The following is a 115343-nucleotide window of genomic DNA, read 5'->3' as shown; positions in this document are numbered from 1 at the left end:
CCGGCGCCAGCTCCGACACCAGTTGTTTGACGGCTGAGGGAAAGAGGTTGATGCCGCGCACGATCAGCATGTCGTCGGTCCGGCCGACGCACCGCACCTTGTACCCAGTGCGGCCACACGCGCAGTCGGTGCCGGTGACCACCACGTGGTCGCGGGTGCGGAACCGCAGCAACGGCGACGCCTGGCGGCGGAGGGCCGTGTACACCAACTCGCCCTGCACACCTGCCACCGGCGCGACGACGTCACCCGTCGTCGGGTCGATCAACTCGGCCACCATCAGGTCCGGGGAGAGGAAGTGCATCCCGTCGCCCTCCTCGCATTCACCCCAGTAGATGCATGCGATGTCGGTGCCGCCGAGCATCTCTCGCGACGTCGCGCCCCACAACGACTCGAGCTTGCCGCGGACCGCGGGTAGACCACCGCCGGGCTCGCCGCCCACACTGATCGCCCGCACACCCAGATCGCGGGCGGCCACGCCGAGGATCGCCGGCGCCTGCTCGGCCAGATACGCCAGGAAGTTCGGCGTGCCGATCAACGCGTCGGGTCGCTGATCGGCCTGCACCCGCAGCAGTCGCTCCGCGCCCGCCTCCGCGCCGATCGGGATATCCACGATGCCCATGTACTGCGCCATCTGCACGACGGGGATTCCGCCGACGAACCCCTTGCTCATTCCGAATCCGTGCAACAGCCGGCTACCGGGCCGGAAACCGTTGGCGTACAGGGCTCGCGCTCCGAGCTCGGACCAGACGTCGATGTCGCCCCGGGTCAATCCGACGTAGGACGGGCTGCCAGTGGTGCCCGACGACGCCTGGATCTGCACGATGTCGGCGCGATCGGCGGCGACGTGGCTGCCGAGCGGCGGCGTCGCCGCGAGACTGTCCCGCAGTTCCTGCTTCTCGGTGAACGGCAGCCCGGCGAGTTCCGCCACCGTCCGCACCCGGGTGACGTCGACGGAATGCTCGGCGAACTTCGTCCGATAGAAGTCGCTGCGGGCGGCGAGATAGTCGAGCTGCTCGCGCAGGCGGTTGTTCTGCAACGCCGCAGCGTCGCCCGGCGCGAGCAACTCGACCGCGCTCCAATGCCGTGCCGAATGGGGAACAGCCACAGCACTCACCGTCCTTCTACTCGAATTCGGCGCGAATGGCGTCGGTGTGCGCACCCAGTGCGGGCACCGATCCGCTGCGCACCGGCCATCCGTCGGCCACCGCGGGCGGCAGCAGCGCCGGCACCGGGCCGGACGGCGTCCCCACCTCGCGCCACCGGCCGCGCTCGATCAGCTGCGGGTGGTCGGCCAGGTCGCGCACGCTGTTGAGCCGCGCGTTGCCGATGCCCGCCGAGTCGGCCGTCTTCTGGATCTCCGCCAGCGTGTGCTCCGCGCACCACGCGCCCACGACCGCGTCCAGTTCATCACGCGCCTCGACGCGAGTGTCGTTGTGCGCGTAACGCGGCTCGTCGGCGAGCTCGGGCCTGCCGATCATCTCGGCCAGGCGCCGCCACTCCCGGTCGTTGGTGGTCCCGAGCACCGCGGTCTGGCCGTCGGAGGTCGGGTACGCGCCGTAGGGCGCGATCATCGGTGAGCCCATACCGACGGGCACCGGCTCGGTACCGGCGTGGATCACCTGGTTGAGAGCGAACCCCATCATCTCGGCGACGGTGTCGAGCATGGCGATCGGGATGACCGCTCCCCGGCCGGTCCGCTCCCGGTCGTACAGCGCGGCCAGCACCGCGGAATACGCGTACAACGCGGTACCGACATCGGCCACCGGAATTCCCGGCTTCGCCGGATGCCCCGGTGCGCCGGTGATGCTGCAGGACCCGCCCTCAGCCTGGATGAGCAGGTCGTACGCCCGCTTGTGGTCGAGGGGACCACCCTTCCCGTAACCGGAGATGTCCACCACGATCAGACGCGGATAGCAACGCGAAAGCTCAGCGGTCCCGATCCCCAGCCGATCGAGCGCGCCCGGGGCGAGATTGCTGACCACGACGTCGGCCGTGTAGAGGATGTTCCGGAAGATCCCCACGTCGGAGGCCGACTTGAGGTCCAGCGTCGCCGACTCCTTGCCGTGGTTGAGCCAGGTGAAGTGCGCCGACATCCCACCGACCACGGAGTCGTACGCGCGGGTCGAATCGCCGAAGCCCGGCGCCTCCACCTTGATCACCCGAGCCCCGAGGTCCGCGAGATGGCGCGTGCACAGCGGCGCCGAGATCGCCTGCTCCAGACCGACGACGGTGATGCCCGCGAGCGGGCCCTGCCTTTCCTGTTCGGTTCCGCTCACGAGAACTTCGGCTCCCGCTTCTCCCGATGCGAGGACACGCCCTCGACCACGTCGGGGCCACCGAAGCCGAAGAACTCCAGGCCCAACGAGGCGTCGAAGATCGGCATCGCCTGCCGGTACCAGCCGTTGAGTGCCATCTTGGTGCCCTGGAGACCGGCCCGCGAGCCGGCGGTCAGCTTCCGCGCGATCTCCATCGCCCGGTCCTGCACCTGATCGTCGTCGACGCACAGCGACACCATGCCGATCCGCTCCGCCTCCTCGCCGGTGAGCACCTCGTTGGTGAGCAGGTGATACTTGGCCTTCGCCATGCTCGTCAGCAGCGGCCAGCAGATGGCGGCGTGGTCACCGGCCGCGACACCGAGCCGGACGTGACCGTCGACGATCTTGGCGCGACGGCCCGCGACCGAGATGTCGGCCAGCAGAGCGGCGACCAGACCGGCACCGGCAGCTGGTCCGTTGATCGCGGAGATGATCGGCTGCGGTACCTCGATGATGTTGCGCACCAAATCGCGCGCCTCCCGCATCACCCGGGTCCGCGAAGCGAAGTCGCCGATCATGGCCTCGACGAGATCGAAGCTGCCTCCCGCCGAGAAGGCCCGGTCACCGGCACCGCGAATCACCACGGCGCGGACCGACTCGTCAAGTCCGATCACCGGCCAGATGTCGGCCAGTTCGCGGTGCGCGTCCGGGCCCACCGCGTTGAGGTTCGGCCCGTCCAGCACGATGCGGAGGATGCCTTCTTCGGGGCGGTCGACCGTCAGTGAGGTGAAGGCCTCGTAGCTGGTCACCATTACTTCCTTCCTGGAATTTCTCGGTTCGAGCGGTGCGACGGCGGCCGTGTCAGTCGCCGACGCCCCACCGAGATGCGACGTACGCGGGCGCGACGGTGCCGACCCGCGGCGTCGCGGGTTCGCGCGCAGGGGTGCCACTGAACCGCGGCGCCGGCATCGGATGCAGGACGCCGCCGACGGTCCGGTACACGCCCCGTTGGGTGTTGTGGGGATCCACCGCGGCCTCGTCGAACGTGAGCACCGGGGTGACGCAGGCATCGGTGCCGGCGAACACCTGCTCCCATTCGTCGCGGGTGCGGCGCTCGACGGCGTCGCCGATGAGCTTGCGCAGGTGCGGCCAGGATTCGCGATCGTTCTGGTCGGGCCAGTCGTCGGTGTCGGGGCCGAGGCGCGAGGTGAATTCCCGATAGAAATCGGGTTCGAGCGCTCCGACGGCGATGTACCCGCCGTCGGCGCACCGGTAGGTGTCGTAGAACGGTGCACCGGAATCGAGGAAGTTCGTCCCCGGATCGTCCGAGTAGAGGCCTGCCGCGCGCAGACCCTGCAGCTTGGCGGTCAGGGCCGCGACGCCGTCGACCATGGCGGCGTCGATCACCTGGCCTCGGCCCGTGCGGGCGGCGGACACGAGGGCACAGGCGATGCCGTACGCCCCCATGGCGCCGCCCGCCGCGTAATCGCCGAGCAGGTTGATCGGCGGGCGCGGCGCACTGTCCGACCGCGCCATGGCATGCAACGCGCCGGACTGCGCCACGTAGTTGATGTCGTGTCCGGCGTCCCGTGACCGGGGACCGGTCTGTCCGTAGCCGGTGAGCCGCACGTAGACGAGACGCTCGTTGCGGGCCATCACCTCGTCCGGTCCGAGACCGAGCCGTTCGGTGACGCCGGGCCGGTATCCCTCGATGAAGACGTCCGCGGCTTCAGCCAGACGCAGCACACTCTCGCGCCCGGCCGGGTCCTTGAGATCGACGGCCACCGCATCCACACCGCGGTTGACCACGTCGACTTCCTCCGTCAGACCGTCCGTCTGGCTGAGCGCACGGGCCGACCGGTTGGGCGGCCGCACCACCCGCACCACGTCGGCTCCCATGTCGGCGAGCAGCATCGAGACGTACGGCACCGGGCCCATTCCCGCGAGCACCAGCGCCCGGATTCCAGCCAGCGGACCGGTCATCGTCACACTCCTTCGTCGGTGGGTTCAGTACGACCGCGGCAGGCCGAGAACCTGCTGCGAGACGTAGTTGCGCACCATCTCCTGCGAGAACGGCGCGTTGCGCAGCAGTCGCACCTCACGCCACAGCCGCTCGATGTGGTACTCCTTCGCGTACGCGTACCCACCGAGGGTCGAGAACACCCGGTCGCACGCTTCGAAGCCGGCCTCGGCGCCGAGGTATTTCGCCGCGGCGGCCTCGTGCCCGCATTCCTGCTTGTCGTCGAAGAGTTTTGCGGCGTGCATCGCCATGCGCTCGGCCGCCTCGAGACGGATCCACGAGTCCGCGAGCGGGTGCGCGACGGCCTGGTTCTGGCCGATCGGGCGATCGAACACCACGCGGTTCTTCGCGTACTCGGTGCCGATCTCGAGGGCCGCGCGACCGAGGCCGATGCCCTCCATCGCGACCACGATGCGTTCCGGGTTGAGTCCGTCGATGATGTAGTAGAAGCCCTTGTCGACCTCACCGACCACGTCCTCGTCGGCCACGAACAGGTTGTCGATGAACAACTCGTTGGTGTCGATGGCGGCACGGCCGAGCTTGTCGATCTCGCGGATCGTGACGTGCTTGGGGTCGAGTTCGGCGAAGAAGATCGTCATCCCGGCCAGCGGCTTGTTCTCGTCTCGCGGGCTTGTGCGGGCCAGCAGCAGGATGCGGTGCGCGTTCTGGGCGTTGGTGATGAACACCTTCTGGCCGTTGATAACCCAGCCGCCGTCGACCTTGGTCGCCTTGGTCTTGATGCGCGACGTGTCCACACCCGCAGTCGGCTCGGTGATGCCGAACGCGGTGAGCATCTCACCTGACGCCAGCTTCGGGAGATACTTGCGCTTCATCTCCTCCGAGCCGTACCGGACGATCGGCGCCGGCGGGAAGACGTAGAAGTGGATCGCCGAGCCACCGCTCATACCGCCGCCGGACGACGCGATCTCGCCCATCATCACCGCGGCCTCCTGCAGGCCCAGGCCGATTCCGCCGTACTCTTCCGGGATCATCGCGCCGAGCCAGCCGCCGTCCGCGAACGCCTTGATGAAATCCCACGGGTATTCGTGCTTGCGGTCCTTGTCCAGCCAGTAGTCGTTGTCGAACTTCCGCGCCAGCTCGCGAGTCGCCTTGCGGACGATCTCGATGTTGCTCTCGGTATCGAAGTCTGCCATCTCAACTCTCCTAGTCTTCGCCCGCGTACACGGGGATGTCCTCGAGCGGCGTCGCCGGATCCAGCGACGACATGTCACCGATCGGGGCACCGATGAACCGCGACCGGATGGCGCGGCGCATGATCTTTCCGTTCTTCGTCTTCGGCAGCGTCGGCACCGCATACACTTCGGGCGCAAAGGATTTGCCGGCGTTCGCCAACGCCGTCGCCTGCAGGTCGTCGGTGTCGACGCCGTCGGCGCCGTCTGCGCGCAGCACCGCGAACGCCACCGCGCGCTGACCGCGCATCTCGTCCGGCACCCCGATCACCGCGACCTCCGTGATCCGGTTGTCCCGCAGCAGGGCGGCCTCGATCTCGGCCGGCCCCACCCGGCGCCCGGAGAGCTTGATCGTGTCGTCCGAGCGGCCGTGGATCCGCCACATCCCGGCAGTGTCGATGCTCGCGAGATCCCCGTGCACCCAGATGCCGTCCCAGCGGCTCCAGTAGGTGTCCAGGTAGCGGCCCCGGTCCTGCCAGAAGGCGTGCGTCATCCCCGGGAACGTGTTGAGCACCGCCAGCTCCCCGATCTCGCCGAGGACGGGCCTGCCGTCCTCGCCGAGCACCGCCGCATCGACGCCGGGCAGCGGCCCGGTGAACGCCGCCGGCGCGGCGGGCAGGAACGGGTAGCCGACGAGGATGCCGCCACCGACCTCGGTGCCGCCGCTGTAGTTGACGATCGCGCGCTCGCGCCTACCGACCTCGTCGAACAGCCACCACCAGGTCGGCTCGTCCCACGCCTCCCCGGTGGAGACGAACGTCTTCAGGGTCGGCATCTCCGGAGCGGTGCCGTCACCCGCCGCCTTCAGTGCGCGTGCCGCCGTCGGCGCGATGCCCTGCACGGTGACGCCGTTACGATTGACGATCTCCCACATACGATTCGGTGCGGGATAGGTGGGCAGGCCCTCGATCATCACGATGGTCGCACCGAGCTGCAGCGGACCGGTCATGAGCATCGGGCCCACCAGCCACCCGAGGTCGGTGATCCAGGAGATCACGTCGTCGGCGTGCACGTCGAAGCCGTACCCGAAGTCGACGGCCGTCTTGGCCGCGAAACCGCCGTGCGAGTGCACGATTCCCTTCGGCCTGCCCGTGGTGCCGGATGTGTAGACGATCGTGAGCGGGTCGTTCGACTCGGTGTCCGCCACGTCGACGGGTGCGGGATCGGCCGACAGTTCGTCGTAGTAGACGTCGCGGCCGGCCTGCATCGGCACGTCGGTGCCCAGGTGCCGGATCACCACGACCGAGCGCACCGACGGCGCCTGCGCCAGGGCGGCGTCCGCGGTCGCCTTCATCTCGACGACCTTTCCTCGGCGGGTCGTGCCGTCGGCGGTCACCAGCAGCACGGCGTCCGAATCCTGCAGACGGGTGGCCAGGGCGTCCGGGGCGTAGCCACTGAACGTGGGCACCGCGATCGCGCCGATCATCGCGATGGCGAGGAAGGCCACGGCCGCCTCCGGCACCACCGGCATGAACAGCACCACGCGGTCGCCGCGGCGCACACCCAGCCCCGCGAGGTGCGCCGCGAACCGGCTCACCTCCGCCGCGAGTTCCGCAAACGTCAGCGTGCGCCGCTGCCCGCCGTCGCCCTCGTAGACCACCGCGGTCTTGCCCGCGCGATCGCCGCGGGCATGCCGCAGGGCCGCCAGTTCCGCGACGTTGATCCGGCCCCCGGTAAACCATCGCGGGAACTCCCGACCCTCGGACTCGTCGAGCACCCGGTCGAACGGCACCGAGAACTCGACGTCGAGGTCGGTGAGCGCCTCGCGCCAGAACCACTCGGGATCGGCGACGGCGCGGCGGCCCAGCTCGGCGACGGCGGCGGCATCGTCGCCGAAACCCCAGCTCTTCATCGCCGCGAGCAGCCTCGCGCGCTCGCGCACCGCGGGGCCGGGAACCCAGGCCATCTCCTCGGGCTCGCTACTGATGCCCATTTCCGTGTTCTCCTCGTCTGGGGCTGTCGGTCGTCCGGTCGGGGTGTGCGATCAGGCCTGCTCGTCGACCGACTTCTTGAGCATCAGGCCGACGCGGGTGGCGTCGCACACGATCTCGTCACGCTGGTTGAGGCCGTAGTGACGGAAGGTGACAATTCCGGAGTCGTTGCGGCTCTTCGACTCCCGGGCCGACACGATCTCGGTGCGCACGTGGATGGTGTCACCGTGGAACACCGGCTTGGGGAACTTGATCGAGTCGAAGCCGAGGTTGCCGAGGGTGGTCCCGTAGGTGGTGTCGTGCATCGAGATACCGGCGACGAGACCGAGAAGGAACAGGCTGTTCACCAGGCGCTGCCCGTGGATGGAGCCCTTGCTGTACTCCGCATCCAGGTGGAGCGGTGCCATGTTCAGGGTCATCGTGCTGAACAGGACGTTGTCAGTCTCGGTCACGGTGCGGCGCACCTCGTGATCGATGACCATTCCCGGCGCGAATTCCTCGAAGTACAGACCCGGCATATGACGTCCTTTCTCTCGAGCGACTACGAGACTCTCGGTCGCTGCAGTTCGTGACCCCCACTCTAGAATAAATATATTATGCATGCAATACCTGAATGTTTAGTGTCCGATGTATTGCACATCTCTCCGATTACTGAATAGTATATGATGTACAACACACAGTGTTGATGGTGTGATCTCGACAACCAGACCGAAGGGCACCCCCACGTGAACAACAAAGAACACCTCATGACGGACCTCGCGTCCACGCACGTGCCCCGGCCCGGGCCGACGACGGAGCCTCGCCGGCTGACCGCGTGGGGCATCACCGGAATGCTCGTGGTGCTCTACCTCATGAACGCGTCCGACAAGGCGGTGTTCGGCCTCATTGCCCAGCCGCTCAGCGAGGATCTCGGGCTCAGTGCGTCGCAGATCGGCTTCACCGGAAGCATGTTCTTCCTCGCCTTCAGCTTCGGCGGCTTCTTCGCTGGGCCGATCAACAAAGTTCTCGCGCTCCGCTGGTCCATCGCGATCATCGCCGTGCTGTGGGGCGTCGTCATGCTTCCGCTCGTCGTGTGGTCGACGTTCGCGGTGCTGCTCGCGAGCCGGATGCTTCTCGGCCTCACGGAGGGGCCGACGTCCGCACTGCTGCATACCGCTGCCTACTCGTGGCATGCGCCCGCGAAGCGGGGTCTGCCGAGCGCACTCATCATCAGCGGAAGCATGCTGGCCAAGATGGCCGTCGTGCCGATCCTCGCGCTCGTGGTCGCCGAATACGGTTGGCGGGCAGCCATCCTCGTCCTTTCGTGTGCGACCGCACTGTGGTGCGTCCCGTGGCTCCTGACCTGGCGGCCCGGCCCCTACACCGTCGGCGGCAAGCACACCGAGGCCGACGACACCGACAGCGAGCCGGCAGTCAGCTGGAGCCGCCTACTCACCTCGAGAACCTTCGTGTCCGCCGTCCTCGTCGCGATGAGCGCCTACGCGCTCATGACCGTCGTGCTCACCTGGCTGCCCTCCTACTTCGAGCAGGGGTTGGGCTACTCCCGGCTCGAGTCCGGCACCCTGTTCGCCGCGCCCAGCGTTGTCGGACTCGCGACGCTCGTCGGCGGCTCCTGGCTGAGCGACCGCGGGATCAGCCGCGGCTTGTCCATCCGCCTGGTCCGCGTCGTCGTGCCGTGCGTCGGCGTCATCGTCGCCGGGGTGTTGCTGCTGAGCCTGCCGGCCCTGGGGTCTCCACTCCTCGCAGTCTGCGCGGTCTCGGTGGCGTACGGGCTGGTGGTCGCGATATTCCCGCTGCTCAACGCCGCGGTCATCGCAACCTGCCCGCCCCGCCAGACAGCCGGTGTCATCGGCGCCTTCTTCGCGCTGCAGGCCATCGGCGGGATCATCGGCCCCTGGTCGATGGGGATCGTCGTCGACGCCTCGGCGACGAAGATCGACGGATACCAGGCGGCGTTCCAGTGCCTGGGCATCGTGGGTGCCGTCGTCGCGATCGCCGCGCTGATTCTCGCCGACCCTGCGCGTGATCGCGAACTCCTCCGCGTCACCCGCTGACCCCACGCCATCCGCTGCGAATTCCGGATTGTGCCCAGCACCCTGGCAACCGTCAGTAGTGCTGGGCACAAACGTCTGCCGGCCGATCGGGGTTGCTTCGGGCGGTTGCACCTCCTTTCCATTTAATATATTATGTTTTAGTGGACGGCACGACAAGCCTCGTCGAACGATCGGAGTGTGTCCTGTGAGAACATCGCACGCCGCACCGGATGACGATGTCACCCCTGAGGAATGGCGGCTGCGCGCGCGTTGCCGCGGAATGGATATCGCCGTCTTCTACCTCGACGAGAACGGCAAGAGTTCCCAGCTTCAGCGTGAGCGCATCGCGAAGAATATTTGCCGACGGTGCCCGGTGATCACTGAATGCCGCGATTATGCCCTCAATTTCGATGAACAGCACGGCGTGTGGGGTGGATTGACTCCGCGGGAACTCGGCGCTGCGAGAAAGTGGAGCCGCTGGCAGAGGAAGCCGGGGTAGCGAGCGATCGCATACAACTGCGCCGCCCTCGCCAGTCTCCGGCAAGGGCGGCGCTTTTCGTTCCGATCAGTCAGCGGAGTTTGGCTGCAATCGGCTCAGGATCGTCGCGATGTCGGCGACGTTCTCGAGGTCGTACACGGCTTCGATGACGGCGTCCGCGTCGGCGTCGTTCACTACCCCGTCGATGTTGTGGCGGAACTTGGCGATCAGTTCGTCGTCGGTCATGTAGGTGACCGGATCGGGTGACGGGCTGCCCTTGGGGTAGCCGCGCTCGCCGGAGAACTGGGTGCCGCGCGCGTGGACCTCGACGCGCGAGCGGCGTGCGGCCGGGTTACTCGCCAGCGCCGCGGTGTAGTCGGGGTGTTCCTGAAAGGTTGTCTTCGCGGTGAGCTCGAGGACGGACGGGTCGAGGACCGCTTCCGGGGTCTGCCAGGCCTTGCCGGGGGGAATCCGGTGGGCGGCGAGGGCGAGGCCGTGGGTCATGCTGAACTGCGCATCGCGTGGATTGCGGATGGTCTCGTTGACCCACACCGGCTGCATCACGAAACTCTCGCCCCAGGCGTTGATGGCGTCGATCTCGTCGGGTTTGATGTCGTTGACCTCGATGATCTCGGTGAGGGCATCGAACAGCGCGTGCATCACCCGGCAGTGGGGATACGGCTTGAACGACTGGAACGGGGTGAAGGTCCACTCCGACCCCAAACCCGCGGTGATCGGCGCCGGCTCCCAACGCGACGTCCCGATGAATCGGGGAAAGCCGTACTCGCGGTCGTCGAGCATCTGGCGGTCACCGGTGTGCCCGAGTTCGGCCAGGTGTGCGGCCGTCACCGCCGACAGGGCCATCCCGCCCGCGAGCTGGTACTTGATCGTCGTCGACGGCGCGTGCATCATCCATGCCCGCTGGGTGTTGGTAGGCATTGTCGAGCCCATGATCCCGAGCGCATCGGCCAGCGTGTCGGCGCTGAAGCCCTTGACCACGCCGATCGCCGCCGCCGCACCGAACAGCGTGCTGCTGTAGCCGATGACCTTCGGGATCGTCACCACGCCGTCCTTGATGTCGCGCAGATAGTCGGTGGCCTTGCCGATCCGGTACGACATCTCGTGCGCCACGGCGATCGCCGTGAGCAGCCGTTCGCCCGAGGACTGCAGAGCTTCGGCCGTCGCCAGCGCACCCGGCACCACGTACGGCGTCACGTGACCGGGCGGCAGGACCGCATCCTGGTCGAGGGCGTTGACCAATTCGGCGTTCGCGAACGCCGCACCGGGTACCGACGTCGTCGTGCCCGTGCCGATGATCGACGCCGAGCCGGCCGACCCGCCGAGGAACCGGCCGTGCTCGATGCCCCGGCGCGCGCCCGCGTCGCCGAGCGACGCCACCGCGCAGCCGAGGGTGTCCAGCAGAATCCGCTTGGACTCGGCAACCACGTCACCCGGGAGTGATCGTCCCTCGGCGCGGGCGGCGAAATCCGCGAGTTCTTCGACAATTGTTGGCATCAGATTCTTCCTCTTGTTGCTGAGATGGTGATCGTGACGTCGGTTCGGTTACACCGGCCACTGAATGTGTTTGACTTCGAAGAACTCCCGGAATCCCTCCTCGCCGCCCTCGCGGCCGATTCCGCTGTGTCCGGGACCGCCCCACGGGGCGTCCCCGCGCATGCCACCACCGCCGTTGAGGGTGACCGTGCCCGAGCGCAGGCGGCGGGCGAACGCGAGAGCGTCGGCGGTGGGGCCCCACACGTTGGCGTTGAGGGCGTACCTGACACCGTTGGCCGTGCGGACGGCCTCGTCCAGATCGGTGTACGGCATCACCACTCCGACGGGCGCGAAGAGTTCCTCCTGCGCGATCTCCGCGCCGTTCGAAATGCCGGTCACCAGAGTCGGTTCGAGGAAGAAGCCGTCGTCGAGGCCGGGCGGCCTGCCCCCACCGACAGGAACTTCGGCGCCGTCCTCCCGGGCGCGCGCCAGGAACCCCTCCACATTCGCACGGTGTTCGCGGGTGATCAGCGGTCCCAGGACGGTGTCGGGGTGATGGGGGTCGCCGACCGTGAGCCCACCGAGGAACTTGCCCGACCTTTCGACGTACTCGTCGAAATCAGCCTGGGGCACCAGGGTTCGTGTCGTCGCCCCGCACGCTTGGCCGCTGTTGCGGGTGAACCGCAGCGCGGACGCGGGCACCGCCTTCTCGATGTCGGTGCCGGGCAGCACGATGTTGGGTGATTTGCCGCCGAGCTCGAGGACGACCTTCTTCAGCGTCGGGGCCGCCAAGGTGAGGATCTTGCTGCCGACCGCGGCGGAACCGGTGAACGTCACCAGGTCGACCTCCGGGGCACCGACCACCTGTTCCGTCACGCTCGGCGAACCGAAGACCAGGTTGACCGCGCCCGGCGGGAATCCCGCCTCCTCGATCAAACGCATGATCGCGGCCGTCATCAGGACGGCCCGCGGCGACGTCACCAGGACCGTGGAGCAGCCCGACGCCAGCGCGGGGCCGAGCTTGTACGCGCACATCATGACCGGGACGTTGTAGGCGACGACAGCTGCCACTACACCGGCCGGGTCCCGCACCAGCATGCTGCTGGAGATGATCGGGTCGTGATGCAGCGGAAGGGGCTGCTCGTAGCCGTCCCGCGGACCGCGTGCCGCCGCGTCGGCGAACCACCGGAAGAATCGGACGGGCAGATCGACGTGCAACGCCGCGGCGCTGCTGATCGGTGTGCCGATCTCGGTGGCGGCGAGGTCGACGATAATATCGCGATCCCGCTCGAGCAGATCCGCCAGCCGGTGCAGCAGGGCACTGCGCTCACCCGGCCCGAGGCGGCTCCACTCGCCGTCGTCGAACGCTCGCCTGGCCGCGGACACGGCCGCGGCCGCCTGCTCCCGGCTCGCGGCCGGCGTGACGGCCAGTTCCCGACCGGTCGTCGGGTTGACCGAATGGATCGCCTCCCCGGCGCCCGCGTGCCACCGCCCGTCTATGTGGCACTCCGCCTGGACAATCGGTGCGGTCATGACAATGAACCTTTCGCGTCGGAAATTGGGGCAGTGCTTCGTTTTCGAGGCCGGTCGGAGGAACGGCCACTACCCGGCCATATAGCCTCCGTCGACGACGAAGGAGCCGCCGGTTGCATAGCCGGCGCGATCGGAGAGGAGCCAGCACGCCATTTCGGCGATGTCGTCGGGTTGCGCGAGGGCGCCGAAGGGAATTCGCGCCATGATGGTGGATCCGCTGCGGCGTTTGGCGTCCTTCATCAAGTCGGTGTCGGTATAACCCGGGCACACCGCGTTGATCCGGATGGTCGGCGCGTATTCGATTGCCGCAGTTTTCGTCAGGCCGACGACGCCGTGTTTGGCCGCCGCATATCCGGCCGTGGTCTTGAATCCGGTGAGACCGGCGAGCGAGGCCGTGTTCACGATGGCGCCCCCACCCTGTGTCGTCATCTGCTTCAACTCGGCGCGCATACACAGCCACACGCCCTTGAGGTTCACTGCGACGGCTCGGTCGAAGGCCTCCTCATCCCACTCCGCGACGGATCGACCGCCCTGACCGATCTGCCCGCCGCTCACGCCCGCGTTGTTGAACGCGCCGTCCAGGCTGCCGTAGTGGTCGACGACCGCGGCGACCATCGCATCCACCGAGGTGCCGACCGTGAGGTCGGCGGGAAGCGCGATCGCCTCCCCGCCCGCCGCGCGCACCAGGTCTGCCGTCGCCGCGACGCCCTCCTCGGACACATCGGTCGCCGCGACCCGGGCGCCTTCCTTCGCGGCCAGCAGGGATGTCGCCCGCCCGATGCCTCCCGCCGCGCCGGTGACGAGTACTACTTTTCCGTCGAGTAATCCTGACATTTTCTGTCCTTCTTCCGAGTAGATGCGTGGTACCTATCCGACGCGCGAGGCCGGCCAGTCGCGGGCTGGTGAACGCCATGCGGGCCAGTTGTCCTCCGGCTCCGGGCGGGTCACCGACACATGGTGAAAGCACTCCTGGCACTTGACGACCATGCGGGGGCCGAGGTGGTTGGCCACGGGGTAGCGGGCGAGACTCGTTGCGCCGCAGGACGGGCATTCACCGTCGACGGTGGTGCGTTCGACGTAGACCCGGTCGGTCTCGGGGCGGGGGAACAGGAGCCGGTCGACTGCCATGGGGATGCCTTTCTCAGAGGTTCCAGTTGCGGGGGGTGGCGACGGGCACGCTCCAGCGGCCCTGGTCGCGGTCGGCGGCGAGCTGCGCACGCCGTGCTGTGGTGGCGGTTTCGTCGACGTCACCGTTCGTGATCACGACCCCGTGGGCATCGGCCGCGAACTCGGGGCTCACGAGCCCGCTGCGGACGTCTTGCAGCACCTTCCCGGGGATACGGGCCAGGGGGTCGCCCCAGCCGCCGCCGCCGCCGATCACGAAGCGGAGCGCGTCGCCGGCTTTGAGGATCAGTCCGGAGAACTTGCCGGTCTGGTAGCGCGCGCCGCGGCCGAATTCGCCGTCGTTCGGGTCCGGCCGGCCCTGTTCGTCGAACATGCCGAACAACGGTTCGGCCCCACGCAGGTCGAGTGCGTCACCGTGTTCGGCGAGGTCGAAGTTCTCGATGTACCAGCCGTAGGCCGGTGAGCCCGCGCCGCCGCCGTTCGAGCCGGGAGCGCCGAGGCGGACCCGGTCGGCGGTGATGGTGACCATCGTGTCGGACTCGGCGAAGATCGAGTAGACCGAGCCGAGACCGCCGCGGAACTCTCCGGCCCCGGCGGTGTCGATCACCATCTCGTGCTGGACGATGACCAGCGGGCTCTCGATCTCGACGTGTTCTTGCACCGATGTCCGGCAGTTGCCGATCGGAATCACGCAGAAGGAGACACCGTCGTCCTTCCATGTGCCGCCCCAGCCGCCACCGGCGAGCGCGAATGCGCCCCACGGCGTGCCTTCGTGGCCCGGACGGGTATCGATGCCGCCGAGGCTGACGACGACGGCAGTGCCGGTGTCGCACGCGAATGCCTCGTCCATCGCCTGGCTCAGGGCCTGGGTGACGACGTTGATTCCCCGGGCGCCGATGTCGGCGTGGTTGGAGCAACTCGACGGCGGCAGCACCTGCACCACGCTGCCGGACGGCAGCAGGGTCTCGATCGGCCGCAGCGTGCCGCTGTTGACCGGTGTCGACGGGTCGACCATCAGCTTGACCGCCTCGATGCAGCGTGAGGCCTCGCACCACGCGGTACCGCAGTTGCCGAGGGGCTGGCGTCCGGACCCGGAGAAGTCGATCTCCATGGAGTCGCCGCGCACCTTCACGGTCACGTGGACCGGAATCGGTTCGTCGCTGACGCCGTCCTCGTCGAGGAAGTCCTCGGCGGTGTAGTCGCCGTCCGGGATGCTCGCGATGCCGCGCCGCATGCTGGCTTCGGTGGCCTCGATGGCGTAGCGGCCGGCCGCGCGCACCTTCTCCAGGCCACCGCGAGCGATCAGATCCTGCAGCTGGCGCTCTCCGACCACCAGGCAACCGTGCAGGGCACGTAGGTCGCCGAGCACGAGTTGCGGGACGCGGTTGTTCTCCAGGATGAAGTTGAACGTCGGGCGAACCGGCACGTCGTTCGCATACAGCAACGTCGGCGGCAGCTTGAGCTGTTCCTCGAAGTGCGTCTGGGTGCCGTTGGAGAAGCCGCCCGGGATCGCGCCACCGAGGTCGACGAGGTGGGACGTCGAGTGCAGCAGGAATTCCACCCGGCCGTCGACGAAGACGGGCCGGAGCAGGTTGACGTCGGACTGGTGGATGGTGCCGCGCCACGGGTCGTTGACGAAGATGACGTCGCCGGGTTGCATGTTGTCGATGTCCCAGTCGTCCATCACGAAGTTCGCGATGTGCGGGGCGGTGAAGGCGTGCTGCATGCAGCCTTCCCACAGTGCGACGGTTTCCCAGCCGTCGTCCGTGCGCATGTGAATGGCGCTGGTGCAGTCGAGGATGTCGCGGCAGACCGGGGAGAAGGCGCTGCGCATCAGCGAGTCGAGCATCTCGCGGGCGACCTCGGTGAGGCCGTAGCGGAGGATGTCGAGTTCGACATCGACGGCGGGGCCGGTGTCAGGGGTGGTGATCGTCATGGTCTGCTCCTCAGCTCTGGGGCTCGATGATGAGATTCAGGTCGCCGTCCACGTAGGCCGTCCGGCCGGGAAGGACGAGGGTGGTCGCGAACTTTTCCGCGACGAGGGCGGGGCCCTGCACCCGTTCGAAGGGTTCGAGTCGTTCCCGGACGTAGATGGACACCTCGACCTGCTCGGTCGTGCCCGGCAACGTGAGCTCCGCCGTGCGCAGGAACGCCTCTCCGTCGTCGGGGGTGAGGTCGGTCTTGTGCTGCTTGCGCGGGATGATCGCCGTCACCTCCACCGTCGAGATCACGACGGGAATCTCCGTCGCCGCGAAACCGTAGGATTCCCGGTAGAAGTCGTGGAATTGCGGTACCAGCTCGGTCACACTGTGGGCGGTGAGAGTTTCTGGGTGGATGGGCATGCGGTTGTCCCACGTCTGGCCGCGATACATCGCAAAAACGGCCCGCTCGAAGCGGATTCGATCCACCTCGGCGCCCTGGCTGTCGAGTTCACCGCGGATGCGGTCCTGGAGCGCGACGAAGGCGGCCTCGATCGCCTCGGCGCTTCCAGGTGCGAGCGGGGACATGATCGACTGCGCCCGGGTGACCATCAGGTCGCTGCGCAGCAGTCCCATGGCCGAGAACTGGCCCGGGTTGCGCGGCACGATCACCTTGTCCAGGCCCAGGATCTGCCCGACGCGGTCGGCGAGCATCGGGCCGGCCGAGCCGGAGGGCTGCAGGGCGAACTCGCGGACGTCGAGTCCCCGGTACACCGAAATGGTGCGGACCTTCGCCGCGATGTCTTCACAGGCGACCTCGTAGGCCGCCGACGCGAGTTCGAGGGCCGACATGCCGAACTGCTCACCGGTCTTCCCGAGCGCATCGAGCGAGGCGTCGACGTCGAGTTGAATGGCGCCGTTGGCGAACAGGTCCGGCTGGAGGACACCGAGCGCCGCGCACGCGTCGGTGAGGGTGGGCTCGACACCACCGCGCTGGTAACAGACCGGACCGGGGTTCGATCCGGCCGAAGCCGGACCGACCGCCACATTGCCGAGCGGGCTGGGCCGGATCAGGCTACCGGCACCCGAACCGACGCTCTCCACGTCCACCAGCGGCATGGTCAGGGTGAGACCGGTTTCCAACGTCCACAGGTCGGTGAGCGGTGTCTTGCCGGCCACGATCGCCGCCACGTCCGTGCTCGTGCCGCCGACATCGATGGTGAGCAGGTTCGGCGAGCTGCTCTCGTTGGCGAGTTTGACGCTGCCGCTCACGCCGCCGACCGGACCGGAGACCAGCTGGAACACCGGGGCGCGGCCGGCGTCGGCGAACGTCGCGACACCGCCGTTCATCATCATGATCCACAGCGTCCCGGCGTAATTGCGCTCAGAGAGCTGACTCATCAGTCGGTCGAGGTAGCCGACGACGGCCGGACCGACGTAAGCGTCGAGGGCGACGGTCGTGGTGCGCTCGTGCTCCTTGGTCACCGGGTAGAGTGCGGAAGTCTGAATGTAGGCGTCCGGCAACTCTTCTGCGACGATCTCAGCGGCCCGCTGCTCGTGGTCGGGGTTGATGTAGGAGTTCATCAAACACACGGCCACCGACTTCGCACCCTGGCTCGCCAGCGAACGCGCAGCGTCGCGAACGGCGTGCTCGTCCAACGGCAACAACTCGGAACCGTCGTACCGAAGCCTCTCGGGAACACCGAAACGCGACTCGCGCTGCACAATTGGGCGCTCCTGGTGCGGCCGCAGCCAGGTGGGGTCGTAAAACCGGTCACCGAACTCGCGGTGCATGCGACCGATGTCGAGCAGGTCCCGGTGTCCGCGGGTCGCGATCAGGCCGGTGCGCTCGCCGGTTCGGCTGAGCAGGGCGTTGATCCCCACCGTGTGCCCGTGCACGATCTCCGCAACGTCCGGGACCTCGACACCAATCGCCTCAATGCTCAGCAATACACCCTCCTCCTGCTGGAGGGTCGACAGCACCTTGCCGTCTCGGGTCTCACCCGTCTTGCGGTTGAGCGCAATGATGTCGGTGAATGTGCCACCGACATCGATGCCGACAATCCAGTCGGCTGCCTGCTCACTCTGCGTCATATCTCGGCCTCCGTGCTGTGTGCTGCAGTGACATGCGCAGTGCATCTGCGCCATGAATGTGTGTTGCAGGTCACTCTTCCGCACGGAGGGTGCGGGAACATCTGTCCGAGGTCGTAGTTTCGTACGACCTTCGGCGGGTCAGCCTTGCGTTGCCGTACGCGTGATATCGGAATTGCGCAGCCAGATCGACACGGCCTCGGCCCGGTTGGCTGCACCCAGTTTGCGCAGTACGCGGGTGATGTGGGTCTTGACGGTTCCCTCGGAGATGACCAGCCTGCGGGCGATCTTGCCGTTGGAGTCGCCGTCCGCCATGAGTTTCACGATCTGCACTTCGCGGCGGGTGAGGACGGAATCGTCGTCGCGACCGAGCGCGACGGACTTCGCTACCCCCTGCCCGGATGCCTTGGTCCAGCGTCCGAGCCCGTCCAGTTGGGCGCGTAGCGTCGAAATACCCTCGAGCACACTCACTCTCGCCAGGTTCTGACTCATCGCCTCGGCGAACGTCGCCAACAGGGCTTGATCGACACTGGTGAGATTGCGTTGCTGGTGATAGCAGTCGCCGTGCACCAAGCCGACGACGTCACCGTCGACAATCAGCGGCGCAATGCCGTACGACGAGGATCTGGTGATCTCGGCAAGCGGACGGTTGACGCGAGGGTTGTCCTGCACCTCGTGGACGAGCGTCGCGCGAGCACCGACCACGGTGTCGTTCTCGACCAGCATGCGGTCGAGCACCGGCGGATTCTCCGTGCCCACCGCCACGATCTCCTCCGCCCAGCGCGGGTCGCGGACGACGTGCATCGAATGCAACCGCCACGACCCGTCCACCGTCGACAGCAGCGCACGATCGAAACCGAGGCTGCACACCGCCTCGGGAGCCCGGGCCAGCAACGCGTCGACCGTCTGCACATCGCCGACCCGCGCCAACGCCGACTGAACCTTCGCGAGAATCTCCGCGCGGTCGGCCAGCCCCAGCTGTGCCACCGCGGCCTCCGCCTCGCGTATGCGGCCGAGAAGCAGCATCAGGGAGGTCAGAGCGTCGGACGACGTGTCTTGACGGCCGATTGCACACGTCATCTCCGCAGTCACCAGGTCCCACAGCCGACCCAGCGCCCGACTGTGCGACTGCGCGCCGACCGGCTGCGGGCCGCTCAGGTCGCGGTCGAGCAGCACACTCACGTCGTGGATGAGGTCGGCGACCACACCGCACAGCGCCACGGCGTCCTGCCCGATCGACGTGTTGCGCATACTCAACTCCCAAGGCCCTCTCACGACCGATTTGTATAAATCTATTATGTATGATTTTTGGAATCAAGTGCTTCAGGTCACGAACTGGAGGGATGAGACGCGCCACCTCGCGAATCCGGACCTGCCCCTCAATGGAAGGACCATAAATGACGAATTCGAACCAGCCCACGCCGGCGCAGCAGCTGATCGGCAACTTCGCCCCCAAACTGGTGTCGCTGACCGACGACGTCCTCTTCGGCGACATCTGGACCAGAGCCGATCTCACCCCCCGCGATCGCAGCCTGATCACCTGTGCCGCCCTGATTACCAACGGCAGTACCGAGCAACTACGCAGTCATCTCACGCGGGCCGTCGCCAACGGCGTCAAGCAGTCGGAGTTGAAGGAGACAATTGTCCACCTCGCCTTCTACGCGGGGTGGCCTCGCGCAATCTCGGCGATCACCCTCGCCCGGGAACTATTCGATACAGCCGAAACTCAGCTCTGATCGACTGTCGAACTTGTCGGCCCTCACTAACCAACCGTCCGTCACGTCTCGGGGTTCGCAGCACAGGGATGGGTGCGCGGGGCAACGCGAGGGGAGGGCTGTCAGTACCTGGATATATCAGCGAATGGGGAGAACGCTCGACCGTAGTTGAGCTTCGTCGCCAGGAATCCCCGGATCGAGGCAGCACGACCGTCTCGTTACGGCGAAGTACCCCGGTATGGCGTCCAGGCGCCGGAAAGGAAGGCAAACCCGATGGCTGAAGAAGACAAGGCCCAGGCCGCGTTCGACAGCTTTGTTGCGTTATGGACCACCGGAACGACCGCTGGACGGCGGGCACCGGTGTTGCGGCGACCCGGCGAGGTCGGACTGGACTACGATGACGTGACATTCCCGTCGACGGACGGTGTGCCGCTCGAAGGTTGGTTCATTCCCGCGGACTCCGACAAGCTGATCATCCACAATCATTTCCTGCCGGGCAACCGGTACGGATACCCCGGTCATCTCCCGGAGTTCGGTGGATTCGGGGGTTTCGAGATCAACTTCTTGCCCGAGTACAAAGCATTGCACGACGCCGGCTACAACATCCTGGCCTACGATATCCGCAACCACGGCCTCAGCGGACAGGGTAACGGCGGCATCGTCGGTATCGGCTTGCTCGAGTATCGCGACGTCATCGGATCCCTGCACTACGCCGCCTCTCGGCCGGACACCGAGAAGATGAAAAAGGTTCTGCTGTCGGTCTGCCTCGGCGCCGACTCCACCGCAGTGGCCTGGTCCAAGCACCCGAACGAGTTCTCCGATATCCAGGCGATGGTCATGCTGCAGCCAGTTTCCGCCAAGTACGTCGTCGAGGAGTTCGTCAAAGGCGTCGGCATGGCCGATGGCTACGAGAAGTTCGACAAGGCTGTGCACGAGCGGACCGGGTTCCACCTTGCCGAGCAATCACCGCTCGAGCACGTCAAGGCCGTCACCGTCCCCACACTCGTTGCGCAGGTCCACCACGACACCATGACACGCCCAGAAGACGTCCAATCGATCTACGACGCGCTTCCCGTGGACGACAAAGAGTTGCACTGGATCGAAGGCACCGACCGCCGCTTCGATGGCTACAACTACTTCGGCATCCACCCCGAAGTAGCGATCGATTGGTTCGACAAGCACCTCAAGTGACCCGGCACGCGGCCGCTCTGGGATCGCCCTGCACACGCACAAACTCTGCGGGCTAGGGCCTTCCCCGGGCATGCCGGATTCTCACCGCGGCAACCCCCAGGAGCAGATGAAAGAAGACTCTCCATGAGCACGGACAACGTTGCACCGACCAACCTCTTACCGCGGCTCCCGAAATGCCCAGCGAATGCCCCGAGAGGCGTGGACTCACATCGTCATTTGGCGGAAAGAATCAGGCACGCTTACGGTTCGATGCCAGCGTCGTCCAATATGTGAAGTAGGTCAGCGAGAAGTGCGTCAGCCTCGTCCTCGATGTCGTCGAGGATGTCGGTAACGTCCATCAGTTGCGAGTGGGCGACGCGACGTGCGGTGATGCCGCGGTCGTAATATTCGTCGTCCAGCTCGACGTCCGCGATCTCGACTGATGTCCCCAGCGGTCGATCGGTGTGAACAGCGACCGTTCGTCCCGGCGCGGGGCTTCGGCGAACAGGGAGAGGTCCGCGCCGTCGCGGTCGAGGCGCTGGGCGAGCAGCTGGGTGCTCGGGTAGCGATCGAGGAACCCGAGCACCTCGACCCGCACGACCAACGCGCCGTTCTCGGCGGTGAGGTCGGTGCGATGCAACCGTGCGATGCCCTCACCGCAGGACGCGGCCGCCCGCCCGCCGCTTTACTGCCTGCTCAGATTCCATCCCGTCACACCCTCGGGTTCTCGGCGGAAAGTGCTCACTCAGGGGCCGGAGCGGACCGGGGGAGCGGGCGGACTCCGCCGATCCGGCGCGCGTGTCCCGCGACCGTCGCCCGGATGAGAGCGCACACACAGCCCACCGGACCCGACGGAACACCACCGGTCGGGCTGGGCAAGTCCGTTCCTGCCGCCGAGCTGGCCGAGGAATTCCTCGCCCCGAGCAGTGTCCGCCGCCCTCGCTGACGGGGTGAGATCTCGACCAGTAGTATCATGGGAGTTGTTGCGAAACATAGTTTTGCGCTGTTCAGTTGACGTAATAACTGTTATCGACGAATCGCATCCCACCTGGTACCTGCCCAAACATATTGGGCAACACCATATTCCAACGCCAGCCAGCGGTACGTGCTTCAGATGACCGATCTTCAGGACTCCGACATCGAAGAAATCTTGCGCTTGATCACACCCCTGCTGAAGTCGTTGATCGACCCGCAACGCAGCTGAGATGGTCGCGTCCCGACGCTGACCTCGCGCACACCCATCACGAATACCGGAGGAGCGGGCCGCTGCCGAGTCTCCCCATGAAGGGGACGGGCGAAGTTCACGATGCTGCGCCGAAGGTTCGCCCGGCTCGTCCGCAGGAACAATGTTTCCGTTTGGGGTGTTGCGGCCGGGCGGTCATGCGCGCACTGCGGCCAGCGGTCCGACCGGCGAACTCGATGCGTCGGCACCGGCGACGAGGCGCTGGCCGGGGGCCTGCTCGCGTGGCTGCGCGGCGATCCCGCTCCGAATCCGGCAGCTGCCGCCACTTCATGATTTGGCGGAGCGCCGGATTCGGAGGGAGTGACATTCATTCGTATTGGGTGACTGCGGTTTTACTGGTGCACCGACAGGTCGCCGACGGTGCGGAAGGTGACCTCGGCTCAGTCCACCACAGTCACGGGGGAGCCGGACGGTCGCGGGGTCGAGACATTCGCGCCGGTGTGCAGTCGTTCGATCCGGGTGTTCGGGTTGGGCAGGGCCAGGAAGCTACCGGCGACGAGCAGGGTGAGGACGGTCACGATGAGCAGTGCGGGTCGATAGCTGTCGGCCTGATCGGCTACTGCGCCGACCCACAACGGTGCTATCGCTCCTCCGATCACGAAGGCGGCGTAGGGACCTGCATAGGCGCGCCCGAATGCAGCCATACCGAAGTATCGGGAAGTGAAGAACCCCAGCATGTCCAGTTCGGCGCCCAGCATGCATCCCACGGCCACCGCTGCCACAGGGGCGAGTGCGACGCCGCCGAAGGCGAAGGCGAGGACGCCGAGGGTGCAGAGGCCGCACAGGGAGGCGGCGACGACCTGCGGGCGGAAGACGTCGAACAGAAAACCGACCACCAAGCGGCTGACGATGACGGAGATTCCCATGAGTGAGGCGATCAACGCCGCCGTGCTTGCGCTCGTCCCGGCCTGCCGCAACATCGGTACGAGGTGTGGAACGAGCCCGGTGAACGCCACCGACATCAAGCCGAAGGTGCCGATCAACTGCCAGAACAGGCGATCTCGGCGAATCACCGCGAAGCTCGGACCTTCCGGCTCCGGCGCAGAAGTGCTGTGTCCGTCGTCCACAGTGGATGTAGTGGTGGTGGTGTCGGAGTCGCTGGGTGGGGCACTACGCAGTAGAAGCAGCGTGGGTAGTGTTCCGACCGCTGCGGCGCAGGCCAGGACGATGTAGGCGGTCTGCCAGCCGTGTGCACCGATGACGGAGCTGATCGCGATCGGGACGAGGGCTCCCGCCAGGCCCATTCCCATCATGGTGATTCCCAGAGCGAAACCTCGGGCGCGGTCGAACCAGCTGCTGACCGCGCGGGTGAAGGCTATCGGGCCGGACCCTGCGCCGAAGAAGCCGATCAGCGCCATCGCTGTCATGTACGCCGGGACCGAATGGACGGCAGTTCCGAGCAGGACGAATCCCGCGGCCAGGCATACCGCGCTGGTAATTGTGGGGATCTTGACACCGAACCTGTCGACGGCGTACCCGATTACTGGGACCGCTGCCGCCATACCCAACGTCAGTAGTGAGTACGCGAGCCCGTATGTGGTGCGGGTGAGCCCGAACTCCCGGCCGAGATCGTTGACGAACAGACCTGCCGAGTAGATGGCGAGTCCGGAAACTCCCAGGCCGACACCCAAGGTGGCAGCCAGCAGGGTCGGCCACCCTCGCCGAAACTCGGCCTTTCGTGACATAGACAAGGTTCATGCTCCTTCATGCATCGGCGGCGACGTGAAGTTCCTCTCGTCCCGCCTGAACACCACTGTGAGGACTATCACTCTCGCCTACCCGGGTGTATCCAGGAAGTGCCCGTTCACGATAAGCATTATTCGTCTGGTGGATATACCCTCACCGGTTGGTCCATCGGCCGAGTATCCGCTGTTGCGACACCCTGGCCTCCTGGATCAGGGCGCTGTGGTCGAGCAGGGTGGGCCGGCCGTCGGCCTTGACGAACGTGCCGGCGACCAGGACCGAGTCGACGTTTCCTTCATGGGCTGCGAGGACCACCGCGGCGACCGGGTCGAGAACGGGAGCCAGATTGACGTCGGTGGCGCGGATGAGGACGATGTCAGCCTGTTTACCGGGGGTGAGGGTACCGATGCGATTGTCCAGCCCCACCGCTCGCGCTCCCTCGATGGTGGCGAATTCGAGCACGTCTCGCAGCCCCAAGTCCACCGCAGGAGTGGGCACGGTCGAGTGTCCCCCACCGCGCCACGACCGGTAATAGGCGTAGAGCAAACGCATTTGGGTGAACATGTCCGCCGAGCACTTGGTTTCGGTATCTCCGCTCAAACTGGGACGTATGCCTGCGGCGAGCATGCGATCGAGTGGGATGTCGCCGATTCCTTGCGAGTTCATCTCGCAGTGGACTCCGAGCGATACGGTAGCCCCCGCCGCGGCGATCATCGCCAACTCCTCGTCCGTGCAGCGGCAGCAGTGCACGAAGGTCATGTCGTCGGCGAGCAGACCTGCCTTTTCGTACTGGGTGACGGCGCGGTGTGCCGCGTTGTGGGGATACGCACCGACGTGAACGGAGGTGCGGAGACCGAGGTCGCGGGCGAGCTGCAGGTCGTCGCGCCAGATTCCGGGGAGTGTCATCTCGGGGCCGCGGGCGGCCATAGCCAGTGTCAACAGCGGGCGGTCGCCGGCGAAGTATTGCTTCTGCAGTCGTTCGATGTCGATGGGGTGAGGTAGTGCGCTCTGGTGGGTCCAACGGTCGTCGGCGGTGAGCGGCCAGCCGTGGCCGAAGACGGCTCGGATGCCCGACTCGGCCAGCCCACAGATCGCCGCATCGGAATGTTCGGCGGAGTTCTGGATGTGTGACCAGTCGACGAGGGTGGTCGTGCCGGCATTGAGCGCGGAGGCTGCACCCATCAGCGTGCCGATATGCACGTCGTCCGGTTCGTAGGCGGCTCCGATGCCCTTCAATACCTCGGCGAAGTACTGCAAGGGATTCATCTCGGCATAGCCGTGGCGAATGGCGCTCTGCCAGGTATGACGGTGGGTGTCGACGAAGCCGGGGAGGGCGATCATTCCGGTGGCATCGACCGTCGTGGTTGCGTCCACCTCGATGTGGGGGGCGATCGCCGAGATGGTGTCGCCGTCGATGAGGATGTCGGCCTGCTCGAGGTCGCCGAGTTCGGGATCAAGGGTGATCACTGTCGCCCCGCGTAACACGGTGCGGCGATCCGCGGGTGCGCTCGCGCCGTCGGCCCCATGTCCGCCGCGTGCTGGGTTCATGGTCATTGCTGACTCCTCCTCGAATAGGTGCTGCAACCAACCCCGGACTCGGCTGGCTGCGGGCATCGATAGAGTTCGTCGATCGCAGTCACCGCCGATGGGGTCAGGGCCCTCAGTGTCGATTTCGTGGGGCTATTTGTGAACGCCGCTATTCGTATAGTGGGCATCCATGAGCTCGATACCGAAAGCGAGTCGAACCCGCGCACGACTCGATCTCAACCTGATCGTCGCGCTCGAAGCGCTGTTGCGTGAGCGCAGCGTCAGTCGCGCTGCGACCGAGGTGGGGCTGAGCCAGCCCGCGATGAGTGCCGCGTTGGCCCGCCTACGCCGATACTTCAGCGATCCTCTTCTCGCCAGAGTGGGTAACACGTATCAGCTGACCCCGCTGGCGCAACGTCTGGTCGGGCGAACGACGGTGGCGATGTCAGCGGTCGAGCGGGTGCTCGACACCGAGCCGGGACTCGAGGTGGAAAAGACGACGCGCGAGTTCACCTTGATCGTCTCCGGCTACGTGCTGGCCACGGTGGGCCGGGCGATCTCCGAGCATCTGCTGACGCGGGCACCGCTCGCCCGTCTCAGCTTCGTGGAGCTGAGACCGGAAGTCGTCAATCGCCTCTCCGATCAACTCCGCACCGCGGACCTGGCAATCGTTCCGCGCGGATTCGTCACCGATCTGCCCTCGGTGGATCTGTTCACCGATCCGTGGGTGTGCCTGGTAGCACAGGACAATCCCGACGTGGGGGCGACCATCGATGCGGAGCAGCTTCGTCGCAGTCCGTGGGCGGTCTTTCAGACCGACCCCCGGTCGCCCAACACCCCATTGCATCAAGTCAAGGCTCAGGGCATCGACCCGCACGTGCAGGTCGTCGGCGAGAACTACCTGGCGCTGCCGCACTTCCTCGCGGGAACCGACCGGGTGGCCCTCGCCCCGATCCGGTTAGCCCACATGCTTGTTCGCGACCGCGGAGTTCGCATCGTCGACACGCCGTTGACGCTGGCACCACTACGGCAAGCCGTGTGGTGGCACCCGATGAACAACTCCGATCCGGAGCTGCTCTGGCTGCGCTCTCTGGTCCTCGACGCCGCACGATCTACCGCACCTGCGGACGGGCCGCCCGAGAACGGCCCGAACAGCTGAACACGTGCCCCGACCTCGGGGTTGGTCGGAGTGCGGCACCCTGGCGGGCGCAACACGGGTATTCGTGTCGTGGATACGCCGCATACTGAACATGGCATTCCCAGATAGGTAACCTTCCGGCATCGTGAGATCCATCACTTGCTCGCACACTCTCGCATCGGCAGGTCGGTTGCCACGACCTCCGCCTGCGCGTCCGGAAAGGCCATGCGCATGTCCCCCCAAGTTGTTGTCGTCGGTGGCGGTCCGTCGGGACTGACTGTTGCTACCGAACTCGCCCGCGCAGGCGTCGATGTAGTCGTCTTGGAACGCCGGACCGAACCGGTGAAGTCTCGCGCAGGCACTGTCCTGCCGCGGGTACTCGAACTGCTCGACGCACGAGGCTTGGCCGAAAAGTTCATCGAGCGAGCCGAGAAGATCCGCCCCAACCCGCTCATCCCGGTCCATATCTGGGGTGGAATGCAGCCGGTGGAGTGGCGCCACCTCGGCTCCCGGTTCGGCTTCCGACTTATCCTGCCGCAGAACGACACCGAAGAACTTCTCCTGGAGGAGGCTCGTCGGCTGGGAGTCGATGTTCGGCACGGTGTGCACGTCGACGCCATTGCACAGCGCGAAGACCTCGTGACTGTGACCGCGACATCGGAGGCGACCGGGCGGACCGAAGAGATCTCGGCGACCTACCTGGTCGGCGCCGACGGTGCCCGCAGTGTGGTTCGATCCGCACTCGGCATCGACTTCGAGGGGCACGGACCGACCTTCACCGGAATCGTCGCCGACCTACGCATGAACCGCCCCTGGCCCGAGGCACGTCGCATGGTCGACAACGCGAAAGGGTGGATCAGCTCGTTCCCGTTCGGAGAGAACCAGACCCTCACCCGATTCACCATCGTGCATGCCGAACGCCGCCATGCCCCCCAGTCCGAACCCGTCACGGCAGACGAGGTGCGCCAGTGCATCGCCGACATCCTCGACGTCGACATCCCCTTCGACGATCTGGCATGGGCGTCGCGTTACACCGACACCCTGAAGATCGCCACGTCCTTCCAACAGGGCAACGCCTTCCTGGTCGGTGAATCCGCACGCATCCACTACCCGGCCAGTGGAGTCGGGATGAACTTCTGCATGCAAGATGCGTTCAACCTGGGATGGAAACTGGCCGCCGTGATCAACGGAGACGCGGGCCGTGACCTGCTGAGCACCTATCAGTCCGAGCGGCGACCCGTCGCCGAAGCACTGCTGCGCAGTGTGCAGGCTCAATGCGCAATCCAATTCGACTTCACCGACGACGGCATCGCCCTCAAACGACTGTTTCAGCGCACCATCCTCCCGATTCCGGAGGTCAATCGCCAACTCGCCCTCGACCTCAACGGGCTGGCCTTCCCGTATCCCTGTGCTCCGGACAGCCACCCGATGACCGGTCACCGCTCCCCCGATTTGGACCTGCAAACCGGCGCCGGCCTACGCCGAATGGGAGAACTGTTGCGCGGGCAGACATTCGTACTCATCGACTGCACCGGTGCGCAGACCTACGCGCAGATGGACCAGACGGGTCCTCTGCTGCGCACGTACTCAGCGCACGTGGTGCTGACCCCACCCGAATTGCTGGGTGTGCGCAGTCTGTTGATCCGCCCAGATGGGTACATCGCTTGGGCCAGTACCGAACCGCCGGCGATCGAAGATGCCCAACTCGCCCTCAAGTACGCCCTCGGTATGCCCCGATGAACGAATCGCAGACGCCGACGACACCCGGTTCCGCGACTAGCGACCGGATGCCGATGCCACCCGCCGAGGAACTCTCCGCAGAGCAACAGGCCGCAGCGCATCGCGTCGCCGCCGGCCCTCGGGGAGCGGTGTTCGGGCCCTTCGTTCCGCTGCTGCGTAGTCCACAAGCGATGGAGCACCTGCAGCACCTCGGCGCCTACCTTCGGTTCGAGAGCCCCTTGCCGAACAAGATCTTCGAGATGCTCGTCCTGCTGGTGGCTCGGGAGTGGGATCAAGACTTCGAATGGGCCTATCATCTTCCGCTCGCCCGCGGCGCGGGACTGTCCGACGAGGCGATCGACGCCCTTGTACAGCGTTCGGTACCTCCCGATCTCACGCCGGCGGAGGAATCGGCATACGAGATCGTTCTCGAACTTTTTGCCGACAAGACCGTCTCCGACGCGACCTTCAATCGCGGCATCGAGATGCTCGGACCGCAGTCCGTCACCGACGTCGTAGTCACCGCCGGGTACTACTCGACTTTGGCCATGGTGATGAACATGGCTCGAACACCTCCTCCGGTATAGACCTCGCTTTCCGGTGTGTATCGCCGGCGGGCACCGACTTCTCACATCTGACTGCCATCCAGCCGCGTCCGAGACTGTGATGGCCCGACTCCACCACCATCGACCAGGGAGACCGAAGAATCTCATGCGTATCGCCAACATCGACGGCCGCGCCGCACTCGTGATCGGAGACGAGGGCGCCGAGCGAGGCGTCGACCTCGCCCGCGCCTCGCACGGCCGCTTCGGCCCCGATCTGCCCGCCGTGTATCAGGCCTGGGACGACGTCACCGGATGGGTCGCCGGACAGGACCTCGCTGTGCTGGCCGACGACGGCTTCCCGATCGACCGGTCCCTGCTCGGGGCCCCCTCACCGGCGCCGCGGCAGGTCTTCGCGGTCGGTCTGAACTACCACGCCCACGCCGCCGAATCCGGGTTCGAATCCCCCACCCACCTGCCGCCGGTCTTCACCAAATACGCCTCGTCCTTCACCGGACCCGACACCGACGTGATCATCCCCGCCGGCGGCAACGTCGACTGGGAGGTGGAGTTGGTGGCCGTGATCGGCCGGGAAGCATCCGGGATCGACGACGCCGACGCCTGGGCGCACGTCGCCGGACTGACTGTGGGACAGGATATTTCCGAACGCGTGTCACAGCTCCGCGGACCGGCGCCGCAATTCGGGCTCGGCAAGTCCTTCGCCGGCTTCTCCCCGCAGGGTCCGTGGTTGGTCACCCCGGACGAGTTCGCGAACCCCGACGACCTCGAACTCGGCTGCACCATCGACGGCGACCAGGTGCAGAAGGGACGCACACGCGACCTGATCTTCCCGGTCTCGAAGCTGATCGCCGCCCTCTCCCGCACCGTCACCCTCTACCCCGGCGACGTGATCTTCACCGGCACCCCCGCCGGGGTCGGCGTCGGCCGCGACCCGCAACGGTTCCTGCAGGCCGGCGAAAAGCTCGACAGCTGGATCGAGGGAATCGGTCAGCTGCACCAGCGTTTCGTCGCCGACCCCTACGCAAAGTAGAGGGCACCGCTCATGGCACTACACGGACTGGGCAAGGTCACCGTCGGCGTCCCCAACGTCGACGAGACCGTCGCCTACTACACCGACTTCGGACTCGAGCACCGCGGGCGCGGGGTGTTCGCCACCCGCAACGGCGGCGAACAACTCGAGATCGTCCACGCACCCACCCGGCGGCTGGTCGAACTGACCGTCGCTGCCGACGACCCCGACGACATCGCCGCGATCACAACGCGACTGAACGGGTTGGGGCTGACCGCCGACCAGGACGGCACCTCGGTGCGGGCCGTCGAACCCGTCACCGGCACTCTGGTGCGGGTACAGGTCCGGCCCCGGATCGTCATCGAACCCGCCGTACCCGCAACCCCGTACAACGGGCCCGGCCGGATCGACCGCTGGGGCCGTGCCCCATTCCTGACCCGCACCGCCCCGGTGCGCCCCCGCAAACTCGGACACGCGGTGATCGGATCCACCGACCTCGAGGCCACCATGAAGTTCTTCACCGACGGCCTCGGGTTCAAGGTCTCCGACTACATGGGCGACAAGGCCGCATTCCTGCGCTGCTCCGTCGAGCACCACAACGTCCTCGTCATGGCCGCACCGGTGAACTTCATGCACCACACCAGCTGGCAGGTCGACGACATCGACGAGGTCGGCCGCGGCGCCCACACCATGCTCGACGGCAATCCGGAACGCCACATCTGGGGCCTCGGCCGCCATTACGCCGGCGCGAATTTCTTCTGGTACCTCAAGGACCCGGCGGGGAACTTCTCCGAGTACTACTCGGACATGGACACCGTTCCCGAGGACGAACTCTGGTCCCCGGAGGTGCTCCACGGACTCCAAGGCCTCTACGCGTGGGGACCACCGCCCCCACCGTCGTTCCTCGAACCCGACGACCTCGCCGCCCTCATGACCGGAGCCCACTCCACCCAATCATGACCACGCTTCGGGGCCGGAGCAGCGCCAGAAACACCAGAAAGGGCAGCGGTCGTATGCACGCCGTCAGAGTTATCAAAGACCTCGAATACGCCACCACACCGGGCGGACCGTTGACCCTGGACATCTACCGCTCCGAATCGGATCGACCCGTTCCGACAGTGCTCTACCTCCACGGGGGAGGATGGGAAGGTGGAGACAAGGCCGACAACGCCGACGAACGATTGAGGCCTCTCGCCGAAATGGGTGTAGCCGTGGTCTCGGTCAACTATCGGCTCGCGCCCGGGGTTCGCTACCCGGCGCAGATGCACGATGTCAAAGCCGCGCTGCGGTGGTTGCGAGCAGAAGGCAGCGACCACGACTTGCAGGTGGAACGAATCGGGATCTGGGGGGCGTCCGCGGGCGGGTACCTCGCTATCATGGCGGGACTGAGCGCCGGCAATGCGGCACTCGAGGGTACCGTCGGCAGTCACCTCGACCAGTCCAGTGCAGTACAAGCGGTAGTCACGTGGTTCTCCCCCACCGACCTGCTCGGCAGCACCCGACGCACACGGCTCGAGTCCCTGATCCTGAACCGTCCACCCGCTGTCCACGCATTGTTCGGTCGCACCCAGATCACAGGAGACGATGCCGAGGTCCGCTCGGCCAGTCCCATGGAGAACGTCCACGCCGCAGCCCCACCGTTCCTGATCGCCCACGGCGACCTGGACCGCATCGTCCCGGCATCCGACAGCCACGACCTCTTCAAGGCACTCGCCCGACGGGGAGTCGACGTCACCTACGCCGCGGTGGGATGCGCGGGACACGAGGATCCTCGATTCGACGCCGAACCGAACCTGGCGATCACGGCGGCATGGCTGAAAGCGCAATTGTCGCCGCGTACCCTCCCGGAAGCGGGTCATACCGCCTCCCCACCGGCCGAACCTGGGCAATCAAGTGCGCCGGACTGACGGGGGCCGACATCACCACCCCGCGGGTAGCCCCGTTCCGATCGGACGACACGCGGGAGCCGTGCACGCAGGACACCCCGACGCCACCGCCCGGGAAACGGACGCGTCCGGACGAGCATGTTCGTTGCGCTCGTGTCCTATTGGGCGCGATGACGTTTTACGACCCGGCAGTCACGGTGGGATCACCACGTGACTGTCGGACCGACGCTGAACCTCTTCGCGATCGCACGCTTCCTCCGAGGAGAGGCACAGGGGGATGAGATGCAAGCATCGTTGATCATCGAAACGTCCAAAGAAGAATATTGCCGAAGTATCTCTACAGATTGGAATGCGCATGGCTGAGACTCCCTACCCCACACTCTTCTCCCCTGTGAAGTTGGGGTCGCTCAATCTATCGAATCGGGTCGTCTCGACTTCGCATTCCGCCGATGTGGCTGCTTTCCGTCCGGGCGTCTCCGCGCAGCCCTTCATCGACTACACCGAGCGACGTGCTCGAGGCGGCGCCGGCTTGATCATCCTGCAGGCGCTGCAGGTGCATCGATCGGCAGGGAAGAATCCAGCCATTGACCGCCGGGATATGCACGACAAGCTCTCCGCACTGGCCGAGGTGTGCCATCGGCATGGCACGCCGGTCATCCAGCAACTGTTGCACTCGGGGGCTGCGTACCCGTCCGATACGAACCCTCTGCTCCATGCGTTGTGGTCGTTCAGCGGGACCCTCTCTTCCAGCGGCGAGGAGGTCGCTCATGAGATGAGTGCCGACGAGATCGAGCAGGTCGTTGCCGCATTTGCCGATGCTGCTGAGCTGGCCGTCGAGGCCGGCCTGGACGGCGTCGAACTGAACGCGACGCACGGGTACCTGATCCAGCAGTCTTTCACGCCGGCCTACAACCGACGCACGGACGAGTGGGGGGATCCCATGCAGTTCGTGACCGCGATCATTCAGGCGATTCGGGAGCGAGTCGGGCGCGGACCGGCGCTGGGAGTGCGAATCTCAGCAGACGACTTTCTGGCACCGGAGGACGGAGGACTGGGTCCGAAGGGGCTGCAAGAGGTCGTTCGATCCCTCAGCGGCACCGGCCTGGTGGACTACTTCAACCAGTCCGAAGGCTCGCGGGCGTCCCACTATGCCCGGTCGATCGCCGACTACCGTCATCCCCATGGAGAGTTTCTGCCTCTCGCCAGGGAACTGCGGACAGCGTGTGAGGGCCTACCTCTCATCGGAACCGGAAGGATCACCACCCCCGAACTGGCTGAAACGGCTCTCGCAGCCGGAGATTGCGACTTGGTCGCCCTCACCCGCGCCCAGATCGCAGACGCTGATTTCGTCGCCAAGGCGCGCAGCGGAGAATCTGACCGAATCAGGCCGTGCGTCGGCGCAAATCAGGGTTGCATCGACCGAAGTATCGCCGGCATGGCCATCACCTGCTTCCACAATCCCGATGTCCTTCGAGAACATGAAGTGGAACAGGCCCTGGCCGAGCAGGGGCAGGGCACCGTGCTGGTCGTAGGCGGTGGCCCCGCCGGTCTCAAGGCGGCCGAGTTCGCCGCGCGAAAGGGCCGCCGGGTGGTTCTCGCAGAGCGCTCCGACGAGCTGGGCGGACTGCTGCGAGTCGCCGGGTACGGTGCCAAGCGCGAACTGGTGGGCGCAGTCGATTGGCTGGCTCGCGAGATCGAACGTCTCGAGGTGGATATCCGGCTCGGCGTCGAGGTCGACGAAGACTTCGCCGCCCAGGTGGGGGCAGACGTCGTGGTCCTCGCGACCGGTGCACGCTGCGACACTGAGCCGCTCCTCGTCGGATCGACCGACCGGTCCGTGCGGTGCCTCGGGGTGGCGGACGCGATGGGCGCGGACGTAGCGGGTCAACAAGTCGTGATCTACGACCGGCTCGGAAATGACGAGGCGTATACGGTTGCCGAACGCCTCACCGACAACGGCGCCGTTGTCACTGTCATGACCCCGCTCGCCACGATCGGTGCCAACATCGGCTTCACTCACCTCGAAGGCTTGCGCAGGAGACTGCATGGGTCGGGTACGCGGCAACTCACCGACATGGAATTCACCGGGGTGCGCAACGGGGAAGTGCTCGGCCGACACACGATGTCGGGTCAGACCACGGCCGTCCCGGCGGACCTTCTCGTCGCTGCAGTCCCGCGAGTTCCGAATGTGGAGCTCACGAAAGGCCTTCGGGCTCAGGGCGCACGCGTCCTCATAGCCGGCGATGCCTACGCTCCACGCTCGGCGATGCATGCTTTCCGCGAGGGCGCCGATGTGGGCGCAAGTGTCTGAGGGTTCACCCTCACAACGGTTTACGGTAGCGACAGCTACCTGACACAAGGAGGACATCATGGGAAAGCTCGACGGGAAGACCGCCTTCATCACGGGCATAGCCCGCGGACAGGGGCGAAGCCACGCGCTTCGTTTAGCAGAAGAAGGAGCCAACATCATCGGGGTCGATATCTGCTCGGATATCGAAGCCATCCCCTATCCCCTGGCGACAAAGGAAGACCTCGAGACCACCGTCAAGGCGGTCGAATCGAGGGGCCGCCGCGTCTTCGCCGCGGTGGCCGACGTGCGTGACGAGGCGGGACTCGCCCGGGCCCTCGCGGAAGGTGTCGACGCTATCGGCCCAGTCGACATCGTGCTTGCGAACGCCGGCGTCTTGCCTATGGCGCTGAACCAACCTCACGATGCCTGGCAGGTGTGCATCGACGTGAACTTGACGGGGGTCTTCAACACCATCGAGACCGTGATCCCGTCGATGATCGACCGCGGTCAGGGGGGATCCATTGTGATCACCAGTTCGACCGCCGGCCTCAAGGGCGTCAGCGGTCCGTCGCGAGGTGGTATGGCCTACGTTGCATCCAAACATGCAGTGGTCGGCCTGATGCGCTCGTACGCCCGCGACTTGGCCCCGCATTGGATCCGCGTGAACACCGTACACCCGACGGGTATTGCGACTCCCATGGTGACGAGCGACGCCTTCCAGGAATTCTGGCTCAAGGATCCGTCCTTCCCCAAGACGTCCAAGGCACTTCCCATCGACATGGTCGAGGAAATTGACGTCTCTCATGCGATCGCGTGGTTGGTTTCCGACGAAGCTCGGTACATCACAGGTGTGACCCTGCCCGTTGATGGCGGATTCAACGTCGTGAACTAGAGCCGCCCGAAAGCACTACCGCGCAGCGACGCACTGCACTCACCACCTGGGCGATCGGCCCAATCGCTCTCCAAGCGACGATCAGTCCAACGCTGACTACTAACGATCCGGAGCGATAGCTTATGAAGCCGTCTTCCACCGCCAACTCGGGAGCCGAGCTCTCTACGGTCGATCGCGTTGTGGTGGAAAGTGAATTATCTGCAACGCTCCATCGATATTGTCGGGGGCTCGACCGTCGGGACTCCCGCCTTCTCGACGGGATCTTCTGGCCGGACTCCACTGTCCGCTACTCGAGCGCCGACGACATCTCCGGCCCCGACTTCGTTTCGCAAATCCTGCCCACCTTTGAACGCCGCGGGATCGAGATGACGCATCACATGATCGGCAACGTCTTGACGCGGATTTGGGCGCACGTCGCCTACTCGGAGTCCTACCTTCGTGCATTTCACCGTGTCGTACCGCCTGGAAAGCAGCCGTATGACCTGATCATTGGTGGTCGATTTCAGGATCGCTTCGAGCAACGCAACGGAGATTGGAAGATTGCCCGCCGCGTCCTCGTGTTCGACTGGTTCCGAGAGTGTGCGGACGCCGCAGATTGGACGGTTGAGCCACGCGCATCGGATCTGAATTTCACGACAGCGGTGATCGGAAGTCCTGGACGCGGTCCGTGGTCCGAGTTCGAGGACCTGATGAGTGGCGTTCACCACTCGGCCCGAGAGACCGCTCTGGAGGCGGAAGCATCTCATGGGTCGTGACTCCGGCACGACACCTCGGCGAACCGAGGACGAGAGGAAGCCGTCCGGATCAGACTCCATGTCGCGCCAGCGGGTATCCCGCCTGCGCGACATGGGGCCATCAACCACTCCTAGTGCTGCGGGAGGTAGGTACCTTGACAGTCGGTGCGAGGACAACTGGCGATCCCCGAATATCCCTCGGAACCCGCAGTTCCGAGGCCTCCCATGTACGATCAGAGGTAAAATCCCGTGAACGGTAGTGAATCTCGCCAATGGCGTCAGAGGCGCCGCGCCGGTTGGATGGAAACCAACCGCAACCGGACCCATCCTGACAGCGAGGCGGAGCGCCTCATAGGGTTCGCCAGCATGTGGGTGCCGTACGGGGGTGCTTCCGAGGAGGAAATCCTTCTGCAGTTCGGGATGACGCGGCGCCGGTTCCTCGAGCGATTGTGGCAGGTCATCCCTGAGTCGACCTGCTCCGAAGTCGAGATACACAGTTTGGTGGACGCCTACCGCGCCTCGGCGCGGTTCCTCCCACCTCCCGTAAACCCGCGACGATTTGTTACGTAGACTTTGCATGTCAGTTGACGGCCAACGGTCTTCGAGAACATGCGAGACATCAGTGTAAGTACCCCCAAGCAGGACAAAATGTGGAACAGCCTTAACGACAATGACATCCTCGATTTTGCGCTGCTCTGGGATCCGCTTGGAGGGCCAACTCCGGAAAGCGTTGCGAACGCCTTCTCAATCGATATGAGCGAATACAACTACAGGCTCCGAGACGCCGCGAGGTTTCAGTTGGCCCGACTCGAGCAAGGCACCACCTCTCCCGGGTGCATTTATGGGCTGCCGGCACTTGCAGCGCTCGCACATGATCTCAGCAATGCGCGGCGTCGGACATCACCCGATCTTAAGTTGGGTGACCGGTGACAACTCGACCGCCAAACTTACCCCACGCTGCACTAGTGTCCCGCGTCAGAAATTCGTGAGATATATTTGGCGAGGGAATCGAGGATCTCCTCGGCGGTCTTGTGCCAGACGAACGGCTTCGGGTCGTCGTTCCAGGTCTTGATCCAGTTGCGAACGTCTTTCTCCAGTGCTGCAACGCTTTTGTGTACACCACGGCGGAGCAGCTGATCGGTCAGGAATGCGAACCATCGCTCGACCTGATTGATCCACGAGGACCCGGTCGGGGTGAAGTGGACGTGAAAACGTGGGTGCTTGGCCAACCAGTCGCCCACTGCCGGCGTCTTGTGGGTGGCCAGGTTGTCGCAGACGAGATGCACGTCCAACTCGTCGGGGACGGCCTTGTCGATCGCGGTGAGGAACTTCTTGAACTCCACGGCCCGGTGACGTCGATGAAGCTCGGAGATCACCGTGCCGTCGGCGATGTTGAACGCCGCGAACAGGCTGGTGACGCCGCTGCGGGCGTAGTCATGACTGCGCCGTTCCGGCATGCCCGGCATCATCGGCAGCACCGGCTGGGAACGGTTCAAGGCCTGCATCTGACTCTTCTCGTCCACACAGAGGATAACGGCATGCTCGGGCGGATTATGGTAAAGGCCAACAACATCGACGACCTTGTCCACGAACTGCGGATCCGTGGAAAGCTTGAACCCGTCGGTCAGATGCGGTTTGAGTTCGAACTTGCGCCAGATCCGGCCGATCGTCGACGGTGACAGGCCGGTGCGCTTGGCCATCGAGGTACGCGACCAGTGCGTCGCATTGGCCGGGGTGGTTTCCAGCGTCGCGGTGACCACGTCTTCGACCCGGTCCAGCAAGATCGAGGGCGGACGACCCGGTCGAGGTTCGTCGACCAAGCCGTCGAGGCGTCGGTCGACGAAGCGCCCGCGCCATTTGTTGACCGTGTTAGCGGATATCCCCAGGTCTGCCGCGACTTGCTTGTTGGTCATCCCCGGCTCCGCGCAGGCCAACACGATCCGCGACCTCAGTGCCAACGATTGTGGGGTTTTCGCTCGCCGCGACCATCGAACGAGTTGTTCGCGTTCGTTATCGGTCAACATCAACTCCGCCTTCGGGCGTCCGGTTCGAGGCATGCCTCAGGATATCAAGTTAAAGCACGAATTTATGGCGTACGACACTAGTGTCCCGCGTCAGAAATTCGTGAGATATATTTGGCGAGGGAATCCAGGCTCTCCTCAGCGGTCTTGTGCCACGAACGGCTTCGGGACGGTCAGAACGCTCCTCCGGGCGCGAAACGCCGCGATGAGTTTCTACAGCAGTCACCCCGCACAAGCCGTCCGATTCAGCAGATCTGACGCGGTCGGCGCTCTATCTGATGTCTGGCTCGGTTCAGTGAATCTGATGCAAGGCCGGTCGGAGCTTCGTTATGGGACCTTCGGCGCTCCGCTGGCAAGTGCTCATGACTGCATATCGCGTGCACGACAGGTACTCGCCTCCTACGTTGCACGCCGGAGAACTGGTCCGGCACGGCAGCCAGACCCTCTCTGCCCGACCGCTCCCACTCGGTCCGGAAGGGCGTCGCCGCACGATGCCCTCTGTCACCTATACCTCTATGCGAGAACCGATCATCACCGTTCGGTCGCCCGGCAGGCCGAAGTGCTCGGCGGCATCGGCCGTGATATACGACGTGGCGATGAACAGCCGCTTGCGCCACGGCGCCATCGTCGGTGCCGTCCCCTTCTTCAGCTCGATCCGCGACAAGAAGTAGGACGCGTCTTCCAGCGCGATCGGCCCTTCGGCCTGCCCGGGATCGAGCAACCGCAGCACGCCCGGGACATTCGGCGATTCCATATAGCCGAAGTAGGCGGTTACATGGAAGATCCCGTCTTCGCCATAACCGAGATCATCGACCGCCGTTCGGTCCTCATCGGGTATTCGCGGCACCGGCAGCGTATTGATCGACATGATCACCACGTTTTCGTGCAGTACGAGATTGTGCCTGACGTTGGCCCGCATCGCCAAGGGCGCAGTCTCTTTGCCGCGGTTGAGGAACACCGCAGTGCCCGGTACCCGCTGCAGCTGCGGCCGGCGATCGTGCAGTTGGTCGACGAACGCACGCAGTGATCCCTCCGCCTCCTCCCGCGCGCGGCTGATGATTCCCCGCCCCCGCTGCCATGTGGTCATCACGATGAACGCCAGGACGGCAATCGACAGCGGCAGCCAAGCTCCGTGCATCAGTTTGGTCACGTTTGCGGCCAGGAACACCAGGTCGATCGTCAACAACACACCCGCGCCGGGTACAACAAGCCACAGGGGCGTGCGCCACCGCGTCCGAGCGATGTAGAAGAACAGCAGCGTCGTGATCGTGATCGTCCCGGTCACCGTCATGCCGTACGCATAGGCCAGCGCGGACGAGCTACGAAATGCCAACACCAGCGTGAGCACCGACACCATCAGCATCCAGTTGATCCATGGCACGTAGATCTGGCCGATCGTCGACTCCGAGGTGTGCACCACCCGCAATCTCGGCAGGTAACCGAGCTGAGCGGCCTGCGCGGCCACCGAATAGGCGCCGGTGATCACCGCTTGGGAGGCGATCACCGTTGCCGCGGTGGCCAGCAAAACCATCGGCAACCGCGCCCATTCGGGAGGCAGCAGGAAGAACGGGCTCGTCACGGCGGTCTTGTCGCCGAGAATCAGGGCACCCTGACCGAAGTAGGAAAGTACGCATGCCGGCAGCACGAGCATCAGCCAAGCACGGGCGATCGCCGGCCGACCGAAGTGGCCCATGTCGGCGTACACCGCCTCGGCACCGGTGACCGCCAGCACGACCGCGGCCAGCGCGAAGAAGGCGATCCCGAAGTGTCCGAACATGAAAGTCAACGCGTAGGTCGGAGACAGGGCCTTGAGAATTTCCGGGTGCCGGGCGATGCCCCTGACACCGCAGGCGCCGATCGACACGAACCAGATGATCATCACCGGCCCGAAGAACCGTCCCACCGTGGCCGTGCCTCGGCGCTGGACGGAGAACAGCAACACGATGATCACGGCGGTGGCCGGAACCACCAGCTCTGCCAGCTTCGGCTCCACGACTTTGACGCCTTCGACCGCGGAAAGCACCGAGATCGCCGGGGTGATCATGCTGTCCCCGAAGAACAGCGCGGCACCGAAGATCCCGAGCCCGGCGAGCGCTGCGGCCGTGCGACCACTCCGATTCCCGCCCCAGCGACGTAGCAACGTGATCAGGGCCATGACCCCGCCCTCACCGTCGTTGTCGGCGCGCGTCACCAGCAAGACGTAGGTGACCGTAATGACGATCATCACCGACCAGAAGATCAGCGACACTACGCCGTACACGAAGTTCGTATTGATCGGCACCGGGTGTGGATCATCCGGGTCGAACACCGTCGCAATGGTGTAGATCGGGCTGGTCCCCAGGTCACCGAACACCACACCGAGCGCGCCGACGACAGCGGCCGCCCTAACCGCTTCCCGGCGTCCCGGTGCGTGGCTAGGCGGAGCTTCGGACTCAGTAGGCACAGCATCTCCTCGCTTGCGGATCCACGTCCTATCGTGCTCTTTCTTGAACGATCTCGGCCGGAAACACCGGCGTTCGGCAGCAGGCGGTCCAACATCTGCCCCTGGGCTTGACCTGAGACCGAGGTCAACTTCATAAATGTGAGGTGCATCACGGAATTCAGGCGGCCGTTCGGTGACAGGCACCGCCAAGGTGAGGACCATCGGCGTGCCACCGCGGTCGCCCGCTCGTCCGGACGTGCGAGCGCGTGGGCATGCGGCGAAAATGGTGAAGCGCATGGCCCGTCCGCTGCTCATGAAGGAATCGCCCTCGGTTCACCGCACAAGAATCTGGCACTTGACGGCGTTGGCCTGGTCGAGTGAAGTTTGTGCTTCGGCATACGACACCGAACCCACCACGTCCGAGCTCCCGAGCGTCAACGGAACGGTCAGCTCCCAGCTGTCGAACCGGTCTTCGGTCAGATGTGCACCCTGCAAAACCCCAAGCACGTCACCCTGCAGAGGTTGTCCAGGATGGCTCCGTCGAGGTAGTGGGCGCCCTTCTCGGCGTCCCACGGCACTGAGGGCGCGAGCCACACAACTGCGGGAGGAGCTGGAGGACATCACACTGATCACCGCAGCGTGGATGTTCTAATTCCTGCTGCCCTTCCCCGGTCCGGTCCCCGTCGAATTGATTTGTCCACTCGCTGAACGGTACCGGCCTAGCATGCGTCAAATGACGACGATGATGTCGCTACCGCTGAGCGCGCTGAGACTCGGCTACCGGATCGCACGCCTTCCATTGCGGCTGGCGGAGGGCGTCACCGCTTCCGAACATGTCGGAATGTTCGCCTATCAGTGCGACCGTATCGCCGCCCGTGTGCTCCGGGACGAGAGTTTGCTGCTTGTGGACCATGAGCACTCGGGCGTGGTCCGACTGCACGAATACCGTGACCGACTACGTTGCCGCAGCAATACACCAACGCAGTGAGCGAACACAGACCTGGACTCCTCAACGACACGCTTTCTGGACGTGTGCAGTCGAGTACTGACGCAGTGCAGCCGACTCCTGAAACTGACAGCACACATCATCCGCGTCATGGACGACGACGGCCTGCGCCTTCACGGACGTCGGGCAGATGGGGCCGTCACGACGCGACGGCGTCCACCAGACGGACTACCGCGTGTGGATCACCGGTATCGGAATCACCGGCGCAAACCTGATCCTCGAGGTCCTCAGGCGCGTCGCGCCCGTGCGCCTTTTGGTAGCGCCGACGACCAGAAAGGCGCACGGGCGATAGCCTGCCTGGGTGAGTTCCGACAAGATGCTGACCCGTATCGGTGGGCTCCTCCGGCAGGCGGAATCCACCGACAACCCGCACGAGGGCGAGGCCTTCATGGCCGCCGCCCAGCGGCTCGCCACCGCCGCGTCGATCGACCTCGCGGTGGCGCGCGCGCACGCGGCCGGCCGGGAGAAGCGCGCCACCCCCACACAGCGGCTGGTGACGATCGGCGAACCGGGTAAGAAAGGTCTGCGGACGTACGCGCAGCTGTTCCTGGTGATCGCCGCCGCCAACGACGTCCAGTGCGACATCGCCCAGACGTCGGCCGTCATCTACGCGTACGGGTTCGCCGGCGACATCGACGTCTGCGAGGCCCTGTACGCGAGCCTGCTGATCCAGATGGTCCGGGCGTCGGACGCCTACATCAAGTCAGGTGAGTACCGCGACGAGACGACCGTGCGGACGCAGGTCGAGACGCGGGGACGCCGCCGGGTCTCGACCCGGGTGCGACGCCCCGTCGCCGGTGTCACCGCCCGGTTGAACTTTCAGCTCGCCTACGCCGCGCGGATCGGGCAGCGCCTCGCCGACGCGAAGACGGAGGCCGAGGAACAGGCGGTGTCCGTGCCGGAGACGTCGGCGGAGACGGCACTGGTGCTGCGCGACAAACAGCTCGAGCTGAAGGACTACTACTCGGAGAACTCGCAGGCCCGCGGCACATGGCGCGGAGGACGGGCGTCCGCCGGACACTCGTCGAGTGCCCGGCGCGCCGGTGACCGCGCCGCCCGGACCGCTCGCCTGGGCAACTCACCCGAACTGCCGGCCGCCCGCAAGCAGATCCCGTCGTGAAACGGCCCCGCGACAGTCAACGGAACGCCGTATACGACGCGGAAGCCCTCGTGCGCACCATGTTCGACCGCGCCGACGAGCGTGGGCTGCGCGTCGTCGACGTTCTCGGGTCACAGGTGACTCTGCCGGTGGAGCGCAAGTTCGCGTCGATCGACTCGGTGCAGGATTACGTGGACCGGGTGCTCGCCCTGAATTGGGTGCGGTCGACGTGGACGCGGGCGGCCACCCCGATCCACGTCCGCGCGCGGTCGGGTAACAAGGCCGCGCACTACGAAAGCGATTCCGCCACAATCGCGGTCCCCGAGCATCGGAACGGGAACGCCTGGGCGTTCAGGGAACTGGTGGTGCTCCACGAGATCGCCCACCACCTCGACCCGTCCGACCCCGACTACCCGAGCGTGGCCCCGCACGGACCGGAATACGTGGACCGCTACCTCACCCTGGTCGGGGAGATCATCGGCCCCGAGGCGGCATTCGTCCTACGGACCATGCTGCTGGCGGGCAGGGTGCGGCTGAACTGAGGTGCCTCAGACGCGGGATCGCAGCCTGACGAAACGGATGCCGTCCGCCCGGCGGATTCGTTGTGCGCCCGGCCGTCGCGCGAGCAGTATGGATCCAGAAGGCCCAACGTCTACTCCGAGGAGCCACGAATGACTCGTCCAGTTCGCATCGGTGTCCAACTTCAGCCGCAACATGCGCCCGAGTACGGGCTGATCCGCGACGCGGTACTGCGGGCCGAGGACGCCGGCGTCGACATCGTCTTCAACTGGGATCATTTCTATCCGCTGTACGGTGACCCGGCCGGCGCCCACTTCGAATGCTGGACGATGCTCGGGGCGTTCGCCGAGCAGACGGAGCGGGTGGAGATCGGCGCGCTCGTCACGTGCGCCGGCTACCGCAACCCGGACCTCCTGGCGGACATGGCCCGCACCGTCGACCACATCAGCGGCGGACGACTGATCCTGGGCATCGGCGCCGGATGGTTCGAGCGCGACTACGACGAGTACGGCTACGAATTCGGCACCGCCGGGTCGCGGCTGAACCTGCTCGGCGAGTACCTCCCGCGGATCACCGCGCGGTTCGGGAAGCTGGAACCCGCACCCACCCGGCACATTCCGATCCTCATCGGCGGTGGCGGCGAGAAGAAGACGTTGCCGCTGGTCGGCAAATACGGCGACATCTGGCACAGCTTCAGCGACATGGACACCTACAAGCGCAAGTCGGGGATCCTCGCCGAGCACGCCCGCGGCGCCGGACGCAGCCCCGACAGCATCCAGCACTCCACGTCGTGGCCGGGTGTCGACGACGCGGCAGCCCACGTCGACGCCGGCGTCACCCTCTTCACGGTGGGTGTCGGCGGTCCCGACTACGACCTCGGCACGCTGAAGGAGGCCATCGCCTGGCGCGACGAGAACACCCCGCCGCCGCTGTCGGGTCTGGCGTAGGCGCTTCGCGCCTGTGCGCCTTTCTGGTTGTTGCAGCTACCAAAAAGGCGCACGGGTGGCGGAGCCGCCTACAGCCGCTCGAGGACCATGGCCATGCCCTGTCCGCCTCCGACGCACATGGTTTCGAGGCCGAACTGCTTGTCGTGGGTGGTCAGGTTGTTCAGCAGGGTGGCGGTGATGCGGGCGCCGGTCATGCCGAACGGGTGCCCGAGTGCGATGGCACCGCCGGAGACGTTCAGCTTGTCCTCGTCGATGTTCAGCTCCCGCGCCGACCCGATCACCTGGACGGCGAATGCCTCGTTGATCTCGACGAGGTCGATGTCGGAGATCCCCAGCCCCGCAATGGCCAGGGCCCGCTTGGACGCCTCGATCGGGCCGAGGCCCATGATCTCCGGGGACAGCCCGGACACGCCGGTGGACACGATCCGCGCGAGCGGGGTCAGCCCGAGTTCCTTGGCCTTGGTGTCGGACATGATCACCAGCGCGGCGGCGCCGTCGTTGAGCGGGCACGCGTTGCCGGCGGTGACGGTGCCGTCCGGGCGGAACACCGGCTTGAGCTGGGACACGGCTTCGTAGGTGGTGCCGGCGCGGGGGCCGTCGTCGGTGGACACCACGGTGCCGTCGGGGAGGGTGACCGGGGTGATCTCGCGGGCGAAGAAGCCGTTGTTGATGGCCTCCTCCGCCCGGTTCTGCGAGCGCACCGCCCACCGGTCCTGCTCCTCGCGGGTGATGCCGGTGATCTGCGCGACGTTCTCCGCGGTCTGGCCCTCGCGACGCGACGTTCTCCGCGGTCTGGCCCATCGCGATGTAGGTGTCGGGGACCAGTCCCTCGTGCCGGGGGTCGACCCACTGCTGGCCGCCCTGGGCGAGCTTCTCGGTGCGGGTCTGCGCGTCCGCGTACAGCGGGTTCTGGGTGTCGGGCAGCGAATCGGAGTTGCCCTTCACGAACCGGGACACGGTCTCGACGCCGGCGGAGATGAAGACGTCGCCCTCGCCGGCCTTGATGGCGTGCAGCGCCATCCGGGTGGTCTGCAGCGACGACGAACAGTACCGGGTGATGGTGGTGCCGGGAATGAAGTCGTAGCCCAGCTGGACGGCGACGTTGCGGCCCATGTTGAAGCCCTGCTCGCCGCCGGGCAGGCCGCAGCCCAGGATCAGGTCGTTGATGTCGGTCGGGTCGAGTGCGGGCACCTTGTCCAGGGCCGCCTGGACCATCTGCGCGGCGAGGTCGTCCGGGCGCATGCCCACCAGCGACCCCTTCATGGCGCGACCGATCGGCGAACGGGCAATGGAAACGATGACAGCCTCGGGCATGGGTAACTCCTACCGATTGACGTGGTGGACGGCAGTCGGTGCGGACCTGCAATCCCTCAGTTCTAAGCATATGCTTATTTTCTAAGCGTTTGCATATATTGTCCGCGGGGACGGCACGGTGTCAACCCCCGGAGACGTCCCTGGTTGCGCGCACACAGGTTCGTTTGTCATGCGGAGACAACGGGGTCGATGAAGATGTCGATCGTCAAGGGGTCGGCACCACCGTAGACCGTGTAGTCGGTGATGCCGGCTTGGGCGAGAACCTCGACGTCCAGGAGGGTGCGGCCGTTGTCGGCGCCGGCGGGACGGCCGAGGAGTTCGATCGCCGCGTCGGCCATGATCTCCGGTGACCGCGCGTGCCGCAGACTCGTGTCGCCGCCGAGCAGGTTGCCCACGGCCGCGGTCGCGATCGTCGTCTGCGGCCACAGACAGTTGCTGGACAGCGGCGTGTGCGCGTACTCGGCGGCGATCCCCAGCGCCGCGAGAGTCATCCCGTACTTGGCGAGCATGTATCCGGGGTGGGCGCCCAGCCACTGCGACGACAGGTTCAACGGGGGCGAAAGGGTCAGCACGTGGGGGTTGGGCGACTTCTGCAGGTAGGGCAGGCAGGCGCGGGTCAGCGCGAACGTGCCCCGCACATTCACCTGCTGCATCAGATCGAACCGCCGGAGGGCGAGGTCTTCCGTCTTCGAGATGTCGAGCACACTCGCGTTGTTGACCACGATGTCGATGCCGCCGAAGTTGTCGCGTGCGGCGTCGACGGCCCGAGCGATGTCGGCGTCGATGCGGATGTCACCGACCACGGCGACAGCGCGTCCACCCAGTTCGTTCAATTCGCTGACGGCGGTATGGATGGTTCCGGGCAGCCGTGGATCGGGAGTGTCGGTCTTGGCGAGCAGAACGACGTTCGCCCCGCGACTGGCGAAGGCCCGCGCGATCGCGAGGCCGATGCCGCGACTGCCGCCCGACATCACCGCGGTTTGTCCATGGAAACTATTGTCTTTCAACGTATTTCTCGTTTCTCTGAAGAAGAGAACCCCAAGGTGGTGTCGATCGGGCGCCCCTCACCGTAGAAGGGTCCGTCCGGGCTTGACCACGTCTCGGAAGCACCAAGGATCGGCCGCCGCTTGTCCTGCCGGGACAAAGACATCTTCAGCGCGGTTGGCTTCTGCACGACAATTCCCTGGTAAAAGAGATTTCCGACGAAGTGATGCCTGCGGTGCCGCCAGGCTCTATTGTCCTCACCATGGCTTCACACGACGAGAACGTCGCGCTTCTGGTCGGACGCATCGCAGCTTCACTCAACCAGCGCCTGGTGCCACTGACCAGCGACATCACCGAGGTGCTCTATGCCGACATCCCGGATCTGCGCGCCGATCGGCAATTGTTCGACCTGCTCCGGGCCAGCGTGGAGGGCAACCTCGACACCATCTTCCACACCCTCCAGCACAATATCGACCCGGAAATTCTGGATGCACCGGCCGCCGCCATGGAGTACGCGAGAAGGCTTGCCCAGCACGGTGTTCCCGTCAACGCCCTGGTGCGCGCCTACCGGTTGGGGCAGACCAACCTACTCGGACTCGTTTTCGACGAACTGGGCGGCGCGGCAGTCTCGGCCGAGTTCGGTGTGCCGGTGCTCCAACGCATCATCACCGTCATGTCGGTGTACATCGATCGGGTCTCCCAGCAGGTCGTCGAGGTCTACGAGCGGGAACGAGAGCGGTGGCTGGCCCACCAGAGCAGTGTCCGGGCCGTTCGCGTGCAGGAGATCCTGGCAGGCAACGACGATCCGGACGCCGGTGCCGCCCTCAATTACGTTCTGCTCCAACGCCACCTCGCCGCGATCATCTGGGTGCCGGACACCGATTCGGGTGACATGCTGGCCCGGATCGAGGCCGCCGCACACGACGTCGCCGGCTTCGTCGGGGGCGTGACGGACCCGTTGTTCGTGGCGGCGGACCGCGTGACCGGGTGGGTGTGGATCCCGATGGGTGCGCGAACACGTGCGCCACGCGGGTACCGCGAGGTGGGCGAGTTCCTCACCGCACGGTATCCGGGGCTCGCCATGGCCGTGGGTGAAGTAGCCCACGGGCCGAACGGTTTTCGCCGCTCCCACGGTGGTGCGCAACGCGCCCGTGCGCTCGCCCTCGCTGCCGGCCGGAACGCCCCGGTCGTCACTTCCTATGACGAGCCGGGGGTGTCCACGGTCTCCCTGCTGATCGACGACCTGACCGCGACCCGCGCCTGGGTCCGTACCGTCCTGGGCGGTCTGGCCGCCGACAACGACAACGCCGCCCGCCTGCGTGAGACCGTGCAGGTCTACCTCGCGAACAATCTCAGCAACGTCACCGCCGCAAAAGAGCTGGGTCTGCACTACAACTCCGTGAAATACCGGGTCAAGCGCGCAGCCGAGGAACGCGGCGAAGACTTCACCCGTGACCGGCTCGCGGTCGAACTCGCACTCCTCGCATGCCAGTGGCTCGGGCCCGCGGTCCTGGCGCACGACTAGAGCGTGTCTGATAAACATGTGAACCGTTGCGTGCGAAGCAGTTCGGGTGACGCGGTTTCAGGTGTTGTCGGATGAGCAGTGGGAGTCGATTTCGGATCTACTGCCGGTGAGGACCGGTCGAAGGGGTCGCCCCTTCTCGGATGCGCGGTCGATGGTCGAGGGCATCGTGTACCGCTACCGCTGCGGGATCGCGTGGCGGGACGTTCCGGAGGTGTTCGGGCCGTGGCAGACGATCTGGCCCTGGCACCGCCGATTGGCGGGCGACGGCACCTGGGATCGGGTCCTGCAGCGACTTCTCGCCGTCGCGGATGCGTCCGGGATGATCGACTGGGCTGTGTCGGTGGATTCGACCATCGCGCGTGCACACCAGCAGTCTCGGCCGACGAGTTTCCGGACGCGTCCACGAGGGGACGAGAGATGGATCGAGGAGTGTTCGCGGCTGCGTCACTCCACCCACCTACGTCTGGGCGCCAATGCCACCAACCACGCCGAATGCACCCGAACGCTGTCCTGATCGCTCGCGCCGTCCGCCGATTCCGGATTGCGTCGGGTCGGAAACCGCTTGCTGGCAACACTTTCCACTGAATCCCGAACCGAGGATGACATTTCTGCCGACCAACACCGTGGTGGGGCAATATCTTGGAAAGCGGTTGCGTAGCGCAATACACCTGTGGGGGTGCCGGCGTCAGAGCAGGTTGCTGTCTCGCGCATCGATGGTTGCCACACCGTGTTCGGGTTGCCGGCGGGACGATGGTGTACCTGAAGGGATCTGGGTACGTGCCTCGAACGATCGTGCTCTTCGGGCGGCGGATCCGGCGTCCGGGGTGTCCGGCGCGGCTCACCGGTTCAGAGCCGGTCGGTCGCGGCCGTGGAGCGGTCGCGGTTGGCGCGGATCTCGTCGTGGTGGTCGGCGGCCCAGTCGACCAGCGAGGTCACGATCTCGTGGAGCCCCTGCCCCAGCGGGGCGAGGGTGTACTCGACGCGCGGAGGGACCTCGGCGTAGGCGGTGCGGGTGATCAGGCCGTCCTGCTGAAGCTGACGCAAAGTGAGGCTGAGCATCCGCTGGGAGATGCCGGGGACCTGCCGCTGCAGATCGGTGTAGCGCAACGGGCCGGACTTCAGGACCGCGATGACCAACAGGCTCCACTTGTCGCCCACGCGATCGAGGGTCTGGCGGATGAGATCCATGTGTTCGACGGGGATCGCCGCACACGGCCCGATCGCCGCCGCTCCCACCCTTTCCGCTGCTCCTTCAGTCGTCATGACGTACATTCCTTTCCCCTACGCACACCGGTGTGCCTTTTGTATCGCTCTCCATGCTGACGCATCATGTTGCTACAAACAAATCGTAAGTAATGGAGGTGGCGTGATGAAGGCGGATGTGTGGGGCGAGGTGACCTGCCCCTGGTGCGGACTCGGGAACCACAGGATCGAGAGGGCCCTCGAGCGGTTCGAGCACGCGGACGAGGTGGAGTTGATTCACCACTCGTTCCCGCTCAGCAGCAGCTTTCCCGAGGGGGACACCTTCTCCGTCCGCGAGGCACTGCTCCGCCAGCACGGCGTGGCCGGCAGCCAGGCCGAAACCTCGACCCGGCGGATCGAAACGCTCGCCGACAGTGAGGGCCTGAGCCCGTACCGAGTGCTGGACAACAAGGTCGGCAACACCGATCTGGCGCACGAGTTCCTGGCCCATGCCAGCGCCCTGGGTAAGAACCGCGAGGCGTGGGACTCGATCTTCCGGACCTACTTCGGCAATGGCGAGCCGGTCTTCTCTCTGGACGACCTTCTGAGGCTCTCCGACGGGCTCGGCCTGGACCGCGAGCAGACCCGACAGGCCCTCATCGAGCGCCGATACCGCCAGCAGGTACGCGACGACGCGGCCCGCGCCCAGCGCCTCGGCGCAACGGGAGCGCCGTTCATCGTCGTCGACGACCACTACGGCGTCCCCGGCGCCCAGGACAGCGACAGTCTCGTCGAACTGCTGCGCAAGGCCTGGGACGACAACCACCCGATCACCCCCGCCGACGATGCGGGCGATGCCCCGGTCTGCGGGCCGGACAGCTGTGCCGTACCGGAGCGCGTCTGACTCCGGCTGCCCCGGCTGTCCCGGTAGCCGCGGACACCCGCCGTCCGCGACGGCTCAGCACCACGACACCCACCATCCGACGCGACGGGCCCCTGATTCACCTCTGAACTCCCGAAAGGCGTTTGATCACCATGAGTAACCTCCTAGTCTTCGGCGGCAGCGGCCGCACCGGGGCTCACGTGCTGGAGTACGCAGCCCAACGCGGCCACCGCGTCCGCGCCCTAATTCGCAACCCCGACAAGGTGCAGGCACCGGCCGGCGTCGAGCTGATCCAGGGCACCCCGGCGAACATCGACGACATTCGCCGAGCCGCCGAAGGCACCGAGGCGGTGATCACCACGCTGAACAACGGCCGTGCCTCCGACAACCCCTGGGCCAAACCGGTCAGCCCGCCGATGTTCATGACCGACGCCGCCCGTCACACTCTCACCGTCATGGGCGAGCAGGGCATCCGCCGCATCGTGCTGACGTCCACGCAGGGCGCGGGCGACGATTGGGCCCGGCTTAACCCGCTGGTCAAGGCATTCATCACGCTGTCGAACATCAAGGCAGGCTTCGAGGACCACACCGGCGTCGACCAGCTCATCCGCGCCTCGTCCGGCATCGACTGGACCCTGGTCCGTGCCGTCACCCTGACCGACAAGCCCGCCGGTGGCCCCGTGCGGGCTGCCGAGGCCGGCACCGAAAAGCCCGGCGCACGGATCAACCGCGCCGACCTCGCCAAGTTCCTCGTCCAAACGATCGAGGACGACGCATGGATCCGGAAAGCGCCCCTGGTCTGGAACACTCGCGCCTGACGCGTCCCGCCAGGCCGCAGGATCCCCATCAGCAGGAGCCTCCGCCTCACCTCCTGGCCACGTCACCCTGCCGGTACCACTGCTCGATCGGCCCCCTGGTTGTCGAAACGACACTGGACCAGACCTGACTGCAGGGGCTGTGTGTGAGGTGGGGACCGGCCCGGTCGCTGCGGGCCGGTCCCTCCGGGCCCACTGAGCGGGGGGGCGCGCACCGCCACGACGCGGTACGGGGCCGTCGTGCACCCCCGGCGGCAGCGTCACAACGGCTGCCGCGTGCGCGTAGGGGACTGCCCCCGGTTCAGTTGACACGGGGGTTGGAACGGCTAGGACGTGTCTGACAATCGGCGGGTCCAGGAGATCACTGCGTGCAGGACAACCGCTGCGCGGTAGACGGTGGCGAGTTTGTCGTAGCGGGTCGCCAGACCTCGCCACTGCTTGATGTGGCAGCACCGGCGTTCGACCACGTTGCGGCCGCGGTAGTCGGCCGGGTCGAACGCCGGTGGCCGGCCGCCACGTGAGCCGCGCCTGCGACGGTGCCCTGCCTGGTCGGACGGCTCGGAGATGACCGCTCCGATCCCTCGTCGGCGCAGCAACTCTCGATTGGCGCGGGAGCAGTACGCCTTGTCGCCCCGGACTCGGTCCGGGCGAGTACGTGGCCGCCCACCTCCGAGCCGGGGAACCTTCAGGTGATCGAGCAGATGCGGGAAGGCTGGGCAGTCACCGGACTGACCTGGCGAGACGAGCACGACCAGCACCAAGCCGTGACCGTCGACGAGGTGGTGGATCTTCGTCGACAGCCCACCGCGGGAGCGGCCGATCGCGTGGTCAGGCGGCTCGATCTGCGGATTCGTGTAATTCGACCCACCCCCCTGTGTGGCGGGTGATGTTCGTGGCGTGCTGGTGTGCACGCGCGATGGTCGAATCCACCGACACAGCCCAGTCGATCATCCCGGACGCATCCGCGACGGCGAGAAGTCGCTGCAGGACCCGATCCCAGGTGCCGTCGCCCGCCAATCGGCGGTGCCAGGGCCAGATCGTCTGCCACGGCCCGAACACCTCCGGAACGTCCCGCCACGCGATCCCGCAGCGGTAGCGGTACACGATGCCCTCGACCATCGACCGCGCATCCGAGAAGGGGCGACCCCTTCGACCGGTCCTCACCGACAGTAGATCCGAAATCGACTCCCACTGCTCATCCGACAACACCTGAAACCGCGTCACCCGAACAGCTTCGCACGCAACGGTTCACATGTTTATCAGACACGCCCTAGACGAGCACCCTGGCTACTCGGGCCGGTTCACAGCACTTCACCTCCGCTTCGCCGGAGGTAACGCAGCGCGGACTGGGCGGCGTTGTACCCGCTCATCCCGTGCGCGCCTGCACCCGGCGGCGTCGAGGCGGAGCACAGGTAAGTGCCCGGGACACCGGTGCTGTAGGGGTCGAGGGCGATTCGCGGTCGCAGCACCACCTGGGTTTCGGTGTTCGCGCCGCCGATGATGTCGCCGCCGACGTAGTTGGGGTTCGACGCCGCGAGCCGGACCGGACCGCTGCTCACCGTGGCCACGACGCGCTCACGGAAACCGGGGGCGAACCGCTCGATCTGCGCGACCACCGCCTCGGTGGCGTCGCCCGAAAAACCGTGCGGAACATGCGCGTACGCGTACAGCGGGTGCAGGTCGCCCTTCGACCGTCCGGGGTCGGCGAGGTACTGCTGCCCGACGAGGACGAACGGACGCGACGGCATCCGGCCCGTCGCGACATCCCGTTCGGCGTCGGCGATCTCCGCGAAAGTGCCTCCGAGATGGACGGTTCCGGCCCGGCCGCAGTCGGGGTTCGTCCACGGCACGCCGCCGTCGACGGCGAAATCGACCTTGAACGCGGCGGGTCCGTGCCGGTAGCGGCGGTAGGCCTTGGCCACCCGCGACGGCAGCCGGTCGCCGAGGATGTCGACGGCGGCGGAGGGCGCCACGTCGAGCAGGACGACGTCCGCGGGCGGGAGGTCGCGGCTGCTGCGGATCCGGGTTCCGGTGGTGATCTTGCCGCCACAGTCGGTGAGCATCGCGGCGAGCGCAGTGGCGATCGACTGCGATCCGCCCTCGGCGACCGGCCAGCCGTAGCGGTGTCCGGCCGCGACGATCATCAGGCCGACCGCGGAGGTGGCGGGCCGATCGAGCCGGTAGTAGGCGTGTGCGGCGACCCCGCCGAACAGGGCCCGGCCCCTCTCGGTGCGCCACCAGCGCGCCGTCGCAGTCGCGGGCAGCAGGGCGCGCGGACCGAAACTCGCGAGCTTGATCGGGTGCCGGGGGATGTTCGCGATCGGGCGCATCAAGTCGGCAGCGAGGTCGTCGAAACCGTCGGCGAGACCGCCGAACATCCGCTGCCAGCGCGGCCCGTCGGCGCCGAGGCCGGCGGCCGTCGACGCGATCGATCGGTGCAGCAGTCCGGCGTCGCCGCCGTCGAGGGGGTGGGCGCAGTCGATGTCGGGCCATTTCCAGGTGAGGCCGTAGCGGTCGAGGTCGAGGGTCTGCAGATACGGCGAGCCCGCACCCATCGGGTGGAAGGCGGAGCACTCGTCGTGCAGGAGTCCGGGGAGGGTGAGCTCGCTGGAGCGGGTGCCGCCGCCGATGGTGTCGGCCGCTTCCAGGACCTGCACCTCGACCCCGTGCCGGGCGAGGTGGACCGCGGCAGCGAGCCCGTTCGGCCCGCTGCCGACCACGACTGCGGTCGTCACGGCCGCGCCGCCTGCGTCGACTCCGTCATCACGCTCTCCTTGGTCTCTCCCTCCAGTGTCCACTGCACGTCGAACGGGATGGGGCCGTTCGGCAACCAGGGCTGCTCGGCGATGGCGTCGGCGACCTTGTAGGTGCCGCGTTCGATCACGCCGAGGGCGGCGTCGATCACCTTGTACTCCTGGATGCCCTTGTGGATGGGTTGCGACTCTATCCAGGCGACGACGAACTCGCCGGGAGCGAAGTTGCAGCGCCGCTGGAGCGCGGCGATCAGGTGCTCGTTGTGCAGATGTCCGTCACCGAAGTTGAATGCCACCAGTGAGTTACAGCTGAATTCGGCCTCGCGCAGGGCGTAGGTGTCGATGTCGTCGCCGAGATGCCGGCTCATCAGCGAGAGCAGCGCGCGGCCCTGGCTGTGCATCGATCGCCAGCCGAGCAGCTGGTGCATCACGACGTCGGCCACCTCGGGCGGATAGGTCGCCAGCAACTGGGTACGGGTGTTCTGGCTCGGTCGCTTGACGAACTGGTCGAGCTTGTCCTCGGCACCCGGCGCGAACGCCCAGGTCGCCGACGCCCAGTTGCCCGCGTACTGGCGCATCGAAGGAAGGAACGAGACGAGGTCGGGTCGCAGGTTGCCCAGGATCGGGAAGAACACCAGGGCCGCGATGATCACGGCGAGCAGCAGCGGCGAGGAGAAGTCCGACAGCCCGAAGCCGGCGGCGTTCGGGAAGCCGAGGAACAGGAAGATCGCCGCGTACGCGAACAGCAGGTTCCATTCCAGCGGCACCGCGAGCGGGAACGTCGACAGGATGAACAGGTGGAACGCGACCATCAACGCGACCGCGAGCAGGGTGACGGTGCCATTCGTGGAGAACAACAGCACCAGCGGCGTCACCACCTCGACGACGGTGCCGAGCACGTGGGCGACCCCACCCGCGACAACCGAGGGCCGCAGGTCGTTCGGGAAGTTGCGGTAGTGGGCGCGCTTGATCGACTTGAACGGCAACCAGGGGGTGTTGGACAGCATCGGGGGCACGACCATCGAGAAGTGATGCCCTAGTTTGGAGATGCCGGCGCCGACCCACACCGACACGATGAGCAGTTTCAGCGCGACGATCATGTCCACGAACGGCAGGACACCGAAGAATACGATGGCGGGAAAGTACTGCTCACCGCGGGCGGCGATGAAGATGACCTTGTCGCGCAACCCGATCACGACCAGCAGCGCGATCAGCGGCAACAGGAGGGCGGGGTTCACCAGACCGTGATTGCCGGGAAGTACCGCGTCGATGGACGGAGTGTGCACGCCGGCAATCCCCAGCGCCAGAGCGGTGTTCACGAGGATCGCGAGATAGACGAGCACGTCGAAGACGGTGCGGGTGTCGCCGGACGTCAGCGGTACCTTCCCCGGCCAGGGTGGAAGCCGGATGGTGCCGGGCCGCAACCAGAACAGAGCGCCGCCCATCATCGGCTTGAAGTGTCCGGCGAGCGGGCCCCAGGACCCACCCAGGCCGAGCGTCTCGATCAGCAGCGTCCACAGGATCAACTTCTGATAGACGATCGGGGCGTTCCACCATGCACCTACGTCGAGGACGTTGTAGCCGGAGGTGAACGTCGCGATCGACAGGCCCGCGCCGAGATACAGGACGAGCAGCTTCAGGATGTAGATGGTGTGCACCATCTTCGGAGTCCCGAAGCCGTAGTCGACCCAGTGCGTCGACATGGCGCGGATGCGGTCGAAGAACGGGCGGTCGAGGAAAGTGGCGGGGTCGACGTCGGGAAAGTTCCCGGTCTTGAATCCCATGGGAGGCTCCTGGGGGTAGGGGGCATCGCCTCGGGTGGGTCCCGAGGTCTGAGGTCGTGCGGGGTCAGCTGACGGTGGTGGTCCGGTGGCGGTTGCGCAGTCCGGGCTTGTCGATCTTGCCGACGGGGTTGCGGGGCAACGCATCGACGACGTGAATGGCCACGGGCAGTTTCACTTTCGTGAGCCGCCCGCGGAGGTGCTCGGTGAGGTGTCCGTCGGTGACGGCGCTGTCGGGGTAGGTGACGACGTAGGCGACCGGCACCTCGCCGTACACGTCGTGCGGTGCGCCGATCACGGCAGCCTCGAGCACGCCGTCGTGCGTGGCGAGGGCGTTCTCGATCTCCTTGGGGTAGATGTTCTCGCCGCCGCGGATGATCATGTCCTTGATCCGGTCGACGAGGGTGAGATAGCCGTCCTCGTCGAGGCGGCCGACGTCGCCGGTGTGCAGCCAGCCGTCGACGATCGTCCGACCGGTCTCCTCGGGGCGTCCACGGTAGCCGCGCATGACGTTCGGGCCGGCGACGAGCACCTCGCCGGTGGCGCCGACGGGCAGATGCTCGCCGTCGGGTCCGGCGATCGCGATCCGCTGTCCGGGCAGTGCCGGTCCGACGGTGCCGAGTTTGCGGACCCCGCCGGGCGGGTTGCACGCCGACGCGCACGTGCCCTCGGTGAGCCCGTACCCCTCGACGATGACGAGGCCGAACCGCTGCTCGGCGCGGTCGAGCAATTCCCTGGAGATCGGTGCCGCACCGCAGACCGCGAACCGCAGCGAGGAGGTGTCGCCGACGATCTCCTGGGAGGCCAGCAGCGCGTAAATGGTCGGGACCGCGGAGAAGTACGTGGGCCGCAGGCGCGCGACATCGTCGAAGAACCGGGCCGGCGAGAAGCGCCCGGTGACGCTCAGCTGTCCCCCGGCCAGCATCGGCGCGAGAAAGCTGACGCAGATCGCGTTCACGTGGAAGAGCGGCAGAATGAGCAGGCAGTGATCGTCGGCGGTGAGCGAGAAGTGCTGCACCATAGACGAACTCATGAACTGGAGGTTGTCGTGGGTGAGCATGACGCCCTTGGGGCGTCCCGTCGACCCCGACGTGTAGATCAGCAGAGCGACGTCGTCACCGGACGGCCTGGTGTCGGGAACCCAGCCCGGCCGTGGGGTGGTGGCCATGTCCGCGACTGCGATCGTCGGGCGACCGCCGGACGGGAAGTCGGGGCCCTCGTTGACGACGAGCGCGGCGCCGGCGTCGTCGAACTGGTACTCCGCCTCCACGGCGGTGAACGTGGGATTGACCGGAGTCGCTGTCGCGCCGATCCGCCACGCGGCCATCAGGGCGACGAGGAGTTCCACCCGGTTGGGCAGCATCACCGCGACGACGTCTCCCGAGCGAACGTCGTGCGCCGACAGTTGCGCCGCGAACGCGTCCACCCGGTCAGCGAACTGCCGATAGGTGAGGTCGAGGTGGTCGTCGCGCACGCACGGTGCCTCACCGTGTGCTGCCGCGAGGTCCCAAGCGAAATAGCCGATGTCCGACACTGTTTCGATCCCCTTCAGTGGTGGTGTGATCCACGACACTATGCACAGGGGTCGAGTTGCGGAATATTCCGCGCGGCTCGAGTTCGCTGAAGGATTTGTCCGCCGGGGACAAGGGCGCTTCGCACCCGTGCGCCTTTCTGGTTGTTCCAGCTACCAAAAGGGCGCACGGGCGCTATGCGCGTTTGAGGATCGCCTGCAGGTCGGCGGCGGGGGCGAGGGTGCCGTATTCGTGGGTGCGGTCGGGGCCGAGGCGGGCGTCGACGAAGGCATCGGCGACGGCGGCGGGCGAGAACCGGACGAGTAGCGACGCCTGCAGGGCGAGGGCCACCGCCTCGACGACGGTCCGGGCGCGGCGTTGGGCGGCGGCCGGGTCGAGTCCGGCGAGGTCGCCGAGTTGGCGGCGGACCCGGTCGAGGTGCCCGTCCAGCACGGTGTCGGCGCCGCGGGCCAGGTTCACCTCGGCATCGAAGGCCGCGACAGTGTCGGGTTCGCGGGTCATCGCACGGAGGACGTCGAGGGCGATCACGTTGCCCGACCCCTCCCACACGGCCATGACGGGCTGCTCGCGGTAGCGGCGGGCGAGCGGGAAATCCTCTGTGTAGCCGTTGCCGCCCAGGCATTCCAGCGCCTCGTAGGCGTGGTGCGGTCCGCGCTTGCAGATCCAGTACTTCGCGACCGCGGTCGCGAGGCGGCGGAAGCTGCGTTCCTGCTCGCTTGCGTCCGCGTCGTGCGCGCGGGCGAGGCGCAGAGCGGTGACGGTCGCGGCCTCGGATTCGAGTGCGAGGTCGGCGAGCACCGACGTCATGGCCGGCTGATCGGCCAGCACGGCACCGAACGCCGACCGGTGCCGCGCGTGCCAGACGGCCTCGGCCACCGACTGCCGCATGCCCGCGGCGCTGCCGAGCACGCAGTCGAGGCGGGTGCGCGCGACCATCTCGATGATGGTGCGAACCCCGCGTCCCGGTTCGCCGACCATCACGCCGACGGTGCCGTCGAGTTCGATCTCCGACGACGCGTTCGACTTGTTGCCCAGCTTGTTCTTCAGCCGCTGGATGCGGAAGACGTTGCGGGTGCCGTCCGGCAGGATCCGCGGCAGCAGGAAGCACGAGAGACCCTCGCCGCCTTCCCCTTCCGCCTGCGCGAGCACGAGAAACGCATCCGACATCGGGGCCGAGCAGAACCACTTGTGACCGGTGAGCAGGTAGTCGGCGCCGGGACCGCCCCGGCCGGCAGGTTTCGCGACGGTGGTGTTGGCCCGGACGTCCGAGCCGCCCTGCTTTTCCGTCATCGACATGCCGAAGATCGCGGACGCCTTGCCTGGGGCGTCGAGTTCGGGGGTGTAACTGCGGGACAGGGCCCGCGGCTTCCAGATCGCGGCGACGTCGGGTTGCAGTTCGAGGGAGGGGACGACGGCGTTGGTCATCGAGATGGGGCAGGAGTGCCCGGGTTCGATCTGCGCGAACATCATGAATGCCGCTGCGCGCGCAACGTTCGCGCCGGGCTTCGGGTCGGCCCACGCAGACGTGTGCGCACCGTGCGCGACGGCCGCCGAGATGATCCGGTGATAGGCGGGGTGGTATTCGACCTCGTCGATGCGGTTGCCCCAGCGGTCGAACGTCTTCAACTCGGGGATCACGGTGTTGGCGAGTTCGGCGTCGTGCTGGAAGGTTGCGCTGCCGACGAGCGAACCGATGTCGGTGAGCTCCGCGGTGGCCCAGTCGGCGTCGTGGCGGCGCACGCCCTCGGACAGGACCGTGTCGAGGGTGAACTCGTTGACGTCGGCGCGGGGCACCGACTGGTTGAGCACGGTGTGCGTCCGGTGGGGTGCGGGGTGGGTGATGCGGTTGTCGGAAACGGAAGTCATGGCGGTGTCCTTCCCCAGGGGAGTGGCAATGCGTGCTGGCACACCGCGCCACTCACATGGTCAGTCGATGGAGGTCTCGAGGACGGTCTCGGGGATCTGCAGGTTCGCGAAGATGACTGCGACGGCCTCCTCGAGTGAGTAGCCGAAGCTCTCGTCGGTGGCGGTCTTCTGAATGACCAACCCGAAGATCGCCGACCAGAACGCCTTCGCCTCGACGTCGATGCCCGCGCGCAGTTGCCATCCGGTGCGCATCAGTGTGCGGATGAGCGCGTCCTCACCCGAGGAGTGCAGCGTGCGGAGGGTGTCGGTGATGAGGTCGCGCAGTTCGCCGCGGCGTCCGGTCATGAGCATCGCTTCGACGAACAGCTCGACGCTGGGCGCCCCGGGTCCGAGGAGGGAGCCGACGAGTTTCTCCGTATAGTCGCCGACGGTTTCCGCGGTGGCCGCGTCCTCCTCGGCCCGCTTGCCGGCGCGCAGCACGGCGGCGCAGGCGACCTCGACGAAGAGTCGCTCCTTGGAACCGTAGTAATAGGTCACCTGGTTGGGGTGGGCGCCCGCGGCCGCGCAGATCTGGGTGATCGCGACGGCGTCGCCGTGCTCGAGGAAGAGTCCGGTGGCGGCCGTGAACAGGGCGTCGCGGGTCTGCCGACCGGACTCCCGGGTTGCGCGCGCTGCTCTGCCCGTCTGCACCATCACTGCCACCCCTCATTGTTTGTACGACAAACAATAACTTTTCTTTGTTTGTATGACAAACAAGGAGAGTGACGGGCGTCGCCCCGGACGTCCTCCGACCCCGGAAATCCCGGGTGCCAGGGTTACGCTGCTCACCATGTTTTCTTCCGCCGGGCCGAAGATCCGTGTGGTGGTGGCGCTACTGCTCACCGCCCTGCTGGCGCTGACCCTGTCGTCCTGTTCCAGTGACGGCAGTTCGTCGGGATCGGCGCCGCAGGATCTCTGTTCGCCGCCGGGAGTCGGGGCCGCCACCGCGGCGCCCACCAACCTCGACGCGGCCGCAGCGGCGGGCGCCGAAGACAAATACACCACCCCCGGTGTCACTCCCCTCGACCAAATCGACGCGTCCAAGCTGAACCTGATCACCCCGGGCGTGCTGACCGTCGGCACCCTGTCCGACGCCCCGCCCAGCATCTGCGTCAACTCGGACAATCAGTTCACCGGATACGACAACGAACTCCTGAAGGCCGTCGCGGCCAAACTCGGTCTCCGGGTCGACTTCGTCGGCACCGAGTTCGCCGGGCTGCTCGCCCAGGTGGCCGGACGCCGGTTCGACGTCGGATCCTCGTCCATCACCACGACGGACGAGCGCCGGAACACCGTCGGCTTCACCAACGGCTACGACTTCGGCTACTTCTCACTCGTCGTCCCCAACGGCGGACCGATCCAGGGCTTCGACGACCTGACCGCGTCGACCCGCATCGGCGTCGTCCAGGGCACCGTGCAGGACGACTACGTCGTGAACACGCTGAAGCTGAACCCGGTGAAGTTCCCCGACTACGCCACCGCGTACGCGAACCTCAAGTCCGGGCAGATCGACGCGTGGGTGGCGCCGTCGCAGCAGGCCGAGGGGGCCATCGCACCCGGCGACCCCACCTCGATCGTGCAGAACACGTTCAGCGTCAACAACTTCGTCGGCTGGGCCGTCGCGAAGGAGAACCAGCCGCTCATCGACGCGCTGAATTCCGGTCTCGACGCCACCATCGAGGACGGCACATGGGCCCGGCTGTACTCCGACTGGGTGCCCCGCGAACTGCCGGAGGGCTGGAAGCCGGGCAGCAAGGCGGCGCCGATGCCCGACCTTCCCGACTTCGCCGCACTCGCCGCCCAGAACGCGGACAACACGACCCAAGCCCCCGTCGCCGAACCCAAGTCGACACTCCAGCAACTGAAGGACACGTTCTTCGACTGGGACCTCTACACGCGCGCGTTCCCCGACCTGCTGAAGACCGGTCTGCCGAACACGCTGATCCTCGCGTTGGCGTCGGGCATCGTCGGCACTGTTCTCGGCATGCTCCTCGCGATGGCGGGCATCTCCCGCACCCGCTGGCTGCGCTGGCCCGCCCGCGTCTACACGGACGTGTTCCGCGGTCTGCCGGCCGTGGTCATCATCCTCATCGTCGGACTCGGTGTCGGACCCGTCGTCAAGGGCCTCACCGGCAACAACCCGTACTGGCTCGGCGCGGCCGCGCTGTCGCTGCTGGCGTCCGCGTACATCGGTGAGATCTTCCGGTCCGGCATCCAGAGCGTCGAGCCCGGACAGCTCGAGGCGTCCCGGGCGCTCGGCTTCAGCTACCGGAAGTCGATGTCGCTCGTCGTGGTCCCGCAGGGTGTGCGACGGGTGCTGCCCGCGCTGATGAACCAGTTCATCTCCCTGATCAAGGACTCGTCGCTGATCTACTTCCTCGGGCTCCTCGTCAGTCAGCGTGAACTGTTCGCCGTCGGCCGCGACCTCAACGCGCAGACCGGCAACCTGTCACCCCTCGTGGCCGCCGGACTGTTCTACCTGGCGCTGACCATCCCGCTGACGCACCTCGTCAACTACATCGACAACCGTCTGCGCACCGGCCGCGCCGACACGTCCGGCACGCTCGACCCGGTGGAGCAGTCCATCGTCGTGGAAAGGGGATAGGGCGATGGCCGTCTCTCTCACTGGAACCAACCTGCACCTCGCGTTCGGCACCAATCAGGTGCTGCGCGGCGTCGACCTCCACGTCGATGCCGGGAACACCGTCACCGTCATCGGACCGTCGGGCTCCGGCAAGTCCACCCTGCTGCGCGTCCTCAACCGGCTGCACGAACCCGACCAGGGCGACGTCCTCCTCGACGGCAAGTCCGTGCTGAAGGACAACCCCGACAAGCTGCGGCAGCGCATCGGCATGGTGTTCCAGCACTTCAACCTGTTCCCGCACAAGACCGTCGTCGACAACATCGCCCTCGGCCCCCGCAAGCTCAAGGGCATGTCGAAGGACGAGGCGCGGTCGGTGGCGCTCGAGCAACTCGAACTCGTCGGGCTCGCCAACAAGGCCGACTCGCGTCCCGGCAACCTGTCGGGCGGGCAGCAGCAGCGGGTCGCGATCGCCCGCGCGCTGGCGATGAAGCCCGAGGTGATGTTCTTCGACGAGGCCACGTCCGCACTCGACCCCGAACTGGTGAAGGGGGTCCTCGCCCTGATGGCCGACCTCGCCAAGGGCGGCATGACGATGGTCGTCGTCACGCACGAGATGGGCTTCGCCCGCGAAGTGTCCGACACCGTGCTGTTCATGGACCACGGTGCCGTCGTCGAGACCGGCAAACCCGACCAGCTGTTCGACAAGCCCGAAACCGAACGGCTGCAGCAGTTCCTGTCGCAGGTCTTGTAGGTCGCTTCGCGACTCGTGCGCCTTTTTGGTAGCTGGAACAACCAGAAAGGCGCACGGGCGCGAAGCGCCTACCGGGTCATCGCCCGGATCCGCCTGGCCGCGACGGAGATCAGCGCCAGCGTGGGTTCGGTGGCCACCTCCGATTCGATTTCGGTGAGCAGTGCCCGTGCGCGGGCGAGGCGCGCGGCGTTGTGCTGCTCCCACTGGTCGACCTTGTCGGACGCGGAGTCACCGGGCTCGCTGACGGACAGCGCGTCGAGGGTGATCGCGCGCAGTGAGCTGTAGAGGTCGTCCCGCAGAGCGAGTCGCGCGAGGGCGTGCCACCGGTCCAGCCGGGGCAGGGCCGTGACCGCCGTGAGTGCGGTGTTGATGTGCAGGTGCGCCGACAACGCGAAGTACAGTTCGGCGACGTCCTCGGCGCTGTGCTGGGAGATCTCCGCGATGTCCACGATGTCGAGGAGGCAGTACGTGTGCAGGAGATCCGCCACGTCGGCGGCGATCCCGCGCTCCGCACCGCGCGACGTCAGGGCCTCGGTGCGGCCCTCGACCGCGGTGATCTCGTCGCCCTGCAACCATTCCCGCACGCGCGGGCCGAGTTCGCGGACCACCGGCCGGTAGCGGGCGATCGTGGCCTCGAGGGGCAGCGGTTGCGGGCGGTGCGTGGTCAGCCACCGCGACGCCCGATCGATCAGCCGCTGGGTCTGTACCGTCAGCGCGTTCGTCCCCGAGGCCGGGGTCGTGTCGGCGGCCGCCCGGATCCTGTCGAAAGTCGCTCCGAGGTCGAAGATCTCGGTGACCGCCGTGAAGGCGTTCACCGCCTCCGCGGAGTCGGCGCCCGTCTCCTCGCGCAGACGGAAGGCGAACGTCATCCCAGCACGGTCCACCATGTCGTTGACCACCGACGTGGTGACGATCTCCCGGCGCAGCGGGTGCACGGCGACCGTGTGCGCGTACTCGCGGCCGAGCCGCGGCGGGAAGTAGCTGTGGAGCCGGCCGGCGTAGACCCGGTTATCGGGCAGCGTCGTGCCCGACACCTCGCTCTTGATGAACCGCTTGACCTGCGCGGTGAGCTGCGCCAGCTCGGGGCTCGTCAGTCCCTTCTGTTCGCGTTCGAGCGCACCGAATTGCGCGGACGTCGGAAGCACGTCGATGGCGCGGTCCACGTGTCCGCGCCGTTCCAGGTCGTCGACCATACGGGAGTGAAAGCTGACGAGCGTGCCCGCCTGCGCCCGGTTGAGGCTCATCATCTCGTTCTGGCTGCGGTTGTCGGCGAGGACGAGCCTGCTCACGTCGTCGGTCATGTCGGACAGCAGTTCTCGACGATCCTGCGCGGCGAGGGTGTTGTCGGCGGTGGCACCGGCGAGGGCGATCTTGATGTTGACCTCGTGGTCGGAGCAGTCGACGCCGGCCGAGTTGTCGAGCGCGTCGGTGTTGACGCGACCGCCGTTGCGCGCGTATTCGATCCGGCCGAGCTGGGTCAGTCCGAGGTTGCCGCCCTCCCCGACCACCCGGACGCGCAGCGCGGGTGCATCGAGCCGGACCGCGTCGTTCGACTTGTCACCGACGTCCGCGTGGCTTTCCGTCGTCGCCTTGACGTAGGTGCCGACCCCGCCGTTCCACAGCAGGTCCGCGGGCGCACCGAGGACGGCGCGGACGAGTTCGACGGTGGTGAGCGCCCGATCGGTTTCGATGCCCAGCGCGCGCCGGGCCTGCGGGGTGAGGCGCACCGACTTCGCCGACCGGTCGACGATCATGGCGCCCTCACTCAGGACCGCGCCGTCGTAGTCCTTCCAGCTGGACCGGCCGAGCGCGAAGAGGCGCGCCCGCTCGTCCCACGACCTCTGCGGGTCGGGGTCGGGGTCGATGAAGATGTGGCGATGGTCGAACGCCGCGATCAGCCGGATGTGCGGGCTGAGCAGCATCCCGTTTCCGAAGACGTCGCCGCTCATGTCGCCGATGCCGACCACAGTGAAGTCGTCGGTGCGGGTGTCGACGCCCATCTCCCGGAAGTGCTGAAGCACGCTCTCCCACGCCCCGCGGGCGGTGATCCCCATCGCCTTGTGGTCGTAGCCGACGGACCCGCCGGACGCGAATCCGTCGCCGAGCCAATAATTCCGGTCGAGCGCGATGGCGTTGGCGATGTCCGAGAAAGCGGCCGTCCCCTTGTCTGCGGCGACCACGAGGTAGGTGTCGTCGCCGTCGCGCCGGACGATGCCCTTCGGCGCCTGCACCTGCCGGGTGGCGATGTCGAGGTTGTCCGTCATGTCGAGGAGGCTCGAGATGAACTCGCGGTAGCAGGAGATGCCCGCCGCCAGCATCGCCTCCCGGTCGGCGACGGCGTCACCGGTCGGCACGGGCGGGTTCTTGACGACGAAGCCGCCCTTCGCTCCCGCCGGCACGATGACGGCGTTCTTGACCGCCTGCGCTTTGACGAGGCCGAGGATCTCGGTGCGGAAGTCGTCGCGGCGGTCGGACCACCGGATGCCGCCACGGGCGACGTCGTCGAATCGCAGGTGCACACCCTCCATGCGGGGCGAGTACACGTATGCCTCGTATTTGGGCCTCGGCAACGGCAATTCGTCGATCGACGAGGAGTCGAATTTGAACGCGAGAGCGCGTTCGCTCCGGCGGTCTCCGGAGTAGTAGGTGGTGCGGGTGGTGGCACGGATCAGGGAGAGCAGCGCCCGCAGGATCCGGTCGGCGTCGATCCCGGCGACCGCGTCGATCGCGTCCCCGATGCGGCCCTCGAGGGCGTCCTCCGCGGCGGCGTCGCGGTCGATTCCCGGGTCGAGGCGGAGCGCGTGCAACTCGACGAGGAGTTGCGTGATCGCGGTGTTGCCGAGGAGAACTCGTTCGACGTTGCTGCGGCTGTACGGAAGTCCGGCCTGACGCAGGTACGCGGCGTACGCACGGAGGACGGTCACCTGACGCCACCCGAGGCCGGCGTGCAGGACGAGGGCGTTGAACCCGTCGACCTCGGTCTCCCCCGTCCACGCCGCGCGGAACGCGTCCGCGATCCGGCTGTCCCGGGTCACCCCGTGGCCATCCGTGACGGCGACCAGATCGACGGTGAGGTCGTAGATCCAGGCACGGTGCCCGTCCGGCCGGGTCAGCGCAGCGGGGCGTTCGTCGAGGGCGTTGACGCCCAGGCTGGACAGGATCGGCAGAACCTCGTTGAGCGGTGCGGGTTTTCCGACGGCGTAGATCTTGAGGTTCTCGTACGGGGCGGACGCCGCGGTGGTGGTGAATGTCAGCGCCACACTGTCGACGTCGAGGCGTTCCACTTCGACGATGTCGCGGATCGCTTGTGCCGGATCGGTTTCGGTGGCGTAGCTGATCGGCAGCGCGGAGGCGTAGTGGCGCGCGACCGCGGCGTCCTGGCGATGCGGTTCCGTGAGCAGCGTGCTGCGCCACAGCTCGTGGGACCAGGGTATGTCGAGTTCCGTACCGAGACTGTTCATGACGATGGGGTGATCTCCTGTTGTGGGATCGGGAATGAAGCCGATCAGGCAGTGATGAAGCGAATCAGTTGACCGGGGCGGGCCTGGGCGATCCTGTCGATGTCCTCGTCCGCGACCACCCCGATGACGGGGTACCCGCCGGAGATGGGGTGGTCCGGGAGGAACACGACGGGCTGCCCACTCGGCGGAACCTGGATGGAACCGAGTGCGACACCCTCGGTGGGGAGTTCGGCCTCGGACGTCCGCACCAGCGCGGGCGCGTCGCCGTGCCGGTTGAGGCGGGCGCCGATGCGGTCGGTATCCGGTGAGACGGCCCACGCGCCCGTGGTCAGCGCGTCCGGGTTGGTGAACCAGTCGTCGCGGGGGCCGCCGATGACGCGCACCGACATCGTTCCCGCGTCCATCGGGGGGACGGGTGCGACGTCGACGTTCGGGAAGTTCTTCGCCGCGGTGCCGACGGGCAGAACGTCGTTGGGTTTCAATGCTTCCGGGCCGATTCCCGACAGCGTGTCGCTGCTGCGGGAGCCGAGTACCTCCGGCACCGCGACACCGCCGCGGATACCCACGTAGCAGCGCAGACCGACCGGCGCGTACTGCAACCGCAGCGTCTCCCCCGGCTGCATCACGATGACGCTCGCATGGCCCATCGGGATTCCGTCGAGCAGCGCCGTCACGGGTGCACCCGTGACGGCGACGGTCGTCACCGCACGTGCGCGCAGGGCGAGCCCGCCCATCAGCACCTCGATGCAGGCGCTGTTCTCGTCGTTGCCGACGAGACGATTCGCCAGCTTCGCGGAACCGCGGTCGGCGGCGCCGGACACGCCCACTCCCGAACTCAGGTAACCGGGGCGGCCGAGATCCTGGATCAGGCTGAGCGGTCCCGTTTCGAGTACTTCGAGTTCACTCACAGTGTTGCCTCGTCGACGAATCGGACGCGACGTCCCGGTTGCAGCAGCGCCGGGGGTTGCGCGTCGAGGTTCCACATCGGGGAGTCCGTGGTTCCGATGATCTGCCATCCGCCGGGCGACGACCGGGGATACACCGCGCCGTACCCGCCGGCGAGGGCCACCGAACCGGCGGGCACCACGGTGCGGGACTGGGCGCGGCGGGGCACCGTGAGCCGGTCGTCTCCGCAACTCAGATACCCGAAACCCGGTGCGAATCCGATGAACACACAGCGCCAGACGGCGGACGTGTGGGCGGCGATGACGTCCTCGCGACTCAGCCGCAGATGGTCGGCGACGTCGCCGAGATCGGCGCCGTCGTAGCGGACGGGGATCGTGACCGGTTCGGTGTCGGACGCGCCGGTGTGGGCGGCGTCGTCGAGATCGACGGTCATCGTTTGCAGCGCGCGGCGCACCTCGTCGAGGTCGGTCCGCGGCGCGGTGGTGACGAGCACGGTGCGCGCCGCGGGAAGGACGTCCTCCACCCCGGGCACCGGGGTGCGGCGGAGACGTTCGGTCAGCGACACGACCTGGGGTTCCGACTCCAGTTCGACGAGCAGGGCGCGGGTGCCCGCCGGGAGAATCCGGGTGGCGGTGGTCATGTGAAGGATCCGAGCGTGACGTCGGCACTCTGCAGGGCGTGACGGACCCGGCGCGCGGTGTGCACGGACCCGGGCGAGTCGCCGTGGACGCAGATGCTGCGCACCGAGACTGTGACGTCGTCGCCGTCGATCGACTCCACCGTTCCGGTCGACACCATCCGTACGGCCTGGGCGGCGGCGACGTCGGGATCGTCGATGACGGCGCCGTGCCTCGAACGCGGGGTCAGGGTGCCCGCGGCGGTGTAACGGCGGTCGGCGAACCCTTCGGCCACGAACTCGATGCCGTGGGCCTCCGCGGCGCGTTGCAGCTGCGAGCCGGGTGGGCCCATGAGTGCGAGCGGTTCGGTGAACTCGTCGATGGCCGACGCGACCGCGTCGGCCCGCTCGTAGTCGAGGGCCGCGGAATTGTAGAGCGCGCCATGCGGTTTGACGTAGGTCACCGAGGATCCGGCGGCGCTGGCGAATCCGGCGAGCGCGCCGATCTGGTACAGCGTCTCGTCGCGCAGATCCGCGGGCGCCACCCCGAGTTCGCGTCGTCCGAACCCGGCCAGGTCCCGGAACCCCACGTGCGCACCGATCGCGACTCCGCGTGCGGCGGCGTTCTCGCAGGCCCGGCGGATGATCATCGGATCTCCCGCGTGAAATCCGCAGGCGATGTTGGCGCTGGTGACGATGTCGAGGAGTGCCTCGTCGTCGGCGAGCCGCCACTGCCCGAAGCCCTCACCGAGGTCGCAGTTCAGGTCAATGCGCATCGGGGACCTCCAGGACGTACTCGCTGTCCGGGGTGTCCGTGATCAGCATGTGCCCGGGCGCATGGGTGATCGCGAACGGCAACCGCGACGCCATCACCGCCGCCTGTGGCGTGACCCCGCACGCCCAGAACATCGGCACGTCGCCCGGCTCGAACGTCACCGGATCGCCGAAGTCGGGGGCCGTGACATCGGCGATGCCGAGTTCCGCGGGGTCGCCGATGTGCACGGGTCCACCGTGGACGGCGGGCATCCGTGCCGAGATCGACGCCGCGAGCGCGACCTGATGTTCGGGAACGGGGCGCATCGACACGACCATCGGTCCGCTCATCCGGCCGGCGGTCCGGCATTCGCGGTTGGTCACGAACATCGGGACGTTGCTGCCCTGCTCGACATGCCGGAGCGGCACGCCGGCGGCGGCCACCGGGTGCTCGAACGTGAAACTGCACCCGATGTGGAAGGCGACCAGGTCGTCCCGCCAGAGCGCCGACACGTCCGCGGTCTCCTCGGCCAGTTCGCCGTCCTTCCACACGCGGTACAGCGGCAGGTCGGTGGTGATGTCGGCGCCGGGGGCGAGCATCGTCTCCCGGGAACCGACGTCGCCGACGTCGAGGACGGGGCACGGCTTGGGGTTCCGCTGCGTGAACAGCAGGAGATCGTAGGCCCAGTCCTCCGGGACGGCGATGAGATTCGTCTGGGCGAATCCGGGTGCCAGACCGGCGGTCGGGGTGATGCGTCCCGAGCGGAACGCGGTGCGGAGGTCGGTCGGTGAGTCAGTCAAGTTGGATCCCGCGGGTCTCGGGGAGGAAGAACAGGGCGATGACGGCGATGGCGTAGCCGAGGGCACCGAAGATCATCGCGCCACCGATCCCCAGCTGGGTGGCGGCCAGGAAACCCACGACCGCGGGGAACACGGCGCCGACCGCGCGACCGAAGTTGTACGTGAAGCCCTGGCCGGTGCCGCGGGCGTGCGTCGGGTACAGCTCGGACAGGAACGATCCGAAGCCACTGAAGATCGCCGACGTGCAGAAGCCGAGGGGGAAGCCCAGGATCAGGATCAGCGTGTTCGCGCCCTCGGGCACCTGGGTGTAGCCGACCATGAAGATCGCCGACAGGAACGCGAACAGCTGCATGGTCCGCTTGCGGCCCAGCTTGTCGGTGAGGATGCCGCCGCTGACGTAGCCGAGGAACGCGCCGGAGATGAGGATCGCCAGGTAGCCGCCGGTGCCGACGACGTCGAGTCCGCGCGAGTTCTTGAGGAACGTCGGCAGCCAGGACGCCAGCGTGTAGTAGCCGCCCTGCACGCCGGTGGCCAGCAGCGACGCGAACACGGTGGTGCGAATCAGCCGGCCGCGGAAGATGGCGGCGAACGAACCGGTCTCCTTGCCCGCGGACTCACGACGTTCCGTGACGACCTCGGGGTCCTTCAGATTCCGGCGGACCCAGATGATGAGGAAGGCGGGCAGCACACCGGTGAAGAACAGCACGCGCCACGCGACGTCGGGGTCGAACAGCTGGAAGACGATGGTGTAGACGATGACGGCCAGCGCCCAGCCGACGGCCCACGCACTCTGCACGAAGGCGACGGCCCGGCCGCGGTACTCGGCGCGGGCGTACTCGGCCACGAGGATCGCGCCCGCCGCCCACTCACCACCGAAGCCGAGGCCCTGGAAGGCGCGGAAGACGAGCAGGGTCTCGAAGTTCTGCGCGAAACCGCACAGCACCGTGAAGACCGTGTATGTCGCGACGGTGACCTGCAGGGTCCGGACCCGGCCGATCTTGTCGACGAGGACTCCGGCGAGGGCTCCGCCGAGCGCGGACACCACCAGCGTCACCGTCGTCAGCAGGCCCGCCTGACCGGTGGTGAGGCCGAAGTAGGCGGCGATCGCCGCGAGGCCCAGCGGGAGGACCTGGAAGTCGTAGGAGTCGAGCCCGTATCCGCCGAACGCCCCGACGAAGGCTCTTTTTCCCTTCGGCCCGAGGGTGCGGAACCAGTCGAAGGGGCGCACCTGCGCGACCTCGGTCTGTGTATCTGTGGTCATGGCACCTCGCCTGAAGAAGGGATGTAACCGCCCTCACGTTACAAATCGTTCAACGATCCTGCAATACCCTGAGAGGATCGTTTAACATGGAAGACATCGCGGAGCCGAGCTCACATCTATGATTGCGGTCGAGATCGAACCTGAGGAGTGGACTTGACCAGCTCGAATTCCCTTCGCGGCGATGCGCATTCCCGCCTGGCCGCTCACCGTGGCCTGCTCGAACGCACCAGCAGGACCACCCGGGTGGCGGGAATTTTGCGTGAAGAGATCATCGACGGAACGTTCCGGCCTGGCGCGAGACTCTCCGAGCCCGACATCTGCGCCGCCCTCGACGTCTCCCGCAACACCGTGCGCGAGGCCTTCCAGATCCTGATCGAAGACCGCCTGGTGGCGCACGAACTCAACCGCGGCGTCTTCGTCCGCGTCCCCACGGCCGAGGACATCACCGAGCTCTACATCTGCCGCCGCGTCGTCGAGTGCGCCGGCGTCAACGGGTTCGATCCCGAGACCGGCGACCTGTCCCGGGTCGCCGAGGCCCTCGATCTCGCCGACGAGCGCCACGCCGTCGAGGACTGGACCGGTGTCGGCACTGCCGACATCTACTTCCACAGCGCCCTCGCGAGCCTCAACAACAGCAGCCGCATCGACGAACTGATGCGCAGCGTGTGGAATGAGGCGCGGCTCGTCTTCCACGTCATGGACGACGCCCACCGATTCCACGGGCCCTACCTCACCCGTAACCACGAAATCTACGACGCCCTGGCGGTCGGCAACACCGAAGCCGCAGGTCAGCTACTCAAGACCTACCTCGAAGACGCCGAGGCGCAGATCCTGGAGGCGTACTGAGGCGCTTCGCGCTCGTGCGCCTTTCTGGTAGCTGGAGCAACCACAAAGGCGCACGGGCGCGCAGCGCCTACTGGATCAGCCCGTAGAAGCCCTCGATGTGCTCCCGCACGAGACGGGCGGCCTCGGTGCCGTGCCCGGAACGCAGGGCGGTGACGATGCCGCGGTGCTCGCAGCGCAGGCCCCTTGCGACCGCGGGCCAGTCGTCGAGCAGAGGAACGGCGTCCATGACGTAGCCGTGGATGGAGTCGCGGAGCGAGGCCATCATCGCCTCGACGAGGACGTTGCCCGCGAGACCGGCCATCGCGACGTGCAGGTCGGCATCGAGCCGGTGGAACGCCTCCGGGGAGAGGCCCTCGTCATCCATCGCGTCGAGGAGCGTGTCGAGGGCGGAGAAGTCGAGGTCGCGGGACCGTTCGGCGGCCTCCTGCACCGCCCACGACTCGAGCAGCGTGCGGGTCTGGACGACGTCGCGGATCGGCAGCGTGCGCGTCGCCATGTGCAGCCTGAGGGCGGCGCCGATGGACGCGGCCGGGTCGGCGGCCACGATCGCGCCGGCGTCCGGACCCGATCCGACCGCCGTGCGCACGATGCCCATCGCCTCGAGCACGCGCATGGCCTCGCGGACGGACGAGCGTCCGACGCCGAGTTCCTCCGCGAGCGCCCGTTCGGCGGGTAGACGACCGCCGACGGTGAGTTTGCCGGCCGCCAGATCCTGCTCGATGCGGTGCAGGACGACCTCGTGTGTGCGCACGATCGAAGTTTACCTGGTGTGGTCTGACCACAGTGCGCTACCGTGGTCAGACCACAGCCCAGCCCGGTTGGAGTACCCGATGAGAATCGCCCTGTTCGCCACGTGCCTGGCGGACGCCCTGTTCCCCGAATGCGCCACCGCCACGGTCCGCCTCCTCGAGCGGCTCGGCCACGAGGTCGTGTTCCCACCCAAGCAGACGTGCTGCGGGCAGATGCACGTCAACACCGGCTACCAGGCCGAGGCGCTGCCGCTCGTGCGCCACCACGTGGAGGCGTTCGAGAGCGGACCCTCCTGGGACGTCGCCGTGGCCCCGTCCGGGTCGTGCGTCGGATCTGTCCGGCACCAGCACGCGATGGTCGCCCGCCGGTACGGGGACGAATCGCTGGCGTCGCGCGCCGAGGAGATCGCGTCCCGGACGTACGAGCTGTCCGAACTGCTCGTCGACGTCCTCGGCGTCACCGACGTCGGCGCCTACTACCCGCACCGGGTGACGTACCACCCGACGTGCCACTCGCTGCGGATGCTGCGCGTCGCCGACAAACCGCTGCAACTGCTGCGCGCGGTGCGCGGGATGACCCTGATCGAACTCCCCGCGGCCGAATCGTGTTGCGGTTTCGGCGGAACGTTCGCGCTGAAGAATTCCGAGACGTCGACCGCGATGCTCGCCGACAAGATGGGCAACGTCCTGAGCACCGGCGCCGAGGTGTGCAGCGCCGGCGACTCGTCCTGCCTCATGCACATCGGCGGCGGACTGTCCCGCCTGCGCAGCGGCGTCCGCACCGTCCATCTCGCCGAGATCCTGGCGAGCACAGAGAAGATCGGGAGCCCCGCATGACCACGTTCCTCGGAACACCCACCTTCCAAGCGGGCGCCGGAAACATCCGGGGCACGGAGTCTTTCCCCGACGCCGCACGGAAATCCCTCGCCGACACCCAGCTGCGGGCCAATCTCGGCGCCGCCACCACCACCATCCGCAACAAGCGGATCGCCGCGGTCGCCGAGGTCGACGACTGGGAGGACCTGCGGCGGGCGGGCAGTGCCCTGAAGGCGGACGTGATGGCCCGGCTCCCCGAACTGCTCGTGCAGTTCGAGGAGAACGTCACCGCCCGCGGCGGCGCCGTCCACTGGGCGCGCGACGCAGAGGAGGCGAACCGGGTCGTCACCGACCTCGTCCGGGCCACCGGCTCCGACGAGGTCGTGAAGGTCAAGTCCATGGCCACCCAGGAGACCGGCCTCAACGAGCACCTCGAAGAGAACGGAATCGCGGCGATCGAGACCGACCTCGCCGAACTCATCGTCCAACTCGGCGAAGACAAGCCGAGCCACATCCTCGTCCCCGCCATTCACCGCAACCGCGCCGAGATCCGGGAGATCTTCCTGAAAGCGATGCCCGGCATCGACCCGGACATCACCGACGACCCGCGGGCGCTGGCAATGGCCGCCCGGGCGCACCTTCGGCGAAAATTCCTGTCCGCCAAGGTCGCCGTCAGCGGTGCGAACTTCGGCGTCGCGGAGACCGGGACGCTGGCGGTGGTGGAGTCGGAGGGCAACGGACGGATGTGCCTGACCCTCCCCGACACCCTCATCACGCTGATGGGCATCGAGAAACTGGTGCCGTCGTTCACCGACCTGGAGGTGTTCATGCAACTACTTCCCCGGTCGTCCACCGCCGAGCGGATGAACCCGTACACGTCCATGTGGACGGGGGTGCATCCCGGTGACGGGCCGCAGAACTTCCACGTCGTCCTCCTCGACAACGGACGCACCAACGTCCTCGCGGACGATGTCGGGCGGTCCGCGCTGCACTGCATCCGCTGCAGCGCGTGCCTGAACGTGTGCCCGGTCTACGAGCGGGCGGGCGGGCACGCGTACGGGTCGGTGTATCCGGGTCCGATCGGCGCGATCCTCAGCCCGCAACTCACCGGGACCACCGGTCACGACGACCCGAATGCGTCCCTGCCGTACGCGTCGACGTTGTGCGGCGCCTGCTTCGACGCCTGCCCCGTGCGCATCGACATCCCCGGCATCCTCGTTCACCTGCGCGCGGAACAGGTCGACTCGGAGCGGCGCGGACTCCCGGGCGGCCAGGACCTGGCGATGAAGGCGGCGGGCTTCGTGATGGGGTCGGAGAAGCGGTTCGCCGCCGTGGAGACCGTGTCCAAGGTCGGCCGGGTGCTGGGCGGAAAGAAGGGACGCATCACGTCGCTGCCGTACCCGGCGTCGAAATGGACGGCGAGCCGCGACCTGCCCGCCCCGCCGAAGGAAACGTTCCGGCAATGGTGGGCCCGCACTCACGAGGACACGACACGATGACCGCACGCGAAGAGATACTGTCCCGGATCCGTTCGGCGCTCACGGAAGCGACTGCACCCGAACCGATTCCCCGCGACTACCACCGCGCGCCCGCGTCCGGTCCCGGGAACGTCGAGTTGTTCGCCCACACCGTCGACGACTATCGCGCGCAGGTCCATCGCGCCGACGAGAGCACCGTCGCCGAGGTCGTCACCGGGCTGATCGCGGACGGGGCGCGTGCCGTCGTGCCACCGGACCTGCCGCAGTCGTGGCGGCCCCGGCGGGACGTCGTCGTCGACGGGGCACCCACCACACTGTCGACGCTCGAACTCGACGCACTCGACGTCGTGGTCACCGGGTGCACCCTCGGGATCGCCGCCACCGGGACCATCGTGCTCGACGGTGGGCCGGGCCAGGGACGGCGGGCGCTGACCCTGGTCCCGGACCACCACATCTGCATCGTGCGCACCGATCAGATCGTCGACACCGTGCCGCAGGCGTTCCAAACCCTCGATCCGGCGAAGCCGCTGACGTTCATCAGCGGCCCCAGCGCCACCAGCGATATCGAACTCAACCGTGTCGAGGGCGTCCACGGTCCGCGGACGCTGGACGTGGTCATAGTGCGCTGACGCGCCGGTGCGCCCTTTAGGTAGTTCCAGCTACCAAAAAGGCTCACGGGGCGCGGAGCGCCCTCGCGGCGAGATCGACGATGGCGCGGACGATCTCCTGGCCGCCGAACATGACGTCGTCGTTGTGCCCCGCGCCCACCAGCACGACGGTGTCGACGTCGCCGAGCGCCGATTCGGCCACGCGGGCGCTCTGCTCCGGTGGCACGACGGTGTCCGCCGTCCCGTAGACCACGGTGATGGGCACGTCGATGTGTGCGACGTGTTCGGCGACGGGGAATTGGTCACGCAGCAGCAACCCGACCGGCAGGAACGGGTAGTGGTGCCCTCCGACGGCGGCGAGGTCGACGAACGGGGAACGGAGCAACAGGCCCGCAGGTGGGTGCTCGGTTGCGAGTTCGGTGACGACGCCGGTTCCGAGGCTCTCTCCGAAGTAGAGCAGACGCTCCGGCGGAACGCGACGTTCGTCGACGAGGTACCGGCGAGCGGCGCGGACGTCGAGGGCCAGCCCCTCCTCGCTGGGGTGACCGGGGTTGCCGCCGTACCCGCGGTAGTCGAAGAGCATCGTGGCGAAACCCGCGGCGGCGAGATCCGAGGCCAGCAGCGCCCGGTCGGCCCGGTTGCCGGCGTTCCCGGCGGCCACGAGGACGGTCATGCGCGGCTCCCCGACCACCGCGGGTGGGACGTACCAGGCACCGAGTTCGAGACCGTCCGACGTGGTCAGCGTGACGTCCTCCGCCCCGGCGATCAGCCGGCCCGCGGGCGGCGCCGGGGTGGTGTCGGGGTAGTAGATCAGTTTTCGTTGCAGCACCCATGCGGCGGCGATCAGCAGGGCGACCAGCGCGACCGCGATCAGCACGACGCGAATCAGCACGACGCGAATCATTGCCGAAGCGGGGCGCCCTGACGGGTCCAGTCGAGCAACTCCTCCACGGGCAGGGTGTTCACGACGTCCGGGGGTTCGACTCCACGTTCGGCGGCCCGCTCGCAGGCGTAGCCCTGCCACGCGAGCTGACCGGTGGTGTGCGCGTCGGTGTCGATGGAGAACAGGCAGCCGCTGTTCAGGGCCAGATCGATCAGCCGTCCCGGCGGGTCTCGTCGCTCGGGGCGGGAGTTGATCTCCACCGCGGTGCCGTACTCGCGGCACGCGTCGAAGACCCGTTCCGCATCGAACTTCGATTCGGGCCGCGGTCCCCGGGTGCCCTCGACGAGCCGGCCGGTGCAATGCCCCAGGACGTCGACGTGCGGCGACTTGACGGCCTGCAGCATCCGCTTGGTCGTCGTCGCCCGGTCGGTGTCCAGATGCGAGTGCACGCTGGCCACCACGATGTCGAGGTCGGCGAGCAGGTCGTCGTCCTGATCGAGGGAACCGTCGACGAGGATGTCGACCTCGATGCCGGTGAGCACCCGGAACGGCGCGAGCTCGACGTTCAGTTCCGCGACCACGTTCAGCTGGGTGAGCAGCTGCTCCGACGACAGCCCGTTCGCGACGGTCAGCCGCGGCGAGTGATCGGTGATCGCGCAGTACTCGTGACCCAGCGCGGCGGCCCGGCGCATCATCTCCCGGATCGGGCACCGGCCGTCGGACCAGTCCGAATGGGTGTGCAGATCCCCGCGGAGGGCCTCGAGCAGTTCCGTTCCGCCGAGCCCGATCGGCTCCGCGGACCCGCGGAGATACAGCAGATACAGCGGCACCGCGGTGGCGCACTCACGGATGATCGCGGCGGGCTCGGACTCGATGTCGGGCGGTGCCGTCCAGCCGGCCTCCTCGAGGTCGGCGAGCTGCTCCGGCGTCGAGTACGCGATCACGTCGGCGGCCCGCCGGAAGACAGCGATCCTCTGGGCCTCGTTGCGCGAGCGCTCCAGCCAGAACGCAATTTCCCGCAGCGCTTCGACGGGGTCCATCTATCCATCGTGCACGGCTACCGGGCTGCTGGCTAGACGCAATTTCCTCACGACTTAGGGTCGCCTCGTTGTCCGCACGTTCATACAAACGTTCCCTTTCCCTCGCTTGCAACTTCTACGGTGCCGGAGTTGTCCAATTCGAATCGGGAGCCACGGTGAGATCGAAACCCCTCGCTTTGTTCGTCAACCACGACGGCGTGTCTTCGCGCGCATCCGTCACTTGCCAGTACAAGTGCGGAAACGCCTGCTCCCACGACGTCCCCAACACGTCGCAGGGCGAGTACTTCCGTGACATCGCCCGCACCGCCCTGTCCCGGCGCGGGATGCTCCGCGGAACGGGAATGGCCGTCCTCGCCGTCGGCGCCGGCACCGCCCTGGTGGCCTGCTCGGACGATTCCGGCAACGGAAGCTCCTCCGCTGCAGACGGTTCGAACGGCAGTGCGCCCGCGGGAACGAACTTCGACGCCGTCGCCCCCAACACCGAGGACGCGCTCGTCGTCCCCGAGGGGTACGAGCAGGCCGTTGTGATCCGCTGGGGCGACCCGGTGCTGCCCGGGGCTCCCGCCTTCGACTTCGACAACCAGACCGCCCAGGCACAGGCACAGCAGTTCGGGTTCAACAACGACTTCGCCGGGCTGCTGCCGGTCGACGGCCAGCCCAACACCTTCCTGCTGGTGGTCAACCACGAATACACCACCGAACCGTTCATGTTCAAGGGTTATGACGCCGAGAACCCGTCGCCGGAGCAGTTCCAGACCGCGCTCGCCGCGCACGGACTGTCCGTGGTGCAGGTGAAGGGCGAATCCGCCTCGGGTGCACTCACTCCCGACTTCGGAGCGTACAACCGGCGGATCACGGCGACGACGGAATTCGTCGTCACCGGTCCCGCCGCGGGCAGCGACTTCCTGAAGACTTCCGCGGATCCGACCGGCACGAAGGTGCTGGGCACGCTCAACAACTGCTCGGGCGGCGTGACCCCGTGGGGCACGGTGCTGTCCGGGGAGGAGAACTTCAACCAGTACTTCGCGAACGCCGAACTGGTCACCGACCCCGCCGTCGCCGCCCGGCTGAAGCGGTACGGCGTGGAAGGTGCTGCCTCCGAACGCAAATGGGAGCGCTTCGACAAGCGATTCGACGTCGCCCAGGAGCCGAACGAGGTCAACCGCTTCGGCTACGTCGTCGAGGTCAACCCGTGGGATGCGACGTCCGCGCCCGTCAAGCACACCGCGCTGGGCCGGTTCAAGCACGAGGCCGCCACCATCCACGTCACCGACGACGGCACCGTCGTGGCGTACAGCGGCGACGACGAGCGTTTCGACTACATGTACAAGTTCGTGTCCAGCCGCAAGGCGATGGACGGCAACAGCCAGGCCGCGGTGCGTCACAACATGACGCTGCTCGATGCGGGCACCCTGTACGTCGCGAAATTCAGCGGCAACTCGGCGGACGAGATCGACGGGTCGGGGACGGTGCCGTCCAGCGGCGCGTTCGACGGCACCGGTGAGTGGATCCCGCTGCTGCGCACCGGTGAGGACGGCAAGGGGGAGTCGCTCGTCGACGGCATGAGCGCCGAAGAGGTGGCGGTGTTCACCCGGCAGGCGGGCGACAAGGTGGGTGCCACCAAGATGGACCGTCCCGAGGACTTCGAGCCCAGCCCGACCACAGGCAAGGTGTACGTGGCGCTGACGAACAACACCAAGCGCGGCGTCGACGGTGCGGCGGCCGCCGACGAGGCCAACCCGCGGAACAACAACAAGAACGGACAGGTCCTCGAACTCACCGACGACCACGCCGGCACCGCGTTCACGTGGAACCTGCTGCTCGTGTGCGGCGACCCGACGGCAGCCGACACCTACTTCGGCGGCTTCGACAAGGAGAGTGTCAGCCCGATCTCCTGCCCCGACAACCTGGCGTTCGACCCGCACGGCAACCTGTGGATCTCCACCGACGGCAACGCACTGAAGTCGAACGACGGCCTGTTCAGCGTGGTCCTCGACGGCCCGAACCGCGGCGAGACCAAGCAGTTCCTCACCGTCCCGAAGGGCGCCGAGACGTGCGGGCCGATCGTCGGCGAGAACCGGGTCACGGTGTGCGTGCAGCACCCGGGCGAACTGGACGACGCGAGCGCCGACAACCCGGCGTCACACTGGCCCGACGGCGGCGATGCGCAGCCCCGTCCCGCGGTCGTGGCGGTGTGGAAGTCGGGCGGCCGGATCGGCGTCTGACCCACAGGCGAGCGGCAAAGTGTGCCCGGCACGCTTTGCCGCTCACGTGGGAGGGCGACCCAGCAGCGACTCGAACACGGCGTTGCCCGCGACGAAGCCGTGCCGGTCGTAGAACTCGAACATCGCGGACAATCGCGCACGACCGTCGGCCGTGAGGTCGCGACTGTGCCGCGACATCCACTCGGTGACCGGCACCTGCTTCACCGACACCGGAACACTCGCCCGGTCGCACAGATCCCGCACGCTGAGGGGCTCCGGGCCGCCGAGTTCGTAGGTGGCGCCGTGGTGAATGTCGGGGCCCTCCACCAGCACTCGCGCGGCCACCTCCGCGACGTCGGCGAGCCGGACGAACGAGAACGTCGCGTCGGGACTGTAGGGCAGTTCGACGGTGCTTGCCGAACCGTCCAGGACCGCACCGAAGTTCTCGACGTAGGCGCACGGTTGCAGGACGGTCCATCGCAGTCCGGAGGTCCGCAGGAGGTCCTCGCACACCGCCTTGTCGACGTGGTGGGGCATCGCCGGGGTGTACGGCCACGCCACGGAGTGGTAGACGACATGCTCGACGCCGGTATCGGCGGCGGCCGCGAGAACACGCCGCACGATCGCCGGCTCGTCGGGATGCACGTTGGGCGCGATGACGTACACGCCCCGGCACCCAGACAGCGCCTCGACCAGACCCGCGCCGGTGTCGAGGTCGACCGCAACATCGCCGGGACGCCGGGCGGTGTGCACCACCCGGCGTACGTCGGCGAGTCCCTCGAGCGCCGCGACGACGGCGGCTCCGGTCTTCCCCGCGGCGCCGACGACGGCGATCTCGGCGCCGCGGGAGAGGAACCCGGTCATCGGATCACCGGTCGATGAAGTCGAATTCGGCGAACTTCGCACCGCCGGACAGACGTTCGTACCCGGGACCGCGGTCGAAGAACGGCTCGTCCAGGCCGCGGTCGGTGCGCATCTGCTCACGCAGCGCCTCGGTAGCGTCCACGTCCGCGACCGGTTCCTCGGTCGACGAGGCCAGCACCACACCGTAGTCGAGCCGTGCGCCCTCCGCGGACACCTTGCCCCACAGCACGTCCCGGACGACTTCCTCCACCGGGCGGTCGAGCGGGTCGCCCCAGCCGCCGCCGCCGGTGGTGCGGATGCGCACCACCTCGCCGGCCTTGATCGGTTCGGCGTCGGTCAGCGCGTCGAACTCGCGCTCGTTCGGGCCGCCCGGGTCCAGGACCACGGAGAAGGGGCGTCCGGCCTTGCCGCCCTTCACTCCCCAGCAGGAGAGGATGGACCGGTCGGCGATGGACATGAAGTTCGCGTCCTTGAGCATCCGGATGTGCTTCTCGTAGCCGAGGCCGCCGCGGTAGCGCCCGGCGCCGCCGGAATCCTTCGCCAGGCCCAGCTTCTCGACGATGAACGGGAACCGGCTCTCGGTGAACTCGGTCGGCAGGTTCCGGGAGTCGGGAACGACGTGGATGGTGTCCTCCCCGTCCGCGTAGTGCCGGCCGCCGGAGCCGCCGCCGAGCACCTCGCGCATCAGGTACGAGTGGCCGTCGAAGTCCTCGCCGTACACACCCGTGTACCGGATGGTCTCCTGATCGGCGGGCATGTTCCCGTCGACGGCCTTCGCGACGACACCGGCGAGCACACCGAGCAGGCGCAGGATCACGAACGTCCGGGCGTTGGTGGGCGCCGGGAAGATCGGGGTGATCAGCGTCCCCTTCTCCGGGAACTTCATCTCGATCAACGGCACGACGCCCTCGTTGACGTCGAGTTCCGCCATCCGCTCGGGACTGTCGGCGAGGTTGCGCAGGATCGGCGCCAGCCACTTGATGAGGAAGTTGCCGTCGGCGTAGTCGCCGCAGTGGTTGATGGGACCCTTGGCCTGCGGTCCGGTGCCGTTGAAGTCGAGGATGAGGCGTTCGCCGCCCTCGTCCTCCGGTCCGGTCTTGGTGAGCGTGATCCGCTGGCGGTGCAGCATGGGCTCGTCGACGCCGTCGTGTTCGGCGTAGTCCTCCCACGTGTATTCGCCCTTCGGGATCTTGCTGAGGATCTCCCGCCGGTACGTCTCGGTGGTCGCGTCCATCATCGCGTCGAAGCACGCCTCGACGGTGTCGCAGCCGTACCGCTCGAACAGCTCGGTGAGGCGGCGGGCGCCCATGAGGCAGGCCGAGCACTCGGCGTCGAGGTCGGCGGCCAGCGCGTCGGGCATCCGCGAGTTGCGGGTCATGATGCGCAGCGCGGCCTCGTTGGGCACACCCTGATCCCACAGCTTGATCGGCGGGACCATCAGGCCTTCCTCGTACACCGTCGTCGCGCCCGACGGCATCGATCCGGGGCAGCAGCCGCCGATGTCGTCGTGGTGGCCGAACGCCTGCACGAACGCGACGACGGACGGTTCCGCGTCGCCCGGCCGCGTCGCGAACACCGGGACGGTGACGCACAGGTCGGGGAGGTGGCCGATGCCGCCCTCGGACAGGTAGACGTCGTTGTGGAAGTAGACGTCGCCGGGCTTCATCGTGTCGAGCGGGAAGTCCCGCGCCACCGGGTGCACCAGCGCCGAGTACGAACGTCCCGTGAGCTTCCGGAGGTTGCGGTCGTGGATGCCGGCGCGGAAGTCGTGCGCGTCGCGGATCATCGGAGACCGCGAGGTCCGCGAGATCGACGTCTCGACCTCCATCTCGACGCTGGCGAGGTAGCCGGCGACGATCTCGACCAGCACCGGGTCGGGTGTCGTTCCGTCGACCGGTGTCAGCCGGTAAGGCTTGACCGCCTGCACTGCAACGGGTTCGGTGGTGACGGTCATCGGTTCGCTCCGTTCGAGTCGGCGATCTTGGTGATGCGGATGTTTCCGAAGGTGTCGATCCGCGCCTGGAAACCGGGGTGCACGGGGATGGTGGAACTGAATTCCTCGATCACCGCGGGGCCCTCGAGCACGTCGCCCGCGCCGAGCCGGGCCCGGTCGTAGACCTGGGTGGTGACCCACTCGTCGAAGTACGCCGGACGGGTCCCGGTCACCGCGGACTCGGCGCCGGTGCCGGCCGCGATCTCGTTCAGCGTCGGGCGCTTGATCGGGCCGATGCCGCTGACGCGCAGGTTGACCCACTCGACGTGCTGGTGCGGGTCGCCGCGGAAGTCGTAGCCGTACAGCTCCTGGTGTGCCTGGTGGAACCGCTCCGCGGCCTCGTCCATCAGCTCCTGGGTGACCGGACCGTCACCGACTGGCACCCGCACCTCGAACGCCTGCCCGAGGTAGCGCAGGTCGGCCGAGCGCGCGTACTTGCGCTCCGCCTCGCCGAAGCCCTCGTCGGCGAGTGCGCGTTCCGCTTCGGCGGCCAGCGCGTCCAGCCCCGTCTGCAGGTCGCCGATCTCCAGGCGGTCGTGCCTGCAGACGTGGGTCTGCACGTAGTCGTTGCGGACGTCGACCGTGAGCAACCCGAAGGCGGACACGTTGCCCGGGTTCAGCGGGATCAGGACGTCCTTGAGCCCGAGGATGTCGACGAGCCGGCAGGCGAGCAGCGAACCGGATCCGCCGAACGTGACGAGGGTGAAGTCGCGGACGTCGAGGCCGCGCTTGACCGTGATCTGCCGCAGCGCGTTGGCCTGGTTCCACGCCGACACCTCGAGGATGCCGGTGGCGCACGCCTCGAAGTCGAGCTTCAGCTGGTGCGCGAGCTGCTCGACGCCCTTGCGGGCCAGTTCGGTGTCGAGGGGGATCTCGCCGCCGAGCAGGTGGGGTGGAATCCGGCCGAGCAGCACGTGGGCGTCGGTGATCGTCGGCTCGTTGCCGCCCTTGCCGTAGCAGAGCGGGCCGGGGTCGGCGCCCGCCGACTGCGGTCCGACGCGCAGCGTGCCCTCGGGGGTCTGCCAGGCGATGGAGCCGCCGCCGGCGCCGACGGTGACGACGTCGATCATCGGGATCTTCGACGGGTACGCCCCCACCCGGCCCTCGGTGGTGAGCGCGGGCTCCCCCTTCACCACGACGGTCACGTCGGTGGACGTTCCGCCGCCGTCGCACGTGAGGACCTGCTCGACACCGGCGACACTCGCGATGAGCGCGGCACCGAGGGCGCCGGCCGCCGGGCCGGACAGCACCGTCGTGATCGGCTGGTGCACGACCTCCTTGGCGGAGAGCACACCGCCGTTCGACTTCATCACGTAGAACGGGATGTCGCGGGCCTCGCCCTCGTCGGAGGAGAATTCGCGCAGCCGGTTCGCGATGTTGTTCACGTAGTTGCGGATGTTCGGCTTCACCGCGGCGTCGACGAGCGTGGTGATGGACCGCTCGTATTCGCGGTACTCGCGCAGCACCTGGCTGGAGATGCTCACCGTGGCCTCGGGGTATTCCTCGAGGAGGATGTCGCGTACGCGGCGCTCGTGGCTCGGGTTGGCGTAGGAGTGCATGAGGCACACGCCGATGGTGCGGATGCCGCGCTCGGCGAAGAAGCGGGCGGCCTTGCGGACGTCGTCCTCGACGAGGGGGCGGATCTCGCTGCCGTCGAACGCGAGCCGGCCGCCGATGGTGCGGACGCGGTCGGCGGGGACGATGCGGTCGGGCTTGACCCAGAAGTAGGAGTTGCCGTAGCCGTCGGGGACGGACTGGCGGGCGATCTCGAGGACGTGCTCGTAGCCCTCGGTGGTGATGAATCCGAGGTTCTCGACCTTGCCTTCGAGGAGTTTGTTGGTGGCGACGGTGGTGCCATGGCTGACGGCGCCGATCGCGTCACCGGTCTCGCCGAGCTTGGCGAGCACCTTCTCGATTCCGGTGAGGAATCCCTGTGCCGGGTCGGCGGGCGTCGAGGGTGTCTTGGTGGTGACGACGGCTCCGGACTCCTCGTCCACAGCCACGACGTCAGTGAATGTTCCTCCGGTGTCGATACCGACCCGAATCTTTCTGGATTCCACGATTCCTCCTGGGCTCGTCTCGCGTACTGCAATTGCACCGCGTCCGCCGCCCGGTTTCTTTGTCACATTTCGCCGAACTCGCCGGTCCTCGTTCGGCGCTGCCCACGCCCCGTCGACCCGGACAGACGGCAGCACCCCGAACCGCAGGGTTCGGGGTGCTGTGGGACGGGGAGTGCGGGAGCTACTTCGAGCAGGTGCCCCGGACGAGTATGCCGCCGACGAGCACACCGGCCAGGGCGATGCCGGCGCCCAGTGCGGCCGACGCGAGAACGATTGTCGTGGAGGCGCCCTCGGGCACCCGCGTGGTGGCGGCCGCCGGAACCGGGACTGCCGCGGAGGTGCCGGCGACCGCAGGCGCCTCACCCGCGACCGCGGCGACCTCGGCCGCCGGGATGCCGTTGGCGATCACACCGTCGATGCCCTTGAAGAACACCCCGGCCATCTTCTTCGCCACCCCGGTGATCATCCGCTGCCCGACACCGCCGACCATGCCGCCGACGACGGCGTCCGCGTCGTAGCTGAGCAGGGTGCCGCCGTCGCGTTCCTCGAGCCGCACCGTCACGTCGGCCTTCACGGTGCCGGGGGCACCGGCCCCGGACGCCGTCATCACGAACGATTGGGGCCGATTCTGCTGCGACAGAATCACTTCGCCGTCATAGGTGCCCTTGATCGACGCGACGCCCGCGGTGATCGACAACTTGTAGTGGTTGTCGCTGAGTTGTTCGAGGGACTGCACCCCGGGGATGGTCGCCGCGAGGACCTTTCCGTCCTGCAGGTTGTCGTACACGGCCTCCGGTGGGGCCGTCAGTAGGGCGGTGCCGGCGATTCTCATTCGTTCTCCTTGCTCTGTGACGACGCGTGCGCGAGGCGAAGCTCGAACAACTCCGAAGGGGATATCGGCATGGACGTGATGGGGAAGCCTTCCGCGTCCTCGATCGCCGCCGCGATGACGGCGGAGGTCGGGATCACCCCGGCCTCGCCCGCGCCCTTCATTCCGAGGGGATTGAGGGCGGACGGGGTGACGGTGTGGTCCATCTCGAGGGAGTCGGGCATCTCGGTGACGAAGGGCATCAGGAAGTCCATGTACGACGCGTTGAGCATCTGCCCGTGCTCGTCGTAGACGATCTTCTCGTACAGCGCGCCGCCGACACCCTGCGCGACGGCGCCCATGACCTGGCCCTCGACGATCCGCGGGTTGATGACGTTGCCGCAGTCGTGGATCACCGCGTACCGCCGCACGTGGATCTCCGCCGTCACCGGATCGGTTTCGACGATGGCCGCGTGCACGCCGGACGCGAACGTCGACGTCGGCGGCGAGTAGTAGCCGGTGGCCTCGAGTCCGGGTTGCTCACCCTCGCGGACCGGCGGAATCGTCATGTCCGTGTCGGCTTTCGCGAACCCGGTGGCCTGCCTGGATGCGTCGTCGAACGCGTACCGCAGCGGGTTCGACAGCACGGCGACCACACCCAGCGAGATGGACGTGCCCTCGGCGCCGGGCAGCGTGCCGATCTTGCACACGTGCCCACCACGCAGTTCCAGTTCGGCGGGATCGAGGTTCAGTGCCTCCCCGGCGATCGTGCGGGCCTTCTCCGCCACCATCTGCGCGGCCACGTGAAACGCCGAACCGGACATGACGGCGCCGCGGGACGCGAACGTGCCGACGGCATAACCGAATCGGCGGGTGTCGCCGGTGACGATCTCGACGTCGGTGACGGGCACGCCGAGGTCGTCCGCGACGATCTGCGCGAACGCCGTCTGATGGCCCTGCCCCTGGGTGGTCAGCCCCGTTGCGGCCTTGACCTTCCCGGACGTCTCGACGAGGACGTGGGCGCCCTCGTACGGGCCCGGACCGGTGCCCTCCACGTACGCGCCGATCCCGATGCCCACGGCCCGGCCCTCGGCCTTCGCCTGCTTCTTGTACTCGGCGAACCCGTCCCAGTCGATGAGCTTCTTGAGCTTGTCGATACCGGCCTGGTAGTCGCCGGTGTCGTAAATCAGCGGGCGGCCGTCCTGGAACGTGAGGTGGAAGTCGTACGGCATCTCCTCGGGACGGATGAAGTTGTGCTCGCGGACCTCGATGACGTCCTTGCCGAGATACTTCGCGATGGCGTCCATCGCCCGTTCCATCGCGAACACGGCCTGGGGGCGGCCGGCGCCGCGATACGGCGTGACAATGACGGTGTTCGTGTACAGCGAGTACGCGTCCACCCGGAACGATCTCGGCTTGTATGGTCCGAGCACCTGCGTGGACGTGTTCAGCATGACGATGATGCCGTACGGCAGGTAGGCGCCGTTGTCGTGCCAGAACGTGAAGTCGAACGCGAGGAGAGTGCCCTCGTCGTCGAAGCCGACCGTCACCTCCTGGACCTGGCCGCGCTCGTGCGCGCTCGACACGAAGTGCTCGCGCCGGTCCTCGACCCATTTGACCTCGCTGGAGATGCCCGCCGTCCCGAGTCGCCGCGCGGCCCAGGTCACCATGACCTCCTCCGGCCACGGGTGGACGATCTTGACGCCGAAGCCGCCGCCGACATCGGGGGCGATGCAGTGGACCTTGTTGTGCGCCATCTTCAGTCGGGCCGCGATCGCGGCGCGCGCCGACGTCGACGTCTGCGTGGATGTCCAGAACGTGAGCGCCTGCTCGTCGGTGTCCCAGCGGGCGTAGACGCCCTTGCCCTCCATCGGCATCGACGCCGACCGCTCGATCTCGAGGTTCAGGGTGAGCCGGTGCGGTGCCTTCGCCAGTTCGGCGTCCACGTCGCCGAAGCCGTGCTGCAGGTGCGCCGCCACGTTGTCGGGGACATCCGGGTGCACGGCGTTCTCCGCCTGCCGCGCCACGTCGATGCCCACGACCGGTGCCAGCATCTCGTACGTGACGTCGATCTTGGCGCACGCGTCCTCGGCGACGTACCGGTTGTCGGCGACCACCATCGCGATCGCCTCGCCGACGTGGTTCACCTCATCCTTGGCGAGCGGATACCCGTTGCGCGGGGCGGTGATCGCCGGGTGCGGAATGAGGAGCGGCAGATTCTCGGCCATCTCCGGGGAGTCGTCCACCAGGTCGTCGTACGTGTAGATCGCGTGCACGCCGGGCAGATCCAGGGCGGCATCGATGTCGATCGCCGTGATGCGGGCGTGCGCGTGCGGCGATCGGACGAACGCGGCGATGAGTGCGTTGTGGCCCAGGTCGTCGAGGTAACGGCCCTGACCGCTGAGCAGGCGGGCGTCCTCGCTGCGGGGAATCGGCTTGCCGAACAGCTTCTCGGATTCGGCGGGTGTCCCGGTGTCCTTCGTGCCAGCCGGCGTGGTGCGGGGTTTCGTGAAGCTCATGCTCGCCCTGCCCTTCCCCCGACGGGGTTGGTGGTGCCCCGGACCTTCGGGTCGAGTGAGGCGCGTGCCGCCTCGTCGTCCTTGCCGAGCGGGAATTCGCCCGAACGCTCGCGCTTGATCTCCGCGGCACGCAGCACGGCCGCGCGGATGTTCTGGTATCCGGTGCACCGGCAGAGGTTGCCCGCGATCGCGTCGGTGGCCTCCTCGCGGGTGGGCGAATCGTTCTCCTCGAGGAACGCGGCGATGGTGGTGACGAAACCCGGCGTGCAGAAACCGCATTGCAGGCCGTGACAGTCGATGAACGCCTGCTGCACCGGGTGCAGGGTGCCGTCGGGTTCGACGAGACCCTCGACGGTGGTGACCTCCCGGCCCTCCAGACTCGCCGCGAGCACCAGGCACGACCGCACCGGCTTGCCGTCGAGCAGCACGGTGCAGGCGCCGCAGACCCCGTGCTCGCAGCCGACGTGTGTTCCCGTCTGGCGCAGATGGTGCCGGATCGCGTCGGACGCGAGCGTGCGCGACGGCAGCAGCACCGTCTGCGTCACCGCGTTGAGCGTGAACGTCACCGCGACGTGCTGTTCGCCGGTCTCCTCGTGCAGCTCGGCGAGTTGCTCGTCGATGCTCTGCTTGACCCTTGCCATGGTCACCTTCCTCCCGCCGACGCGTGCACGGCGGCACCGTCGAGTACTGCATCCTGTGCGGCCGCGAACCCGACCCGGGCGGTCAGCGCCGCCACCAACTGCGACCGGTACCGCGCCGTGGCGTGGATGTCCGGTTCGGTGTCGATCCGCTCCCGCGCGAACTCGGACAGGTTCCGCCACAACGGGTCCCGGTCGTCCGTCGCGGACGCGCCCCGGAGGATGTCCGTGTAGTCGACGACCTCACCGAGTTCGCCAGCCGAGATGTACGTCATCCGGGCCTGCGCCACGGCACCGCCCTCGACCCGCATCTGCGCCACGACTCCGACGAGCGCGTAGTCGCCGTGTCTGCGGGCGATCTCGTCGATGGCCGTCCCGACCCCGGGCCGGGCGGCGGGGACCGTGACGCTGGTCGCGATCTCGTCCGGCTCCAAGGTGCTTTCGAGCGGTCCGGCAAACAGGTCGCTCGACGGGATCTCCCGGACCCCGCGGACCGAACGGACGGTGATCGAACCGCCGAGCAGGGCGAGCACCGCCGGCATCTCCGCGGACGGGTCGGCGTGCACGATCGAGCCGACCGTCGTGCCGCGGTTGCGGATGGTCGGGTGCGCGACCAGACGCAGCCCGCGGCCGATCAACGGCTGCACCTGTGCGGCGCCGCGGTCGGCTTCGAGCACCGAATGGGTGGTCAGCGCGTCGAACGTGACGCCGAACTCGCGTGACGACGACACCGCGTCCAGCCGGGGGATCGATCCGATGTCGACGAGGTGCGCCGGCGCGGCCAGCCGCATCGACAGCAACGGGATCAGCGACTGCCCACCGGCGAGCACCTTGCCCTCGTGAGCCACGTCCGCGAGGATCTGACAGGCCTCGTCGATCGACCGAGGTCGGTGATAGGTCAGTGGCGACGGTTTCATTCCTCAGATCCTGCCCGCATCGTACGCTCGACGTTTCGTGAACTAGTGACAAAACTCACGTGCTGACGCTGGCAGATCACGTGAGCTGGCCTACCCGGTCCGGCACGGTTCCGTCGTCCGCGGTCGGCTTCGGGTGGTGACGGCCGGTACCGGCGTCGTCGGCATCCTTCGGGGCGATGACGCGGCACAGGTGGTACATCCCGATCACCACGATCGTGCCGAGCGCGATGCCGCTCAGGGAGAACGTGTCGTTGAACTTCAACTCCGTGTCACCGATCGCGATGATCAGGCCGGCGGCGATGGGCATCAGGTTGAGCGGATTGCCGAAGTCGACGCCGTTCTCCTTCCAGATCTTCGCGCCGAGCAGGCCGATGATCCCGTAGAGCACCACCGTGATTCCGCCGAGCACGCCGCCGGGGGTCGCCGAGATGACGGCACCGAACTTGGGGGAGAAGCCCAGCAGCATCGCGATCACACCGGCCGCGGCATACGCGGCGGTCGAGTACACCTTGGTCGCGGCCATGACGCCGATGTTCTCCGCGTACGTCGTGGTGGGGGATCCTCCGACGCTGGTCGCGATGGTGGTGGCCAGGCCGTCACCGATCAGGGCACGTCCCATCATCGGGTCCAGGTCGGTCTTGGTGATCTCGGCGACGGCCTTGACGTGTCCGGCGTTCTCCGCGATCAGGGCGATCACACCGGGCAGCACGAGGACGATGAACGTGAGACTGAACGACGGCGCATGGATGCCCACGATGCCGTTCGCCTCGTCGGAGAACGGTGGCAGCCCGATCCACGACGCCGAGGAGACGCCGTCCCAGTTGACGCGGAAGTGTTCGGTGACTGCGCCGGCGACCGGGTCGTACGAGGTGATCATGCCGGTCGTCAGGTCGAGCACCCACGACAGCACGTATCCGAAGAGCAGCGTCAGGAAGATCGCGACCCGCCCGAGGAATCCGCGCAGTGCGACGCTCGCCACCACCAGCACGACCATCACCGTCAACGCGACCCACTGGTCCTGTGGCCAGTACGTTCCGGCCACCACCGGTGCCAGGTTGAACCCGATCAGCATGACGACGGCCCCGGTGACCACCGGCGGGAGGATCTTGAACACCACCCCGCCGCCGAGGAAGTGGATCAGCACGCCGATGCCGGCGAGCACGAGGCCGGATACCAGGATTGCGCCCGTCACCTGCGCCGACGTGCCGCCCTGCGCGCGGATGGCGGCGATGCCGCCGACGAATGCGGCCGACGTTCCCAGGTAGCTGGGAATCCGGCCCTTGACGACCAGCAGGAAGAACAGGGTGCAGAACCCCGACATCATCACGGCCAGTTGAGGATTGAGACCCATGATGATCGGGAAGACGAACGTGGCCCCGAACATCGAGACCACGTGCTGCCCGCCGAGTCCGATCGTGCGACCCCAGCTGAGGCGTTCGCTCGGAGCGACGACCTCCCCGGGCGCGATGGTCTTGCCATCTCCGTGCAGTGTCCAGATAGGCATAGGGGGACCTTTCAGACAGGTGACGGTGCAGGAGTGCCGGCGGCCAGCTTCGATGATGTGCCGCATGTCACAGTTGCACCTCGATAGGAGGGAAACGTTATTACAGCGTCAGCCACCCGGCGTGAGAGGAATCTGCCAGCGCGTGCCCGGCGAAATTGGCAACTTTAGGAATTGATGCCGCGCATCGCCATGATCTTGAGGGCGAGAGACAGGTCGAGGCGCAGTTCGGGGTGCTCGGTGAACGACCCGAGCATCTTCTCCAGCTTCACCACCCGGTACCGCAGGGTGTTGTAGTGAAAGTGCAGTTGACGTGCGGTTTCGGCGATGTTGATGTTGGTGGCGAGCAGCACCTCCAGGGTGCGCCGCATGTCCTGCGCCTCGGATGTGTCCGCCGTCAGCTCACGCAGGGTCTCCTGCGCGAACGACTCGAGTTCGCGGTCGTCCTCGACGAGGCTCAGCAGCCGGTAGACGCCGAGGTCGTCGAAATGCGTCACCGCCCAGGCACCGGTGATCTGCCGCCCCACCTTCAGCGCGGTCCGGGCCTGACCGTAGAGAGCGGGGATGCCGTCGACCGAGTCCGTCGGCCGGGACACGCCCACCCCGAACGGCCGGCGACCACCGCCGCCGGCGCCGCGCACGGTGGCGACGAGTTCGTGGACGAGGTTCATCGTGTCGGTGCCGACACCCATGAGGATCACCGTCTCCGTCGCCAGCGCGGTGACGGCGGCGCCGGTGTCGCGGCCCGCGACGGCACTCGTGAATGCCCGCGCCTGCCGTTCGACGAGCGGCATCCGGGGCATCGACGGTTCGTCCTCACCGACCGGATCGGGTTCGATCACCACGACGACCACCGGACGGTCCAGATCCCAGCCGAACGTCTTGGCGTGCGCGACGACGTGCTCGTGCTCGCCGCCGCGGCCGAGCAGCAGGTCGCGGATGAAGTTGGCGCGGTGCTTCTCCTCCACCGAGGAGACCACCAGTTCGCGGGCGACGACCAGGGCGCACACGGCCGCCGCCTGCTCGACGAGGTACAGGTCTTCGCTGCGCAGTTGCCGTCCGGTACTGAACTGCACCAGCCGCCCGTGATCGATGCCGTTGGCCGAAATCGCCGACACCGCGATGGACTCGTCGCCCAGCCGGTGCAGACCGAGACCGCCCTCGGTGGAATCGGTGCGGACCCGCCCGGTGGAGTCGAGCGCCGCGCTCGATGCCAGCCGAGTCAGCTCCGACTCGTCGCCGGCGCGGCACAACTGACGTCCGTCAGGGGTGGTGATCAGCACGGCGCCGCCCAGTTCCCGGGCCACGGCGACGGACAGTTCGGCGAACCCGCCGCCGGCCATCACGACGTCGACGAGCACTCTGCGCAACCGGTCCGCCTCGAAAACGGCGTCGACCTGCCGGGCCGACAACGCCGCGAGGTCACCGGCGAGCGGGTGCGCCTGCGGATACAGATCGGAAACCACGACGACGGGAAACCCGAGTTCGTCGGCCGCATCGCACATCTCGGCCGGGAGCGCGGCGGTGTCGTCGTCGAGCCGGACCGCGAGCCCGGCGACGCCCCGCCGGTCGAGGCGGGTGAGAAACGCCCCGATCGGCTCGACCAGCCGGCCGAGCACCGACGTGGTGGTGATCAGCAACTGTCCGGTCCGGAGCCACGGTCCGATGTCCGGCACCGCCGCCACGGCGACACTCGACACCTCACGGATGGTGCCCTCGCTGCCGGCGACCAGCGTCGGGGAGACGAGCAGATCGGACGCCAGCACATCGGCGAACGACTGCGGAGGAAGGTCGGGCCCCGGCCCGGTCGCGGCGGCGGCGCGGAACCCGGCAGCGGAACCGCCGACATCCCTCGTCGTCACTGCAACACCCTGCTCACCTGATCCGACACTCGCCCCGGACGGCGCGAAAGTGTGACCATAAGTCCCCACCCGAACGGGCGTCAAACGCTGCTCACACGGTGCACTCGGCGGGTCTGCCGGTCCCGGCCGGCGCGTCGCGGTGGATCGGACCGGTGAGCTGCTGGAGCCCCCGCCCCGACGTGCCGCGGGTCGTCTTCATCATCTCGGCGAGGATCGACACGGCCGTCTCCTCGGGGGTGCGGGCGCCCAGGTCGAGGCCGATCGGCGAATGCAGTCGCGCCAGTTCCCGGGCGGTCGTGCCCTGTTCCCGCAGCAGCGCGACGCGGCGTTCGTGCGTGGCCCGGCTGCCCATCGCCCCGATGTACGCCGCGTCCGATCGCAGGGCGAGCCGCAGCAGCGGAATGTCGAATTTCTCGTCGTGGGTCAGCACGGCGAGGACGGTCCGGTGGTCTACCGGTGCCGTCTCGAGGAACCGGTGCGGCCACATCACGACGACGTCGTCGGCGTCCGGGAACCGGGCGCGGGTCGCGAAGACGGCGCGGGCGTCGATCACCGTGACGTGGTAGCCCGCGAACGCGCCCAGTGTGCACATGGCGGCGGCGAAGTCGATGGCACCGAAGACGTACATCCGCGGTGGCGGCGCGAAGATCTCGACCATGCACACCGTGTCCGACTGCAGCTGATACACGACCGACTCGCCGGCGTCGAGTCGACGACGGACGCTCTCGACATCGGTCTCGGACAGCTCGAGGTCGCCCACCGGCCCGTCCGAGGCGATCACGCAGCGGCGGGTCCGGGCACCGTCGCCGGTCTCCGTCACGACGGCGATCGACTCGCCGCCGCGGATCCGCCGCGCCACGGACGCGAAATCCTGAAAGTCGACGGGCCCGATCCGCTGCACGAACACCTCGATGGTGCCGCCGCACGTCAGGCCGACACCGATGGCGTCGTCGTCCGCCACACAGAAGACCTCGGTGCGGCTGCGCCCGTCGGCGAGCACGTCCCGCGCCGTCTCGTACAGCGCGCTCTCGACGCAGCCACCGGACACGCTGCCGAGCACCTCGCCGGACTGCGACACGGCCATCGCCGCGCCCGGCGCCCGCGGGGACGACTTCCAGGTGCGCACCACCGTGGCGAGGGCGAAGTTCTCGCCGCGGTCGAACCACGATTCCAGGCCCGTCAGGATGTCGCGCATCGTCTCGTCCTCCTCGGGTGCTTCTTCGGCTAACCCACGCTAACCGGCGACGACCCGCCGTCGTGGCACACAAAGCGCCGAAATCCGCAGCGGCCGCTTGTGCATTCTCGCCATCGCTATCGCTCGGCGAGTCCGCAATTCTCGGACCGTCTCCCTTCCTTCACAGAGAACCGAGGATCCACCATGAACCAGTTGCTCAGCGGGATCCGGGTCCTCGACCTCACGCGCGCGCTCGCCGGCCCGCTGTGCACGGCGCTGTTGTCCGATTTCGGCGCCGACATCATCAAGGTCGAGACCCGTTCCGGTGGTGACAGTTCCCGGCAGTGGCCGCCGTTCGACGGCAGCGACAGCCTCTACTTCGCGTCCGTCAACCGCGGCAAACGCTCGGTCGCACTCGACATGCGCAGCGAACAGGGCCGGATCCTGCTGCGCCGCATGGCCGTCGGCGTGGACGTCATCGTGGAGAACTTCCGCCCCGGCGTCCTCGCCGAGATGGGACTCGATCAGGAATCGCTCGCCGCGGACAATCCCGGGGTGATCGTCATGAGCGTCAGCGGTTTCGGCCCGACCGGCCCCGAGCAGTTCTCGCCCGGTCTGGACCAGGTGGCGCAGGGCATGTCGGGACTGATGTCGGTGACCGGCGCCGGCGACCACACCCCGATGCGCGTCGGTATCCCGATCATCGACACGGTGTCCGGTATCTATGCGGCGCTGGGCATCACGGCGGCGCTCGTGGCCCGTGGACGCGACGGCGCCGGTCATCACGTGCAGACGTCCCTGCTCGAATCGGCCCTGTCGATCATGTCGTTCCAGGCGCAGGACTACCTGAGCACCGGCCGCGTCGCGGAGCCGAACGGAAACACACATCCCACCATCACGCCGTACGGCACGTTCGAGACCGCCGACTTTCCCATCATCATCGCCACCGGATCGGACCGGCACTGGGAGGCACTGTGCCACGTTCTCGGGGACCCCGCCCTCGCCGACCGGCCCGAATACCGCACCGGCCAATCACGACTCGAGCACCGCGATCGGCTCACCAAGGAACTTCTCGAACTGCTGTCCGTGCGGCCTGCCGCCGACTGGGTGGCGCTCATTCGCGCGGCCGGCATCCCGTGCGGACCCGTCCACACCATCGATCAGGCGTTCGCCGACCCGCAGGTGCAGGCACTGAAGATGGTGCAGCCGGTGGCCACCTCGGACGGCGGCGAGATGCCGTTGGTCCGCGGCCCGTTCTGGGTGGACGACGAGACACTGCCGATCCGGAACGCGCCGCCGATGGTGCTGGGGCAGGATACGGCCGAGGTGCTCGCCGAATTCGGGCTGAGCGACGAAGACATCGACGGCCTGCGTCGAGACCGGGTGATCTGACCTGGATCGGCAGTGGCCGCCTACAACTGGGCAGCCACGGCCAGTGCGACGTGCTCGCACCACGGGCGCGCGACGATCTGCACGCCGATCGGCAACCCGGACTTCGTGTTTCCCACCGGGACCACGACGGACGGCAGTCCCGTGACGCTGATCGCGCGGCAACTCGCCAGCGCCTGCGCCCACGTGAGCGACTGCCCACCGACGTCGAACAGTTCGTCCCCGAGCGGCGGCGCCGGGATCGAGGCGACGGGCAGGACGAGGACGTCGCCCATCTCGCCGAGCAGGCGATGCACGAGTTCCGACCGCTGCGCCCAGAGCCGTTCCACCAGACGGCGGTCCACGTCCTGCACGTCGGCGAGCATCGTGGCGACGTTCGCCCCGAAACCGGTGCCGAGTTCCTCGATGTCGGTGTGGGTTTCGACCGACCGCAACCTCCCGAACAACGCGTTGCCCTCCGCCAGTGCCGCACCCCGGTACGCGCGGGCACCGAGCCCGTCGGCGGCACCGGCGACGGCGGAGACGATCTCTTCGTCGACGGGGACGGTTCCCTCGCCGGGCGCCCACGTAATGTCGAGGCGGGAGTGGTCCACCGAGCGCGGATCGGTCCAGCGGTACTGCCGGGACGAGAGCACCCGCAGCACGAGTGCCGCGTCGTCCAGGGTCCGCGCCATGGGGCCGATCGTCTGCAGCGTGCCGTGCATCGTCGCCGGATTGGTCAGCAGATGCTCCCCCGACGGAACGCCGGGATACTGGCCGTCCGGGTCCACCCGGCCGATCGTCGGGCGCACGGAACGCAGTCCCGTGCAGTGGGCGGGCCAGCGCACCGAGCCACCGAAATCGGTGCCGAGCCCCACGACACTCATCCCGGAGGCGATCGCCGCCGCCTCGCCGCCGCTCGACCCGCCGGGGGAGCGGGGAACACCGTCGGGCCGGAGCGGGTTCACGGTGTACCCGAAGAGGTCGTTGTGGGTGAGGCCGCTCGCCCCGAACTCGGGGGTGTTCGTCTTGCCGACGAGAATGGCGCCGGCCGCCCTCATCGCGGCCACCGCGGGGGCGTCGACGCGCGGCACGTTGTGTTCGAGCGCGCGCGATCCCGCCGTCGTCCGAACGCCGGCGGTCGCGATCAGGTCCTTCACCGTGAACGGGACCCCGGCCAGCGGACCGACGTCCTCACCTCTGCCGATGCGGCTGTCGAGGTCGTCGGCTGCGTGGATCGCCTGATCCTCGGCGACCGTGACCAGCGCGTTCAGCTCCGGGTTCCGGGCCTTGATGTGCGCCAGGTGGTCAGCCAGCACCTCGCTCGCGGACACTTCGCGGTTCGTCACGGCGCGGGCGATCGCATGCGCGTCCGAGCCGACCCAGCCGCCGTCGTTACCCCACACATGTCCTCCTCGGCTCGTGCTCGAGGGTCGACGCTAGTGGTCCCCGAACCCGACGCACACGGCCAGTCTGCACAGGAATGAGGGGCCCGGGCTGTGAATAGTTGATACTTCGCCGCGCTACGGGCTCTGGGAGGATCGGGTGATGCTCTCGCCGTGGGTCCGCCTCGCCGCCGCGATGTTCGCGGTCAGTTGGGGTGCCAACCAGTTCGCACCGATGCAGCTCGTCTACCGTGAGCATCTCGGTCTCGGAAACGGCTCGTTCACCGCGATGCTCGCCTCGTACGTGGTCGGGTTGATCCCCGCCCTGCTGTACTTCGGGCGTGTGTCCGACCGGTTCGGCCGGCGGGCGGTGGTCCGCCCCATGATTCCCGTCGGCATCGTCTCGTCGCTCGTCCTGATCGCGGGCGCCGCCGTCCCCGACCTGCTGTATCTGGGACGGGTGCTGGCCGGGCTCGCCTCCGGCATGGCGTTCGGCGCAGGCACCGCCTGGATGAAGGAACTCAGCACCGACGCTCCGGCCGGGGCGGGGGCGCGCCGCGCCGCCGTGTCGTTGTCCGCCGGATTCGGCTGCGGAGCCCTGTTCGCCGGTGTGATCGCACAGTGGCTGCCCGCCCCCGAACTGCTCCCGTACCTGGTGCACATCGCGTTGATGATCGGCGCGCTGGCGATGGTGTGGTCGGTGCCTGATGCGCGGGGCCGCGCCACGAGCGGCTCCGCGAAATCGCTGTCCGCGCTGTCGACCCGGCAATTCCGCTGGGGCATCGCGCCCTGGGCGCCGTGGGTGTTCGGCGTCGCGACCGTATCGTTCGCAACCCTTCCTCCGCTGGTGTCCGAGTCGCTGCGCTCCACCTCGGTGGCATTCACCGGTCTCGTCGCGGCGCTGACACTGCTCACCGGCGCGGTGATCCAGCCGTGGGCCAAACGGTGGTCGCAGCAGGACGACGCCACCGGCATCGGCGTCGGCATCACCCTCGGAGTGCTGGGATTCGGCGCCGCGACCGTCGTCGCGTACACGCACGGCGCGCTGGCTGTCGCCGCGATCGTCGTGGCGGCATTCCTCCTCGGATCCTGCTACGGCATCCTGCTCGGCTCCGGTCTCGCGTCCGTCGAAAATCTGGCGCCGGCAGACGAACTCGCACAGACCGTGGCGGTCTTCTACTGCCTCATCTACATCGGCTTCGCGGTCCCCTTCGTCATCTCGGTGCTCGCACCGCACCTCGGCTACGCCATCTGCTTTCTCGGGGCCGCACTGCTCATGCTGGTATCCGTCGGAGTCGGGCGGAAGGCGAAGGATCGGCACCTCACCCGCGCATGACCGGCAGACAGCACGACACCCCGCGAGTGGGAGCTCGCGAGGTGTCGTGGGTGGAGACGATCAGGCGATGTCGAACCGGTCGAGGTTCATCACCTTGACCCACGCGTCCGCGAAGTCCTGCACGAACTTCCCCTTCGCGTCGTCGGTGGCGTAAACCTCGGCGAGACTGCGCAGTTGCGAGTTCGATCCGAAGACGAGGTCGACGGCGGTGGCCGTCCACTTGGCCTTGCCGGTGGCACGGTCGTTGCCTTCGTAGACGTTCTCGGCCGAGTCCGATCCCTTCCACTCCGTGCCCATGTCGAGCAGGTTGACGAAGAAGTCGTTCGTCAGCGCCTCGGACTTGTCGGTGAAGACGCCGTGCTTGGTCTGTCCGTAGTTGGCGCCCAGGGCCCGCAGGCCGCCGACGAGGACCGTCATCTCCGGGGCGGTCAGCGTCAGCAGGTAGGCGCGATCGACGAGGAGCGCCTCGGCGGGCAACTTCTCTCCGGCGCGGAGATAGTTGCGGAAGCCGTCGGCGCGCGGTTCGAGCACCGCGAACGATTCCACGTCGGTCTGCTCCTGGGTGGCATCCGTGCGCCCCGGCGTGAACGGGACCGTGACGTCCTGTCCGGCATTCTTCGCCGCCTTCTCGACCGCCGCGGTTCCGGCGAGGACGATCAGGTCGGCGAGGGAGACCGACACCCCACCGGACTGCGAGGAGTTGAAGTCCTGCTGGATCTGTTCCAGGGTCTGCAGCACCGTGGACAGCTCGGCCGGGTTGTTCACCTCCCAATCCTTCTGCGGCGCAAGGCGGATACGCGCTCCGTTGGCGCCGCCACGCATGTCGGTGCCGCGGAAGCTGGCCGCCGACGCCCAGGCGGTGGACACCAGCTGGGAGATGGACAGCCCCGAGTCGAGGATCTTGCTCTTGAGAGCGGCGATCTCCGTGTCACCGATCAGCTTCTGATCGGCGGCGGGAACGGGGTCCTGCCACAGCTGCGCCTCGGGCACCCACGGGCCGAGGTAGCGCGTGACGGGTCCCATGTCGCGGTGCAGCAGCTTGTACCACGCCTTGGCGAACTCCTCGGCGAACTCCTCCGGGTGGTCGAGCCACCGCCGGGTGATCTTCTCGTAGGCCGGGTCGACGCGTAGCGACAGATCCGTGGTCAGCATCGTCGGGGCGCGTCCCGCCGACGAGTCGAACGGGTCGGGAATGGTGCCCGCGCCCGCGCCGTCCTTCGCGGTCCACTGCCAGGCACCGGCGGGGCTCTTGGTCAGCTCCCACTCGTAGCCGTACAGCACCTCGAGGAAGCTGTTGTCCCACTTGGTCGGAGTGGGCGTCCACACGACCTCGAGACCACTGGTGATCGCGTCCTTGCCGACGCCGGTGCCGAAGGCGCTCTTCCAGCCCAGGCCCTGCTGCTCGATCGGGGCGGCTTCCGGTTCGGGACCGACCAGGTCGGCGTCGCCTGCGCCGTGTGTCTTGCCGAACGTGTGTCCACCGGCGATCAGCGCCGCGGTCTCCACGTCGTTCATCGCCATGCGGGCGAACGTCTCCCGGATGTCGCGGGCGGCTGCCAGCGGATCCGGCTGGCCGTTCGGTCCCTCCGGGTTCACGTAGATGAGGCCCATCTGCACGGCGCCGAGCGGACCCGAGAGTTCGCGGTCGCCGCTGTAGCGCTCGTCGCCGAGCCAGGTGTCCTCAGGACCCCAGTAGATCTCCTCGGGCTCCCAGATGTCCTCACGACCGAAGCCGAATCCGAACGTCTTGAAGCCCATCGACTCGAGGGCGCAGTTGCCGGCGAAGACGAGGAGGTCGGCCCAGGAGATCTGCTTGCCGTACTTCTGCTTCACGGGCCACAGCAAGCGACGGGCCTTGTCGAGGTTCGCGTTGTCGGGCCAGCTGTTGAGCGGGGCGAAGCGCTGGGCGCCCTGGCCGCCGCCGCCGCGACCGTCGGCGATGCGGTACGTGCCCGCGGCGTGCCAGCTCATCCGGATGAACAGACCGCCGTAGTGGCCGTAGTCAGCCGGCCACCAGTCCTGCGAAGCCGTCATCAACGCGATGACGTCACGCTTGAGCGCCTCGACGTCGAGCTTCGCGAACTCTTCGGCGTAGTCGAAGTTTTCGCCCATCGGGTTCGACTTGGACGAGTGGGCGTGCAGCACCGACAGATCCGGCTGGTTCGGCCACCAGTCGCGGTTGGTACTCGGCCGATGCTCCTTGGCAGTGGGCGACGGGATTGCGGGGTTTTCACTTTCACTGGTGCTCTGAGACTTTCCCTCATGAGCGACCGGGCAGCTATCGGACACAGCATTCCTTCCAAGAGTGAGCGAATCGGGCTGTGGTCATTGGGATAATCGGGACGTATGTGACGTGGAGCAGTCGGGACAACGGCCCCAGTACACGACCTCCGCCTCGTCGACGACGAAACCGCTGTCGTCGGACGGTGTCAGGCAGGGCGCCTCGCCGACGGCGCAGTCGACGTCGGCGATGGCCCCGCAGGACCGGCAGATGACGTGGTGGTGGTTGTCGCCGACTCGCGACTCGTAGCGGGCAACGGACCCGGGTGGCTGAATCCGGCGCACGAGCCCCGCGGCGGTCACGGCGTGCAGCACGTCGTACACGGCCTGTCGGGAGACCCCCTCCAGGACCGTGCGTACTGCCCCGAAGATCGTCTCGGTATCGGCGTGCGGACGTGCATGCACCGCCTCCAGCACCGCGACCCTGGGGCGGGTCACGCGAAGTTCAGCACCACGCAGCAGCTCTGCGTAATCCGGCATCGACGGCACTCACCCACTATGACTTACTTTTCTGGACTGAACCCAGACTTTGCGAAAATTAATGTCGCAGCCCCAGATTATTCGCCTGAAGTGCACACCGGGAGACCCGATTCGGCCCGACTTTCGGCGCCGCAGGCAGGGTCAGCTGCCGAACGGGGACGCGCTGTTGGAGTACCGCGCGAAGTCGCCCTGCGCCCCGCTGTAGACGTTGAGGTCGACGTCGCCGTTGACTCCCGGGATGCGCCCGGTGCTGGTGTACTGCCAGAACGTCCAGTTGCCCCAGCCGCCGGGCAGCGGACCGGGGACGTTCCGACCGTTGTAGTCGGCGATCCACAGCGGGTATCCCGCGAACTCGGTGGTGTTCGCCATCGCCGTCCGCCAGAAGGTCGGGTAGGTGTAGATGATCGGCTGACGTCCCGTGAGCGATTGGACCGTGTTCAGGTAACGGTGCGTCCAGTCGATCAGGGCCGCGGGCGGCAATCCGTTGGACACTTCCAGATCGAGAACGGGCGGCAGGTCGCCGGGACCGTTGATGCCCAGCACCACCGTCGAGTAGAACGTGGCCTGCGCCTCGGGCGACTGCGCGGGGTCGGCGTAGTGGTACGCGCCCCGCGCGACCCCGGCCACCCGCATGGCGAGGCAGTCCTGCACGAAGTACGGATTGACGTAGTTCAGGCTCTCGGTCGCCTTGACCATCGAGAAGTCGTGGCCGGCGTTGCGGACGGCGAACCAGTCGATCGGCGACCCTCCCGGGTGTTGCCACGACGCCACGTCCGGACCTCGGACGGGTTCGGCCGCGGCATTCCCCGGCAACACGGCGGCGAGCGCTCCGGCGAGCAGTAGTGGTGCGATCTTGGAGAACCTTCGGACCTTCACCCCGATAGCCATGCGCCCGAGGGTAGTGCCTTCCCCCCGCCCCCACGCGCCAATGGGAATCACTTCGTCACATACGCCGCCTGCCGGAGCGCCTCGCCGCGGGCGGCCCGTCCCGGCGCCGTCGATGCGTTGATCGCGAGCACCGACAGCAACTCGTACGCGACGTGCGCCGCCGCGATGCCGGTGATCTCGGCGTGGTCGTACGCGGGCGCGACCTCCACGATGTCGGCACCGACCACGTTCAGGCCGACGAGTCCGCGCAGCGTGTTCAGCAGTTCGCGGGACGTCATGCCGCCGGCCTCGGGTGTTCCGGTGCCCGGTGCGTGCGCGGGATCGAGGACGTCGATGTCCACCGACACGTAGACCGGACCGCCGTCGAGCCGTCGGCGCATCCGTTCGACGATGCTGGCGACGCCGTCCACCTCGTAGTCGTCGGAGCGGATCACCTGGAAGCCGAGAACGGCGTCGTCCTCGAGGTCCTTCTTGCTGTACAGCGGGCCGCGGATGCCGATGTGCTGCGAACGCTCGAGGTCGATCAGTCCCTCCTCGCTGGCCCGCCGGAACGGGGTGCCGTGCGTGAAGGGGGCGCCGAAGTAGGTGTCCCACGTGTCGAGGTGCGCGTCGAAGTGCAGGACGGCGATCGGACCGTGGTCGCGGGCGAGGGACCGCAGGATCGGCAGGGCGATGGTGTGGTCGCCGCCGAGCGTCAGCACGGTCGAGCCGTCCTTGCGGAGGTCGGTGACGGCGCCGTCGACGGTGGCCAGCGCCTCCTGGATGTCGAACGGGTTGACGCCGATGTCGCCGAAGTCGGCGACCTGCTGCGCCGCGAAGGGATGCACGTCCAGGGCCGGGTTGTACGGACGCAGGAGCTTCGACGACGCACGGATGTGGCCCGGACCGAATCGCGCGCCGGGGCGGTAGCTGACGCCGGAGTCGAACGGGACGCCCATCACCGTGACGTCGGCGCGGGACACCTCGTCGAGCCGGGGGAGTCGGGCGAACGTGCTGGGCTCGGCGTAGCGCGGGGTGCGGGTCGCGTCGACGGGGCCTTGGATGCGGGACGCGTCGATTGGGCCTTGGATGCGGGACGCGTCGATTGGGCCTTGGATGCGGGACGCGTCGATTGGGCCCTGTATTTCGTCATTGGTCATCGGAAATCCTTCGGTGTGTGCCGGAGACGTGGCGTCGTCGTATCGTTTCCTTGGAACGCATTCTTGTCAACACTTGTTTCCTATACGAGACACAACGAAGGATCGATGCATGGCGAACGAGCTCGCAACCGAAGGTCCGTCGGGCGTCGACGCACCCAGGATCGGCCCCCGACTGAAGGCGGCCCGGCAGGCTCAGCGCCTCACCCTCGACGAACTGGCCGCCGGCTGCGGCATCACCAAGGGCTACCTGTCGAAGATCGAACGGGACCATGCGAGCGCGTCGGTGGCCACGCTCGTGCGGATCTGCACCGCCCTGAACATCCCCGTCGGATCGTTGTTCGAGAACTCCGCCGCAGGTGAGGTGGTCCGTGCCGACGCGTATCCGCCGATCAGCTTCGGCGGGGAGCGCATGACCGAGTTTCTGCTCACCCCGTTCGGCGAGCGCCGCATCCAGTCGCTCCTGAGCCGGATCGAACCCGGCGGCGGCAGCGGCTCCGAGACGTACGAACTGCCCGTCGACGTCGCATTCGTCTACATCGTCTCGGGCCGGATCGGCATTTCCTTCAACGGCGCGGGGGCCGGGGAGGACGTGACGCTCGCGACCGGGGACGCCTTCACCTTCTCGCCGCAGCTGCCGCACAGCTTCCGCGCGCTCGGCGACGAGACCGCGACCGTCCTGTGGATTCTCGCCCCCGCACTCCCGGACGACGTCCGGCCCACGTCCCGATAGGAAACAACCCTGCGGTTTAGGAAACATGTGTTGACAGTCACGGCTCCCGCGGTCATTGTTGTCTGCGTCACTCCACCGCTCAGGAGATAAAAGTTGGACATCACCAAGATTTCTCCGCGCCCGCCGGGGCTGGCCGGCGCGCTGCGTGCTCGCAAATCGGTCGAGGCGATCGTGGCGCGCAACGACCAGGAACCCGGCCACGGACTCAAACGGTCCATGGGCCTGGTGCACCTCACCGCGCTGAGCATCGGCGCGTCGCTGGGGACGGGCATCTTCGTCATCCTCGGCGAGGCCACACCCAAGGCAGGCCCCGCCGTGGTCCTGGCATTCGTGCTCGCCGCGTTCACCGCGCTGTTCTCCGCCCTCTCCTACGCGGAGCTCGCCGGCAGCATTCCCGTCTCGGGCAGTTCGTACTCGTACACCTACGCGACGATGGGCGAACTGTTCGCCTGGATCTGCGGCTGGTGCCTGATGCTCGAGTACGGCGTCTCGGTCGCGGCCGTCGCCGTCGGCTGGGGTGAATACATCAACGAACTGCTGCAGGGCATGTTCGGCATCGCACTCCCCACCGCGATCAGCGAATCACCGGGAGCGGGCGGCGTCGTCAACGTGCCTGCCATCGTCATCGTGCTCGTCGCGGTGGTACTGCTGACCCGCGGCGCGTCCGAGAGCGCCGTGGTGAACACGATCATGGTCGCACTGAAGATCCTCGTGCTCGTCTTCTTCTGCGCGGTCGCGTTCACCGCGTTCCGGGCCGGAAACTTCGCACCGTTCATGCCCCTGGGCGCGGCGGGCGTGACGGCCGCAGCATCCCAGGTGTTCTTCGCCTACATCGGATTCGACGCCGCATCGACCGCGGGCGACGAGGCGAAGAACGCCAAGCGTGACCTTCCCCGGGCCATCATCCTCTCGCTCCTGATCGTCACGATCCTCTACTGCCTGGTCGCGATCGCCGCCGTCGGCGCGATGCCGTGGCAGGACATCGCGGGCGAGGGCGCGGCACTCGCGACCATCCTCGACGCCGCCACCACCAGCACGTGGCCGGCCGTCCTCCTGTCCGCGGGCGCCGTCATCGCCATCGCGAGCGTCGTCCTCGCCGTGATGTACGGACAGACCCGGATCCTCTACGCGATGTCGCTCGACGGCCTCGTGCCGCGGGTATTCTCCCGCGTCAACCCGCGCACCCGGGTACCCGTCGTCAACATCGTGGTCGTCGGCGGTCTCGTGTCTGCGCTCGCGGGATTCGTTCCGCTGGGCGAACTGGCCGACGCGACGAGCATCGGCTCGCTGTTCGCGTTCATGCTCGTCAACATTGCCGTCATCATCCTGCGCCGCCGGCACCCCGACCTGCACCGCAGCTTCCGGACCCCACTGTTCCCGCTGATGCCCGTCCTCGGCGTCGTGTTCTGCGCGCTGCTGCTGTTCGGCCTCGGCGTCTCGACGTGGGTGGCCTTCGCGCTGTGGATGGTGGTGGGGCTCGCCATCTACTTCGCGTACGGCGTCCGCAAGTCCGAACTCCGCAACAGCCCCGAAAAGGTGACGGCACCGTGAGGGCAGCACTCTTCCAAGGTCCCGAACTGTCCTTCGACGTCGCGGCGAACCTCGCCGCCATCGCCTCCGCCGCGCAGACGGCGGCGGCCGCCGGGGCGTCCATCCTGATCTGCCCCGAAATGTCGGCCACCGGCTACAACATCGGAACACTCGTCGCGGAGCGCGCCGAATCCGCCGACGGACCGATCGCGACACGGGTCGCGGAGATCGCGCGCGAGTCGGGGATCGCCGTCGTCTACGGCTACCCCGAGTCGGACGGGGACGTCGTCTACAACAGTGTGCAGGCGGTGGATTCGTCCGGAACGTCGGCGGCGAACTATCGCAAGACGCACCTGTTCGGCGAACTCGACCGCACCCACTTCGCCGCCGGTGACGAATTGGTGGTCCAGTTCGATCACGACGGCATCCGGTGCGGAATCCTGATCTGTTACGACGTCGAGTTCCCGGAAGCCGTTCGCGCACATGCCGACCGCGGCACCCAATGGCTGATCGTCCCCACCGGCCTGATGAGCCCGTACGAATTCATCGCCGAGACCGTCGTCCCCACGCGGGCGTACGAGAGCCAGCTGTTCGTCACGTACGTCAACCGGTGCGGCACCGAAGCCGACCTCGACTACTGCGGGTCCAGTTGCGCGATCGCACCCGACGGCACCGAACTCGCCCGGTCCGGCCGCCACGAGGAACTGGCGATCGTCGATCTCGACGTGGCCGACCTCCACCGATCCCGCCGCGAGAACACCCATCTCGACGACCGGCGCGTCGACCTCTACCCCTTCCTGCAGGAGAAGACTTCATGACGATCCCCGTCACCCCGGACAGCACCGCCGCGGACACGGACGTCCCGCCGCTGACGATGTTCGGACCCGACTTCCCGTTCGCCTACGACGACTACGTCGCGCACCGTTCCGGCCTCGGTGCCGTGCCCGCCGACCGCCACGGCACCGAGGTAGCGGTGATCGGCGGCGGACTGTCCGGGATGGTCACCGCGTACGAACTGATGAAGCTCGGACTCAAACCGGTTGTCTACGAAGCCGATCAGATCGGCGGCCGGATGCGGTCGCAGCCGTTCGACGGGCACCCCGAGGTGGTGGCGGAGATGGGCGCGATGCGGTTCCCACCGTCGTCGACCACGCTGTTCCACTACCTCGACGCCATGGGGCTGCGAACGGAGGCGTTCCCGAACCCGCTCGCCGACGCCACCCCCAGCACGGTCATCGACCTCAAGGGCGAAAGCTACTACGCGCAGCACCTCGACGACCTGCCGCCCGTGTTCCGGGAGGTCTCCGACGCCTGGCAGCGCACGCTCGAGGACCACGCCGAACTGATCCCGCTGCAGCAGGCGATCCGCGACCGCGACACTGCCGAACTCAAGCGGATCTGGAACGACCTCGTGGTCCGGCTGGACGATCAGACGTTCTACGGTTTCCTCGCCTCGTCCAAGCACTTCGCGTCGTTCCGGCACCGGGAAGTGTTCGGGCAGGTCGGTTTCGGAACGGGCGGCTGGGACACCGACTTCCCCAACTCGATCCTCGAGATCCTGCGCGTCGTGATCACCGCCGCCGACGACCACCACCGCGGCATCGTCGGAGGATCGCAGCAACTGCCGCTGCGCCTGTGGACGGACACCCCGTCCGGGATGGCGCACTGGCCCGACGGCACGTCGGTGTCCGCGCTGAACGGCGGGAGCACCCGGCCGCGGGTCACCGAGGTCCGCAGGACGGCACCGCACCGGTTCACGGTCACCGACTCGTCCGGCGATATCCGCACCTACCCGGCGGCGGTGTTCACCGCGCAGAGTTGGATGCTGCTCAACAACATTCACTGCGACGACGACCTGTTCCCGATCGACCACTGGACCGCCATCGAGCGCACCCATTACATGGGTTCGACGAAGGTGTTCGCCCTCGTCGACCGCCCGTTCTGGAAGGACAAGGATCCCGAGACCGGTCGCGACCTCGTCAGCATGACCCTGACGGACCGGATGAGCCGCGGCACCTACCTCCTCGACCACGGTGACGACAAACCCGGTCTGATCTGCCTGTCCTACACGTGGTCCGACGATTCGCTCAAACTCCTTCCGCTCGACGCGACCGAGCGGATGAACCTGATGATCAAGTCGCTCGAGGAGATCTACCCGGGTGTGGACTTCCGCAGCCACGTCATTTCCACTCCGGTGACGCTGTCGTGGGAGACCGAACGCGACTTCATGGGTGCGTTCAAGGCGAACCTCCCCGGCCACTACCGGTATCAGGAACGGCTGTTCAGCCATTTCGTGCAGGACGAACTCGACCCGCGGCACCGCGGAATCTTCCTCGCCGGCGACGACATCTCCTGGACCGCGGGCTGGGCGGAGGGGGCCGTGCAGACCGCGCTCAACGCCGTGTGGGGCGTGATGCACCATCTCGGCGGCGCCGCCCCGGCCGACAACCCCGGCCCGGGCGACCGGTACGCCGACCTCGGTCCGATCCGCCTCTGCGACTAGCCGAGCCAGTCCAGAACCGCGGCGGCCGTCCACGACTGCTGCATGCTGCCGAGGGGCTGGCCGGTGAAGGGTTCGTAGTACTCGGCGAAGCTGCCGTCGCTGGCCTGCCGCAGTCCCTCGGACCGCAGCAGGTGCGCGCGCTCGGCCCATCCGCGCCGGGCGAAGGCCCAGGAGAACAGCCACGTCATCACCGGCCACACCGGACCGCGCCAGTACTCGCGCGGACGGAAGTCGCCCGACACCGGCGACGTCGACGGCGGCACGGCGTACCGGAGGTCGGGGTGGCCGCAGAACTTCGGGCCCTCGAATGTGCGGAGCAGGGCGCGTTCGGCGTCGCGGCTGAGGCCGCCGCACAGCAGGGGCGAGAACATCGCGAGGGTGTCGGTGGAAATCCACCGGCCGCTGCGCAGATCGAAATCGCGTGCCGCCCCGGACCGTTCGTCGGTGGTCGTGAGAACACCCTGCCGGAACCGAGCCGCCCACCCGTGCAGGTCCCGGACGTCCGCGTTCGGCATCGAGTGTTCCTCACCGATGGTCGCGAGCACCTCGCACGCCATCGAGAACACGGCGCTGACGAACACGTCCTCCACGGCGAAGCTCATGGCGGTGGCCAGTTCCGCGTCGTCGTAGCGGACGTTCTTCATCTCCTCGAGCAGCCACAGGTAACGGTCGTATTCGCCGTTCGACGGCCGCTGCCCCGTGTCGGCGACGTGGGACAGGTCTTCGCGCAGATAGGTGGGTATCGTCCCGGCCACGACGTTGGCGTACGAGTGGTCCCAGCGCGGCGAGTTGTCCATGCCGGACTCCCAGCCGTGGTACAGCGCGATCCGGCCGTTGCCGTCGAGGTCGCGGGCGTTGGCCAGCCAGCGGTGCCAGCGCACGAGGTCGGGCCAGCGGCGGTCGAGGAACTCCTCGGCGACGGCGCGGGTGCTGCGACCGTGCCTGCGTGAGTGGTCGAGGATGCGCTGCACGGCGATGGCGTGCACCGGGGGTTGGGTGATGCCCGACGTCTGCGTTCCGCTGGGCGCGTGCGCCGCGAGGGTCCCGCACTCCCACCGGGCGGGCCCCGGGAAGTATCCGTCGACGCCGTTGGCGAAGACGATGTGCGGGATCATCCCGTTCTTCCACTGCGCCGACAGCAGGGTATCGAGTTCGACGACGGCTCGTTCGACGCTCAGCGGTGCCAGCCCGACCGCGACGAACGCGGCGTCCCAGCTCCACATGTGCGGGTAGAGGCGCGGCGCGGCGCTCGTCATGGTGCCGAGGTCGTTGCCGCGAAGCAGGTACGCGGCACGTGCCGCGAGCTGTGTCGGGGTGAATCCGCGGTCCGCCATTGCACCATTCTGCTGCGGGTCGGCCCACATCGCTCGTCGGACGGGGTCGACCCGCGAATCCGCACGGCGTCGGCGTCGGCGTCGGCCGCGAGTTGCGCATCGGCGACAGTTCCGACAGCCGGCGGATTGCGGAAATACGGTAGGGGGGTATGGTAGTTATTGAAGACGGAATCGTTACCCCGAAGAGAGGCAGAACCGTGAGCACCTCCAGAGTCACCGTGACCGGCATGACCTGCAATCACTGCGTGTCCTCGGTCACCGAGGAGATCAGCGCCCTCCCCGGCGTCACCTCCGTGGACGTCGACCTGGCCACCGGCACGGTCGTCATAGACAGCACCACCGACCTCGATCCGAGCGCCGTCGAGGGTGCCGTCGAAGAAGCCGGGTACTCGGTCGCCGGCTGAGCCGGCAACTCCAGCACCGCCGGCTGAGCCGGCACTCCACCACAGGAGCCCACCATGAACGCAACCGGCAAGTTCGCCGGATTCACCGTCGGTCTGGTCGTGATCTTCGGCGCCGCGCTCGCGCTCGGGTCGGTCGCCGGCCCGGACGTCGCCGAGCCCGCCGCGCACTCGACCGGCGACGACGGGCACGGAGCGGCAGGTCACGCCGCCGCCGACCCGACCCCGGGCGGACTGACGCCCACCGCGGACGGCTACACCCTCGAACTCGCCGCCGACCAGGTCACCGCCGGCCCCGCGGTCCCGGTGCAGTTCCGGATCACGGACCCGTCGGGGGTACCCGTCACGGAGTACACGGTCGAGCACGAAAAGCCGCTGCACCTGATCGTCGTGCGCCGGGATCTCGCCGGCTTCCAGCACGTGCACCCCACGCTCGACGCGGCCGGCACCTGGACCGTCCCCCTCGACGTCGCCCGCGGCGGCGACTACCGCGTGTTCGCGGACTTCACCCCGGCCGGCGGAGAGGGGCTCACCCTGGGCACCGACCTGCGGGTCGCGGGCACGTACGATCCGCAGCCAACGCCTGCACCCACACCGACCGCCACTGTGGACGGTTACACCGTGGCACTCGACGGCACGCTCCGCCCGGGAGAGACGTCGAACGTGGCCCTCTCGGTGAGCCGCGACGGACAGCCCGTCACCGATTTGCAGCCGTACCTCGGCGCTTACGGCCACCTGGTGGCGCTGCGCACCACCGACCTCGGCTACCTGCACGTTCACCCCGACGGACATCCCGGCGACGGCGTCACCGCTGCGGGCCCGGGGATCGACTTCGCGGTCACCGCACCCAGCGCGGGCGACTACCGGCTGTTCCTGGACTTCCAGCACGCCGGTGCCGTCCACACCGCCGAGTTCACCGTGACCGCCGCACCGGAGGTGAAATGATGACCCGCGGGACCGACATCGCCGCACCGCCCGACTCCCAGATCGAACTTGCCATCGGCGGCATGACCTGCGCATCGTGCGCCAACCGCATCGAACGCAAGCTGAACAAACTCGACGGCGTCACCGCGACCGTCAACTATGCGACGGAGAAGGCCCGCGTCCACTACGACGCCGCCGACGTCTCGCCCGAGGACCTCGTCGCCACGGTGGAGCAGGCCGGATACACGGCCCGGCTGCCCGAGGTGAAGCCCCCGGCCCCGGAGGACGAGGACCCGGCGGCGGAGTTGCGGCAGCGGCTGCTCGTGTCGGCGGTGCTGACGGTGCCGGTCATCGCGATGGCGATGATCCCGGCACTGCAGTTCACCAACTGGCAGTGGCTGTCGCTCACCCTCGCGGCCCCGGTGGTGGTGTGGGGTGCGTGGCCGTTCCACAAGGCCGCCTGGACGAATCTTCGGCACGGCACCGCGACCATGGACACGCTGGTGTCGATGGGCACGCTGGCCGCGTTCGGCTGGTCGCTGTACGCACTGTTCTGGGGCACCGCCGGCATGCCCGGCATGACGCACCCCTTCGAACTGACCATCGCGCGGGTCGACGGGACCGGCAACATCTACCTGGAGGCCGCGGCAGGCGTCACCACGTTCATCCTCGCCGGTCGCTACTTCGAGGCCCGCGCCAAACGCCGGGCGGGAGCGGCGCTGCGGGCGCTGCTCGAACTGGGGGCCAAGGACGTGTCGGTGCTGCGGGACGGCACCGAACAGCTGATCGACATCGACCGCCTCGAGGTCGGCGACCTCTTCGTGGTCCGTCCCGGCGAGAAGATCGCGACCGACGGCGTCGTCGTCGAAGGCTCGTCGGCGGTGGACGCGTCGATGCTGACCGGTGAATCCGTGCCCGTCGAGGTGTCGCCCGACTCCGAGGTCGCGGGTGCCACGGTCAACGTCGGCGGCCGAATCGTGGTTCGCGCCAGCCGCATCGGAGCCGACACCCAACTCGCGCAGATGGCGTGGATGGTCGAGGACGCCCAGACCGGCAAGGCCGAGGTGCAACGCCTCGCCGACCGGATCTCCGGGATCTTCGTCCCGATCGTGATCGCACTGTCGGTCGCGACCCTCGGCTTCTGGATCGGCACCGGCGGTTCCGTCGCGGCCGCGTTCACCGCCGCCGTCGCCGTCCTCATCATCGCGTGCCCGTGTGCGCTCGGACTCGCCACCCCGACCGCCCTCATGGTGGGCACGGGACGCGGCGCGCAGTTGGGCATCCTGATCAAGGGACCCGAGGTGCTGGAATCGACCCGGCGCGTCGACACCGTGGTGGTCGACAAGACCGGAACCGTCACCACCGGCACGATGTCGCTGCACGACGTGGTCGCCGCCGACGGTCAGGACGAGGAGCAGGTTCTCCGGTTCGCCGGCGCACTCGAGCACGCGTCCGAACACCCCATCGCACGGGCGATCACCCGCGCCGCGACCGAACGGCTGTCGACGCTCCCCGACGTCGACCAGTTCACCAACGTCGCGGGACTCGGCGTCCAGGGGATGATCGACGAGCACGCGGTGGTCATCGGCCGCGCAAGACTGCTCCGCGACTGGTCGCTGCACCTCACCCCCGAACTGCAGCGCGTCGTCGACGCGGCCGAGGCGGACGGCAAGACGGCCGTCGGGATCGGCTGGGACGGCACGGCGCGCGGCGTCCTGGTGGTCGCCGACACCGTCAAACCGACGTCACGGGAAGCGGTGTCGCAGTTCCGCGAACTCGGTCTCACCCCGATCATGCTCACCGGCGACAACAAGTCCGCGGCCCGCGCCATCGCCGATCAGGTGGGCATCGGCGAGGTGATCGCCGAGGTGCTGCCCCAGGACAAGGTCGACGTGATCACGCGTCTGCAGGCCGAGGGCAAGGTGGTCGCGATGGTCGGCGACGGAGTCAACGACGCCGCAGCGCTCGCGCAGGCCGATCTCGGTCTCGCCATGGGCACCGGCACGGATGTGGCCATCGAGGCCAGCGACCTCACGCTGGTGCGCGGCGACCTCCGGGCCGCGGCCGACGCGATCCGATTGTCGCGCAAGACGTTGAGCACGATCAAGGGCAATCTGTTCTGGGCGTTCGCCTACAACGTCGCGGCGCTGCCGCTGGCCGCGGCGGGTCTGCTCAATCCCATGCTGGCCGGCGCCGCCATGGCATTCTCTTCGGTGTTCGTCGTGAGCAACAGCCTGCGACTGCGCCGCTTCCAGCCGCTGACCACTCCCACCCGAGGGGAACACTCATGACCGAGCAACCGCACACCGACCAGGACCACACCGCGGGCCACGGGTACATCAGCGCCAAGGACGACTACCTCAAACGATTACGCCGCATCGAGGGTCAGGCGCGGGGCCTGCAGCGGATGGTCGAGGACGAGAAGTATTGCATCGACATCCTCACCCAGGTGTCCGCGATGACAAAGGCGCTGCAGGCCGTCGCGCTCGGACTGCTCGAAGACCACATCAGCCACTGCGTCGTCGACGCCGCCGTCGCCGGCGGTCCCGAGGCCGACGCCAAGGTGAAGGAAGCCACCGACGCCATCGCGCGTCTCGTCCGTTCCTAGGAGAGCCATGTCGCACGGCCCGGAGACACGAGAGGTACCCGCCACACCGACGACCTCCGACAGACACGCCGGTCACGGCGCGCACGGCGAGGTGTTCCGGCGGAAGTTCTGGATCAGTCTGGCGTTGTCGGTGCCGGTGGTGGTGTTCAGCCCCATGTTCGCCGACCTCCTCGGTTACACCGTTCCCGATTTTCCCGGTGCGTCGTCGATTCCGCCGGTCGTCGGCACCGCGATCTTCTTCTACGGCGGCGCACCATTCCTCACCGGCGCGTGGGGCGAACTGAGATCGCGGCGGCCGGGCATGATGCTGTTGATCGGCATGGCGATCACGGTCGCGTTTGCCGCGTCGTGGGTCACCACGCTCGAGATCGGTGGTTTCGACCTCGACTTCTGGTGGGAGCTGGCGCTTCTCATCGTCATCATGCTGCTCGGCCACTGGCTGGAGATGCGGGCGCTGGGGTCGGCGTCCGGCGCCCTCGACGCACTCGCCGCGCTGCTGCCGGACACCGCCGATCGGGTCACCGACGACGGCGTTACCGAGGTGCCGGTCTCCGAACTCGCTTCCGGCGACCTCGTGCTCGTGCGAGCCGGGGGCCGCATCCCCGCCGACGGCACCGTCGCGGACGGTCGCGCGGAGGTCGACGAGTCCATGATCACCGGCGAATCCAACCCGGTCCCACGGTCGGTCGGTGACACCGTGGTCGCCGGCACCGTCGCCACGGACAGCGCGCTGCGCATCCGGGTGGGCGCCGTCGGCGAAGACACCGCCCTCGCCGGCATCCGGCGACTGGTCGCCGACGCACAATCCTCCTCGTCCCGCGCGCAGGCGCTCGCCGACCGCGCCGCCGCGTTCCTGTTCTACTTCGCTTCCATCGCAGGGCTTCTCACGTTCGTCGTGTGGTCGCTGCTCGGCAACGTGGACGAGGCCGTGGTGCGGACCGTCACCGTACTGGTGATCGCCTGCCCGCACGCGCTCGGTCTGGCGACACCCCTCGTGATTGCCATCTCCACCGAGCGGGCCGCGAAGGCCGGTGTGCTGGTGAAGGACCGGCTGGCGCTCGAACGGATGCGGAATGTCGACGTCGTCCTGTTCGACAAGACCGGCACCCTGACCCAGGGCAGGCATGCCGTCACCGGGCTGGTCGCGACCGCCGGTGTCGGCGAGACCGAACTGCTCGCCCTCGCCGCCGCGGTGGAGGCCGACAGCGAACACCCGGTCGCACGGGCCATCGTCGCCGACGCGGCCGCGAAGGTGCCCGCCGCCGCCCGCCGCACCGCCACCGACTTCAGGTCGCTGCCCGGGCGCGGGGTGCGCGCGAACGTCGACGGAACGTCCGTCGCGGTCGGCGGTCCCGCGATGCTCGCCGAGCTCGGAGTGGCCGTCCCCGAGGACATCACGGCCACCACCGGCTCCTGGATCGACCGCGGCGCCGCCGTCCTCCACGTGGTCCGCGACGGCCGGGTGCTCGGTGCGGTGGCGCTCGAGGACGCCGTGCGCGAGGAGTCGCGGCAGGCGATCGACGCCCTGCACGCCCGGGGCGTGACGGTCGCGATGATCACCGGTGACGCCCGCCAGGTCGCCGACGCCGTGGCCGCCGACCTCGGGATCGACGAGGCATTCGCCGACGTGCTGCCGGAGAACAAGGACGCCGAGGTGGCTTCGCTGCAGCAGCGCGGTCATCGGGTCGCGATGGTCGGCGACGGGGTCAACGACGCACCCGCACTCGCCCGCGCCGACGTGGGGGTCGCGATCGGGGCCGGCACGGACGTCGCCATCGAATCGGCCGGCGTCGTCCTCGCCTCGGACGACCCTCGCGCGGTGCTGTCGATCATCGACCTGTCGCGGGCCAGCTACCGCAAGATGTGGCAGAACCTGGTGTGGGCCACCGGATACAACATCATTGCCGTCCCTCTCGCGGCTGGCGCGCTCGCGTTCGCCGGGGTCGCGATCTCCCCGGCGGTCGCGGCGATCCTGATGTCGGTCTCCACCATCGTGGTCGCGCTCAACGCCCAGCTGTTGCGAAGACTCGATCTGAATCCCGAACGGCTGAGCGGGAACCGGCCGTGACCGCGGGAGCCCCGGATCCGTGGAGTCGTCGCAGCGCCGCGACGAGCCCGTCGACCGAGTCCGTGACCGCGGCGACGTAGGCATCCGGGCGGATGATCCACACCTCACCGGGAGCGGCACCCAGTGCGGCGGCGAGGACTCCAGTGGTGTCGATCTCCGACAGCCGGGCGATCCGGATCGGCGTGTGCACCGCGCCCAGCGCCGCGCCGCGGATGTCGTCGACGTCCACACCTTCACCGACGAGGAGCAGGATGCCGTGCCGGGCGATCTCACGCAGGCGGGTCCCGTCGCCGCCGCGGAGCGTCACCGGGGTGTCGGGCACGAGGATTCCCGGCGCGGCGGCCGGAGTGTTGCCACGCTCGGGCCGGCCCGCGAACGGACGTCCCGGATCGATTGTGGTCAAAGATGATTTGACGTACCAGAATGGTTCGGCGAGACGACCGCTGTCGACCTGTGCCCGCGCCTGCGGGTCGGTGACCGCCGCGGTGAGCACGTCGCGCCGGTGCCGGTGCCGGTCCTCGGACTGGGGGACGAGGAAGTCCATCGTCGCCGTGGTGACGGCGATGTTCTCGACGGCGGCCGCGTGCCGCTCGGTGTGGTACGTCTCGAGCAGCGATTCGTCCGCCCAGCCGCGCAGGACGAACGCGAGCTTCCACGCGGCGTTCTCGGCATCGGCGACGCCCGAATTCAGGCCGCGGGCACCGAACGGTGACACGATGTGGGCGGCATCGCCGGCGAGCAGCACCCGGTCGACGCGCATCCGGTCGACGACGCGGGAGTGGAAGCGGTACAACGATTTCCACACGATGCGATAGTCGGTGTCGCCGATGATCTTCCGGATCCGCTCGTCCAGCGCCCCCAACCGCTCCTCGGCCTCGAGGTCGTAATCGCCGGGCACCTGCCAGTCGATGCGGAACGTCGAGTCGGGGCACGGGTGGATGAGCACCTGACGGCCCGGGTTCCACTCGGGATCGAAGTAGAAGCGGCGTTCGTCGGCCCAGCCGGGGATGTCGGCGGCGATGTCGCAGATGAGGAACTTGTCGTCGAACGAGCAGCCGTCGAACGTGACGCCGAGTTGCGCCCGGATCGCGCTGCCCCGCGACCCCACCGCGACCACCGCGTAATCGGACTCGATCACTCGATCACCGTCGTCCGTGCGGCACGTGATGGCCACACCGGTCTCGTCCTGATCCACCGAGACGGCCTCGTGCCCCCAGCGGACGTCGATCGACGGCGACGCGGCGATCCGCTCGTCGAGCAGTTTCTCCGTGCGGGCCTGCGAGATGTTGACGAACGGCGGGAACGACGAGATGCCGCGGTCGACGAACGTCTGCGCGAACAGTTCGTGGTCGCGGTGGAACGTGCGAGCGCACCCCCACGTCACGCCCTCGTCGGCCAGTTGACGGCCGACGCCGATCGCGTCCCACACCTCGAGGACGTCCCGCTGCTGGCAGATGGCCTTCGATCCGATCGGGTCGCGTTCGGCCCGTGCGTCGAGCAACGTGACCTGTATGCCCCAGCGGGCCAGCAGCAACGCCGTCGTCTGCCCCACCGGGCCGTTTCCCACGACGGTGACGGTGCCGCCTCGGGTGTGTCGTGTTCTCATGATCCTCGCCTTGTGAGTGTGAAACGGTGACGGATGTCAGCCCTGCAGCTGGTCCCAGACCTCGCGGTCACGCTCGGCGGTCCAGATGACGGGCCGTTCGATGCCCGACAGCTCGTCCCACACGCGGGACACGTCGAAGGGGAGGCAGTGTTCGAAGATCGGCCAGTGCCCGTACTGCTCGTTCAGTGCGGCGTGGGTGGCTTCGAACGCCTCCTTCAGGGTGCCGCCGCGCTGCTGCACCGCGCCGACCTCGGTCAGCATGACCTCGATGAAGTGGCGGGTCTGCTCGATGGCGGCGTCGACGGCCTCCCGGCCGTGGGACACGGCGCCGCGTCCGCCGATCA

General features: G+C 67.5%; 95 protein-coding genes and 1 pseudogene (2 of these 96 running past the window's edge). 40 read left to right on the top strand and 56 right to left on the bottom strand.

Annotated elements, in window-relative coordinates:
- The 7 genes in view from H0B43_RS18970 to H0B43_RS18940 are tightly spaced (at most 52 nt apart) and all read right to left on the bottom strand, a layout consistent with a single transcriptional unit that may run on beyond the window.
- Positions 1–1105, bottom strand: partial view of a phenylacetate--CoA ligase family protein gene (locus H0B43_RS18970; RefSeq protein ID WP_185726521.1) — the 5' portion only. 242 nt of this gene lie to the left of the window's left edge; only the first 1105 of its 1347 coding nucleotides appear in the window; its start codon is at positions 1103–1105; its stop codon lies beyond the left edge, outside the window.
- A 16-nt stretch (positions 1106–1121) separates the two neighbouring features.
- On the bottom strand, positions 1122–2276 hold the full coding sequence (locus tag H0B43_RS18965; protein WP_185726522.1) for a CaiB/BaiF CoA-transferase family protein: 1155 nt from the start codon (positions 2274–2276) through the stop codon (positions 1122–1124).
- A complete protein-coding gene (locus tag H0B43_RS18960; RefSeq protein ID WP_185729898.1) occupies positions 2273–3064 on the bottom strand; it encodes an enoyl-CoA hydratase/isomerase family protein in 792 nt (263 codons plus the stop codon). The genes H0B43_RS18965 and H0B43_RS18960 overlap by 4 nt, the downstream gene beginning before the upstream one ends.
- Before the next feature lie 52 nt (positions 3065–3116).
- Positions 3117–4238, bottom strand: a complete 1122-nt coding sequence (locus H0B43_RS18955) for a CaiB/BaiF CoA-transferase family protein (RefSeq protein ID WP_185726523.1) — start codon at positions 4236–4238, stop codon at positions 3117–3119.
- 24 nt (positions 4239–4262) lie between these two features.
- A complete protein-coding gene (locus tag H0B43_RS18950; protein WP_185726524.1) occupies positions 4263–5429 on the bottom strand; it encodes an acyl-CoA dehydrogenase family protein in 1167 nt (388 codons plus the stop codon).
- Between the two features lie 10 nt (positions 5430–5439).
- Positions 5440–7398 carry an AMP-binding protein gene (locus H0B43_RS18945; RefSeq protein ID WP_185726525.1) on the bottom strand — a complete coding sequence of 653 codons (1959 nt, stop codon included), beginning with the start codon at positions 7396–7398 and terminating at the stop codon, positions 5440–5442.
- Positions 7399–7449: 51 nt separating this feature from the next.
- The gene (locus H0B43_RS18940; protein ID WP_185726526.1) at positions 7450–7914 is read right to left on the bottom strand and encodes a MaoC family dehydratase; all 465 of its coding nucleotides are present in this window, start codon (positions 7912–7914) and stop codon (positions 7450–7452) included.
- Positions 7915–8142: 228 nt separating this feature from the next.
- Here H0B43_RS18940 and H0B43_RS18935 point away from each other — a divergent pair, with 228 nt between their 5' ends.
- Both H0B43_RS18935 and H0B43_RS42540 read left to right on the top strand, forming a co-directional pair.
- Entirely contained in the window at positions 8143–9450 is a 1308-nt protein-coding gene (locus tag H0B43_RS18935) for an MFS transporter (protein ID WP_185729899.1), read from the top strand.
- Complete coding sequence (locus tag H0B43_RS42540) at positions 9419–9928, top strand: WhiB family transcriptional regulator (protein ID WP_312037620.1); 510 nt, start codon at positions 9419–9421, stop codon at positions 9926–9928. Before H0B43_RS18935 ends, H0B43_RS42540 begins: the two co-directional genes overlap by 32 nt.
- Positions 9929–9994: 66 nt before the next feature.
- Here the strand turns inward: H0B43_RS42540 and H0B43_RS18925 are convergent, their stop codons facing one another.
- The 7 genes from H0B43_RS18925 to H0B43_RS18895 form a co-directional block, all read right to left on the bottom strand.
- On the bottom strand, positions 9995–11422 hold the full coding sequence (locus tag H0B43_RS18925) for an MmgE/PrpD family protein (RefSeq protein WP_185726528.1): 1428 nt from the start codon (positions 11420–11422) through the stop codon (positions 9995–9997).
- Positions 11423–11470: 48 nt separating this feature from the next.
- Positions 11471–12934 (bottom strand): aldehyde dehydrogenase family protein, encoded by a 1464-nt coding sequence (locus H0B43_RS18920; RefSeq protein WP_185726529.1) that lies wholly within the window; start codon positions 12932–12934, stop codon positions 11471–11473.
- 69 nt (positions 12935–13003) lie between these two features.
- Entirely contained in the window at positions 13004–13768 is a 765-nt protein-coding gene (locus H0B43_RS18915; protein WP_185726530.1) for an SDR family NAD(P)-dependent oxidoreductase, read from the bottom strand.
- A gap of 33 nt (positions 13769–13801) precedes the next feature.
- The gene (locus H0B43_RS18910; RefSeq protein ID WP_185726531.1) at positions 13802–14062 is read right to left on the bottom strand and encodes a hypothetical protein; all 261 of its coding nucleotides are present in this window, start codon (positions 14060–14062) and stop codon (positions 13802–13804) included.
- Between the two features lie 13 nt (positions 14063–14075).
- Entirely contained in the window at positions 14076–15995 is a 1920-nt protein-coding gene (locus tag H0B43_RS18905; protein WP_185726532.1) for a hydantoinase B/oxoprolinase family protein, read from the bottom strand.
- A 10-nt stretch (positions 15996–16005) separates the two neighbouring features.
- Entirely contained in the window at positions 16006–18072 is a 2067-nt protein-coding gene (locus tag H0B43_RS18900) for a hydantoinase/oxoprolinase family protein (protein WP_185726533.1), read from the bottom strand.
- A 138-nt stretch (positions 18073–18210) separates the two neighbouring features.
- On the bottom strand, positions 18211–19320 hold the full coding sequence (locus tag H0B43_RS18895) for a LuxR C-terminal-related transcriptional regulator (RefSeq protein WP_185726534.1): 1110 nt from the start codon (positions 19318–19320) through the stop codon (positions 18211–18213).
- Positions 19321–19466: 146 nt separating this feature from the next.
- Between H0B43_RS18895 and H0B43_RS18890 the strand changes: the two genes are divergently transcribed.
- Together H0B43_RS18890 and H0B43_RS18885 are read left to right on the top strand one after the other, a co-directional pair.
- Positions 19467–19805: a carboxymuconolactone decarboxylase family protein gene (locus tag H0B43_RS18890; protein WP_185726535.1), complete on the top strand. Its 339-nt coding sequence runs from the start codon at positions 19467–19469 to the stop codon at positions 19803–19805.
- 252 nt (positions 19806–20057) lie between these two features.
- Complete coding sequence (locus H0B43_RS18885; RefSeq protein ID WP_185729900.1) at positions 20058–20975, top strand: S9 family peptidase; 918 nt, start codon at positions 20058–20060, stop codon at positions 20973–20975.
- Between the two features lie 337 nt (positions 20976–21312).
- Here H0B43_RS18885 and H0B43_RS18880 read toward each other — a convergent pair whose 3' ends face one another.
- Entirely contained in the window at positions 21313–21594 is a 282-nt protein-coding gene (locus H0B43_RS18880) for a hypothetical protein (RefSeq protein WP_252189763.1), read from the bottom strand.
- Positions 21595–21774: 180 nt separating this feature from the next.
- On the opposite strand from H0B43_RS18880, the gene H0B43_RS42535 reads away from it, so the two are divergent.
- Entirely contained in the window at positions 21775–21900 is a 126-nt protein-coding gene (locus H0B43_RS42535; protein ID WP_282555435.1) for a hypothetical protein, read from the top strand.
- 677 nt (positions 21901–22577) lie between these two features.
- On the opposite strand, the gene H0B43_RS18875 is transcribed toward H0B43_RS42535, so the two are convergent.
- Positions 22578–23882, bottom strand: coding sequence for an MFS transporter (locus H0B43_RS18875; protein WP_185729901.1), 1305 nt, complete (start codon positions 23880–23882; stop codon positions 22578–22580).
- A gap of 154 nt (positions 23883–24036) precedes the next feature.
- Positions 24037–25434, bottom strand: a complete 1398-nt coding sequence (locus tag H0B43_RS18870) for an amidohydrolase family protein (protein WP_252189764.1) — start codon at positions 25432–25434, stop codon at positions 24037–24039.
- Positions 25435–25597: 163 nt separating this feature from the next.
- Between H0B43_RS18870 and H0B43_RS18865 the strand changes: the two genes are divergently transcribed.
- The 9 genes from H0B43_RS18865 to H0B43_RS18825 all read left to right on the top strand — a co-directional run bounded on the left by H0B43_RS18865 (position 25598) and on the right by H0B43_RS18825 (position 35659).
- Positions 25598–26566: a LysR family transcriptional regulator gene (locus H0B43_RS18865; RefSeq protein ID WP_185726536.1), complete on the top strand. Its 969-nt coding sequence runs from the start codon at positions 25598–25600 to the stop codon at positions 26564–26566.
- Between the two features lie 210 nt (positions 26567–26776).
- Positions 26777–28285, top strand: a complete 1509-nt coding sequence (locus H0B43_RS18860) for an FAD-dependent oxidoreductase (protein ID WP_185726537.1) — start codon at positions 26777–26779, stop codon at positions 28283–28285.
- Entirely contained in the window at positions 28282–28851 is a 570-nt protein-coding gene (locus tag H0B43_RS18855) for a carboxymuconolactone decarboxylase family protein (RefSeq protein ID WP_185726538.1), read from the top strand. The genes H0B43_RS18860 and H0B43_RS18855 overlap by 4 nt, the downstream gene beginning before the upstream one ends.
- A gap of 124 nt (positions 28852–28975) precedes the next feature.
- A complete protein-coding gene (locus H0B43_RS18850) occupies positions 28976–29857 on the top strand; it encodes a fumarylacetoacetate hydrolase family protein (RefSeq protein WP_185726539.1) in 882 nt (293 codons plus the stop codon).
- Positions 29858–29869: 12 nt separating this feature from the next.
- Positions 29870–30796 carry a VOC family protein gene (locus H0B43_RS18845; protein ID WP_185726540.1) on the top strand — a complete coding sequence of 309 codons (927 nt, stop codon included), beginning with the start codon at positions 29870–29872 and terminating at the stop codon, positions 30794–30796.
- A gap of 53 nt (positions 30797–30849) precedes the next feature.
- Positions 30850–31743 carry an alpha/beta hydrolase gene (locus tag H0B43_RS18840; RefSeq protein ID WP_185726541.1) on the top strand — a complete coding sequence of 298 codons (894 nt, stop codon included), beginning with the start codon at positions 30850–30852 and terminating at the stop codon, positions 31741–31743.
- A gap of 328 nt (positions 31744–32071) precedes the next feature.
- A complete protein-coding gene (locus H0B43_RS18835; RefSeq protein WP_312037619.1) occupies positions 32072–34033 on the top strand; it encodes an FAD-dependent oxidoreductase in 1962 nt (653 codons plus the stop codon).
- Between the two features lie 58 nt (positions 34034–34091).
- Positions 34092–34904 carry a mycofactocin-coupled SDR family oxidoreductase gene (locus tag H0B43_RS18830; protein ID WP_185726543.1) on the top strand — a complete coding sequence of 271 codons (813 nt, stop codon included), beginning with the start codon at positions 34092–34094 and terminating at the stop codon, positions 34902–34904.
- 122 nt (positions 34905–35026) lie between these two features.
- A complete protein-coding gene (locus H0B43_RS18825) occupies positions 35027–35659 on the top strand; it encodes a nuclear transport factor 2 family protein (protein ID WP_185726544.1) in 633 nt (210 codons plus the stop codon).
- Between the two features lie 941 nt (positions 35660–36600).
- Here the strand turns inward: H0B43_RS18825 and H0B43_RS18820 are convergent.
- Both H0B43_RS18820 and H0B43_RS18815 read right to left on the bottom strand, forming a co-directional pair.
- On the bottom strand, positions 36601–37695 hold the full coding sequence (locus H0B43_RS18820) for an IS630 family transposase (protein ID WP_185726545.1): 1095 nt from the start codon (positions 37693–37695) through the stop codon (positions 36601–36603).
- A 469-nt stretch (positions 37696–38164) separates the two neighbouring features.
- Complete coding sequence (locus H0B43_RS18815; protein WP_312033703.1) at positions 38165–40015, bottom strand: KUP/HAK/KT family potassium transporter; 1851 nt, start codon at positions 40013–40015, stop codon at positions 38165–38167.
- Positions 40016–40814: 799 nt separating this feature from the next.
- On the opposite strand from H0B43_RS18815, the gene H0B43_RS18810 reads away from it, so the two are divergent.
- From H0B43_RS18810 to H0B43_RS18795, 4 genes are all read left to right on the top strand, one after another.
- The gene (locus H0B43_RS18810) at positions 40815–41069 is read left to right on the top strand and encodes a hypothetical protein (RefSeq protein WP_185726546.1); all 255 of its coding nucleotides are present in this window, start codon (positions 40815–40817) and stop codon (positions 41067–41069) included.
- A gap of 319 nt (positions 41070–41388) precedes the next feature.
- The gene (locus tag H0B43_RS18805; RefSeq protein ID WP_185950071.1) at positions 41389–42207 is read left to right on the top strand and encodes a DUF2786 domain-containing protein; all 819 of its coding nucleotides are present in this window, start codon (positions 41389–41391) and stop codon (positions 42205–42207) included.
- Positions 42204–42728, top strand: coding sequence for a TIGR04338 family metallohydrolase (locus tag H0B43_RS18800; protein WP_185726548.1), 525 nt, complete (start codon positions 42204–42206; stop codon positions 42726–42728). Before H0B43_RS18805 ends, H0B43_RS18800 begins: the two co-directional genes overlap by 4 nt.
- 129 nt (positions 42729–42857) lie before the next feature.
- Positions 42858–43652 carry an LLM class F420-dependent oxidoreductase gene (locus tag H0B43_RS18795; protein ID WP_185726549.1) on the top strand — a complete coding sequence of 265 codons (795 nt, stop codon included), beginning with the start codon at positions 42858–42860 and terminating at the stop codon, positions 43650–43652.
- A gap of 68 nt (positions 43653–43720) precedes the next feature.
- Here the strand turns inward: H0B43_RS18795 and H0B43_RS18790 are convergent.
- Positions 43721–44966, bottom strand: a pseudogene (locus H0B43_RS18790) (acetyl-CoA C-acetyltransferase).
- A gap of 167 nt (positions 44967–45133) precedes the next feature.
- Positions 45134–45973, bottom strand: coding sequence for an NAD(P)-dependent oxidoreductase (locus H0B43_RS18785; protein WP_185726551.1), 840 nt, complete (start codon positions 45971–45973; stop codon positions 45134–45136).
- 239 nt (positions 45974–46212) lie between these two features.
- Here H0B43_RS18785 and H0B43_RS18780 point away from each other — a divergent pair, with 239 nt between their 5' ends.
- Both H0B43_RS18780 and H0B43_RS18775 read left to right on the top strand, forming a co-directional pair.
- On the top strand, positions 46213–47475 hold the full coding sequence (locus H0B43_RS18780) for a CdaR family transcriptional regulator (protein WP_185726552.1): 1263 nt from the start codon (positions 46213–46215) through the stop codon (positions 47473–47475).
- Positions 47476–47521: 46 nt separating this feature from the next.
- Positions 47522–47989, top strand: coding sequence for a transposase (locus H0B43_RS18775; RefSeq protein WP_213015183.1), 468 nt, complete (start codon positions 47522–47524; stop codon positions 47987–47989).
- 332 nt (positions 47990–48321) lie between these two features.
- On the opposite strand, the gene H0B43_RS18770 is transcribed toward H0B43_RS18775, so the two are convergent.
- Positions 48322–48738, bottom strand: coding sequence for a helix-turn-helix domain-containing protein (locus H0B43_RS18770; RefSeq protein WP_185726553.1), 417 nt, complete (start codon positions 48736–48738; stop codon positions 48322–48324).
- 106 nt (positions 48739–48844) lie between these two features.
- On the opposite strand from H0B43_RS18770, the gene H0B43_RS18765 reads away from it, so the two are divergent.
- On the top strand, positions 48845–49561 hold the full coding sequence (locus H0B43_RS18765) for a DsbA family protein (RefSeq protein WP_185729904.1): 717 nt from the start codon (positions 48845–48847) through the stop codon (positions 49559–49561).
- A gap of 131 nt (positions 49562–49692) precedes the next feature.
- Positions 49693–50358 (top strand): NAD(P)-dependent oxidoreductase, encoded by a 666-nt coding sequence (locus tag H0B43_RS18760; protein WP_185726554.1) that lies wholly within the window; start codon positions 49693–49695, stop codon positions 50356–50358.
- Between the two features lie 323 nt (positions 50359–50681).
- Here the strand turns inward: H0B43_RS18760 and H0B43_RS18755 are convergent, their stop codons facing one another.
- The 7 genes from H0B43_RS18755 to H0B43_RS18730 form a co-directional block, all read right to left on the bottom strand.
- Positions 50682–51266, bottom strand: a complete 585-nt coding sequence (locus H0B43_RS18755; protein WP_213015181.1) for an IS5 family transposase — start codon at positions 51264–51266, stop codon at positions 50682–50684.
- Positions 51184–51519 carry a transposase gene (locus H0B43_RS40905; protein WP_312037644.1) on the bottom strand — a complete coding sequence of 112 codons (336 nt, stop codon included), beginning with the start codon at positions 51517–51519 and terminating at the stop codon, positions 51184–51186. Before H0B43_RS40905 ends, H0B43_RS18755 begins: the two co-directional genes overlap by 83 nt.
- Before the next feature lie 137 nt (positions 51520–51656).
- A complete protein-coding gene (locus H0B43_RS18750; RefSeq protein WP_185726556.1) occupies positions 51657–53090 on the bottom strand; it encodes an NAD(P)/FAD-dependent oxidoreductase in 1434 nt (477 codons plus the stop codon).
- A complete protein-coding gene (locus H0B43_RS18745; RefSeq protein ID WP_185726557.1) occupies positions 53087–54892 on the bottom strand; it encodes a DUF3556 domain-containing protein in 1806 nt (601 codons plus the stop codon). Before H0B43_RS18745 ends, H0B43_RS18750 begins: the two co-directional genes overlap by 4 nt.
- A gap of 64 nt (positions 54893–54956) precedes the next feature.
- A complete protein-coding gene (locus H0B43_RS18740) occupies positions 54957–56423 on the bottom strand; it encodes an AMP-binding protein (protein WP_185726558.1) in 1467 nt (488 codons plus the stop codon).
- 172 nt (positions 56424–56595) lie between these two features.
- A complete protein-coding gene (locus tag H0B43_RS18735) occupies positions 56596–58287 on the bottom strand; it encodes an acyl-CoA dehydrogenase family protein (protein WP_185726559.1) in 1692 nt (563 codons plus the stop codon).
- Between the two features lie 60 nt (positions 58288–58347).
- Positions 58348–58983 (bottom strand): TetR/AcrR family transcriptional regulator C-terminal domain-containing protein, encoded by a 636-nt coding sequence (locus H0B43_RS18730; protein ID WP_185726560.1) that lies wholly within the window; start codon positions 58981–58983, stop codon positions 58348–58350.
- A gap of 133 nt (positions 58984–59116) precedes the next feature.
- Here H0B43_RS18730 and H0B43_RS18725 point away from each other — a divergent pair, with 133 nt between their 5' ends.
- The gene (locus H0B43_RS18725) at positions 59117–60931 is read left to right on the top strand and encodes an ABC transporter substrate-binding protein/permease (RefSeq protein ID WP_185726561.1); all 1815 of its coding nucleotides are present in this window, start codon (positions 59117–59119) and stop codon (positions 60929–60931) included.
- A gap of 4 nt (positions 60932–60935) precedes the next feature.
- The gene (locus H0B43_RS18720) at positions 60936–61661 is read left to right on the top strand and encodes an amino acid ABC transporter ATP-binding protein (RefSeq protein WP_185726562.1); all 726 of its coding nucleotides are present in this window, start codon (positions 60936–60938) and stop codon (positions 61659–61661) included.
- A gap of 68 nt (positions 61662–61729) precedes the next feature.
- On the opposite strand, the gene H0B43_RS18715 is transcribed toward H0B43_RS18720, so the two are convergent.
- Genes H0B43_RS18715 through H0B43_RS18690 form a run of 6 tightly spaced genes read right to left on the bottom strand, consistent with a single transcriptional unit; the run spans position 61730 to position 69459 of the window.
- The gene (locus H0B43_RS18715) at positions 61730–65122 is read right to left on the bottom strand and encodes an NAD-glutamate dehydrogenase domain-containing protein (RefSeq protein WP_185726563.1); all 3393 of its coding nucleotides are present in this window, start codon (positions 65120–65122) and stop codon (positions 61730–61732) included.
- A gap of 44 nt (positions 65123–65166) precedes the next feature.
- The gene (locus H0B43_RS18710) at positions 65167–66030 is read right to left on the bottom strand and encodes a biotin-dependent carboxyltransferase family protein (RefSeq protein ID WP_185726564.1); all 864 of its coding nucleotides are present in this window, start codon (positions 66028–66030) and stop codon (positions 65167–65169) included.
- Entirely contained in the window at positions 66027–66668 is a 642-nt protein-coding gene (locus H0B43_RS18705) for an allophanate hydrolase subunit 1 (RefSeq protein ID WP_185726565.1), read from the bottom strand. The genes H0B43_RS18710 and H0B43_RS18705 overlap by 4 nt, the downstream gene beginning before the upstream one ends.
- The gene (locus tag H0B43_RS18700; protein WP_185726566.1) at positions 66665–67420 is read right to left on the bottom strand and encodes a LamB/YcsF family protein; all 756 of its coding nucleotides are present in this window, start codon (positions 67418–67420) and stop codon (positions 66665–66667) included. Before H0B43_RS18700 ends, H0B43_RS18705 begins: the two co-directional genes overlap by 4 nt.
- The gene (locus tag H0B43_RS18695) at positions 67410–68198 is read right to left on the bottom strand and encodes a putative hydro-lyase (protein WP_185726567.1); all 789 of its coding nucleotides are present in this window, start codon (positions 68196–68198) and stop codon (positions 67410–67412) included. The genes H0B43_RS18700 and H0B43_RS18695 overlap by 11 nt, the downstream gene beginning before the upstream one ends.
- A complete protein-coding gene (locus tag H0B43_RS18690; protein WP_185726568.1) occupies positions 68191–69459 on the bottom strand; it encodes an MFS transporter in 1269 nt (422 codons plus the stop codon). The genes H0B43_RS18695 and H0B43_RS18690 overlap by 8 nt, the downstream gene beginning before the upstream one ends.
- A 147-nt stretch (positions 69460–69606) precedes the next feature.
- Between H0B43_RS18690 and H0B43_RS18685 the strand changes: the two genes are divergently transcribed.
- Positions 69607–70305, top strand: a complete 699-nt coding sequence (locus tag H0B43_RS18685) for a GntR family transcriptional regulator (RefSeq protein WP_185726569.1) — start codon at positions 69607–69609, stop codon at positions 70303–70305.
- Between the two features lie 67 nt (positions 70306–70372).
- Here the strand turns inward: H0B43_RS18685 and H0B43_RS18680 are convergent, their stop codons facing one another.
- Positions 70373–71056: an FCD domain-containing protein gene (locus H0B43_RS18680; RefSeq protein ID WP_185726570.1), complete on the bottom strand. Its 684-nt coding sequence runs from the start codon at positions 71054–71056 to the stop codon at positions 70373–70375.
- Positions 71057–71135: 79 nt separating this feature from the next.
- Between H0B43_RS18680 and H0B43_RS18675 the strand changes: the two genes are divergently transcribed.
- From H0B43_RS18675 to H0B43_RS18665, 3 genes are read left to right on the top strand one after another with little or no spacing between them, the layout of a single operon-like run.
- Positions 71136–71891 carry a (Fe-S)-binding protein gene (locus tag H0B43_RS18675; protein WP_185726571.1) on the top strand — a complete coding sequence of 252 codons (756 nt, stop codon included), beginning with the start codon at positions 71136–71138 and terminating at the stop codon, positions 71889–71891.
- Positions 71888–73369, top strand: coding sequence for a LutB/LldF family L-lactate oxidation iron-sulfur protein (locus tag H0B43_RS18670; RefSeq protein ID WP_185726572.1), 1482 nt, complete (start codon positions 71888–71890; stop codon positions 73367–73369). The genes H0B43_RS18675 and H0B43_RS18670 overlap by 4 nt, the downstream gene beginning before the upstream one ends.
- Positions 73366–73977 (top strand): lactate utilization protein C, encoded by a 612-nt coding sequence (locus H0B43_RS18665; RefSeq protein WP_185726573.1) that lies wholly within the window; start codon positions 73366–73368, stop codon positions 73975–73977. Before H0B43_RS18670 ends, H0B43_RS18665 begins: the two co-directional genes overlap by 4 nt.
- Before the next feature lie 43 nt (positions 73978–74020).
- Here the strand turns inward: H0B43_RS18665 and H0B43_RS18660 are convergent, their stop codons facing one another.
- Positions 74021–74845 (bottom strand): alpha/beta hydrolase, encoded by an 825-nt coding sequence (locus H0B43_RS18660; RefSeq protein ID WP_185729905.1) that lies wholly within the window; start codon positions 74843–74845, stop codon positions 74021–74023.
- An 11-nt stretch (positions 74846–74856) separates the two neighbouring features.
- Positions 74857–75879: a PHP domain-containing protein gene (locus H0B43_RS18655; protein WP_185726574.1), complete on the bottom strand. Its 1023-nt coding sequence runs from the start codon at positions 75877–75879 to the stop codon at positions 74857–74859.
- A gap of 155 nt (positions 75880–76034) precedes the next feature.
- Here H0B43_RS18655 and H0B43_RS18650 point away from each other — a divergent pair, with 155 nt between their 5' ends.
- Complete coding sequence (locus H0B43_RS18650; protein WP_185726575.1) at positions 76035–78104, top strand: PhoX family phosphatase; 2070 nt, start codon at positions 76035–76037, stop codon at positions 78102–78104.
- Between the two features lie 42 nt (positions 78105–78146).
- Here the strand turns inward: H0B43_RS18650 and H0B43_RS18645 are convergent, their stop codons facing one another.
- The 10 genes from H0B43_RS18645 to H0B43_RS18600 form a co-directional block, all read right to left on the bottom strand.
- Positions 78147–78947 carry an NmrA family NAD(P)-binding protein gene (locus H0B43_RS18645; protein WP_185726576.1) on the bottom strand — a complete coding sequence of 267 codons (801 nt, stop codon included), beginning with the start codon at positions 78945–78947 and terminating at the stop codon, positions 78147–78149.
- Between the two features lie 4 nt (positions 78948–78951).
- Positions 78952–80901: a hydantoinase B/oxoprolinase family protein gene (locus tag H0B43_RS18640; RefSeq protein WP_185726577.1), complete on the bottom strand. Its 1950-nt coding sequence runs from the start codon at positions 80899–80901 to the stop codon at positions 78952–78954.
- A complete protein-coding gene (locus H0B43_RS18635; protein WP_185726578.1) occupies positions 80898–83000 on the bottom strand; it encodes a hydantoinase/oxoprolinase family protein in 2103 nt (700 codons plus the stop codon). Before H0B43_RS18635 ends, H0B43_RS18640 begins: the two co-directional genes overlap by 4 nt.
- Positions 83001–83181: 181 nt before the next feature.
- A complete protein-coding gene (locus H0B43_RS18630; protein WP_185726579.1) occupies positions 83182–83832 on the bottom strand; it encodes a carbon monoxide dehydrogenase subunit G in 651 nt (216 codons plus the stop codon).
- Positions 83829–86327 (bottom strand): aerobic carbon-monoxide dehydrogenase large subunit, encoded by a 2499-nt coding sequence (cutA, locus tag H0B43_RS18625; protein ID WP_185726580.1) that lies wholly within the window; start codon positions 86325–86327, stop codon positions 83829–83831. The genes H0B43_RS18630 and cutA overlap by 4 nt, the downstream gene beginning before the upstream one ends.
- Positions 86324–86968 carry a (2Fe-2S)-binding protein gene (locus tag H0B43_RS18620; RefSeq protein ID WP_185726581.1) on the bottom strand — a complete coding sequence of 215 codons (645 nt, stop codon included), beginning with the start codon at positions 86966–86968 and terminating at the stop codon, positions 86324–86326. The genes cutA and H0B43_RS18620 overlap by 4 nt, the downstream gene beginning before the upstream one ends.
- 2 nt (positions 86969–86970) lie before the next feature.
- Positions 86971–87882, bottom strand: coding sequence for a xanthine dehydrogenase family protein subunit M (locus H0B43_RS18615; RefSeq protein WP_185726582.1), 912 nt, complete (start codon positions 87880–87882; stop codon positions 86971–86973).
- Between the two features lie 76 nt (positions 87883–87958).
- Positions 87959–89386, bottom strand: coding sequence for a uracil-xanthine permease family protein (locus tag H0B43_RS18610; protein ID WP_141473517.1), 1428 nt, complete (start codon positions 89384–89386; stop codon positions 87959–87961).
- 164 nt (positions 89387–89550) lie between these two features.
- Entirely contained in the window at positions 89551–91245 is a 1695-nt protein-coding gene (locus H0B43_RS18605; protein ID WP_185726583.1) for a PucR family transcriptional regulator, read from the bottom strand.
- Between the two features lie 91 nt (positions 91246–91336).
- On the bottom strand, positions 91337–92440 hold the full coding sequence (locus H0B43_RS18600; RefSeq protein WP_185726584.1) for an XdhC family protein: 1104 nt from the start codon (positions 92438–92440) through the stop codon (positions 91337–91339).
- A gap of 183 nt (positions 92441–92623) precedes the next feature.
- Here H0B43_RS18600 and H0B43_RS18595 point away from each other — a divergent pair, with 183 nt between their 5' ends.
- A complete protein-coding gene (locus H0B43_RS18595; protein WP_185726585.1) occupies positions 92624–93811 on the top strand; it encodes a CaiB/BaiF CoA-transferase family protein in 1188 nt (395 codons plus the stop codon).
- Between the two features lie 20 nt (positions 93812–93831).
- Here the strand turns inward: H0B43_RS18595 and H0B43_RS18590 are convergent, their stop codons facing one another.
- Complete coding sequence (locus tag H0B43_RS18590) at positions 93832–95193, bottom strand: amidase (RefSeq protein ID WP_185726586.1); 1362 nt, start codon at positions 95191–95193, stop codon at positions 93832–93834.
- A gap of 142 nt (positions 95194–95335) precedes the next feature.
- On the opposite strand from H0B43_RS18590, the gene H0B43_RS18585 reads away from it, so the two are divergent.
- A complete protein-coding gene (locus tag H0B43_RS18585; protein ID WP_185726587.1) occupies positions 95336–96508 on the top strand; it encodes an MFS transporter in 1173 nt (390 codons plus the stop codon).
- Positions 96509–96568: 60 nt separating this feature from the next.
- Here the strand turns inward: H0B43_RS18585 and katG are convergent, their stop codons facing one another.
- The 4 genes from katG to speB form a co-directional block, all read right to left on the bottom strand.
- Positions 96569–98797: a catalase/peroxidase HPI gene (katG, locus tag H0B43_RS18580; RefSeq protein WP_185726588.1), complete on the bottom strand. Its 2229-nt coding sequence runs from the start codon at positions 98795–98797 to the stop codon at positions 96569–96571.
- Between the two features lie 36 nt (positions 98798–98833).
- Positions 98834–99268 carry a Fur family transcriptional regulator gene (locus tag H0B43_RS18575; RefSeq protein ID WP_213015178.1) on the bottom strand — a complete coding sequence of 145 codons (435 nt, stop codon included), beginning with the start codon at positions 99266–99268 and terminating at the stop codon, positions 98834–98836.
- A gap of 141 nt (positions 99269–99409) precedes the next feature.
- Positions 99410–100156 (bottom strand): glycoside hydrolase family 25 protein, encoded by a 747-nt coding sequence (locus H0B43_RS18570; protein WP_185726590.1) that lies wholly within the window; start codon positions 100154–100156, stop codon positions 99410–99412.
- Between the two features lie 47 nt (positions 100157–100203).
- Positions 100204–101295 (bottom strand): agmatinase, encoded by a 1092-nt coding sequence (gene speB / locus H0B43_RS18565; protein ID WP_213015177.1) that lies wholly within the window; start codon positions 101293–101295, stop codon positions 100204–100206.
- 109 nt (positions 101296–101404) lie between these two features.
- On the opposite strand from speB, the gene H0B43_RS18560 reads away from it, so the two are divergent.
- The 4 genes from H0B43_RS18560 to H0B43_RS18545 all read left to right on the top strand — a co-directional run bounded on the left by H0B43_RS18560 (position 101405) and on the right by H0B43_RS18545 (position 106058).
- The gene (locus H0B43_RS18560; RefSeq protein WP_185726591.1) at positions 101405–102025 is read left to right on the top strand and encodes a helix-turn-helix domain-containing protein; all 621 of its coding nucleotides are present in this window, start codon (positions 101405–101407) and stop codon (positions 102023–102025) included.
- Between the two features lie 93 nt (positions 102026–102118).
- Complete coding sequence (locus H0B43_RS18555) at positions 102119–103576, top strand: amino acid permease (RefSeq protein WP_185726592.1); 1458 nt, start codon at positions 102119–102121, stop codon at positions 103574–103576.
- Positions 103573–104373, top strand: coding sequence for a carbon-nitrogen hydrolase family protein (locus H0B43_RS18550; RefSeq protein ID WP_185726593.1), 801 nt, complete (start codon positions 103573–103575; stop codon positions 104371–104373). The genes H0B43_RS18555 and H0B43_RS18550 overlap by 4 nt, the downstream gene beginning before the upstream one ends.
- Positions 104370–106058 (top strand): NAD(P)/FAD-dependent oxidoreductase, encoded by a 1689-nt coding sequence (locus H0B43_RS18545; protein WP_185726594.1) that lies wholly within the window; start codon positions 104370–104372, stop codon positions 106056–106058. The genes H0B43_RS18550 and H0B43_RS18545 overlap by 4 nt, the downstream gene beginning before the upstream one ends.
- Here the strand turns inward: H0B43_RS18545 and H0B43_RS18540 are convergent.
- The gene (locus H0B43_RS18540) at positions 106055–107392 is read right to left on the bottom strand and encodes an amylo-alpha-1,6-glucosidase (RefSeq protein ID WP_185726595.1); all 1338 of its coding nucleotides are present in this window, start codon (positions 107390–107392) and stop codon (positions 106055–106057) included. The two genes, H0B43_RS18545 and H0B43_RS18540, sit on opposite strands and share 4 nt — an antisense overlap.
- Positions 107393–107589: 197 nt before the next feature.
- On the opposite strand from H0B43_RS18540, the gene H0B43_RS18535 reads away from it, so the two are divergent.
- Genes H0B43_RS18535 through H0B43_RS18515 form a run of 5 tightly spaced genes read left to right on the top strand, consistent with a single transcriptional unit; the run spans position 107590 to position 113393 of the window.
- Positions 107590–107796, top strand: coding sequence for a heavy-metal-associated domain-containing protein (locus tag H0B43_RS18535; protein ID WP_185726596.1), 207 nt, complete (start codon positions 107590–107592; stop codon positions 107794–107796).
- A 54-nt stretch (positions 107797–107850) separates the two neighbouring features.
- The gene (locus H0B43_RS18530; RefSeq protein ID WP_185726597.1) at positions 107851–108738 is read left to right on the top strand and encodes a hypothetical protein; all 888 of its coding nucleotides are present in this window, start codon (positions 107851–107853) and stop codon (positions 108736–108738) included.
- Complete coding sequence (locus tag H0B43_RS18525) at positions 108738–111008, top strand: cation-translocating P-type ATPase (RefSeq protein ID WP_185729907.1); 2271 nt, start codon at positions 108738–108740, stop codon at positions 111006–111008. Before H0B43_RS18530 ends, H0B43_RS18525 begins: the two co-directional genes overlap by 1 nt.
- Positions 111005–111325: a metal-sensitive transcriptional regulator gene (locus tag H0B43_RS18520; RefSeq protein WP_185726598.1), complete on the top strand. Its 321-nt coding sequence runs from the start codon at positions 111005–111007 to the stop codon at positions 111323–111325. Before H0B43_RS18525 ends, H0B43_RS18520 begins: the two co-directional genes overlap by 4 nt.
- Before the next feature lie 7 nt (positions 111326–111332).
- Positions 111333–113393 carry a heavy metal translocating P-type ATPase gene (locus H0B43_RS18515; RefSeq protein ID WP_185726599.1) on the top strand — a complete coding sequence of 687 codons (2061 nt, stop codon included), beginning with the start codon at positions 111333–111335 and terminating at the stop codon, positions 113391–113393.
- Here H0B43_RS18515 and H0B43_RS18510 read toward each other — a convergent pair.
- Complete coding sequence (locus H0B43_RS18510; RefSeq protein WP_312034014.1) at positions 113329–115002, bottom strand: FAD-dependent monooxygenase; 1674 nt, start codon at positions 115000–115002, stop codon at positions 113329–113331. The two genes, H0B43_RS18515 and H0B43_RS18510, sit on opposite strands and share 65 nt — an antisense overlap.
- 33 nt (positions 115003–115035) lie before the next feature.
- Positions 115036–115343, bottom strand: the 3' portion of a protein-coding gene (locus tag H0B43_RS18505; RefSeq protein WP_185726601.1) for an MBL fold metallo-hydrolase. 655 nt of this gene lie beyond the right edge of the window; 308 of the gene's 963 nt are visible here — the last part of the coding sequence; the start codon falls outside the window, past its right edge; its stop codon occupies positions 115036–115038.

It is taken from the genome of Rhodococcus sp. 4CII, assembly GCF_014256275.1.
Lineage (GTDB): Bacteria > Actinomycetota > Actinomycetes > Mycobacteriales > Mycobacteriaceae > Rhodococcus_F > Rhodococcus_F wratislaviensis_A.
This window is presented reverse-complemented; position numbering and strand designations above follow the sequence as displayed.

Excerpts from the sequence above, each read along its gene's own strand:
- H0B43_RS18515 (WP_185726599.1), top strand. The coding sequence starts at position 111,333 with ATGTCGCACGGCCCGGAGACACGAGAGGTACCCGCCACACCGACGACC.
- H0B43_RS18795 (WP_185726549.1), top strand. The coding sequence starts at position 42,858 with ATGACTCGTCCAGTTCGCATCGGTGTCCAACTTCAGCCGCAACATGCG.
- H0B43_RS18940 (WP_185726526.1), bottom strand. The coding sequence starts at position 7,914 with ATGCCGGGTCTGTACTTCGAGGAATTCGCGCCGGGAATGGTCATCGAT.
- H0B43_RS18950 (WP_185726524.1), bottom strand. The coding sequence starts at position 5,429 with ATGGCAGACTTCGATACCGAGAGCAACATCGAGATCGTCCGCAAGGCG.
- H0B43_RS18830 (WP_185726543.1), top strand. The coding sequence starts at position 34,092 with ATGGGAAAGCTCGACGGGAAGACCGCCTTCATCACGGGCATAGCCCGC.
- H0B43_RS18570 (WP_185726590.1), bottom strand. The coding sequence starts at position 100,156 with ATGGCTATCGGGGTGAAGGTCCGAAGGTTCTCCAAGATCGCACCACTA.
- H0B43_RS18725 (WP_185726561.1), top strand. The coding sequence starts at position 59,117 with ATGTTTTCTTCCGCCGGGCCGAAGATCCGTGTGGTGGTGGCGCTACTG.
- H0B43_RS18825 (WP_185726544.1), top strand. The coding sequence starts at position 35,027 with ATGAAGCCGTCTTCCACCGCCAACTCGGGAGCCGAGCTCTCTACGGTC.
- H0B43_RS18585 (WP_185726587.1), top strand. The coding sequence starts at position 95,336 with ATGCTCTCGCCGTGGGTCCGCCTCGCCGCCGCGATGTTCGCGGTCAGT.
- H0B43_RS18810 (WP_185726546.1), top strand. The coding sequence starts at position 40,815 with ATGACGACGATGATGTCGCTACCGCTGAGCGCGCTGAGACTCGGCTAC.
- H0B43_RS18575 (WP_213015178.1), bottom strand. The coding sequence starts at position 99,268 with ATGCCGGATTACGCAGAGCTGCTGCGTGGTGCTGAACTTCGCGTGACC.
- H0B43_RS18520 (WP_185726598.1), top strand. The coding sequence starts at position 111,005 with ATGACCGAGCAACCGCACACCGACCAGGACCACACCGCGGGCCACGGG.
- H0B43_RS18545 (WP_185726594.1), top strand. The coding sequence starts at position 104,370 with ATGACGATCCCCGTCACCCCGGACAGCACCGCCGCGGACACGGACGTC.
- H0B43_RS18900 (WP_185726533.1), bottom strand. The coding sequence starts at position 18,072 with ATGACGCAGAGTGAGCAGGCAGCCGACTGGATTGTCGGCATCGATGTC.
- H0B43_RS18690 (WP_185726568.1), bottom strand. The coding sequence starts at position 69,459 with ATGACCACAGATACACAGACCGAGGTCGCGCAGGTGCGCCCCTTCGAC.
- H0B43_RS18780 (WP_185726552.1), top strand. The coding sequence starts at position 46,213 with ATGGCTTCACACGACGAGAACGTCGCGCTTCTGGTCGGACGCATCGCA.
- H0B43_RS18860 (WP_185726537.1), top strand. The coding sequence starts at position 26,777 with ATGTCCCCCCAAGTTGTTGTCGTCGGTGGCGGTCCGTCGGGACTGACT.
- H0B43_RS18525 (WP_185729907.1), top strand. The coding sequence starts at position 108,738 with ATGACCCGCGGGACCGACATCGCCGCACCGCCCGACTCCCAGATCGAA.
- H0B43_RS18630 (WP_185726579.1), bottom strand. The coding sequence starts at position 83,832 with ATGAGAATCGCCGGCACCGCCCTACTGACGGCCCCACCGGAGGCCGTG.
- H0B43_RS18865 (WP_185726536.1), top strand. The coding sequence starts at position 25,598 with ATGAGCTCGATACCGAAAGCGAGTCGAACCCGCGCACGACTCGATCTC.
- H0B43_RS18700 (WP_185726566.1), bottom strand. The coding sequence starts at position 67,420 with ATGCGCATTGACCTGAACTGCGACCTCGGTGAGGGCTTCGGGCAGTGG.
- H0B43_RS18675 (WP_185726571.1), top strand. The coding sequence starts at position 71,136 with ATGAGAATCGCCCTGTTCGCCACGTGCCTGGCGGACGCCCTGTTCCCC.
- speB (WP_213015177.1), bottom strand. The coding sequence starts at position 101,295 with ATGACCAATGACGAAATACAGGGCCCAATCGACGCGTCCCGCATCCAA.
- H0B43_RS18615 (WP_185726582.1), bottom strand. The coding sequence starts at position 87,882 with ATGAAACCGTCGCCACTGACCTATCACCGACCTCGGTCGATCGACGAG.
- H0B43_RS18645 (WP_185726576.1), bottom strand. The coding sequence starts at position 78,947 with ATGACCGGGTTCCTCTCCCGCGGCGCCGAGATCGCCGTCGTCGGCGCC.
- H0B43_RS18540 (WP_185726595.1), bottom strand. The coding sequence starts at position 107,392 with ATGGCGGACCGCGGATTCACCCCGACACAGCTCGCGGCACGTGCCGCG.
- H0B43_RS18595 (WP_185726585.1), top strand. The coding sequence starts at position 92,624 with ATGAACCAGTTGCTCAGCGGGATCCGGGTCCTCGACCTCACGCGCGCG.
- H0B43_RS18875 (WP_185729901.1), bottom strand. The coding sequence starts at position 23,882 with ATGTCACGAAAGGCCGAGTTTCGGCGAGGGTGGCCGACCCTGCTGGCT.
- H0B43_RS18760 (WP_185726554.1), top strand. The coding sequence starts at position 49,693 with ATGAGTAACCTCCTAGTCTTCGGCGGCAGCGGCCGCACCGGGGCTCAC.
- H0B43_RS18770 (WP_185726553.1), bottom strand. The coding sequence starts at position 48,738 with ATGACGACTGAAGGAGCAGCGGAAAGGGTGGGAGCGGCGGCGATCGGG.
- H0B43_RS18820 (WP_185726545.1), bottom strand. The coding sequence starts at position 37,695 with ATGCCTCGAACCGGACGCCCGAAGGCGGAGTTGATGTTGACCGATAAC.
- H0B43_RS18665 (WP_185726573.1), top strand. The coding sequence starts at position 73,366 with ATGACCGCACGCGAAGAGATACTGTCCCGGATCCGTTCGGCGCTCACG.
- H0B43_RS18745 (WP_185726557.1), bottom strand. The coding sequence starts at position 54,892 with ATGGGATTCAAGACCGGGAACTTTCCCGACGTCGACCCCGCCACTTTC.
- H0B43_RS18945 (WP_185726525.1), bottom strand. The coding sequence starts at position 7,398 with ATGGGCATCAGTAGCGAGCCCGAGGAGATGGCCTGGGTTCCCGGCCCC.
- H0B43_RS18870 (WP_252189764.1), bottom strand. The coding sequence starts at position 25,434 with ATGACCATGAACCCAGCACGCGGCGGACATGGGGCCGACGGCGCGAGC.
- H0B43_RS18905 (WP_185726532.1), bottom strand. The coding sequence starts at position 15,995 with ATGACGATCACCACCCCTGACACCGGCCCCGCCGTCGATGTCGAACTC.
- H0B43_RS18895 (WP_185726534.1), bottom strand. The coding sequence starts at position 19,320 with ATGCGCAACACGTCGATCGGGCAGGACGCCGTGGCGCTGTGCGGTGTG.
- H0B43_RS18600 (WP_185726584.1), bottom strand. The coding sequence starts at position 92,440 with ATGCGCGACATCCTGACGGGCCTGGAATCGTGGTTCGACCGCGGCGAG.
- H0B43_RS18935 (WP_185729899.1), top strand. The coding sequence starts at position 8,143 with ATGACGGACCTCGCGTCCACGCACGTGCCCCGGCCCGGGCCGACGACG.
- H0B43_RS18840 (WP_185726541.1), top strand. The coding sequence starts at position 30,850 with ATGCACGCCGTCAGAGTTATCAAAGACCTCGAATACGCCACCACACCG.
- H0B43_RS18640 (WP_185726577.1), bottom strand. The coding sequence starts at position 80,901 with ATGACCGTCACCACCGAACCCGTTGCAGTGCAGGCGGTCAAGCCTTAC.
- H0B43_RS18885 (WP_185729900.1), top strand. The coding sequence starts at position 20,058 with ATGGCTGAAGAAGACAAGGCCCAGGCCGCGTTCGACAGCTTTGTTGCG.
- H0B43_RS42535 (WP_282555435.1), top strand. The coding sequence starts at position 21,775 with ATGAGAGCGCACACACAGCCCACCGGACCCGACGGAACACCACCGGTC.
- cutA (WP_185726580.1), bottom strand. The coding sequence starts at position 86,327 with ATGAGCTTCACGAAACCCCGCACCACGCCGGCTGGCACGAAGGACACC.
- H0B43_RS18855 (WP_185726538.1), top strand. The coding sequence starts at position 28,282 with ATGAACGAATCGCAGACGCCGACGACACCCGGTTCCGCGACTAGCGAC.
- H0B43_RS18560 (WP_185726591.1), top strand. The coding sequence starts at position 101,405 with ATGGCGAACGAGCTCGCAACCGAAGGTCCGTCGGGCGTCGACGCACCC.
- H0B43_RS18765 (WP_185729904.1), top strand. The coding sequence starts at position 48,845 with ATGAAGGCGGATGTGTGGGGCGAGGTGACCTGCCCCTGGTGCGGACTC.
- H0B43_RS18715 (WP_185726563.1), bottom strand. The coding sequence starts at position 65,122 with ATGAACAGTCTCGGTACGGAACTCGACATACCCTGGTCCCACGAGCTG.
- H0B43_RS18850 (WP_185726539.1), top strand. The coding sequence starts at position 28,976 with ATGCGTATCGCCAACATCGACGGCCGCGCCGCACTCGTGATCGGAGAC.
- H0B43_RS18890 (WP_185726535.1), top strand. The coding sequence starts at position 19,467 with ATGACGAATTCGAACCAGCCCACGCCGGCGCAGCAGCTGATCGGCAAC.
- H0B43_RS18845 (WP_185726540.1), top strand. The coding sequence starts at position 29,870 with ATGGCACTACACGGACTGGGCAAGGTCACCGTCGGCGTCCCCAACGTC.
- H0B43_RS18620 (WP_185726581.1), bottom strand. The coding sequence starts at position 86,968 with ATGGCAAGGGTCAAGCAGAGCATCGACGAGCAACTCGCCGAGCTGCAC.
- H0B43_RS18925 (WP_185726528.1), bottom strand. The coding sequence starts at position 11,422 with ATGCCAACAATTGTCGAAGAACTCGCGGATTTCGCCGCCCGCGCCGAG.
- H0B43_RS18655 (WP_185726574.1), bottom strand. The coding sequence starts at position 75,879 with ATGGACCCCGTCGAAGCGCTGCGGGAAATTGCGTTCTGGCTGGAGCGC.
- H0B43_RS18705 (WP_185726565.1), bottom strand. The coding sequence starts at position 66,668 with ATGACCACCGCCACCCGGATTCTCCCGGCGGGCACCCGCGCCCTGCTC.
- H0B43_RS18735 (WP_185726559.1), bottom strand. The coding sequence starts at position 58,287 with ATGACTTCCGTTTCCGACAACCGCATCACCCACCCCGCACCCCACCGG.
- H0B43_RS18910 (WP_185726531.1), bottom strand. The coding sequence starts at position 14,062 with ATGGCAGTCGACCGGCTCCTGTTCCCCCGCCCCGAGACCGACCGGGTC.
- H0B43_RS18915 (WP_185726530.1), bottom strand. The coding sequence starts at position 13,768 with ATGTCAGGATTACTCGACGGAAAAGTAGTACTCGTCACCGGCGCGGCG.
- H0B43_RS18720 (WP_185726562.1), top strand. The coding sequence starts at position 60,936 with ATGGCCGTCTCTCTCACTGGAACCAACCTGCACCTCGCGTTCGGCACC.
- H0B43_RS18670 (WP_185726572.1), top strand. The coding sequence starts at position 71,888 with ATGACCACGTTCCTCGGAACACCCACCTTCCAAGCGGGCGCCGGAAAC.
- H0B43_RS18955 (WP_185726523.1), bottom strand. The coding sequence starts at position 4,238 with ATGACCGGTCCGCTGGCTGGAATCCGGGCGCTGGTGCTCGCGGGAATG.
- H0B43_RS18920 (WP_185726529.1), bottom strand. The coding sequence starts at position 12,934 with ATGACCGCACCGATTGTCCAGGCGGAGTGCCACATAGACGGGCGGTGG.
- H0B43_RS18610 (WP_141473517.1), bottom strand. The coding sequence starts at position 89,386 with ATGCCTATCTGGACACTGCACGGAGATGGCAAGACCATCGCGCCCGGG.
- H0B43_RS18530 (WP_185726597.1), top strand. The coding sequence starts at position 107,851 with ATGAACGCAACCGGCAAGTTCGCCGGATTCACCGTCGGTCTGGTCGTG.
- H0B43_RS18835 (WP_312037619.1), top strand. The coding sequence starts at position 32,072 with ATGCGCATGGCTGAGACTCCCTACCCCACACTCTTCTCCCCTGTGAAG.